Below are 115343 nucleotides of genomic sequence, written 5' to 3'. Positions count from 1 at the left end.
CGGCAGGCTCGTCTTAAACGGACAAGACCATTTTACAAAAAATCCTTACGACACTCTCAAGGAACTTTTCCCGAGCAAAAAAACTTCGAAAAAATATTTGGGCGGTCTTGTCGGTTTTTTGAGTTACGACGCGACCTCGCTCTTTGAACCGGTAACAAATATAAAACCCAGGGAAGGATATCCTTTATTTTCTTTCGGATTGTATTTGGATGGAGTCGTTCTGGATCATCTCACAGGAGAGAGCGAATACTTTTACTATTCTGAAAACCGCTTTGAGGAGCTTCAGACGCTGCTGCTCGAAAAGGACGGATCGGAGGAAAAAACGAAAGTCAGTTCCTTAGGATATTCTAAAACAAAAGAAGAATATTCTAATATGTTTCGGAAAACAAGGGAGGAAATATTAGCCGGGAACACGTTTCAGTGTCAGATAGGGTTTGAGGAACGGTTTAAAATCGAAGGCAGTTTGGTTTCGATCTATCGAGCTCTCAAGAGAAAGAATCCGTCCCCTTATCTTTTCTTTTATAAGGATCGGGAATTGGAAACCTTCGGTTCGAGCCCGGAATTGTTGTTTTCGCTTAGAGATCGGATCGTCGAGACCTATCCGCTCGCCGGAACTTATCCTAGGGGTAAAACATTCTCCGAGGACAAAATCTTAACAAAAAAATTGTTAAACGACGAGAAGGAACTCGCGGAACACTCGATGCTGATCGACCTGCATAGAAACGATCTGAGTCGAGTTTGTGAAACCGGAACCGTTAGATTAAAAAAAGAATTCGAAATTCTTAAATTCACTCACGTTCAACACATCACGAGTGAAGTTGTCGGAATTATGAAAAAGACTGAAAATTCCTTCTCCGGTCTCGTTTCCGTTTTTCCTGCGGGAACTCTCACGGGGGCTCCGAAGGTGGAATCGATCAAGTGGATTCAAAAAACGGAAGGTGATGAACGCGGTCCATACGGCGGAGTTTTCGGATATCATTCCCTCGACGGGGGTTCGCAATTCTGCATCTTGATTCGAAGCCTTTTTAGAACCGGTGATTCCGCGTATTCGAGGGCCGCCTCGGGGATAGTTTTGGATTCGGCTGAAGATTTAGAATATCAAGAAATTCTAAATAAGTTAAAGGGGATAAGAACATCACTGGAGGATTTTTGTATATGAAAAACTGCGTAGTAGTCGACCATTACGATTCTTTCACATACAATCTGGTTCATCTTTTGGAGGAGGGTTTGAGTTCGGATTCTCAAAAATTTAGGCTTTTTGTTTTTAGACAAGACCAAGTCGGTCTGAACGATATTCTCTCCGTAAATCCGACCCATATTCTTCTTTCTCCCGGTCCCGGGCATCCGGAAGATCCGGAATACTTCGGCGTTTCAAATTCGATTTTAAGGCTTCGAAATCCTTATATCAAAATTATGGGAGTTTGTCTCGGTATGCAAGGAATCGTTACTTCGTTCGGAGGAAGTCTGCGTAGATCGAGGGTTCCGTATCACGGTAAAACTTCTCCGATTTCTCACGATCAAAGGGGACTTTTTTCGGGGCTTTCCAAACCTATTCACGTTATGCGTTATCACTCTTTGGAAGGTGTGCAGGAATCTTTGCCGGAATGTCTCGAGATCACAGCAAAAGTAGAAGGGGAAACTTCCGTTCTGATGGGAGTAAGACACAAAATTCTTCCCATCGAAGGGGTTCAGTTTCATCCGGAATCCTTTGCAACCGAAGGAGGAAAAAAAATGATCGAAAATTTTTTGAAATAACTTTAATGCCGGGTTTATTCCCGGCTTTGATTCCGGAGAATATTAGATTTTTGTTTTCCCTTTTGTAAGAATATAATCGTTGAGAAGAATTGCGATTTCTTCTTTTTGAAACGGCTTACTGATATAATGATCCATCCCCGCGGCTAAACACGCTTCGCGATCCGATTGATTCGCGTTAGCCGTAATTGCGATGATGTAAGGTCGTATGGATTGATTGGTGTGTTGGGTCAGAATTTTAGCGGTGTCGATTCCGCTCAGCTCCGGCATTTGTATATCCAAAAACAGAACGTCCGCACCGAACATTTCGATATGATGTAATGCTTCGATTCCGTTGGAGACAATCGTAGGAGTATAACCTAATTTTTCCAAAACCCTTTTGATGAGCATCTGATTGATATCATTGTCTTCTGCGACTAAGATTTTAAGATTCGGTGAAAGATTATCGCTTAAATGAAATATTGTTCTTTGCGGTTCTATGGTTATCTCCGAACTTTCGGCCAAAGAAAGTTGCCCTGAAATTTCAAAGACGCTCCCTCGATTCATTACACTCTGAGCTTTGAGTTTTAAATTCATCAGATCGCCTAGATTTTTACTGATGGCGAGACCGAGCCCCGTGCCTCCGTATTTTCTGGAAACGGTAGTGTCCGCCTGCGTATAGGCTTGAAAGAGTTCGTTTAGTTTTGATTCGGGAATTCCGATGCCGGTATCTTTGACTCTGATTTCGATCTCGGCTCGTTTTGCGGAAACGGGAGTTGTCGTGAATTCCAGAACGACACTTCCCTTTTCCGTAAATTTGAACGCGTTTGAGATCAGATTTACGAGAATTTGTTTGAGGCGATTGGGATCGGTTAAAACGACGAAGGATTGGATCGAACCGTTTTCCAATTTGAATTCTATATTCTTTGTTCTCGCGTCCATCTCGAATAAAGAAAAAACTTCCCTTAATAATTCCATGAGATCGAATGCGATATTCTCGATCGTCATATGACCGGATTCTAATTTAGAAAAATCTAAAATATCATTTAGAAGATTAAGAAGAAGACTTCCGCTTCTGCGGATCGTTTCCACGTAGTCTTTTTGTTCGTTTAACAATTCGGTTTCGGAAAGGAGGTCGGTGACTCCTAAAATTCCGTGAACCGGAGTTCGGATTTCGTGGCTCATGTTGGCAAAAAATTGACTTTTCGAGTTTTGCAGTTCGTCCTCTTTTTCGCGCAAAAGGGTGAGTTCCTTGTTCTTTTTTACCAATTCCAAATTGGTGATGACTTGATTGGAGAGAACCTTTAAGATCTTTTTTTGTTTTGCGTCGAGTTTTTTAGGCTTCGAGTCGATTACACAGAGTGTTCCTAAGTTAAAACCGTCAGGCGTTTTCAGAGGCGCTCCGGCATAAAAACGGATAAAAGGCGGACCGAGAACCAACGGGTTGTTTTTGAAACGATCGTCGTCGAGGGCGTCTTCGATTTCGAAAAGTTCGTCGTGCAGAATCGCGTATTGACAGAAGGAAATATTTCTGTGCGTTTCCGCGTCTTCTAATCCTACCTTTGCTTTGAACCACTGGCGATCGGCGTCGATGAGAGATATGAGTGCGATCGAAGAATTACAGATATAAGCGGCAATCTGAGTCAGAGAGTCGAATTTTTCTTCGGAAGCCGTATCTAAAATCTGATAGGTTTGTAAGGCTTTGAGTCTTGCCTCTTCGTTTTCCGGAACGGGCGTTAGGTGTTTTTTTGGAAAGTTCACTCAATTAAAACCGATCATATTCTTTATAAAAAATAAATTAAAGCAAGAGTAATTTCGAACAACTTTTAATTTCGAATTACGTGAAAATGTTTAGGAAATTTCGAATCACATTGAAACAGACAGTGCTGAAGTTGCCTCATTTCTTTATAGATTCTACCATGAATTCCGGAATGAAAAAACCTTTCTCCGGCGCTGTAAGGGAATTTGAGTTTTGAGTGATTCGTGAAAGTTATTTTTGTTCCCTTATTGGAATTTTGAAACGTATAGATATCGCGAAGATCCAGAAAAGAATTGCTGGTCTCCATAATCATTCTTGAATTCGGAATCCATTCTTTTGCCTCATAATTTGCCTTGAGTCTGATAGGCCCGAAAGAATACAGTAATTCGAAGACCGGTAGATTGCCGTTTTGGATCGGGTTTACTTCCGAGATTCTATCGCCCCAACGTATTAAGTTTCGAAAATCCGCCACAAAACGAAACGTATCGTCTAAAGAATACGAAACTAAAAAAGTTACAGTAGTTGTTATCATAATAGAATCCATTACTTCGTGAGAGTAAGAATTTGCACCGAGACAAGAAACAAAAAGGAGAGTTCGATTTATGAATCTAAGAAAAGTTAAAACGGTTCGGCCTTCGCTGAGAACGATGGAGGGGGGAGGATTTCCCGTGAGAAGACCTTTCCCGGTCCAAGATTTAATTCAGCTGGATCCGTTTCTGTTATTAGACGAGATGGGACCCGTAGAATACCAACCGGGAAAAGCAATTGGTGCGCCAGAACATCCGCACCGAGGGTTCGAAACGGTCACTTATTTATTGACCGGAGAAATGGAACATCATGATTCTTGGGGAAATTACGGAAAATTGAAGGCCGGCGACGTTCAGTGGATGACCGCGGGTTCCGGTTTGGTTCATTCGGAGCTCCCCTCCGATGAGTTTCAGAAAAGCGGCGGTCGAATGCACGGCTTTCAACTTTGGGTCAATCTTCCTTCTTCGCAGAAGATGAGCGACCCGCGTTATCAGGATACACCTTCGGAGAAAATTCCCGATGTGGAATCACCCGATCGTAAAACAAAAATCCGCGTGATCGCCGGAGAAGTTCTCGGAACCAAGGCTGTCATCGAAACAAAAATTCCGATCCTTTATTATCACGTTCGTCTTTTACCGGGAGCAGATATTTCAATTCCGGTTCCTGAAACATATAACGTGTTCGCGTATCCATTTTCCGGAGACGGAGTTCTGCATACGGAAGAAGGTCAAAAACCGGTAAAAGAAGGGGACATGGTTTGGTTTGAAAGAGGAAAGGGCGACGTAAGATTTTCCCTTCCGGAGAATTCCGAAAGTGATTGGGAATTTCTTTTGATCGGCGGCGAACCGGTGGAGGAGCCCGTGGCAAGATACGGTCCTTTTGTGATGAACACTCAGGATGAAATCTATCAGGCCTTTAACGATTTTCAAGCGGGAAAGATGGGAACCATCCATTCGTAAAAAATTCTATTCTAATATAGAATCCGGAGCCTTCTTGGAAAGGGAAACGTTTATTTACGATCGAACGGTTTTGAAACGATGAACTTTTCTTTTCCCGATTCTTTTTGGCTTTGGCTGATACCGAGTCTGATCTTTGCCGCAACGATTTACGGGTTTGTTTTTTTTAGAACCGATTCGAGGAAAATTTCAGCTCGGAATTTTCAGAATGGAAATCGGATTCTTCCCCAAAAAATCACCTTACAGGAAAATACGAATCTTGTTAGATCCGGCTCGATCTACTTCGGAGCCGGTTCTTCCGAAATCCAATCCGAGTTTTTCGAGTCCTTGGATCTTTTAGCGGAAGGTTTAAAAAAAAATAAGACTTGGAGTCTTCAGATTCAAGGTTGGACGGATCGTTTTGGAAGTCCCGCGACCAACCGAAGGTTGTCATTGGAACGTGCGAAAAAAATTCAAAGATATTTGTGCGGAAAATGGAAACTCCCTGCGGCTTCGATTCTAATCGAAGGAATGGGAGTGGAACCTCGTTCGATCGGGCCGGAAAAAGCCAGAAGAGCGGATTGGAGGCTAATTTTGTAGTCTTCGTTTTAACGTTTTTAAACGATTCTTACCTTGCAAAAGTTTTGGAAAGGAGTATGATGAATTTTCAAACCTAAAAATCTGGAGGTGAGCTATGGATCGCTGGAATCAATGGCTTCAAGAACATCGGGATTGGTTGGTGGACTTCTTACGGATCTATCTGGGAGGAGTCTTGATATACAAAGGTCTTGAGTTCCTATCGAATACGGACGGACTCATCCGTTTGATGGAGATGAATAACGCGCCTATGGCATCCGCGTTACTCGCTCATTATATCGTAATCGCGCATATCTGCGGCGGGATTCTTTTGTTATCAGGATTGTTGACTCGTTTTGCGGCGATTCTTCAAGTGCCCGTTTTGGTCGGAGCCGTATTATTTATTCACGGAAAAGAAGGTTTTATGGCGCCGGGCTCGAATCTGCCTTACGCCGCGATGATTCTTCTTTTGCTCTTTCACTTTTCACTCTACGGCTCGGGAAGAATTTCGGCCGACTACTATATCGAAACTCACAAAAGTGTCTGAACTTTCGAACGATAGAATGGGGACAACCGTCTCCATTCTTTCTTGTCGTCTAACGTCCAAAAGCCGAAGTTGCGCCTTTTGATCGAACGGTGACTTCGCATCGTAGTTCCCAAAAAGAAATACCGAGTGCAAAATCGGTAGCTCTCTTTTGTATGGAAACCGGAACTTATTTCCTCGGAACCAAAACGATCTTTTTAATCTATGAATTCCAAATCGACACAACCGTTGAATGTCGCCGTAATCGGCGGGGGCGCCGCAGGTTTTTTCGGCGCGATTCAAATCGCCGCCGGAGCCGATTGTTCGGTGACCCTTCTTGAAAAGGGAAAACAATTTCTTTCCAAGGTAAGGATATCCGGCGGAGGGAGATGCAACGTTACGCACCATTGCCTCGATCCTGAACTTTTGAGTAAACACTATCCGAGAGGAGAAAGGGAGCTTCGTTGGGCTTTCGAAATCTTCGGACCCAAGGATACGATTCGTTGGTACGAGGAAAGGGGAGTTCTTTTAAAAACGGAACCCGATGGAAGAATGTTTCCGGTTACGGATTCTTCCGAAACGATCCTCCAGACCCTTTTTCAAGAAGCAAAAAGAGTCGGAGTCCGGCTCAAAACCGACGTCGAAATTTTTTCTGTAACTCCGAAGGAAAATTCTAAATTCGAAATCAAATTAAAATCGGGCGAAATATTAGAATTTGATAAAATTCTCTTTGCGACCGGATCGGGTCGAAAGGCTTGGAATTGGTTGCAAGCGATGGGGCATACGATTTTGGAGCCGGTGCCCTCTTTATTTACGTTTAAAATCTCGGATCGTAGAATCGCCGATCTTTCCGGACTTGCCTTTGAAAAGACGGAATGTTCTCTCGCGGAATTCGGCCTTTCCCAAATCGGTCCTCTGTTGATCACACACTGGGGTTTGAGCGGTCCCTCAATCTTGAAGTTATCCGCAAAAGGTGCAAGAGAATTGTTTGAAAAAGGATACAACACGATTCTTAAAGTAAATCTGCTTCCCGGAATGAAGAAGGAAGAAGTCCGAAAAAAGATCGAAAAGGAAAAAGAGTTACATCCCGCAAAACTCATAAGCAATACTTCGATTCTCGGAATCCCAAGAAGATACTGGGAAAGAATATTAGAAATTCATTCTATTTCCTCCAAGACCTGGTCGGGGTTGTCCTCTAAAGATCTTCATTTGTTAACCGAAGAACTTACGGACGGAAAATTTCAAATCTTGGGAAAAGGGGAATTTAAGGACGAGTTCGTCACCTGCGGCGGGGTCAGCCGAAAAGAAGTGAATTTCAAAACGATGGAAAGTAAGGTCGTGCCGGGACTCTATTTTGCGGGCGAGGTTTTGGACGTGGATGGAGTCACCGGAGGTTTTAATTTTCAGAACGCTTGGACGACTTCCTATATCGCCGCGCAGGGAATCCTTTCTTCGGTCTAAAAGGGCCAGGGAAGAGGGTAAGAAGAATATCCGATCAAGTTTCCGTCAGGATCTCTAATGTATTTTGTATATTCCGTTTCTTGAATCCACTTTGGAAGACCGTTGATCGTAGAGGGTTCTAAACTCGACGAGGAGAAAATAAGCGCCTTTGGTCCCTTGGCCGTGGAATCCGATTCTAACATAAGGATCGTTTCACCGGTTTGAAACCAGACGGAACGTAAGGACTTGTCTTCATTCCGGTGGTCTTTGATTTTTTTGAGCCCGGGAAGAGTTTCGTAAAAAGCGGAGAGGGTCTTTACGTTCGGAGTGCCGATCGCGATATGATGGATCATCTCGCGACGAGTTCCCGATAATCGGGATGCCTTTCCAAAAAGGTCACAACGTAAGAGCAGCTCGGTATGATCTTTTTATTTAAGGATCGCGCCTTATCCAATGTCGTTTTAACAAGATCGGCTGCGATCCCCTTGCCTCTGAGTTCGGACGGAACATACGTCGAAATTAGATCCCAAACTTCTCCCCCGTCCCTGTAAAAAAGATGGGACTCGATTCCGTCGAAAATCGTATAAAACTTCAACTCTTCTTCAGAGTGAATAACTTCAGAATTCATTCTTCAACTTTAGGAGGGAGAACTGAATTAATCAAGAGAAAACGAATTTTGACTTTCCATTTGTGAGATTCAAAAAATTCTAAACCACTAAAAAACCCACGCAGGAAAGTATATGAAACCAGGATCGTCTTCCCAAAAGAAAGAAATACAGCATGATTTTGATTATATCGTAATAGGCTCAGGTTTTGGAGGAAGTGTTTCCGCGCTCCGACTTTCGCAGAAAGGATACAAAGTAGCCGTTATAGAATCCGGAAAACGCTGGAATAGTTCCGATTTTCCTAAAACGAACTGGAATTTACGAAAGTTTCTCTGGTTCCCGAAACTTTTCTGTTTCGGAATTCAAAGAATCAACTTTTTAAATGACGTGATGGTTCTCAGCGGAGCCGGTGTGGGCGGAGGAAGTCTTGTTTACGCAAACACGTTGTATGTTCCCCCCGAATCTTTCTGGAAAAAGACGGTCGTTCACAAAATGGGCGGAAAAAAATCCATTCTTCCTTTTTACGAACTTGCAAAGAAGATGTTAGGTGTGGTCGAAAACCCGAGAACCTGGGACTCGGACAAGTATATGCAGGAAACTGCAAAGACTTTCGGTATCGAGAGTTCGTTTATCAAAACTCCGGTCGGAGTTCACTTTGGAAAGAACGGTGTGGATCCATTCTTTGGAGGAGAGGGACCTGAAAGAAATTCCTGCAACGACTGCGGCGGTTGTATGGTCGGCTGCAGATACGACGCAAAAAATACTCTGGATAAGAATTATCTTTATTTCGCGGAAAAAACCGGAGCCGAGATCGTTCCTGAAACCAAAGTAACTCGTCTGATACCGTTGAGCGAAGACGGATCCGAAGGTTATGAAATCCATACCGAAAGAACTACTTCTTTTTTCGGATCTCCGAGACGATCGTATAGAACCAAGGGTGTTGTTCTTTCAGCCGGCGTATTGGGAACCTTAGGCCTTTTGTTAAAGATGAAAGAGGAGGGCGTCCTACCAAAACTTTCCGAACGTCTGGGACATATCGTTCGGACCAACAGCGAGTCCTTGATCGGAGTCACTCTCAATGATAAAAAAGCGGATCTTTCTCATGGGATCGCGATTACGTCCAGTGTTTTTCCGGACGAACATACTCATATTGAACCGGTGCGATATTCAAACGGATCCGATGCGATGAACGGTCTCGCTGCGGGTGTGATCGTGGATGGAGGCGGAAGTATTCCGAGACAACTCCGATTTTTGATCGAAGTTCTTAAACATCCCGTTAACAGCGTCAGACTGTTGAATCCGATCGGATTTGCAAGGAGAACGATCATTCTTCTCGTCATGCAGACCGTGGATAACAGTATCGAAATCATTCGGAAGAGAAGATGGATTTGGCCGTTTCAAAAATCGCTTTCTTCCACGCAGGAGACAGGAGAAAAAATTCCTACATATATTCCGATCGCTAACGAATTTGCTAGAAGACTCGCTAAGATCACGAACGGAGTTGCGAGAAGCAGCATCAACGAAGCATTGTTGGATATTCCCGCCACGGCTCATATCTTAGGAGGATGTAGTATCGCGGAGACTTCGGAGGAAGGAGTGGTCGATCTTCAAAATCGCGTCTTCGGTTATCAAAATCTGAGGATCTGCGACGGTTCTATGATTCCTGCGAATTTAGGTGTGAATCCGAGTTTGACCATAACTGCGCTTTCGGAACGAGCAATGTCGTTTGTTCCTTTAAAGGAGAAAGATATTCGCAGTTTTAAATTTGAAAAAAAATGGGGAATCGTGGGTCTTCTCGGAAAAACAAAAATGTCATCTCCCAAGAAAAAATCGGCCTTAAAAACAAAGAAAAAATAATCATTAGAATATTCTAATATACGATTCTTTCCGGAAAACCGTGGATGTATGTCCACGGCCATCCGAAAGGAAATTCCTGTCTTAGTCGAGTTTTTCTTCGATCAAAGAATCGATGGAAGCTTTTCCCGCGCCTTTGATTAGAAGAACTACGGAAATCCCGATCATAAGAAGATGGAATTCGTATCCTTCTCCTTGTTGGTTTCCGGCCCAATTGATGAAGAATCCGTTTGAGGTGTGGAAGGAAGCCGCGCCGATCATGATGATTCCGATTCCAAGAGCGGATAGTCTTGTAAGAAATCCGAAGATTAGGCCAAGAGCTCCGAAGAATTCTCCGATGATTACGAGAACTGCAATCGGGGTCGGAATTCCAAGCCCGACTAAATAGCCCAGGGTTCCACTAAAGCCGTAACCGCCAAACCAGCCCAAAACTTTCTGAGCTCCATGAGGGAAAAGGACCGCACCGGCTACTACTCTGAGAATGAGGGATCCTAGATCCGAATCCGTTTTAAAAAATTTTTGAAACATTTGAATTTCCTCCTAAAATGATTCCAAGTTTATATTTAGCTAATCTTTGATGCTAAATGATTTGAATATAAAGTATATGGGTTTTGCATTGGATGTAGTTTTCATCGAATTCTTAGATAAATGTGGGAACTCCCAGCGCGGGATATTTATAGTTTATTAGTAAATAATTTATGTTCAAAGTATTAGAGCTAAAAAAAGAGTTCATACGGTTTTAAAGCCCACTTCTTTGAGAGAGTTGCTCAAATCGAGAAGTCGATCTTCCGTCAGGGGATCAAATTTCTGAACCAGACTCTGAAGCAGATCCGGAAATGCCTTTTGGACAATTTCGTTTCCTTCCGGGGTCAGGTGAATGATGATAAAACGACGGTCTTCTACACTTCGAACCCTTTTTACGAGCTTCCGTTTTTCTAAATTATCGATAATCTGAGTGATGTTCCCTTCGCAGGAAAAAAGTTTTTGCCCAATTTCTTTCTGACACATAGGTCCGAGGTGATGCAGGGTTTCCAAACACCCAAACTGTCCGTTTGTAAGTCCATACTTTGAGAAAACCTTATCCTCCAATTGGCGGATCGAGTCGGAACAACGGCTCAGCTTGATAAAAGCATCTAAAACCGCTTTCTCTCGTATGTTTCCTTTGTAGTGGGTTCCCATATGCTTTAAACTTAAACTATTATTTCTTAGACGGGAGAATCCGCAATGAGTTTTTTCTTTTCGAGATTGTTAGATGGAGGAGTTCCCACATTTTGGAAACAGTGTCAGAACATCCTTTTAGCGGGTTTTTGGTCTACGAACTCAAACAAAGTCCGGAAGACTTCCAGGTGGAAGAGATTCTCAAACCCGACTGGTTGAAAGAATCCGGAAAGTGGACGATCTTCCGACTTCGAAAAACCGGCTGGAACACCCTCGATGCGCTCCAGAGAATTGCAAAAGAATCCCGGGTTTCCCTTGCCGAAATCGGTTATGCGGGGAAAAAGGACCGACATGCAACGACGACACAGCATATCAGCGCCGAAAAAAATCTTCAAGTCCCAAAGGATTTGAGCCAAGTTTTAGAACTCGAAAAAATCGGCCGGAGCGAAAAACCTCTTACCCCGGAAGCAAACGCCGGAAATCGTTTTGTCCTAACGCTCCGAAATCTGATCGAAAAAGAAGCGGATGCAATTCGGAGAAATTTCGAAAAAGTCACAAGATCCGGTTTTATAAACTACTATGACTCTCAACGTTTCAGCCGTTTTCATCCGGAGTTCCGACTTCCGATCTTTCCTTATTTGCAGGGAGATCCGGAAACCTGCTTAAAACTTCTTTTGACGGATCCGTTTCCGGGTGAAAAAAAACAAACCCGAGATCGAAAGAAAGAACTCTGGAAAGTTTGGGGAAATTGGAGCGCTTGCGAAAAGTTGTCGGGAACAAAATTGGAAAGTCGGATCTTCTCACTTTTAAAAAAGGAAAAAAACGTAACCCAAAGAACCTACGTAGAATTGATTTCCCTTTTTCCGGAAGAAGAATTGTTGATGCTCCTTTCTTCCCTACAATCCCTAGTCTGGAATGAGTTCGTTTCCGAACTTCTTTTGTCCGAAAGTTCTTCCGGCGTTTGGATCAAAACAAAATCCGGCTCCTTGTTTTTCCCGGAAGGATCTTTGACGCAGACTTTTGCCTCCGATTCTAATCTCCCCGTACCCGGGGCGCCGGGAATTCAAAAATTAGAATATTCTAAAAAAGAGATAGATTCTCTTCGATCCGTCCTGACTCGTTTTTCCTTGGAGGAATCCGTCTTTGAAAAATCCCCTTTTTCAAAAATAAAAATGAATTCTTTTGAAAGAAATCTTAAAGTTGTCCCCGAGAATTTCGTGATGGAAGAGTTCGAGACCGACGATCTGCATCCGGAAAGAAAAAAGGTAAAAATTTCCTTTCGACTTCCTTCCGGATGTTACGCGACGATGGTTATCAAACGATTGATGCTCAGGGCGGAAATCTAATTTTATTAAGCGACTTCCGACGGATCCCAACAAGTTCTAAAATTCTCGTCTAAGGCGTTTAGAATTTTCATATCTTCTTCGGAGATTTTAAAATCAAAGACGTTCGCGTTCTCAACGATTCTTTCTTTTTTGGTGGATTTCGGAATGACTACTATGTTTTGTTCGATCGCCCAGCGGATCAGGATTTGAGCGGGAGTTTTTCCGTATTTTTTTGCGAAAGTAAGGATTTTTGGATCGTCGATTTTTTGTCCGTGAGCGAGAGGACTATACGCTTCGAGTTGAATCTTATGTTTTTTACAGGATTGCAAAAGGTCGATCTGATTTAAGAACGGATGAAACTCCACCTGATTTACCGCAGGAGTAACGTTCGATTCGTTTAACAATTCCGTTAAATGAGGAATCATAAAATTGCTGACCCCGATCGCGCGGCACAGTTTATCGTGATAGGCTTTTTCCAATTCTTTCCAGGAATCCAATCTTCTGGAAGTAACCGGGAAGTGAATGAGATAAAGATCCACTTGATCGATTCCGAGTTTTTCCAAACTTTGCTCCAAGGCCTTTCTAGTTTTTTCAATACCTTGATCCGCGTTCCATAATTTCGTAGTAATAAAAATTTCCTTTCTGGGAATCCCACTTTCCCGAATCGCCTTTCCTACGTCCTCTTCGTTGGAATAAATTTTCGCCGTATCAATATGTCTGTATCCCGCTTCCAAAGCGGAAAGGACCGCATCGGTGCATTCTTTCCCGGATTTTGTTTTCCAAACTCCGAGTCCGAAGATCGGCATTGTAACGCCGTTGTTGAGAGTTACGGATTGATTGAGCGCTTTTTGTGACATGTAGAATTTTCCTATGATACTTTGACGGTCGTTAATCTTTGATAAAGCCGGAATTCGAACTGAAAAGGAATCTTTTTTTAAATTCGAACGAGGAAAGAATTGCAAATTTCATTTCATTGAGAAGTATCATCCACCATGCAATTGAGTACAGTATTTTCAGATTTTATTCTCTGTATCGTTTCCATCTTTACGGCGCTTCAGCTAAAAAATTCGATCTCTTATTCTAAGTCCGCGGGATTTCTCGGATTTCTTTTGATAGGAATTCCGGCCGGTTTAGGGAGTATTCATTTTTTCGGAATCACTTTCTTAGATCCGATCTATCGTTTTATGGTGGGTGTTGCCGGATTCGTAGGAGTACCTTTGATTGGAACCGGATTCTTTCATCTTGGAATTCGGAAATTAGAAAAGAAACTTCTTTATCCTATCGCGGGTATTCTTCTTCTTGTTTACGTACTTTTTACTTATGTCTTGGTTTTTCCGCTTCTATCGACCGTCTTAGGCGGAGTGGCAATGGGAATTGCCATTTTTGCTTGTATCCGAAAAAATTCGGGTGCGACAAAAGTTCCTGCAATGTACGGGATTTTAGGGGCGATTCTTTTCATTCTTGCGGGTCTTGTGATAGGGACGACGGGGTCCAGAGGTCCGATCTTAAACGTGGATATATTTCACATCGTTCTTGCGATTGCGGTTTATTCTCTCGGCGTTTCTATAAAAAGATTGAGTTAGAAATTCTTCTTGAATCTTAGAATATTCTAAATTAAGAATATTCTAAGATTAGGAAGGAATTTGCTCTGAGACTTGCGTCACCCAAGACGCGTAGTAGTTTGCGAGAGTTCTTAAAAACATCAGATCCAATTCATTTTCGTCCTTTAGAATTTTTACCGCATTGGTAAACTGAACCCTGAATTCCGTAAGTGGAGTCGCTTCCACGATCACACGTTTCATAGAAGAGGCGTTTTCTTCCATCCCGTATTCTTGCGCCCATTTTTCGATCAAGTTTCCGCAGTTGTATTTTTTGGAAAGAAGGAGTTGGGCCAAAATATGCCGGAACATACTTTCTATGGAGATGATCGTGATGTCTTTGTGAAGAATGGAGATTTCGGTGATGATTTCGTCTTTTTTATCGATGACAACTTTTGTGTTTCCGATCTTATTAAAGATTTTTGAAAGATCGTTGTAAGCCTTAAAATTCTTGAGAATACTCTCCCTGTCCTTCATATTCACGCTTCTTTCGTTTTCGGGAAGATTCATTTCGTTTAATATCGTTTCGATGACGAGAAAGATGATATCAAAGGAGAATTGTGTCGACTTCCCTACAAAATAGCGGATCTCGTTTTGAAAGGAGGCGTGGACTCCGCTAAAAAACATTTCTAATTTGTCCGGAGAAAGGGTAGAAGTAGTTCTATAAAGATTCATCATATCTTTTGTAAACTTCGTTCTATCCAAGATCGGAAAAAGTTCCGGATGATTGGTATGGGTTCTTAAAAAGGTTTCTTTGAGAACCTTAACGGCGCCTTGTCTAACCTCGTCCGTTCTATAAAGAACTCGATAGAGAAGAACCGAAAGTTCGCGGGATGTTTTTTTCGATTTGAGAATCTTAAGGTCCGACTCGTCAAGATTCGTAGACTTTGGAGGGTTCTGGCTTTGCGCTTCTGCCATGGGCTTCTTTTTGGAACGATTGGTATGCCAATGCTGAATGGAAAAAAAGAAAAGTAAAGCGAAATTGCCGAGTAACTTATATTTACATTGCTTTTTAACGGTTCCTCCGTAATTTACCCGATCGAGATGAAAATAATCGGTCCCGAAAATAAAGTCAATTATGGCGTTTTCGATAGTCCCGTTGAATTCAATTATAAGGAATTTCAACTGCTGGACTTTTTTGGAAAAGAGATAAGCGGTTTAAAGAAGCGTTTTGCTTTTAAAAGATTCAATTATATCGGAATCATAACCGAAGAATTTTTGATCGGTTTTGCCGCAGTGAGTCTCGGCTACGTGTATAACGTATTCGCTTATCTTTATCACTATAAGGACGGAATTCTCTACGAGTTCGATACCAAGGGATTGGATCTAGGAAGCTCGCTTGAGTTTCCCGCAAACCCGGACGAATACAAGATTCAGTTTAAGAAGGGTTCTTCTTTTCTTTCGATCGAAAAATCGCACGCAAAAGGAAAACTTCTCGTGGATGCGTTTCTGGGGAAAAAACTTCGGTTTAAATTTTCAGCGGACTACGGTTTAAAAACCCATTCTCCTTTGAGGGTTTTGAATCCATCCGAACCGACTCACTGGACCTTTACGGAGAAATGTTCTCCGCTTTTACCGAGTTCTCTCGAACTTTCCTTTCAAGACAGACCTCTCGTCTTCGATCCGAAAAAAGTAACGGTCCTTTATGATTGGTCCGGAGGATATCTAAGAAGGGAAACGAATTGGTATTGGGCGGCGTTCAGTTCGATTCTTCCCGATAAGACTACGATCGGAGCCAACTTTGCCGCGCTCGTAAACGAATCTTTTTTTTCCGAGAACGCATACTGGATCAATCACGAAAGGCAAAGAGTTCCACGGTTGATTTTTGATTTTTCGCAAAAAGATCCTTACAAACCTTGGAAAATATACGATGAAGAAGGTTTGGTAGAATTGGATTTTATTCCGGAAGGAGAAAGAAAGGATAAGATGAATCTGATTTTTTCTAAATTGTATTTTAGACAATTTGTGGGAAAATTTTCGGGAAGGTTTAAACCCGTAAAAGGAAAGGAAGTGTCCTTTCGAGACGTTTACGGATTTACCGAATTTCATCGATCGCTTTGGTAGAATTCTTTCGGAAAGAAAAGAATATTAAGAATTATGAATGTTTATGTCCCGGTTTCCTGCGAATTTTACGATCGATTGGAGGAACTTGTCATAAGGAAACGTAAAGTTTCCTTGGAAGTTTCCGAAAATCCGGAAGTTCAGTCCAGAAAGTTGGATAACGTTATGGTTCTGGACCTTACTTCCATGAATCGGGAAGAATTCGCCGTTCTCGAAAACGGCGAAAAAATCCGCCTCGATCACATACTCAAAATCATTTCCTAAAAACCCTCGCGAAATCTTAGAAAGAAAAAGAACGATACTTATATCCGAAATTTTTTTCTTGCAATAAAAAAGGTCGAATCGTTGGAAAACTCAGAAGTTAAAAAGAAAAGAATCCTATCCTTGGATCTTTTTCGGGGAACGACCGTCGCCGGAATGATTCTTGTAAACAATCCGGGTTCTTGGTCGTTTATCTACGCGCCTCTCAAACACGCGAAATGGAACGGATGTACTCCGACCGATTTGGTGTTTCCTTTTTTCCTCTTTGCGGTCGGCGCGTCCATTCCGATCGCGTTGGATTCCAAGAAGGAGACTTCTAAAGGAAGAATTTGGATCCGAATTTTAAAACGAAGTTGTATCCTTTTTTCGATCGGACTCTTTCTTAATTTTTTTGGAGAATGGTCTTTGGAGAATTTAAGAATTCCCGGAGTTCTACAAAGAATCGCGTTCGTATATTTTATAGTTTCATCCTTCTATTTATTTTTGATTCCGAACTCTGATTCCGATCAAAACGGAGAATTGAAAAACGATTCTCCGCTTCATAAAATTTCGGACGGAAGTATTCTTATCTTTTTGATATTCGTTTTATTTTTTCATTCTTGGATCTTAACGAACGTAAAGGCTCCCGATCTGACGTCGGTTTCTCTGGAAGAAGGAAAGGAGATCGGAGCCTGGTTGGATCGGATTCTTTTCGGGGAAAAACATCTCTGGAAATTTTCGAAAACTTGGGACCCGGAAGGTTTTTTCAGCGGTGTTGGCGCGGTTGCAAGTCCTTTGATAGGATTGATTTGTGGAAGAATTTTGTTAAACGAAGGGAATTCGACGAAAAGAATTGCGATCCTTTTCACGATCGGAATACTTTTTACGTTATGCGGCCTTGTCTGGGATCCGTTTCTTCCGATGAATAAGAGTCTTTGGACGGGAAGTTATGCGCTTTATACCGGGGGACTCGCGTTGTTTTCCGTAGGTTTTTTCGAATCGTTGGATTTGTGGATGCAAAAAAGAACGATTCAAAAGGTTTCTCTTGAGAATGTCTTTCAACCCTTTCTCGTTTTTGGAAAAAATGCAATTTTTGTTTTTGCGGCTTCCGGATTGGTCGCAAAAATCTTCAATCTCTGGATGATAATCTCGGAAAACGGAAAGACTGTTTCGATGAAAGGATTCCTTTTTTTAAAACTGAATTCATTTTTCAATTCTTACAACGCCTCCCTGAGTTATGCTTTGATACAGCTTCTTTTCTGGTGGGGGATTTTAAGTCTTTTGGACAAGAAGAGGATCTATTTTAAAGTATAGAGTTTGACCGAAATCGGAAAAATGCGGGAACTCCTCCGTTTTTACTCGGGCCTGCTTGTCTCGCAAAAGAGAAAGACGGTAAAAGGGGCGGCTTTCGTAGGAACTCCTGCAAATTTCCTTTCCAATTTTTGGAAATAATCTTAGAATTTGAATTCTAAAATTCTCATTTGAATCTTTTTATAAAGAATAAAGAGGAATGTTTAAAGTGGAAGTTGAGGTTTATAAAAAGAATCTGAAGGTCGAAATCGCCCGACTCCGACCTTCAAGCGGAATTCTTACATAACGAGTTGGAGATCGTCGAAGATAGGAGACTTTACTTCTTCCAGTAACTTTTTCATCGCGAGGTTCCGGAGATTATTCAATTCTAATCTTAGATTTGCTTCGAGAGAATTTTTTGAAAGAAGATTGGAACAATTCACGGCAACCATCTTTAGATCTTCCGGGGTTCGGATTTTGGAAGAAAGAAGAAGTTGCTGAATGATAGCATATTCCTTTTTTCTAAAGTGAATTCTCAGAAGAAAAGGAACCGAGTAGAGTTCCGCCATAAGTTCCCATTTGGTTTTTAACTTCGGTTTCGACTCGAGGTTGGCCGATTCTTCTTCCTGGCTTTCCGGATCGAAAATCGTAGAAATAGAAACAGGATTCGCTTTAGAATAATTCCGTTCGGGATTGAATGAAAGGGGAGTTTCCGATTCTCTGATCATTTCTTTCAGAGTGGAAAGACGGGCGGATTCTTCATAACGTTCCGGATTGGTTTTCATTAATTTCTTAATGTCTTCCAGGATGATACAAAAGGAAAAAAGTTCGAGAACTGTCTGATTTTGAATGGTTGAAATTTCATCCAAAACTTTAGCAAGAATCTGCTGATAAGCAAGGGATTTCCGATACATCGCGTTGTATTGAAGTTCGAGATTTTTCTGAAATTTTGAAAAGAGCGCATCGATTAGATATGCGTCCGAAATTACATAGGCGTCGAGACCGGGGACGGAAAAGTTCGGGTTTTGTTTTTTTAAATTGAGAACAAAGATACAATTGGAGTCTTTGAGGAAGTTGAGAATCTTTCCGATTTTTCTTTCCGAGAGATTCAGAGTTGAACGGAAATGGTAGAACAAATCCGTGTTAGTCGGTAATTGATGATTCTCGTTTTCCTTCTTAATTTTATCCAGGATGATTTGCGCTAATGTAGTATCTTCCATCGTTTTGTTCCACGCTTCCAAAAGATTTGAGTCTGGACGCTTTTTCTTTCTAAATTAATAACCTTGTAAAAGAAAATTCTTGCCTATTTTTTTGAAAAATAGGATTAATTTGTCAAAAAAAAATCGGAATGAAATACAAAGAATAGGGAACGAAGGGGAAGAGGGTTAAAAGGAGCCCAAGCGAAACGACCGCTTGGGCTTTAATCGGTGTTAGATTCTTTCTATGATGGTGGCAATGCCCATGCCGCCGCCGATACAGAGTGTCATGAGCGCATAACGTTGTTGTCTTCTTTCTAGTTCGTCTAACGCGGTTCCGAGAAGGATCGCGCCGGTTGCTCCGAGAGGGTGGCCTAAAGCGATCGCTCCTCCATTGACATTGATCTTTTCGGAAGGGATCCCGAGAGACTTTTGTGTGTAGAGAACGACGGAAGCGAATGCTTCATTAATTTCCCAAATATCGATGTCCTCAGGTTTGAGTCCTGCCATCGCGAGAGCCTTTTTGGACGCAGAAACCGGGCCGGTAAGCATGATAGTCGGATCTTCCCCCGTAGACGCCATAGCTACGATTCTTGCACGGGGTTTTAGTCCGTATTTTTTGATTCCTTCATCGGAAGCGAGAAGAACGGAAGCCGCGCCGTCTACGATTCCGGAAGAGTTTCCAAGAGTGTGAATGTGATTGATCTTAGAGATTTCGGGATAAGATTTGAGAGCGATTGCATCTAACTCTTTCTCGCCGATCGTTTTAAAAACCGGACCAAGATCCGAGAGCCATTCAAAAGTGGATTCGATACGAGGATTCTCATCGCTATCAACGATCGTCCCGTCCTCGGTTTTTACGGGAATGATCGATTTTTTAAAATAGCCGGACTTGATCGCGTTTTCCGCTTTGATTTGAGAAGATTCCGCAAAACGATCCGCTTCTTCGCGAGAGATTCCGAATTTCGTAGCGATAAGGTCTGCAGAGATTCCCTGAGGGACTAAATTATAGTGTTTTTGAATATTAGGATTTCCTACATTGAAATCTCTTCCGCCCATGTCCGCTCCCATCTTTACTCGGGACATGGATTCGACTCCGCCGCCTAACGCGACTTGCATGGAACCGGATTGAACGTGATTTGCCGCGTTGTTTACGGCTTGAAGACCAGAACCGCAAAAACGGTTCACGGTATATCCGGGAACTGAGTTCGGCCAAAGAGCCGCCATGACCGCATAACGTGCGATACAAGCCGCTTGATCGTCAACTTGAGATACACATCCCATTACAACTTCTTCAACTATTTCCGGTTTGATCCCGTTTCTTTCTTGGATTGCATTTAAGGTCGCGGCGGAAAGTTCTTGAGGGTGAATGGAAGCAAGTGTTCCTCTTTTTTTCCCTTTTCCTCTTGGAGTTCGAACTGCATCGATTACATAGGCGTTTGACATTTTTTTACCTCGTTGTGAATTCAGACCTTTCTCGGTTGAATTGAACAACTGTTTAGTGAATTTGTGTGTTCCAGTTTCTATTTTGGGAACGGGGAGGAGTTTGCAATTCTTTTTGTGCGGGAACTCTTGCTGGAAGGGAGAGGTTTGGGCCGCACCCTCCTGCAAATTTAGGGGTAATGAACGCTATTCGGAATTTCATGCAGGAGGGTCGGGCTTGCTACGGGCTCGCGGAGTTCCGCTCGGTCCTGCGGACCAAGCCCTTCGCATCCCTGCGGCGGGGAAATAGTAGAAGAGTGATTTTGCGGGAACTCTTCATGAAAGGTTATTGGAAATAAGCTATATTTCAAAATGAGACGGATATTCTTATTATCGATGAAAAGAAAATTAATTTTAGAGGAGACAATGTTTTTGGGAAGCTTGAGCCGAACAAAAAGTTTAGAAAGGATAGGACAAAGAGTTCAACATATGACACGAGAAACTGTGAAGCGAAGTTGAATTTTTGTTAAAAGGAATTGGTTATACGGGAGCGATTGTATTTTTCTGATAAAGAATTCTTTTGATCGTTTTTGTCTTAATATCAATGGCCCAGATAAAAGATTCAATTTTGAGAGATGCAAGATTGCTATAAATTTTCGGATATGCTTTGGATCGATCGGCAATGAATATTTGGATCAGAATGCAATAAAGAAAACACCTTGAAACTCCATGAGCGGAAGCTAATATACTCAGCATTGCCCATTCCTCTGGTAAGATTCTTGAGTTTATTTTGATTAAAGAATTGCCAGCCTTCTGATATTTTATTGTAAGGGCACTTTGATTGATTCTTTGATTTATTTTAAGACCTTTTCCATACCGACATAGTAAAAAATTAATATTCTTCCCGACGACTTTTCTTTCGGATTGTGGTAGCTTTTTCATCAATTCCAAAGGAATCAAAAGACTACAGGTAATCTTCGGTCCTTTTAAGGATGAACTTGTTACTCTTTTACCGAGATTTTTAATTTCCCTCACATTTGGTTACAGTTCCTCCGAGCATTTAAAGGAGGCTAAATTTTGATCTTTTTTTTAAAAAAGTTCATTTTTTTTCAAGTATCACATGTTTTCATTTGTCGAAGATAAGTTTTCAGAAAGAAAAATGAGGAGTTCCCGCAAATTTCGTCATTTACGAGAAAATCTCTTCTAAGACTTTAAAATACCAACAAGAGCCTTTCCAATCCTCAAGAAAACCGTTGTGACCACCGAAATCCTGGATAGAAATTTGCACATTTCGATTAGGATGAAGGGAAAGAAAGGTCTCTCCTCGAATGATTGGGTCATCTTTTGACGTGACGATCGTTGTTGGAGTTAAAATCTCGGAGAGTTCCCGCTCTCCTAAAGTATATGTTCCAAAGTAATGGTCTAAATCTCGAAAATCATCCGAAGACTCTATCAATTTCTCCGTCATCTTCATCACAGACTTTTCTTTCAGAATCTTTTCATAAGGCACAATTGTAGGAAAATGAATCTGCTTTTTTTCGATGGATTGCTTCCACTTCTTCAGAAAATAACGACCGATGATTAGTTTTCTATCCATCAGAACAGTCGCATCCTTAGGATGAATCGCCGGTGAGATTGCAACGCAATGCTTAAGTTGATTTAGTTTTTTCTCAGATTGAGAATGAACCCTCGCAATTCTAAGAGTAAAATTTCCGCCTAACGAAAAACCTGTAATGAAAACGGGGACATTCTTCTCCGCAAAAAAAGTTGCCTTTCTTACCGCTTCATAGGTCTCTTCGATGAGACTTCCGTTGAATGGAGCCGCGTTTAAATGGTGTGTATCTCCATGATCTCTGTAGTTCAATCGGAAAATATCATATCCTTGATTGTAAAAATGGTTAGAAGTTCTCAGAATATAAGTTGAATTGATGCTTCCTTCCCAACCGTGAAGAAGAATCAAAAGTCCTTTTGCTTTTCTTTTTAATTGTTTGCTCAGAGAACCTTCTAATTTTACACCTTTCCCGGCATCCAAGATTAACGTTTTAGAATTCTCTAAAAAAGGCATATCTTTAGGAAGATTCCAAGCGAGAGAGGCAAGCGCTGTCTGTATAAATGGATATTTTAGAATTCCTTTCGGATTGAATTTTCTGGTTCTGAGATTTTGTAACATAAGAACATTTGTTATTTCGGAATTATTCAGAAAAGTCTTTTTAAATCATAAAATTCTATTCTTTCTTAGAGAAGAATTCTTTAGGAATTATAACTTGATTTTGAAATCGAGAATTCAAACGGAAAAGAACTGGCCTTTAGAGCTCTCTTTAAAAAAGATACGAAGTGAATATAATTTTCAAAGTCGGAGCTCATCACAAAGTGAAGAATCTACTCGAACGATTGCATACTTTTTTTCGGAACCATTCTAAAATTGAATTTTTGATTCTTATTTTTTTTCTTTTTCTTTCCTGCAAAAGTTTAGTTCTCAATGGAGTTAGAGGGGCGGGGCTCGATAACTCGCCTAACGGAACCAAAAAAGATTCGGAAGTCGTTCCGGATTCTTCTCCTTGTAAATTCGTTTTGAAACAGACACAATGGTATCTTCTTTTTGGTTCTTTCCCGATCAATCGAGTGGAGTCTGCGCAGATTCTTCCCGATTCTAATCAAGTCTACAAAGTTACTCTCAAAACTTCCTGGCTGGATGGTCTTCTAAGTGTTGTTTTAGGAATCGCTGCCTCGGTTACGAGAAAGACAATCGAGGTGGAAAGCTGTGATGGAAAAGAATTTACACCGACAAAAAATCTTTCTCTTCCGATTGAAAAGTCGGAAGCAAAGATTGAAAATCCAAAGTGGAAGGAAGAATTCTTAAAACAAAACGAAAAACAGTGGAAAGACGAAGTTCAAGAGCGTTTCCTTTCGGAAAAAGAAGAAGAGGTGGAATCGGTCTGGAAAAAGGAAATCAAAAATTCTAAGAATCTTTCCGTCCTTTTCTTAAAATCAGGCGAGATTGTAAAAGGAAAGGTGACTCGAATCGACGGAGACGGTGTAAAACTTTTCTTCAAAGGTCAGGAAAAATCGTTTAAACGTGCGGATGTTTTGAAAGTCCGTTTTCAAGATTAGGAATAATCAATTCTATGTTTAATATTCGTAATCTATCATTTAGAATTCTTTTTTCTCTTTTTCTTTTTATTCATTCTGCATGTTATCTGAATCCATATTTTCGAGATCTCGTATCTCCCGAAGAGGAAAAAGATTCTCCCTTGAGTCTTCTTTTGTTGTTCGTGGGAGCTCCTCTTGTCAAAGGGGACGTTATCTTTTTTCCCCAAACCGGTCTTACTTGGATGCGTTGTACCTTGGGCCAAACTTTTGATTCTTCTCTAAATGCTTGCTCCACGATTTCCGTGGCTCCGATTTATTGCTCCACTTTGGATAATCAGTGCAATGGAGGTTCTTCCGGTGGGGTCCTTTCTTCCGGGCCGGCTTTTGATGCCTGCGCTGGGTTTAGCGCTTCCAGTGTTACGGGTTTGTGGAGAGTTCCCACGCATTCGGAGTTGAAATCGATTGTTTCATGTTCAAACGGAACGGATTTGAAGAATTCTTCGGATACCCAAACCTGCGGGAACGGCTTTGAGGTGCCTACGATTCGAAAGGATTGGTTTCCTGGAATTCCTGTAAATAGCCCAATTGAATTCTGGTCCAGCACAAGTGATCCTTCGAACGCTTCTTTTGCTTGGAAGGTGAATTTTAGCACTGGAGCCACCAATTTGACGGCTGGAAAGAATTCTTCGGGTTATCTTCGCTGTGTTTCTAGCCCGTAAAGGGCTTTTTTACGGGAACTCCCCAGTTTTCAGTAAAAAGCCTTGATCCTTAAGTGTATTTTTTTCTTGACGGGAAACGAAAGAATCAAAAACTGTTTCCAAAATGGAAACAAAATATACCTTTAATGTTTCCGAGCTTGCGAAGGGCCTCCCTAAAAAATCGAAGAGTTCCCGCACTCAACCTCTTCTTTCCAGGCTCCTTTTCCTCGGCTTTTTTTTGGCCTTATTAGTTCTCCAGGCAAAATCCGAACTCCCCGAAATTTTTAGATTTCGACTCGAGCCGACGCAGAAAGAACAATCCTTTATTTCAAAATACATTCGAAAAATACAATATTCTAAAATACAAAAAATCCTTCGAACGAAACAACAAGCGCTCGCTCGGGGAAATGGAACGGAAGCAAACGAGCCGAGAGATCGGAAAAAGGATTCAAGATCGTATCAACAAACAAACCGTTCCCTTTTTGATTCTTCATTAACTTTGTGTTAGATGAATTACTTTAAGAATTTTTAAAATACCGATAGGAGCTTCCTAATATGAATTTTGCCGAACTCTCGATCAAAAGACCCATTTTTATAACGTGTACTGTTTTGCTCATCCTTGTCGCGGGCTATCTTTCCTTAAACAAGTTGGGAGTGGACTTATTCCCGAACATCACGATTCCGGTTGTGACGGTGACGGTTCCATATCCGGGAGCCGCGCCTAACGAGATAGAAACGCTCATCGCCAAACCGGTGGAAGACGAATTGTCGACAATCTCGGGAGTAAAAAGAGTGAAGTCCATCTGTAACGAAGGAGTGGGAACAGTCGTTGTAGAATTCACCCTCGAAACGGATGTAAAATACGCCGAACAACAGGTTCGAGATAAGGTTTCCAGCGTAAAACCAAAACTTCCCGACGACGCAAAGGAACCCGTCATTCGAAGAATCGATCCCGCGGATCAGCCGATTTTGATCATCGCACTCAAGGCTGAACTTCCGGAAGCTGAACTCTATGACATCGCAAACGAAGAAATCAAACAAATTCTTTTAACAACTAAAGACGTCGGTAACGTAAATATCTATGGAGGAAGAAAGAGGGAGATTCACGTAGAATTGGATCGTCAGAAGCTGAAAGAACACATGATTCCGGCTTCCGTTGTTTCCAATCGTCTCGCATCCGGAGGAATGAATATCCCAGCGGGAAAGGTAAGTAAGACGGATAAAGAACTCGTTTATAGAACCATCAACGAATTCCATTCTCCGCAGGAAATCAGAGACACTCCGATTTCCCTTTTTGGAAACGAGGTTCCGATAAGAATCGGCCAACTCGGCGAAGTAAAAGATACCGTAGAAGACGAGACTTCCCGCGCATACTTTAACGGGAAGAAGGCGGTCTTTCTCCTCGTCTACAAACAATCCGGTTCCAATACGGTAGCCGTCGCGCAAGCGGTAAAAAAAAGAATTTCCGAAATCAATTTGGATCTTGCGAAACGAAACGGATCTCCCGAGCTTACCACCGCAAACGATTCTTCTATAACGATCGATAACAATATCTACGACGTAAAGGAAACGATCATCATCGGAATCATTCTTACGATCATCGTCGTATTATTATTTTTAGGAAGTGTACGTTCCACTTTGATCACCGGTTTGGCTCTGCCGAACTCTCTTCTCGGCGCCTTTATTCTTATGGCGATCGCGGGTTTTACCGTAAACATCATGACTCTTCTTGCGTTGAGTCTCGCGGTCGGTCTGCTCATCGACGATGCGATCGTAGTCCGGGAAAATATTTTTAGACACAGAGAAATGGGAAAAACCGCAAGAGAGGCTTCGATCGAAGGAACCAAAGAAGTCACTCTCGCCGTGGTCGCGACCACGATGACGGTCATCGCAGTCTTTATGCCGATCGCATTTATCAGCGGGGTCGTCGGTCAGTTCTTGAGAGAATTCGGACTTACGGTTTGTTTTGCGCTTCTCATTTCTCTTTACGACGCGTTGACGATCGCGCCGATGTTGTCCGCTTATTTCGGCGGAAAAATCGGAAATCACGGACATTCTTCTTCGGCTTCGAACTCGATTCCCGATTTGACGATCCATCCGGAAAAGGGTAAGAAAAAAGGAAAGACAAACGCCGCGACAACAACTCTCGAAGAAATCGCGTATTCTAAAATTCGTTCTCAGAACAACATCGGCAAAGGATGGATCGTAAGAATATTTTCTCCGATTGTAAACGTCCTCGGCAAACTCGAAACTGGGCTCGACTCTATTTTAAGTATCTTTAATGTATTTCAATCTTGGCTGGAAGATCGATACGCTTCGGTTTTACGATTTACCCTGAAAAGACCGATCCTGATTCTTTCGGGAGCGGTTTTGATATTTATCGTAAGTTTGGGCTTAACCAAATTTATTCCGAAAACGTTTCTTCCCGCCCAGGACGAAGGTAAGTTTTCGGTAACTCTGGACATGCCTCCGGGAACTTCCGTAGCAAAAATGGCGCAGGTCGCGCAGGAAGTGGATCAAAAGATCCGTTCCTACAAAGAGATCAAACTCGTAGCGATGTTCAATACGAATCGAAATACGAATATGTTCGTCGAAATGGTTTCTTCCAAACAACGTAAGATGAACACTACACAGTTCAAAGAATTTCTTCGCAAGGAATTGAGCGTATTCTCATACGCGAATCCGATCGTCAAAGACATCGATAACGTCGGCGGTGGACAACGGCCATTTACTCTGATCGTGAGCGGACAAAAGGGAGAAGTTGTGGAAGATTATGCGAAAAAACTTTTCACACGTCTTCAAAAATCTCCCGCGCTTTTAGACGTTGATACGAGTTATCGAACGGGAGCTCCCGAGTTCAGAGTGATTCCGAATCGTCAGATGGAAGTCCTCCTGGGAGTTCCCGGAACCGTGATCGGAACCGAACTCAGAACTCTTGTGGAAGGAACCACTCCCGCGGTCTACAGAGAGAACGGAGTGGAATACGACATCCGAGTTCGTTTGAAAGAAGGTCAAAGAGATCTCAAAGAAAATTTTTACAGCTCCTTTGTTCCTAACTTTAACAACAGACTCATTCCGATTCAGAACGTCGCAAAAGCGGAAGAGACGACGGGACTTGCGACCATCAACCGTCTCAACCGAAACAAGTCCGTTGAAATCTACGCTGACGTAAACCCTCAAGGTCCGGGAATGGGAGGAGCGATGGAAGAGGTGGCTAAGATCACACAAACAGAACTTCCTCTTCCGGCGGGAGTTAAGATCGGTTATACGGGACAGGCTGAAAGTTTTAAGGAGATGGGCACTTCCATGGCGATCGCGATGGGACTTGGAGTTCTTTTTATCTATATGGTTCTTGCCTCACTTTATGAAAGTTTTATCACACCGATCGCGATCATGCTCGTGTTGCCTCTCGCGCTTTGTGGAGCTTTTATCGCGCTCTTCTTGACTCAAAAATCCCTCGATATCTTTTCGATGATCGGGCTTATCATGTTGATCGGAGTGGCGACGAAGAATTCGATCCTTCTTGTGGACTTTACCAATCAGCTCTTACAAAAGGGAATGGATATGAAGGAAGCGATCGTGGAAGCCGGAAGAGAAAGGTTACGACCGATTCTTATGACGTCTTTTGCGTTAGTTGCCGGTATGCTCCCGATCGCGATCGGACTCAACGAAGCCTCCCGTCAAAGAACGAGTATGGGTGTCGCGATTATCGGAGGATTGATTTCTTCGACGATCCTTACTCTGGTGGTGGTTCCTGCGGCTTTTTCTTACATAGAAAAACTCAATCAATTCGTGAGAAAAAATTCTCCGGACCCGGACCTTTAAGATCCAAGGTGAGAATTCAAGACGGATCGTTTACAAAAGTGTATCGACTCTTGAATTCTCGTTGAACTTTTGAAAGTATAGAATATAAAAAAGAGTTTCAAATTGCGGAAGTTCGGAACAATGAGTGTGATGGGGCAGGATGAAGTAAAACTCCGAATTATGGAGAAGGCGCTTGAGCTTTTTCTTAAATACGGTTATGCGAAGACTAAAATGGAGGAAATCGCGAGAATTCTCAAAATTTCCAGAAAGACTCTCTATAAACACTTCGAAAATAAGAATCATCTTCTTTTTGAAATTCTTAGCGCCAAACACAAAAAGATGAGCACTAAGATCATGGAGATCAGCGAAGACGAATCGCTTTCGGTTCATGAAAAGGTAAAGGCTATCAACGAATTTAAGATAAGCCAGTTTCCCTCGGGCGCCAACGAATTCATTTTGGAGATCAGGGATCAGGCGCCCGATCACTACGCTTATATCAGAGAAGTAAGAACGGAAGCTATCTCCAAGTCGATCCAAGCCCTGATCAGACAGGGAATCGAAAGGGGAGAGATCCGAAGCGACGTAAATACCACGATCTTTACCGCTTTGATCAACTCCGCGATCGAGATGACCGCAACTCCGGAACTCCTTCTCAACTCTCCGTGTTCTATGATTCAGTTACAGCATGAAATACATCACATCCTTTTTTATGGAATTATGAATTCGGTTTCCGAACCCGCCAAAATCGCTAAGTAAGAATTTTCAATCCATGGAAGTTTTTTCGGGAAGAGCTTTCATCTTCTTCCATTCTACTTGAATCTCTTCCAAGCTCAGTTCGCCTTTTCCGGATTCTTCCGAGATCTTTTTTAGGATCGGTTGCAATTTCCCAGCGTCTTCCAGGGTGATTTGTTCTCCGGCGTCTCTTAGAATACAAAAGACCGCGCTCCTTCCGGATTGACTCGTAAATTCGATCCGATCCCCTTCGGGTCTTCCGATCAAACCTGCGTCGAACGCGCGATAGGCGCCTTTCTGAAGATGTCTCGTTTTTGCTACTCCGTCCTGATGAATTCCGGATCTGTGAGAGATCACGTCCTCCCCGATCAGAGGAGCTTTTTCATAGATGGGGACGTCGGAAAGATAGGAAACCAAACGGGACGTTTCGTAGATCGCCGAAAAATTAAGAGGAACGTGGACGCCGCAGTTGTGAAGCGCAATCGCCACCTCGTATGTGTTCGTGTTCCCGGCTCTTTCACCTAACCCGTTTAAGGCGGTCTCCAATTGAACCGCTCCGGAAAAATAAGATTCCACCGTAGTCGCCGTCGCCATTCCCAGGTCGTTGTGAGTGTGGATCGAAATTCTTGTATCTTCGGGCAACGCGTTCGTCACCGCTTTGACCATGGAGACAAAAAGCCAAGGACGATAACGTTCCACGGTGTTCGGAAGATTGACGACGTCCGCTCCGAAGTTCAGGGCGGTGCGAAACGCCTCCACTGCAAAATCCAAATTCTCCAGAGAATCTCCGAAATGTTCTCCTGAAAACTGTACTTCACCTCGAGAACCAACGAGACTTTTTGCGAACGCGACCGATTCCGAAATTCTTTCCAAAACTTTTTCAGGAGTCGTTTTCAAAACGTTTTCGATCGTAAACGCGGAAATCGGATACACGATATGAATTCTCGGCTTCGGCGCGTTCCGAATCGCCTTCCAAGAAATTTCGATTTCCTTTTCCACGGCTCTCGAAAGAGAAGAGATGACGACGTTTTCCGGAGCGATGGAGGAAAGATAACTGCAGGCTTCGAATTCCTGATCGTTGGAAGAAGCAAACCCGACTTCGATTCCTTGAACTCCGAGTTTCAAAAGTTGACGAAAGATCGTTTCCTTTTGATCGAGATTCCAAGGTTTGCGAAGCGCTTGGTTCCCGTCTCTCAAGGTAACATCCATAAAAAAAGGCGGATGTTTTGGAAGAGGGTTTTGTAAAATTTCGGATTTGTTTCCGAAAGAAGTTATTTCCCGAACCGGATCAACGGTTTCAGATTTCGAGTCTTGATTCATTGTTATCTCCTTTTGCCGGCCGGATCCAGGAGCGGGATTTTCGAAAGAGAATTCTCCGAAAACAAAAAAGCCCACTCCAGGAGGAGCAGGCTCGTGTATTTTTTTACAACTCTACCGGCTCCCCCTAACTAAGGAGGAGAAGAAGCTCAAGGCTAATCGGAAGTAGAGTTACGTTGCGAAACATATATAAACTCAGACTCTAAAAGGATTCTAAAAAATACAAGAATTTTTTAAACCGAAATGCTCTTTTCGATTTAAGATAAGAATCAGGATTTTCCGTTATACGTTGATTCTCCGGAAGAATCGGGTTTTTTGAGAAGAGTCCAAATTCCTTCCGACTCGATATTTTTTTCTTCGATGAGATTTTTCAGTTCGGAAATATCTTTTTTCATCGGCTCGGGGACCGGAAGTTTTTCGAGTTCCTGAAAGAAAGTTCGAGCTTGAGGAAGCTGATCCGACTTCAGATAACAAAAGGAAATCGCGTATAAGGAGACGATGTCCTTTCTTTCCGATTCGGGAGTGGAAAGATATAAATCCAGAGCCTTTTTGTAGTTACCGGTTCCCGTGTAAAGAGAAGCCAGATTTTTCTTTGCGTTTATGTTGTTCTCGTCGATCTCGAGAGCTTTTGTGAATTGAATCTCGGCCTTCGGTTTATCCTTTTTTTTAGCATACAAAACACCGAGACCGACTCTCGCGGATACGAACGATTCGTCGAGAGAGATCGTTTTTACAAAACGTTCTTCCGCCGGTTCCAGTTCGTTCAAGTGGGAATGACACATCGCGAGATGATAGTTTCCGACCGGATCTTCGGGGTTTTCCCGGAGATATTGTTCCAGAGCATTCTTGGCTCCGGAGAGATTTCCCTTTTTTACGTAATCAAGCGCTTGTTGAAGGTTCATGTTTCCAAAATAAGAGATCTTATCTTATCCATATTGGTTCGTAAATTGTTCCGGTAAATCCTTTTGAGAAACGATTTTTAAAATCTTTTCATCGATCCGGCTTCTCCTAAAAAGTTACGATACAAATCCTATGGTTTGGGTCCGGCGTTAAGAATTCAAATCGGCCGTTTTGAGTATATATTTTTGAACGCGTTCAAAAATTAGAATTGACAGACTGAAAAAAGTTGATTCACTTCGGTTTAGATTTTTTTGCAAGAGGAGAATGTATGGAATCATCGCGGGACAGGTTTTTGGCTCGTCGTACTTTAGGTTTTTGGACCTTGGGAATTATAATCGTCTTACTTTTATTCTTTTTGATTTCAGCTCCTTTTTTTGCTTTGAGCGGAGTTTACGGCGTTGCTTTGTTTATCGCGATTCCTTTTTCGATCGGAATTCTCATCGCCTTTGCCCGCGCTTTTCACAGTAAGGCGACGCTCGGTCAAATTTTTTCGATTACTGCGTTTCCGGGCGCGATTCTTCTTTTGGGTTTTCTTTTTATCGGGAAGGAAGGTTTTATCTGTGTTTTGATGGCGCTTCCTCTTTCTTATCTTCCTCTTCTCATCGGCGCTTGGATCGGTTATAAAATTCAAAGTAAAGTTTGGTCGAAATATCTCGTCGTTTTGATAGTTCTTTTTTGTAACGTATCGGCCCATATTTTTGATAGAAGCGATTTACGACCGCAGACAAACGAGGTCAAAACTTCGATCGTAGTCCATTCTTCCGCGTCTAAGGTTTGGAATAAAATCACTTCCCCTTTCGAGTTCGGAGAGGCGGAGAATTTTTTCTTCCGAAACGGAGTTTCTTATCCTTTATCGATGGAGGTTGTAAAAAAGGACGGAGTTTTATTTTTGAACTGCGTATATACGAACGGCGCCACATCCGCACTTATACAAGAATTCGTCGCAAACGAGACTTTGAAGTTTAAGTTTGTGTCGCCTCAAGTGACGATGAAGGAAACTTCCTTTTACGGCGAGGTGGAACCGAAACATATTCGGGGAAAAATCTGGGCTTCTTTCGGAGAATTTCGTATGGTTCCGATCTCCGAGGGGAAAGTGGAAATTATCGCGACGACAAGATACGTGAACGACTTGGGTCCAAAATTCTACTGGAAGTTATGGACTGATTATCTGATCGACGAAATGCATCTACACGTCTTACAAAAGATCAAACTGAATCTCGAAGCGGAAGAATTACAATAGAGGAGGATCAAAATGAGACGTTCGGGACAACTTCGTTTTCAGAAAAGGTTCTTTGATCTTTTTTCACCGAGTTATTATATTCTTAATTTTCTTTCATTCGGTTTGGCGACTTTGACAAGGAAACGTTCTCTCGCTGTTTTAAAGATCGAAGAAGCAAAAACCGTTTGTGATCTAATGTGCGGAGACGGGAGCAATATCGGAATGATCCGAAAGAAATTCAATAAAAGCCGAATTATAGGAGTGGATATCTCCGAAAGAATGATTCAAAGAGCGCGGATCCGTTTTGGAGAAGAAGACGTCACTTATTTTACCGAGAATGCGCTTTCTTCTTCCATCATGTCCGATTCTTGCGACGCCGTAAGCTGTACGTTCGGTTTGAAGACGTTTTCGACGGAAGAGAGGAAGGTTTTGTTTTCGGAAGTTTACCGGATTCTAAAACCCTCCGGGGCTTTTGTCTTTACGGAATTATCCAGACCAAAATGCGGATTTTCCTATCTTCTCTGGAATTTATACTTCGGATATTTTCTTCCGGCCTTTGGAAGATTTTTTCAAATGCCTTTTGTTGGAAAAAAATATCTGTCTCAGTCGATTCGTTCTTTTGAAAGTATCGTAAGAGATGAATCGAGTTTTCGTTCTCTCTTTTCTCAAGTGGATCTGTTTAGCTGGTATGGAGGTATCGTTACGGGTGCGTATGGAAGAAAATGATCGGTATTTTTGATCGTGAGAATTCTTCTTTTGAAAGTTTTTTACAAAGTTTTTTCATTTTTTCTTTTAAGAGAAGAGGCTTTTTCATACAATACCCGTAAGAATTCATTCTAACTAAAGAGAAGGGAGGAAGGTATGTCTTACATGGCGGTCGGGTCCAGACAGATTTTGTTTTCAGATTCTATTGCTCCGGTTTCCACCGGTTCTTCTTCCAGAGAGATCGTAGCGACCCAGGATAATCAGACAAAAAGTCCCGATTCCGAAGTGGTTCCTCCGGGTTCTCCTCCTCCTTCCATCGGGAAGAATGTCGACGTCTATGTTTAAAGCGGAAGTGTTATGACCCATCTTTTATTTTCCCTCGTTTTGATGTCTCTTGTCGTGGAATTTGTTTTTCCACTAATCCATCCCGATTTCCACGTCGTCGGCGGCTGGATCAATTCCGTTATCGTCGTCTTTGCCTTTGTCGTAATCAATGCGCTTATGAGACTCATCATGATCATCATGACTCTTGGAATCGGAATCGTTTTTTATTATCTCAGCTTGGGACTGATCGGTTTGATCATCAACGCTTGGGTGATTTTGATCATAGGTGATTGGTTTCCGGGAACTCTTTCGGTTCCCGGTTTTTGGTCCGCGTTTTTGGGAGGAATTCTTCTTGTTCTCGCAAACTACGTGGGAAAGACGGAATCCAAAGAAAGAAAAAAGGATAAGAAAAAAGTTTAGAATCGAACCGCTCTAAAATAATCCTTTAAGATAGAATCCAGTTGTTCATAAGAATGGTATCCTCTCGCGAGGATACCGCTTTCCGCGCCGTCCGAAAATACCAAACTGGGAAAGGCGCTCACTCCTAAAGAAAATCCAAAATAGAAATCGTTGAGAGTTTCCAATTCGGTGTCTTTGTCTTCAAAGACGGTTTGAAATTCCTTGGGAGAAATCTCGAATTTTTCCGCGAGTCCTAAAAACGTTTCCGGAGAAGTCGGATCATGATTTTCATGATAGAACGTTTTGGAAAGTGCATGCAGATATTGGAATGCGATTTCGGGTTTTATTTTTTGAGCGCTTATGACGGCTTTACAAGCCGGAAAAGAATCGTATCTCAGTTCCTTTTTTTCGAGAATTCCGAGTTGAAACGGTTGTTTGGTAAGCGCCTCGGCGTCCTTCCATTCGTGTTTTAAGACTCTGGATAATTCCGAAGTTAAGAATTCGGAGCTTTCTCCGAATCGAAGTCCTCCGAGGACGAGAGAAAATCGGATCTTGTCCTTGTATTCTTTTTGGATTTTTTCAAAGACAGGGCCGAAACCGTAGGACCAAGGGCAGAGTGGGTCTGTCACATAGAGAATGGAATGTTGGAGAGAATCGTTCTGGTTCAAGGGAGTTCCCTCATGGTTTGGATTTCCAAAAAATGATTTGGATTGCGCCGAAGACCATCTCTTTTTTGGGAGTTCCTACTTTGATTGGAACCGCGAACGGTTCCTTTTTCGAGGAGTTCCCGCAAATGTCCCCTCGTTTGGCGGACTTTTCCAAGTCGGAGCAACTCGTTTTCTTAGGAGTTCCTACTTTTTTCAGGGAAAAGCCTCTTGAAAACGGCAGGCTCAAGTTTGAAAAAACGGTCAATTCTTCCGACAAACCAAATCGTTTCCGAAAAAAACTTGAAATCGGACTTGAGGTCCGTTTTGAAAAAAGGCCCGGAAGAAGCAAAACGCTGGGGCCTTTCTCTGAAACGTTCCGATTTTCCTCTTCTCTTTTGTACATTAAAAAAGGCGGGAAAGACCCGCCTTTTTTAATGTCATTCTTGTTTAAGAATTTTCAAATTTCATTCGGGTGTTTTATGTAATACACTGATAACCACAGTGTCCCGAAGAGAACCCCCGCATAAGCTAAGACCACAGTGACAATGTCAATGACGGGAAGAAGTGTCGCGATCGGCGAGATTTTATCCGCCGTCATCCGGGTTGCTTCCCCCAAGATCAAAAACAAACCCCCCAAGCCGATCAGGTGATATCTCCCCATCGCTTCTTTTGTCACCCGAGCAAAACGGGCAAAAACAGGAACTGCCAACAACGCAAGCGCAAAGATCGTGATTGCATTCATGGTGAACCCTCCTTATTTCATCTAGTTAGACTCGAAGAGGTTCTCGACTTTTACGAAAAGGTTCATAAAATTTATTTTATTCGATATATTATATAATGCTTGTTCAACTTAACCTCTAACGACTTCGGATTAAAGAATACTCTAACAAAGGCGTATGACGTTTCTTCTCGTTTTCAATTTAAGAACGGAAAGAATGAATTTCACCTTTGGAAGCGGAACTGTCCGATATAAAACTTTGAAGCGGCCGGCGAACAAGGTTCGGTTTGGAAACTCTTCGTAAGAACGACTGAAAAGAATATTACAAAAGATTGATTTTCTTTTTTGATCTTCTTTAAACGGAGAATCCGTTCATAAAAGATGATTCTTGTTTTTGTTAAACGAAGTAAATTATAGAAAGCGGATTTTGAAGTTCGAAACATTTTGTAGTTTGATTCTAAATAGGCGCGGGGTTTTTGTTTCTCGATTGAGATCCATTTTTTAAGAAAATTTTCCGGTGAAGAAATACGAAAAGCAGAAATGAATCGAGATTTCTTTCTTAAAGGTTTCGATAAGAATTCTTCGTAAAAGAAAAAAGGAGCATTTTTTCGAATTCTATTTTCGATCTATGACTAGAAGTGTAACGTCGTCGTCGAACTTAGGACGATTGCAGTAATCGACGCTGTCTCCAACGATCTGCGCGGACGCGCTCTTTACGTCTTTGGAAATCGATTTTCGAATCGAGAGAGAAACCAATTCTTCAGTATACCTTTTGGATCTGTCTTCGGAAGAATGTTCCGAAAGACCGTCGGTGTAAAGGACGAGGCGATCTCCTATCCGAAACGCCGTCGAATTCTCCTCAAAAAAAAGATCGGGAATCACTCCGATGAGTTTTCCTTTTGTTTCGAGAGGAATCATCGTGTCCGTTGCGTTTTGTAAAAGAAGGGGATGATTGTGACCCGCGTTTGAAAAAAGAATCGAATTCTTCTCCGTATCGATCACACAGTAGAATGCGGTCACAAAGTTTCCCGCCATCTTGTTGTTGAGGGCGTGATTGAGACCCGTGAAAAAACGGGAAGGACTGGAAAGAATTTCTTTATCGTATGTGGAGATGATCGTATTCATCACGGCGGCGATGACCGAAGCGGAAAGTCCGTGTCCGGAAACGTCCGCGATGAGAAAACCGGTTCTTTCCGTATCCAATTTGAAGATGCTGTAAAAATCCCCTCCGACATTGGAGTAGGGAATGTGCTGAGCTCCGACTTCCAAACCTTTGATATAAGGAATCGTAGTCGGGATCACTTTCGACATCACTTCTCTGGCTCTTTGTAATTCCCGATCGGAATCGACAACTCTGTGAAAAAGATCCGCATTCTTAATCGTTACCGAAAGTCGGTTCGCGATCGCGCCTAACATTTCGAGATCGTTTCCGTGAAATGCAAAACCCGAATTCTTACTGTTTACGCTGATCACTCCTAAAAGTTCGTCTCTGTAGATCAAAGGAGAAGAGATCAGAGAGTTCGCTTCGAACTTATACTTTGCGTCCTGATTGTAACGTTTGTCTTCTTCCAAATTTTGAATCAGAAGATTTTTTCTTTCCTGAGCCACCCAACCCGCGATTCCTTCTCCAAAAGGTACTACGATCGAATGAACCGCCTCTTTTGGAATTCCTTTGGCGGCGAGGATTCTCAGGGTTTTGCTGTTGTGGTCCGCGAGATAGATCGTTCCGGTTCTTGCTTCAAGGAATTCTAAGATTTTTTCCAAGACCCAGTTTCCGAGTTCATGAATGCTCTTTTCGGAAACTATGAGTTTTTCGAATTCATAGAGAAGGGAAAGTTCTAAGATTCTTTTTTTGAGATTGTCGTGAATTTTCGCGTTCTGAATGGCGATCGCCGCCACTTCGGATAAGGAAGAAAGATAATTCAGATCGGAAGAATCAAAGGAACGTTCTTTTGTTTTGTTGAGAATTTCAAGAGTTCCGATGATCTTATCTTCCACGAAGAGAGGAACGCAGACCAGAGAACGGGTTCTGTATCCGGTTTTTTTATCCCAATCCTGATTGAATCTCGGATCGGAATACGCGTCTTCTAAAATGATGGCTTTTTTCTCTTTTGCGACCCAGCCTGCGATTCCCTGACCGACGTCCAAACGTCCGTATTTTTGGATGATTTCGCCTTTTTCTCCGAGGGCGACTTCGCAAAACAAAAATTCTCCGGTTTCGTCCAAAAGAAAAAGAGAACTCGCCTCCGCTTCCAAAAGGTCTTTGGAATAGAGCATGATCAAAGGTAAGAGCTGATAGAGATCCAAATTCGCATTTAAGATCGTACTCGTATTGAGAATACTCTTCAATTTTTGAAATTCTAAATCAGCGTGAGTCATAAGATTTCTGTCAATGCTACAGGAAATAGAAGGTTCGTCAAGGGTTTGGAAATCTCCGAAAGACTGAAAAACTATAATTCGCCGATTGATAAACGACTCCGAGGTTGAGATCCGATTTCGGTTTAAAAAAGGGATTTCGTTTTAGAAACTTCGAAACCCGTCGATCCGGAGAAACGTATTTTTTGGAAAGGGAGAAACTTCGGAGATTGGGATCGGTCTTATTAAGGTAATGGAAAATCAGATTTCTCGTTTCCTCGTTTTTCTTTCCGTCTTTACCCTGATCATCGCATTGGGTTATACATATACGGGTTTTCGTTTGATTCCGGGGCTTGGAGCTCAGGGTTGGGTTTCTTGGTTTGCTTGGGGGTTGATTTTCCTCTTCACTCTGAGCATTCCCGTAAGTTATTATATCAGTCTTACATCGAATGAGGAAGGAATTCAGACCGCTTTTTCTTATCTCGCCTTTACCGGGCTCGGTTTTTTTACGATCCTTTTTAGTCTTGTGGTTTTGAAAGACCTCACCACGGCGTCCTTTCACGGATTTACGAGCGTTTTTCCAAACGTCTCCGGTGGCGTTGAAGGAGAAGACGTTTCGGAACCGATGATGAGAAGGGATTTTCTAAATCAGGTTCTTAGTTTTTCGGTCTTAGGACTTGCGGGCGGGTTGACGGGGATCGGGTTTTATCAGGCTCATAAAAAGTTGAAAGTGATTTCCGTAGATGTTCTAGAGAAGAATCTACATTCTTCCCTCGAAGGTTTTCGGATCGTTCAGATTTCCGACATTCACATCGGACCCACGATCAAAAAGGAATTCTTAGAATCCGTGGTGAGAGCCGTAAACGAACTCGAACCGGATTTGATAGCGATCACGGGAGATCTCGTCGACGGACCGGTGAGTAAACTAGGACATCATATCACTCCTCTTGCGGATCTCAAATCCAAACACGGGACTTTTTTTGTGACGGGGAATCACGAATATTATTCCGGTGCGATTTCTTGGATTCGAGAATTGAGAGGTCACGGGATTCAAGTTTTGTTAAACGAAAACAAAATCTTAAAACACGGAGGCGCCCATCTTACTCTCGCGGGTGTTACCGATCTCAAAGCGGGAACGATCATTGAAGAACATACGACCGATCCTCATAAGGCGATGAGAGGAGGAGAGAATGGAGATTACAAAATTCTTCTCGCGCACCAACCCAACAGCGTTTTTGAAAGTACGAAGGCCGGTTTTGATCTTCAGCTTTCCGGTCATACTCACGGAGGTCAGTATTTTCCGGGAAATCTTTTGATCTATCTCGCGCAGAAGTTTGTCGCGGGTCTTCATAGACACGAATCCACTTGGATCTACGTAAGTCGGGGGACCGGATATTGGGGACCACCTTTGCGTTTGGGGGCTCCTTCGGAGATCAGTGTCATTCATCTGAAGAAAAAAGAATCCTAGGAGTTTTTTGGCGGTTCGAGGCTCCGCAGATTCCAAGAGAGTTCGAAAAGTAGGATCTCCCTCGAAAGGAAAACTCGAAAAGTAGGAACTCCTTCGAAATAGAAACTCGAAAAGTAGGATTCCCTCGAAATAGAAACCCGGAAAGTAGGATCTCCTTCGAAATAGAAACTCGAAAAGTAGGATCTCCTTCGAAATAGAAACTCGAAAAGTAGGATCTCCTTCGATCCACCGGAGTTACGACTTGAAGTCCGTTTTTTAGAAGTTTTTCAATGAGACGGTTTGAAGGAAGAATTGATTCTCCGTGAAAAAGCGGGGAGTTCCCGCAAAATGACGGAACTTCTCTAAGACTCAAAAAAGTAGGAACTCCCTCAAAAAAAAGAAAACACCCAGGTGGATTCTCCCGGAGGAACCTTTTCCGGGGCGTCTTCAAATCCGATAAACTAAGAAAGGACTTAGAACGGAGGGCGAACGATGGTCCTTTTCGGAACCAAAGGAAACACGATCACAATAGGAATGATTCTCCTGATTTCTTTCTCTGCTTTGAGCTGTGGGAAGAAAAACAAAAGCGCACCCAAAAAAGAAAATCCAAAGGTGAACGCCGCCAAAAAAAACGATCTCGAGTTGGAACCGGAACTGAAGGAAAGAAAATTCTTTCAGGAAGACGCACTCGGACAGCCGAAGAAATATTCGGAGCCGGAAGAAGACGGAGAAAAAACCGAAAGAGACGAGGCCAAAAAGAAAGAGACCAAATCGCCCTCGACCTATCTCGGATCAACTCAGGGATGCAAAAGCGGGGATTGCAAAAACGGAAACGGAATTTACGTCTACGCATCCGGAGAAGTATATTCCGGAACTTTCAAAAATGATAAGCGACATGGAAGCGGAAATATCCTCTATAAAGACGGGGATCGATTCGCGGGAAATTTTCAAAACGACAAAAAAGCCGGAATCGGAACCTATCGATTCGCAAGCGGCGCGGTTTTTAGCGGAAGATTTTACGAGGACGGAGAAAGCGCTGAAGGATTTCTAACCGTAGGAAAAAAGAAAAAGGAATGTTCGATCATTCGAAATCAGATGAACTGCAGAAAGTAATTTGGGCGTTTCCTCGCGAAACATCACTTTCAAAAACGCGCTCGGACCGGGCTCTCCACTCCAGTCAAAAAATTGAAAGGCAGAACCCAAAGAGAAAAGTAAAACACAAAAACTCAATTTTTTGACTCCGTGTCGATCCCATAACGCAAGACAAAACGAACTCTTTTTGTTTTACCCTAGATAACCGAAGAATCTTATTCTGTGTCGTCTAACGCGATTTTTGTATGCAATGAAAGGTTCTTGCGTTTTGAAAAATTATTCCGAAATGCGAAAGCGGATTTGAATTCAAAAAGAGAAATCAATTCCCTTTTTTTCTTAGTTCCGTTACCTGATCAAAACCGATCCCCCAGTTGTCAGTATCGACCTCGTCGATGATGACGAAAGTTGTCTGAGGATTTTTACCGAGAACGTCTTTGAGGAGTTGTGTGGTTCCGGCGATCAACTGCGCTTTTTGTTCCTTGGTCGCGCCTTCTTTTGTGATTCGAATGTTGACATAAGGCATAAATCGTTCTCCGAAGATTGATTTTGGGAAAAGAAAAATCAAATGTTAGACAGGAGAATCATCAAGGAAGAAGATAATTCACGCCCCCTGCCTCGATAAAAAAACGGGGAACAAGAATCAAAATGATAAGCGAAATCAAGATCAGAACAAAGGAATACTTTAGATTCTTCTTAAGAAATTCTTCTTCCGAACGAAAGACAAAGAGCCAGAGAAAAAACCAGGAAGGATAGAAGAGGTGAACGAAGACCCTCGTAGTATCGTATGTAAAAAAAGTAACGATTAAAGAGATTCCAAAAGGAATCAAAATCAAAAACTTCTTTCGATACAATCTTTCGAAGAAAAAGACAAGGTTCCCGAAGAAAAAAGAGAAAAGAGCCAGGTGCGGAACCTTTGTGTTGATCTCGATCCATTTGGAAAAGGACTCGTTCCGGATCGTAGAAAAACGGGAATCTTCAAATGGAATTCCTTTCCAGGAAAAGAAAAGAAGGGAGAGAAGACGTGCGATGATCAATGTCCCGAGGACAAATGAGATCGTCCGAACCTCGATTTTTTTTTCGATAATCCCCCGGATCAAGAGTAGCAAACAAACAATAATACTAAACTGATAGAAATGATTCCAAACGCCTAACAAAAGAACGACGAAGAGCGCTCCGAACCAAAGTCGATTCTTCAAAACTCGATCCAATAGAATCAAAGTCGCCGCCGAAAAGAAAAACGTAAGATGATCCGAAAAACCGATCCAAACTTTTTGAATCAAGATCAGCGGCGAAAGCAAAACAAAAAGCCCGATAAAAGCCCCCGTGAGCCAACCGAACTCAAAAGCAAAATAAAAAACCAACAGAAGTGTCGCCGCGATTTGTATATCGTTGCAAAGCCTGGAAAATTGCGCCGGGGTCAAATCGGCATTCAGCTTAAATAACAGATACGGAAACAAAAACGAATCGGACTGATACTTCGACGAAAGATCGGATTTCGAAAGCCAGTAAAACCCCGTGTTGTAAACCCTCGCTTCCTCTTTGGACTGATACAAATAAGACGCCCCTTCTTTTAAGACAAAGTAGAAGACGAAAACAAGGAGCAAACACGGGAAGATTCTTTTCACGATAGGGAATGTGTAGAGGAGATTGGTCGTTGTGTCAAGGAATTGGGGGAGGGGAGGGTGAGAAGGGTAGGGCGGATTGAATTGTTTTTTCCTTTCTGAAAGCGCGAAGGGACGCATGCGATTTAGTAGTCCAAATTTTGCCTAGTTTTTATATTCTATATTCCTCAAACTTCGCAAAAAGGTGAATTTCTCCGATTCAAGTCTAAAATATCTATGCACTATGATTTGTATTTTTTCTTTGCTTGGCCATCCGTTAGAAACTTTAAACTAGTTGGTCCACCGCCATGAAGTTTGCTTTGAAGATATATTTTTCCCATATCTTTTGTCGATGGGATCTTGATAAAGTGTGTCCCACCTGATTTACCAGTTTTAATTTTTACAAGGTATTTTTCGGTAAGGAGCAATACTCGTTCCGCATTAATATCGTTATGGATTCCAGAATTATCTTGAATCCAGACGCCAATCAGATACTTTCCCCTGGGAAACCGTTTGTCGTTCATTTAGGGTTTGAATGAATGCGCTTCTCTCTCATTATCATATAAACATCCCCATGCTATGCTTTGTAATTCCGATATAGAAGATGGAGGCAAGACTGCTAATTTCTTTACTATTAGAATATGTACATCAATTGGAAACTGATTTAGCTGATCAAATGCATTTTCATTTACTCTATTTATTAAATAAAGCCTGCTGATTTCATTTCCTCCAAATCCATAGGTCTGGCCAATTACTGGAGTATCCACATCTACAATGAGGATATTCCTGCCACTAAATTTTTCCTTTTGGTATTGCAGTATTTTTCTTGGTTTCGCGAATTCATCATAATCGTATGAAGATAAGTATAGATTAAGCATCGGTTTAGAATTCAGGGTTGACGCCAGATACTTTCTTAATTACTACTTTTGCAGGCTCAATGATATATTCTTTAATGCCGCCTTGGTTTCCATCTAAGGCAAGAGCAGCTCGCTCCTTGATAATATTAAATCTCCTTACTGTCCCTTCAATAACAAATCTTCCGCTATTTGAATTTGGTAGACCAGAAAGATCTCGAAAATTTGTAACTGTATTTGGATCGACAGGGGTCCAAGATTTACCAGCTGCTTTTGCTCCGTCACCGTAAACACGATAAACTTTCTCCTTTTGAAATGATTGAACAAATTTATCAATCTTTGTTGTTGCCCCAACGACAACCTTATTAAGTTTATCGCTTCCTGCTTCAAGTAGTCTATATCCCTTGTTCCAAAGATTTCCGGCGTTTTGTCCTATTTTTTGACAAGAGGTTTGACAATTTTGCGCGAGACGCTGGGCATAGGGACTGACTCTATCGCGAACAGCAATACCCATCGGAGAATTCGCTGTTCTATTAATTAGAGGTACTACTCTTTGTACCAACCATTGCCAGTGCCCTGTCGGATCCTTGGCCCCAATCGGATTGCCCTTCACATACGAGAATCGGTTCCAGCCTTGTGTGTCCCACTCTCCATCGATGACCGTGTCCGCACTGGTAAATCTCGCGATGCCCGGATCATAGTATCTCGCGTTGTAAAAGTAAAACCCAGACTCCCGATCTAACTCCTGCGAATTGTATTTGGGTGCAAAGTCCGTATCACCCCTGTGGACAAAGGTTTCACCGTAGGGCAAATATTGCATCTTAGAGAGAGTGTTTGCGTCGTCGTCTAATACGTGTGAGACGGAGTCGACTTGGTCTGTTAAGTAATAGGCGAGGGCTCCGTTTTCTGCGACGGCGGCGATTCGAACTCCGTTGAGATATACGTTGTTAACCGACGTGACGATGTTCTCGCTCTCGATGTATTCGAGTCCGTAGAACTTGCTCGGATAAAGAATTTCTACGTTTGTAAACTGGTTGTTCTTTTGTTGGAGGGAACTTTTGCGGACTCGAAATCCGCCTTCGTCATACCAGTATTTTCCTTGGATTGCGTCGTTTTCGTCTTGGATCTGTGTGATTCTGTCTTGCGAATCGATATGGATCTTTTTGGTTAAGTCCTTTGCGTTGTCTCTCTGACGAGTGAGGTTTCCACTCGCATCGTATTGTATCGTGAGAGTATCGTTTCCGGTTTTGCTCGAATCGATCTTAAGAGCCTGGTGATTCTCGTATTGATAACTCCACTCGTCCGTGATGTTTCGGGCGGTTCCTCGCTCGCGCTCGGACCGGGCTCTCCGCTTCAGTTAAGAAATTGAGAATTTTCTTGAAGAAAGACGCTTTATTGGATCAGCAATTTCTTAACCCCGCATCGATCCCTACCGCAGTGATTTATTGTTAGCCGCGGTGCTGAGTTACCCCGCAGAGTGAAAGGAATGTATTTCTTTTCTTCTTTCAGATCTCTCTTAGTAAAAGAAAATTGTTTTCAAAGAACGCTTCGCACAGCCTGTGCAGTCGAAGTTAGTTTTGTAAAAAAAGATAAAGTATTTCTTTAGATCATATGTAATCTCTTACTGATAAGGATCGTAAAGAAAATAGAATCAATTTAGAGTGCTTTTCAAGCACTTGTAATTATTTTGTTCCCAAATATTCTTCTAAAAATAAGTATATTCTCGTATGCGAATGGTATTTCGTTTTCTTTATTCGCCCGCTGTTAATTTAGTCTTTGCGGAGCTCAAGAGTAATTTTAGAGAGCCTCACGCTCATTCATAATATTTTGCTGCGATAAACATTTCCGCTATGCTTTTCCAGTCGGGAGCTTTAGGTTGGATAATTCCAATATTTTGATAGTAACCATCGGAATCTTCAACCCATCGCGCCAATGCTTCTAAAAAAGATTCGATATCTTGATTAATCCATTCTGAAGTATTATCTCTAAAATCATTACTTAATTTAAAGATAAATTCTATAAAATCATCTTTTCCTTTTATAGAATTTATTTCTTCTCGTGAAAAATCCATTATTCACCTTTTATGCGAATACTTGCGCCATTATTTTTACTTGAGAATTTATAAGATTCTTTAGCTATTTCTTGTTTTGTCGCCATTCTATAAGGGATATCCTTTTTAGCAATTTTGAAAGCCGCTAACCGTCTGTTATCAAGGGAATATAACTGTCCCTCTTTATTAACTAAACGAATTGGCGGTATATTTTTAGCTTTTATTGTACCGTCTTTCAAACCTTTTGCTAATTCATTAATATTAGGATGCATTTTGTCAGTGAAAGTGTTTTTTATACTACTTTGGCTAAAATTAACTTTACTTGGATCTATTGTTGGATACGACTTTGCCGTCGTTAGTCCAGTTAAATTCTTTATCTTTCCGCCAACATACTGCAAGCCACTTTTTAGTGCCGCTTTTTCAAGTTGCGATCCATATCCAGTAATAGCGGCTTCTTCAAGTTCCTTACGATTCTTAGGAACTAATGCGGCAGCAACTTTATAGGTTAATCCTGCAGAATCATGAAGCAAACCAACGGAGTTACCAACAAATGTTCCATCTTTTGAAGCCGCTCCTGCCCTATATGAGGCATCTCCCATTTTGTCCAAAACATAGTTTACGCCTGCTAATGTATCGATGACAGCATCATGCCCCGTCGGATCCTTCGCCCCAATCGGATTGCCCTTCACATACGAGATTCGATTCCAGCCTTGTGTGTCCCACTCTCCATCGATGACCGTGTCCGCACTGGTAAATCTCGCGATCCCCGGATCGTAGTATCTCGCGTTGTAAAAGTAAAAACCGGATTCTCTGTCTAACTCCTGCGAATTGTATTTGGGAGCAAAGTCGGTATCACCCCTGTGGACAAAGGTCTCACCGTACGGCAAATACTGCATCTTAGAGAGAGTGTTTGCGTCGTCGTCTAATACGTGTGAGACGGAATCGACTTGGTCTGTTAAGTAGTAGGCGAGGGCTCCGTTTTCAGCGACGGCGGCGATTCGCACTCCGTTGAGATATACGTTGTTAACCGACGTTACGATGTTCTCGCTCTCGATGTATTCGAGTCCGTAGAACTTGCTCGTATAAAGAATTTCTACGTTTGTAAACTGGTTGTTCTTTTGTTGGAGAGAACTTTTGCGGACTCGAAATCCTCCCTCGTCATACCAGTATTTTCCTTGGACCGCGTCATTTTCGTCCAGGATCTGTGTGATTCTGTCCTGGGAATCGATATGGATTTTTTTGGTAAGGTCTTTTGCGTTGTTTCTCTGACGAGTGAGGTTTCCACTCGCGTCGTATTGCATCGTGAGAGTATCGTTTCCGGTTTTGCTCGAATCGATCTTGAGAGCCTGGTGATTCTCGTATTGATAACTCCACTCGTCCGTGATGTTTCCGTTGCTCGGGTCATGAATGCGTTTTGCGGTCAGGTTTCCATTCTTCGCGTAAGAATAGCTCTGTCTGAATTGTTTGGTGAGATTGTCCGAGGTTTCGACGTAACTTCCGATCGCATTTGTTAAACGACCAAGCCCGTCGTAGTCGTAATTGTACTGAGCGTTGGATTCGGAGGAAGTATTTGTGATATTCGTAATATTGTTTTTGCTGTTGAACGCATAGACCGCGTCCTGCAAAACTTTAGTGCTTCCGTCCACGTCTCCGGAGGAATGAAGACGCACCATTCTTCCTTTGATATCGTAACCGTAACTGGTTTCAATGCCGTTCCCAAGAGTAAAACCCGCTGTCTGACCAAACTCGTTGTAGGTTATGTTTTCTACTATATCCTTGTCGCAAAATCCGGGAAGAATACCGTTCGTGTTGACCTGGATGGAAATCCCGACGATATAACCGGCGCTTCCGTATTCGTAACAGGCGCGCATCCTTCCGTGAGAGATCGGATGTTCCGGATAATCGATCTTGGAGACACGACCCAAAAGATCATATTTTGTTTCCGTAATATACGGACCCAGAGTTTCGGGAAGCGGAGAATTCAGGATCATCCGAGTTTCCTTTTTGACCCTTCCTAACTTGTCATAACTAAAGGTTTTGTTCTGAACCCCGTCCTCGATCCGAACGATCTTACCCAGTGCGTTTTCACTTCCCGCATAAGAATCGTATGTATAATGAATGTCTCCTTCCGGAATCTGTTTAATATTGATTCTACCGATTGCATCGTATTGAAGAGTCGTCGTGATTCCTCTTGCGTTCGTGCTGGAAGTAAGATCTCCGAAATTGTTATACGAAAAGTTTCCTACTCCTAGATCCGGATCGCTGTTTTGACGAAGTCTTCCAAAAGCGTCATACAACCAGAAGGCCTGATTCTTACCCGAAATGTCTTTAACGGAAACACCGCTCGCGATATTCGAACAAGAAAGAGGAGAACCGTCGTTTAAATCGGACTTCTTCGTTCTATTACCCGCGAGATCATAACAGAAACCGATCTTGGCCTGAGTTCCATCGGAAGCAAAGTCTTCGACATACAGAATCTGTCCTCTTCCGTCTTTCGCGATTCTTTTGCTCTGACCGCTGCTGTGATTTTCAGTGATCTCAAACGGATCGTTGTAGTTGGTGACGATCGTGGTCGGAGAGGTTTCGCCTTCCGCAGTCGGCATCGTCGTCTTTTTGATTCTTCCGATCGGATCGTATTCAAAACTCGTTGGATTGCGTTCTTCGAGATGAAGGACAAACTTATCGATCTCACCGGAAGACGCCCAGTTGGACTGACCTTTTCGGATGATCTTTCCGTTTCCATCGTAGACAAGTCTTCCCGTGATCGTATAATTTCCGTTAGACGCCGTCTTGACCGAGTAGATCGCCCTTCCCATTCCGTCCGCATACGTGCGGGAAGCGAAGTCCGGATCGCTCGTTCCGGAAGGAAGAACCGTCTTTGCGCTCAGAGGAAAGGAAACATCGTAAGAATGGTTTGTGATCGTTCTTGTTCCGTCGTCCGTATCCGCGCTTAAACGAACCAATCTTCCATAAGAATCATATTCAAAATAACTTTTATTTCCGTTCGCATCGGTCTCTTCCGAGTCGGAACCGAACGCAGAACCGTAGTCGATCTTGTGTTGTGTAGCGAATTGAAGGGAGCCTCCGAAGGAAACTTTCTGAGTCACGAACTGATTGAGTTCGTTGTCATAAGAATAGGAAGTTCCTCTGTTCGGACTTCCGCTCGAATCTTTTTCAAGAGTCGGATTCCCGTACATATCATAATCATATTCTAATGTTTTAGCGCTGACAGTCGGAAGGCCGCCTCCGGTATAAGTGGAGACGTTTTTGTTTAGATTCCCTCGGATATCGTAGGAAAGAATGGAAATCGTTTCGTGAACGCTTCCCGAGAAAGAAACTTGCCGGGTCGCTCTTCTCTGATTGCTCGTGTCATCGGTTTCAAAATCCGTAATATTCGAAATTGTAACGGAAGAATGGGCTCCGTCGCTGAAATGATCGGTCGTGCTGTCCGTCTTTCTGCCGATCTTATAACCGTCTAAAATCGTATCGAAACTCTGCGTGCTCGTCCGCGAGCCATTCATAAACTTTTCGATCTTTGTCGTCTGGGCCATGTAGCTGATCGCGCCCGGCGTCGTGCTGATCTGCTTGATCTCGTATGTGTTGAGAATGTTACCGTATTCTCTATTGTCGTTCCCAATGATTTTTGTTTCTTTTTCGGCGCCGCCTAACGCACGATTTTGCATAAAATCGGAGTAGGAGTTCGTATAATACGTATGAATGGTTCTTGCCCCGTAAGCTTCTTTTACGGTAAATTCGGAAAAACCGAAGAAATCGGTTTCTTTTTTCCCGTTGATAAACGAAGAGAAGGCAAAACCGTTTTTGTATTCATAGTCTTTGGTCACACGATTGGAGAATCCGTCGTCTAACGTAATCGAAGTGCAGACCCGATAACTCGTGGGAAGATCCGGAATATCGTCTTCACCGGTGTTATCAAACTTGGTGGAATTTTCGTATATGAATTCATAAAATCCTCCGATTCCGTTCTTCACTCTTTCAATCACGTCGGGAGCCGAGCCCGTGGAGAGCGCGAAATACCAAGTGGGCTCTTTGAGATGAAAGATTCCGATATCGGTCAACCCGTCTCCGTTGTAATCTCCTTGGATCCATTGAAAGACATAAACTTGAGCGATGAGGTCCGGTCTTTCCAAAGTTTTGACAAACACGTTAGACGGAAGAGAGGAAATTTTGCTCTGCGCGAGATCGTAGATTCTATCTTCACCGCTTGATATTAGAAGCGGATTCCCATTGTTATCGAACCGATCGCTAAATCCGATCGTACCCGCGTTGTAAAGAAAACGGGAAACGGAAGTCGCATTAATTTTAATTTTGTAAAAGGAAGTCCCGTTATCGAGCGTCTTACCGAAAACGATGGACGCGTCCGAAGTAAACGCGTATGGAATTCCCGCCGTGCTCGCGGAATTGTAATCGGAAGTTGTGATGGGAAGAGGGATATCTCCGGTCAAACGTTTGAACTGAATCTGAGTTCCGCTGATCGTTCCTAAATACCATTTGTGGATCGTTGTTCTTCGATCCACAAGAGCGAGCTGTGCTTGCGTAGTAGTGAACTTGCCCGAAAATAAACTGAATTCTTTTCTACGTTGGCGGTTTTCGCTCGTCCCTGCTTGGAAAAGATCGTTAAGATCGCTCGAGGAAAGATCCCCACTCGGAGTAAGAATTCTAGTTCCACCGAGACCGGTAAGAACAAACCTCGCACTTCCGGAAGACGTCTGATCGTCCAAGATCAGAGCAGATTGAGAAGAATTCGTCTCGAAGTGATCGATCACATAACCGCTGTTTAATGGATCGAATTTTGCGACGTCCGTATCGGAGAAGGAAGCTAAATTAGAGACATCGAATGCGGTTCCACTCGAATTCTTTAAAACAAAAAGCTGATTCGTGTTTCCCTGTTTTTTGTGAAATAGAACTTCGTCCTTAGAGGTATTGGTATAACGATCCGGCTTCCCGCCGAAAAGAATCGTAACTCCGGAGTTCTCCGGATTGAGGGAAGTATTCACTCGTTCCGTGAACGAATTCCCTTGTTTGAGATCGAAGACGTTCGCTTTGCGATCAAAGATCAAAAGTTCGGGAGAAGAGGAACAATCGTCAACAGTGAAACAGCCTGCGAAAACGAGTTCTCCTCTGGAAGAGTTTAGATTTCCGTCATACTTATATTTGAGTAAAATTGTTTTCGAACCGGAAGCGGCCGTAAAATTTGCGGTAGTCTGTTCCAGTTTAACTTCGTCCTTAGGAAGGGGAGTTTTCATAATACGATCCTGATCCGGACCGTAGCTCATATCGCTGTAGATCTTATAACGAAAACCGTTTAACGTGGATTCTCCGATCCAAAACTTACCGTCGTTTGCCGAGAAAAAGCCGATATCGGTTCTACCGTCTCCGTTAAAATCCCCTTGAAGCCAACGGGTGATCGGTTTAAACTGAGGAGTCGAAGACCAGATTCTAAAATTAATGGTTCCATTTCCAGTTTCGCCTAATGTCCATTGTCCGGAGTTGCGATCAAAGAGTAAAAAATCCGAAAAACCGTCTCCGTTAAAATCTCCTGAGAATCGATCGTGAGTAAAGATCGCTTGTTCCGGAGTTGTAAATACCTTATACAACTTCCATTGCATTTTAAAATAGATGGGATCGTTTTTGTTATCGTTACGGTGATTCTCGCCGACGAGCCATTTCCCCGATCTTGAATCGTAAAGAGAGATATCGGTTCTTCCGTCTCCGTTGTAATCGCCCACAAGAAAGTTTACCTTGTCTCGGTCCTTTCCGGGCTTAGAAGAATCGTTGGTGGAAGAGCTGTCTAAGTTTCCATCTGGAGAATAATCACTTCGAAAGACGTTCTGGAATTTTTTAGCAAAACGAAGAAATTCAAAACGTCCGCCTTTGTTGAGCATCAAGGTCCATTGACCGGTGGGTTCGTCAAAGAATACGGAATCGGAAAGTCCGTTGCCGTCGTAGTCGCCGGGAAACCATTCCATACGAAAGATGTCCGGAACGCCGGCCATCAAACGACCGTAGGACTTGAATTGAAAGACGCGTCCGTCGTGTTCCGCAACGATAAAGTCTCTCGTTTCGGGAAGATAGAATGCGATATCGGAACGCCCGTCTCCATTGTAATCACCGCTAACGTTCCCTTTGAAGAATCGGATCTTTTCGTCGCCGTAATAACCTTGATAACGATTTGCATAAATCTTAAAGTTATAACCGCCTTCTTTCCTTCCTTCCGCCGCTTTCCAATTCCCTGACTTCGGATTAAAAAAGAGCATGTCGGAGATTCCGTCTCCGTTAAAATCTCCCTCGAAGTATTGAGTGGATTCGGGAGAATCTTCCATTTCGGAAGAAGCTTGGTTCACAACATTCTGCCAGGTAAGAAGACGACCGGAAGATTGGTATTGAAATTCGGGTTGAGTCGTATGACGACTCGATTGGATCGTTTTGAGTCTTGGTCTTCCCGAATCGGAGGAAGTTTCGTAGACGGGAGTGTAGTCCCAGAGTTTTCCTCCTCCGTCCCAGCCCACTTCGATTCTATCCAGAATCTTATCCATTTTCATTAAGAACCCGGGAGCGTTGGAAACGTAGAAATCATCCCTTTGTTTCGTGAAAAATTTCACGTATTGACGAGCCGAAGCTCCGCTTTTCGAGTTTCCCGTATAACGGATTTCTTTGAGATAGAGATTTCGTTTATCATAATATTCGGATGTATCATAGACAACTTGGAGATAGTTTCCGTTTCTGTCTTCCGACTTGGAAAGATACCAGCTATAAGTCTGATTCGGAATCGCAGGATTATAGATTCTGCTGGAATTGTTCTCGCCGAAGATTATTTTTGTACCGGAAGAATCCAAAATTTCCCAGACCCCGCCGCTTTCAATATTACTTAAATGGAATACGACTAAGTCTTCTCCGGTGATTTCCGGTCGATAGGTTCCGTTTTCATTGGTGGTTCCGCCGGCGACTTTTACAAGCCTAGTTCCGTTCCAAGTAAAAGAATCGCGAGAGTCATAATATAGGGCGCCGTATTCCGGAGTTCGAGTGATCGATCCCAAGCCGAGATTCCAACCCATACCGACCCAACCGTCCCCACCGGTGGAAGAATAAGATAGAGTTAACTTCGGTTCCACTCCGGCTCTTCCCGAAGGAGTATGAATCGGATACGAGAGAGAAATTCCGCCGTAGTGGTTCGGTTCCGGTGGAGCGATAAATGCAGCCCCCGCAAGAGGATCAGCCTTTGTTTCGGGATCGTCGATTGCGCTGCTGTAATTCGTTGAGATGGAAAAAAGATCACTTCCTTCGGGAGCGGGCGCCGAATTCGGTCCTGATCCTGATCCCGAAGACGGGAAACCTGCTCCATTTGGAATTCCTAATATTGCCCAGAGCCAGTTATTGGAATGTCCTTTGCCTCCGAACAGTTTACAGGAAGGCATAAGCAGGACCGTGGCCAAAGCCGCAATTACGATTTTTCCGTGCATCTCAAATCAATCCAGTTTTGATATTTATTGTATTCTAAAGATTGAATATACTAATTTCAGCCGAGGCTATCGCGATAGGCGGCCTCGGCTGAAGGAGTTTAGCACATTCGATCAATATTTGATTTTGGCTCGAACCGTATAATCTCTTTCGATCAGAGGAGCCACAAAGAAGTTGTTGAGACCGTATTGAAGTGCGCCCGGGTTCGCTAAGTCGATCTTCGCGGCTCGGATTCTTTGTTGGGTTTTATCTTGAGAAAGCCAAGTTACAAGACCTAAGTTATTGCCGGTATTTATAATCGAAGTGGGGTTAAGTTGAACGCCTTCATTCGTGGTGCTCAGTTGGAATTCTTTTTGACCATCCACGGTAAAAGTGCTAAGGTTACTGACTCTTCCCCAGATTGTTTTTCTGGATCCATTCGTTTGTTCCCAAGTTGTAAGAATTTTATTTCCGGAAAGAATACTTTGACCTGGTGTTCTAAAGTCAGCATCCGCGATTCCTAAATTGAGAGCGTCGGGATACAATAGTTGACTTGTCTGTAAGTTAATTGTCTTTAAACGTATCTCTTTTGTATTCGCACGATAGGTCAGGAATCCAGTGTCGGCAAAGTAGGAAAATCTCATAGATTCGACTCCGTTTGGCTCCAAGACAACGTTATCTGCCCCGATTAAATTGGAATTAGTAGTATCAACTCCTCTCCCGAAGACGGCGCCGTCATTTCTACGCCAAACGACCATACCTTTGCCGTTTGTAATTCCGACATCTAAACTATCACCCGAACGAGTCGGTTCGTTCAGAATTTGTTTATTCGAGCCGATTGCGATTGCACTGTTCAGATCATAGACGGCGCTCCAGACGGAGTGCGCTCCAGACGCTCGATTTTGATATTTCCAGCCGATAATAGCCTGGTTATTATCGTTTACTGCTACTGAGGGTGTGATAGTAAAGTAAGCAATCTGATCGTGTTGGTGCGCGGGATAATCCCAGACGGTCTCGGTTGTTAAGTGTTGTCCAATATTAAAACTAGAGCCGACTGTCGCTCCGTTATCCAATCGAATGACTTTGCCATCCACACGATAATTTCGAATATCGTCCCAGGCGCAGACTGTCATACTACAAACAAAATTGGGATTCAAAGCCGTTGATGTTTGAAGTTCTGCCCAGATTATTATAGCACGGTTATTACCGACTGCAATGTCGATGTATCCGTCAAAATAACTTTTTGGATAGGGAAGGTATCGGGTTCCTATTAACGATTCGGAAACAATCGTAGAAAAATTTGTCAAATCTCGAATCGAAATAGCAAAGTGCTCTGAATACGCCCATGCGATTACTGCCTTACCATTTTTTTGTTTTATTGTATAGTTACCGGTCTCAGTTACTGAATATGAAGGATTGATTGTAAACGGATTTCCGATGGCTTGACCTGTGCTCACTGAATTATAACGACCCAAAAGAGTCTGCCCTTGTCTCCAGATCGAAAGAGCCACGTCCCCGTAACTGACGGTTTTGACATAACCTAAGCTCGGAGCATTTACATCCGCGCTGACCGTAAAGTCCATATTCGCGCTTTCCAAACGATATGATTTCCCCGCAGTCGTTGTTAGACGGACAAGTCCACCGTATAAGAAATTCTTAAAATCCCCGCCATCTGCCCAGGAGTTCCAGAGCGCCACACCTTCGTTGTAGATTCCCATCCAGTTAATTGCATTCATATCCGGTGTAAATCCGAGACAGGACGCCGGATGAAATGGATTCGTTGAACAACTGACAGAAGGGCTTTGCAAAAATGGACGATACTGGACCTGATCGAAGGCTGTAGAATTGAAAACGGAGGCTACAAAATTGTTCCAATCCGTAGAGAAGCCGTTATCAATCACAAGTTTTACATCCGGAGAAGTTAAGGTTCCCGGGATATAAACTTGGGTGGTTTTCTCCGCATTCGCCGCGATAGGAGATTCTAATTGAATATCGTAAGAGCCGTCGGTTTGCGGAGGGAGAACTTGCAGAATTCTATAAGAAGACGTGTCCCCTTGTATATAGATTCGATCCCCTACATTTGCTGGGCCATAAGAGTTTGTAACACGAATTGTGGTTGATCCTGCGGTAATAGGTAAGCCCGCTTCCCCTCTCATTTTACGGACTTGCGAATAATGAAGAGGCCAGACGGTTCTACGATAAGCCGTATTTAAAGAAGGTCTAATATATAGTTTTACTAAACTAATGGCTGGATCGACGGTTGTGCTTAGCGTAGGCAATTGAACGCAAAGATTATAGACCTGATTGATAAAGTCGAGAGTGGTTCCGCAATTTTTTAGCTTATACGGATCGCTCGTGCTTAGGTCTTTAATGATATGAAACCAATCTGTACGTGCTCCCCCAAAGCCCATGCTGATTTCAAAATCAGCGGCTTGGTTTATATTATAACGATCTGAAGTTGTCTGTAAATTGTAATTGAAGTTCGTATAATATTGGTAAGTTCCCATATCAGTCGGTGAACCGAAATTAGGCGCTAAGAATTTAGTCTTATCCAATTGGATTTTAAGTTCGATTTTTTCACCAAAGCCAACTTCTCCTAAAAATAAGGAATTAGTATCCGGGTAATACGGATGGTCCCCTAAGGTTTTAATGTCCCATTTTGTATTGAATTGATATCCATAATTTGTTTCTAACGGATTCGTGCCGAATTTTTGTTCTGCTTTTAGAAAATCTTTAAAGGAAACATAGACCAGATCATAATTATCCCCCGCCCAGATAATGGAATCTACACCCTTAACTACGGGAGCTGCTATTGTTCCTCTCCAAGGATCAAATTTCCGAACAGAACCTGCGTCGGTCCAATACTCAGTTGGAGAATAAAATTTTCCCCTTGAGAAAACTGCCCAAACGCCAGAAGTATTTTTTTCTTCATTTGTCCATTGACTGTAAGGTTTCTGAACGCACGCAGTTCTTGCAATGCCATCACTACCTGTGCTCGTTTCATCTACGCAAGGAATTCTTGTATTAATACCGCCGAAGGATTGAATTCCTTTTAGATAAACTCTAGATTCAGCTAGAGTAGGTGCGGCTTCGGTCATATCAATTACGTAATCTTTGAATGTGATTGTATTTCCCGAACAAGAGATTCGTTCAAGCGCTTTTCGCAAGCTAATCCCCGGTGAAAAAATATCCGTATTTGTCGTGGTGCAAGGATCAGTAACGTTCGGAGTATCGAACGCAGTCACTCTGTAAGCTTGTCTTACACCTGGTCCGTAGACTTTTACTAGCGCAGTCCTACCTTTGGCATTCTCTTCAACAATTTTTAAATTATTTCCTGAAAAGTTAAGAAGGCTGGATCTATAATTGGAGTCCGCTACATGCGTCATCGCATAATCAACGATCATAATTTTGGGAGTATAACCGGCCGCGATTGCTTTTTCCACTTCATTCGTATTTAGATTTGGTAACTCGACAACATAAGGTCCAAAATCGGTACCACCGTATATTTCTACTTCGAATAGGCTAAAGTCATCGTTTCTTAATCGAAAAGAAGACATAGGTACCAATTCGCCCGCCGGAGTTTCAAACATCAATGAGCAAAGGATATTCGAAATTTTAACAGGCATATTAACTGATAGATTTTTAATATAAAGCGCTGCCCTAACAACTCCTGCATTCGGTTCGACGGTTGAAGTTTCATTTACCTTAAGGGTTTTATCAGAGCGATATTTACGGGCCTTATTTGTAGAAGAGTCTGATTTGAGATTCCACGCGTCTTTATCCAGATTGTTCTTGAATGGACGATCTGCCCATTTTGTCGTTGTAGCCGAAGCCGAGTTTTTGGCCTGCCAACTATCTTTAGTTGAAGAACTATAATTTAAGCCCATTGAAGCTACTTGACCTAACCCGTATCCGTAGCTGCCTTCCGCTCCGTAACTAGAGCTTGTTTCGCGACTTTGTCCGAATTCATTATCTACACTAAATGAATCTTGAAATTGAACTGTTCTTTCGTTTAGTTCCGCTTGGTGAATTTTTTCGGACCCTTGATTTTTTGAAGCTTCAAAGTCATCGGAATTTATCTCGCTCACGATTTCATCGCTTTGTTGACTTGAATTTTTTAGGATTTGAATTTTTAAAGTAACAGGCGGGGCAATTACGGTCTCAATTTGTGGGTAATCAGCAACCCAAACGTTACTCAGCGTTTCATTTTGATTTAAAATTCCATCACCGTCAAAGTCATTAACAATGGTTGTTCCCGTTGGGTCGATTGTTCCCATCAAAGCTGTTGCGGTAACAGGTTTTCCAGGGGGAAGATTGAACAAACCATTGACCGGAGTTACCGGTGTAGATGTATTAGGTTGTCCTGGTCTTATAGGAACACCTTCGCTATTTACTTGAGTTTTCACTGATTCCGCAACCAACCAAGTGGCCGCAGCAAGATCCACGTTTTCCATGGTGCCTCGATCTTTTCCGAACCAGCCACAGGTAATCAAGAACGGGATCAATAAGGATGGAATCAGATAAAGTCCGATTCGTAAAAAAATAGAGTCACCTTTCAACATGAGTTTCGTCCCTCTCTTCGTGTTTTAACTTAGAATTCAGCTTTTCTTTGTTTAAAAAGTGCACACGTTATTCGTTTTGCACACAAATTTATCCTTCCGTCTTGCTAATCGCTATAAGTAGACACAAAGTTTTCTAAATATTAAAGTTTCAGTTTGACTATGAAAAAAATGGGAGTCGTTGTGCCAACTGTAAATTTATGTTTAAAATAATTTTTATTTAACATAATCTGAGTTTTATTAAACGAAGTCGTATTAAAATGGCCTTTGATTAAAAAGAACTACGTCAAGTTTAGAATCCTTACGTTATTGTTTTTTATCGTTGAGATGTTTAGAATCGTTATAAATATCGTTTCTAATTCGTGCGTTACTTTTAAGCGGCGAAATTTTGACGATGGATGATTAAGGTTGTAGAAAAAATGTGGATTCGAGTTTTAGTTTAGTAAAAAATAAAAGATCTATAAATTTCATTTTATTGCAGAGAGGAAATTCTTTTTCAGGGATTATTTTAATCAAAGACGTGAAGTTTTGAAGTTTGGCGCGAATCTTTAAATCGGAGAAGCGTTGAAATGTTATGGAGTTTGAATTGCGCGAGTTTTTTGCGTTCGGATTGCGTTGATTTTTGTTCATTTTTCAGAATTTAATAAATTAGGAATATTTAAAGTTTTGAATATTCCTTTGCCGAAGGTCTGATGCGTAAAATTAATTCTTTAAAAATGAATTCTCTATCTAAGCATATGATCGATCTGCGATCGCACTTTTTGAATTATGTCTCATTCTGACCAAAACGGCTGTAACTTCTATTTTACTATAGATTTGAATGCAGATTTAACCCTTTTTTTGTGAAAGATAGATAGAATAAAGAATGAGAGCAGTCCGCTTCGTACCAGAAGTTCGCAAAAGATTTTAAACTATAATTCAGAAATCGCTCTGATTTGTTTGGCTTTAATCAGGATTCTTTCTCCGTCCTTTCTTTCCCCGGAAGGAGAAGCCCTTTGAGTTGATCGATGAGTTGAGTTCCTCCGGTCAAAGTAATCTGACTGATTTTCTCGCTGATCCTTTCCACGTATTCCAGTTCTTTGAGTTTGTATAGGGTCGCATTTTCTTCCATCAGCTTTGCAGTGTTTAACAAACTTCTTGTGGAGGCGGTTTCTTCTCTTCGCATGATCACGTTTGCCTGAGCCTTTTTCTCTGCGATCAAGACCTGATTTAGAATATCCTTGATTTCGCCCGGTAGAATCACGTCTTTCACGCCGCCAAAAAGAATTTCCAAACCCATGGACGGCATGGAAGTTTTGATCTTTTCCGTTACGTAGGAACCGATTTCTTCCTTTTTTGATAGAATTTCGTCTAACGTCAATGAGCCGACGTATTCTCTCAAAACCAATTGTAGATGAATATAAAGCTGAGATTCATAATCCTTTATTTCTACGAGGCATTGAATCGGATCGGTGATCTTATACTGACAAACAAAGTTGAGTCGAAGCGGAATCTTATCTTTCGACATGATTTCTTGTCCCGTAATTTCAGTTTGAAGCTGTCTAAGATCCGCTTTTACCACTGAAATCGATTTTGTTCCCTTCCAGAAAAAATAATTTCCCGGCTCCAAAACTTTCACAAAAGAATTTTCGATAAACAGAAGACCTTTCTGAAAGGATTCGACACCGTATGAACAGACGAGATCTTTGACTTCGGGTTTCATCAGAATGGATCGATCGATTTTATCCTCTATAAAAGGATTATCCAAATCGATCTTTACGAAGGATCTGTCTTTGATCCCCTTCCAGAAAGCGTGAGTTCCGGTTTGTAAAACGGATTTGAATTTTTCTTCCTCAAAATAAAATGCGATCTCGTTATCCTTGAGATCGATGACTTCCAATTCTTTCATAAGAATAGGGTCGTTCCGAAAGAATGCGAAATCAAACTTGGAACGGAACGGATTTAGGATGTGATGGATTTCTACATAATTTCCTAAGAATGTAAAGTGGTTTCCGGGAGGGAGATATTTTACGTATTCTCCGTCTTTGAATAAAAGACCTCTTTGATCTTTTCTTATTTTCATACGAACCTCGATTGAGTTAAAATAATGACGACTAACGTGATTTTTGCAATCAACCTTAGACATCTGCAAAAAGAATAAAAGGAATCCATCCGATGTCTGCGGGGAACCATTTGAGAAGCGTCGCATCGAATCAAATTCAACTTCCTTCTTTTCTCTCGAAAATGGAGAAGGCGTTCGAAACGAATTCTCGATTCGGTATCCATCGTTCCGCAAGGCAAACATCCGATTGCTTTCGAACGAATCCGAAAGCCGGACGCCTTTTATTCTTTTTTTGTTTCGGTCTTTTTGCGAAGAGACCAACTTCTCGCGTGACAGGCGCCTACTCTAACCAGCTGAGCTACTTACTCATGTGAATAAGGAAGGATTCGAACCTTCGACCAGGTGATGGTGACTCGGATTCCGATTCTAAAAACGTTAAACCGACCGCGCAGTGCACAGAGGAACCGCCGGGTCTTTTGAAACCCTAAGAAATCGAAATCAGAGCCGAATGCAGATTCTTCCGTAAGCGAAGAAAAGGAAACGATTTTTCATATTCAATTCCGAATATCTTTTGTAACGAGTCTTCGCGAAGCGTTGACTTTTGGAGACTGCTCGATCTTCTTTCTCGGAAATAAAGGAGGAAGACCAAGACCTTGGGATTATTTTCCTCCTTTAAAAGTCCAAAACAGATTTCTAAAGTTTGTCTGAACGAATATCGGTGAAACAATGCGGAGAATACGTTACCCGAAACAGAAAAGCAAAGTTAGCTTTTAACTAAGAATTATGAGTTGAGGAATGGATACAAAATTCTAAATCGTTTGTATTGCCTCGGCTCAGACGTATTCTTCCAAATAGTTTTTTCCTTTGAGATGACTCGGGAAAAAAATCGGAAACTTATTTCCGGTCTTGGCTCGGGATCTTCGATAGGATTTGGAGGAATTCCAAAAAGTTTCGTATTCGCTGTCCAAACGGAAGAGAAGTTTTTCCCAGAAGATAAAATGAGTATCCACGAATTCTTGTCGGATGTCTTTTGCCCTCAAGGTGAGCGGACATTTTCCGGTAAATTCTTTCATAAATACGAGGCCGACCATCACTCCTCTCGTATCCAAATACGGTTCGAGAGGAAAAGTCCGACAACTGATCGAACGATTGTCCCTTTCACAAAATTGAATTCCCTTACATTCGCAAAAGAGCGTTTCTTTAGAATCGTATTCCGCGAGCATCTTCTTGTCTTCGGCGGTTTCCGGTTTCCAAACTTTCCAGAGATCGGTTCTTTTTTTTAGCATGGAGAATTCGGAACGATACAAGGTCGGAACTGCGTTGTCTGCGATACAACAGAAAGGGATACCTTCGTTGTCGGGTTTGCACAATTCTCCGCAGTCAAAGGTCGTAAGTTCTTCCTGGAGTAGGGAATAGTAGTAGGAGATTTCGTCTTCTGCGAGATGTTTAGGATCGTTTTTCTTTACTGTTGTCTTCAAGTGATTTGTTTCCCCGATTTTTCTTGGATCCGCTTCTTTTCGGAGCCAGGATCTTTCGAAAGATCGCGTATCCTGAAAAAAGAAAAAATGCGGAACAAAGAATTCCCCACTTTCTGTAGAACAACTCGGCGCCGGGAGAGAGAAAACCATTTTTCTGAGCGAGAGCCATGGAAAGCGCGAAAATCGTAAGAAGAGAAAACGCACTCAAAAAGAATAAAACCGTGATTCTTAGGTTTCGAAGTGTTTCTTCCAGGTCTTTCTTAAATTCTAAAAAGCGAGAGTAGAATTCTCTGGTTTCTTCTCCTTCGGAAAGCTTTTGCACGTTATAAAAGGACTCAAATTCTTCCGGGACCTTGTTTGTGTCCAAAAGTAGGAACTCATAATCCAAGGTCTTATCGTATTCTTCCCTTGTCTTGGGCGAACTCAGGACGAGATAGGCTCGGGTTCCTTCTTCCCGATCCAATTCCAAAGAGGGATTCCATGGCGGCGTCTCCAAGTTTTCCAAAAATTCCTGATATGCGGATTCGATTCTCCCCAAGTCGGAACTCCGGGAAAGATTCAAAATCTGGTAGTAATCGAGTTTTGTATTCACAGCCATGGTCGATTTTTGCTTGTGGGAACGGTTTTTTAGACGAGACAAAACGCGTTTCCCTATCCATGGAAAACCCCTTTACAGCCGGTCCGGCAAGCAGAAATTCAGTCCTATGAGCGTTCTGGAAGTAGAAAAAAAGGCAGGAAAGGTCTATATCGAGACCTACGGTTGCCAGATGAATGAGTACGATTCCGGAATCGTCTCCAGCCTCATGAAGGACGCGGAATATTCCTCTTCCCCAGATCCAGAAGACTCCGATATTATCTTTTTAAATACCTGTGCGATTCGTGAAAACGCACACGCAAAAATCTACAACCGTCTTCAGTCCCTCGGATATCTCAAAAAGAAAAACCCGAAACTGGTCATCGGTGTTCTCGGCTGTATGGCCCAAAATCTGGGAGACGACCTTTTTCACCAAGAACTTCCTCTGGATCTGGTCGTAGGACCGGACAATTACAGAAGTCTTCCCGAACTCATCGAAAGAATCCGTTCCGGAGAAAATGCGCTCGCGCTGACTCGTCTTTCCAAGATTGAAACCTACGACGAGATCGAACCTCGGGTCGTAAACGGGATCCAAGCCTTTGTCACGATCATGAGAGGATGTAATAATTTCTGTACTTTCTGTGTGGTTCCTTATACGAGAGGAAGAGAAAGAAGCCGCGATCCGAAGAGCATCGTCCGCGAAGTCCAGGATCTCGCCGATCAGGGAATTCGTCAGGTGAATCTTCTCGGACAAAACGTAAATTCTTACAAGGAAGAAGGAAAGGACTTCGCGGGTTTGATCAAGATGCTCTTGGACGAGACTACGATTGAAAGAATCCGTTTTACTTCTCCGCACCCGAAAGACTTTCCGGTTCACCTTCTGCAACTCATGGCGGAGAATCCCCGTTTTTGTCCGAACATCCATCTTCCTCTCCAGGCTGGAAACACGAGAGTTTTGGAAGAGATGAAACGTTCTTATTCCAAAGAAGAATTTTTAGAAGTTGTCGAGCAGATTCGAAACATCGTTCCCGACGTCGGACTTACCACCGATATCATCGTGGGTTTTCCGAACGAAACCGAGGAAGAATTCGAGGACACTCTTGCGGTCGTTCGGGAAGTGAAGTTCGACATGGCCTTTATGTTCAAGTATTCCGAAAGGGAAGGAACGATGGCTCAGAGAAAACTTCCGGACAACGTTCCCGAAGAAGTGAAGTCCGCAAGGCTGACCAAACTCGTCGATCTTCAGACTTCCATCTCTCACGAACAAAATCGTTCCCGGATCGGAAACGTATATTCCGTTTTGATTGAGAACACTTCCCGGAAGTCGGAAAGCCAACTCTGCGGAAGAACTCCCTGCGGAAGAATGACGGTTTTCCCTCTTCCCGAAGGAAAAAACGCGTCCGAAATGATAGGCACTTCCGTAAACGTTCAAATCGAAAGTGCGACCAGCGCTACTCTAAAAGGAAGGATCCTTGCTTGAAGGATGGCGACAATCGGAAAAAAACTCCCGGCAAAAAGTCGGTAGCAAACGCGTCTTCCAATAAAACAAATTCTTCCGCAGCCGAATCGAAATCAAAAAAAACAACTTCTTCCAAGAAGAATGGAGATTCTTCCCTTTCCAAAAAAATCGCAAAACAAAAAAGTTCGATCCTCGGTTCTTCAAAAGATTCTTCTCCGAAAAAAAACATTTCGAGCGGAAGTGCGGATTTAAGAACCGTTCGTCTCAGCAGCGTGGAAGATCTTCCGGCCGATTTCAAAGTTCATACCGACAAAAGAAAATTCTATATGATCATTCCGATCTTGGATCGGTATATTCTGGGAGAAATTCTTTCTCCCTTCTTAGTTGCACTTGCATTTTTTACGATGGTTTATATGGTCCTCGCGCTCCAAAAGATGATCGGTCTTTTTGTGGGAAAGGGCGTGGATCCGCTTCGTCTTCTGGATTATTTCGGTTATCTTCTCGCTAACACTTTGCCGATGACGATTCCCATGGCCTGTCTGATGAGCGGGATCATGGCCGCGGGAAGGCTTTCCGGAGATTCCGAAATCACGGCGATTCGTTCCGCAGGAGTAAGTTTTCCTAGAATCTATATTAACTTTCTTGCATTCGGTTTTGTGATGGCGATGATCGTAGGTTATCTCAATTTTTATCTTTCACCCGAGAACACAAGAAAGATGAACGAGTTCAACAAGTGGGTTCTCGCTTACAATCCTCTGCTCGCGATCACTCCGGGTCAGTTCAGTGGGGACAAAACCCAGGATCTTTTTGAAAAACGCGCGAGAACCATGTACACCGAAGGAATGAATTCCGACACCGGGGAACTCAAAGGAGTTCAGATCCGAGAATGGGAAATTTTTCTCGAAGGAAACGAATACTTTCACATCGGCGGGAAAATGATTCCGATGGGAGGTTCTAGAATTATTCAGATTATCAACGCGGGGCGGGGAAATCTCGTAGAAAAACTCGGACCCGATGGGGAATACGAGAAATCCATCCGTCTCAAAGACGGTTGGATCTTAGAATGGAGCGACGATCGTAAGAGTTTTTCCGTAACCGATTTTCGAAACGGGGAAATGGATTACAATATTCCCAAAGGTAAGGAAAAGAAAACTCTTGAATTGAACGTAAAACCGGAGACCTTTTCGATGCCCGTCTTGTTCGAAATTCGAAACAACATGGAATCCGAAGGATTGGAAAAAATTCCGGGACTTGAAACCTTAAAAGAGATGGGAGTCGAGATAAAAGGTTTAATCGGACTAAAGCAAATGGTGGAGCAGATGAAGATCGACCTAGCCATGGGCGCCGCAAACGGAACTCTCACACCGGATGAGATGACCCAGAGGTATTCCGTTCTCACACAGTTGATGGCTTTGATGCAACAGGGAAAGAAGGTTCTTACCGATTTTAACGTCGAAATTCACAGAAGAATCGCGATGCCGATCTCCTGTTTGATCTTTTTCTTCATTTCTTTCCCGCTCGGACTCGTGGTAAAACGATCCGGAAAAGGAATGAGTTTTACGCTTGCAGTTGTTTTCCTAATGATCTACTTTACATTTTTTACCCTGGGAAGTACGATCTCTTACAATGATAAGGTTCCGGATTGGATCGGGCCTTGGAGCGCTAACATTTTGATCGCGATCTTGAGCGTCAATATCATGATCAAAAGAACGGATATGGATCTCCCAAAACCGATTCAAAAGGTTCTGGATAAGATTTCTGATCAAAAATCAAAATTGACAGAGAGATTAGAAAGATTAAGTATATGGGGAAAAATAAAAAAGATCACGAAAAGAGGTTCCTGACCCGGGAAAATCCGCTGGTTAGTTTTGGAATTAATACGATGAGTCAAAAAAACGCGATCATTTGGCATCTTACTTCAGGAAAAGAATTCCCGATTCAGATCTGGAAGCACCCTCGTGTCAATATCGAATTGAGCAAGGTCTCCCTCGACGGATTGGGCGCGATCGATTTAATGAAAGCGGACATTCATATCTTTTTTCTATCCGTAAATTTTCAAGAATGGAATCATGTTCGTGAATTCATACGTAAGTTCGAACTACATCCCTATGTCAGTTTGATCATGGTTTATTCGGAAGAATCGGAAAAGATCAACGCGGTTGTTCCGGAAACCGGAAAGATCGAAGTTTTGGAACATCCGGTTCATCAGAGAAATCTCCGATTGATTTTGGATCGTACGATCCAATCCGAATTTTATAAACTCGCCGCGAACGAAATCGGGAACAGTTGTCTTACCAATATCGGCTTTTTTGAAGGAGTTTTCGAACTCGCTCAGAAAGAATATAAGGACGCGGCCAAAGCAAACGAAGCCCTCCAAGCCATCTTAGAATTCGAATCCAAGGTAAAGAAGAACAACGAAGAGATCAACAAGGCTCTTGAAAGGGTCAACGAACTCAAAAACAAGGAACTTCTCGCTCTTCACGAACGTCTGAAAGTTTCCGAAATTTTGGATTCTATGAAAACTCAGGAACTAAAAGACGCTCTTGATTTCAAAAAAGCTACGGAACAAGCATTAGATTATTCTCATATTGAAGAAATTCAACTGGATAAGATTCTCGAAGCTCAGGATCGGCTTTTCGCTTATACCGAAAAAGAAATCAAAGATCTGATCGAAGAAAACCGAAGTTTGAAAAAGAGACTCGGAATTCAGTAAGAGCCGAATCAAATCGGTTCGATCTTGATTCTTAGTTCCGACTTTTGGGAACGTTTTTTATTGCCTTCAATCCCGAAAGAGTTCCCGCGAAAATTCCTTAAAATCCGGAGAATCTTTTCCAAATTTATATTCTGCGTATAAGAGTCCGTGTTTCTTACGAAGGATATCGTATTTTTCACGGGCCTGATCGTCCCGATTCTTCTTGGAAAGTCGATAGGCTCTCTCGTAACAGTTGGCGAGAAAACCCTGTGCTTCCGAATCTTCATAATACTTGGGACCGATCTGGATATAACGTTCGAGTAAGTCCATCGCCTGGAGAAAGTTTTTCAGAACGAGCTGGTGTTTGATGTATTCCCGATAAATTCCCGCCTGCAATTCTCGAAATCCGTCGGTGTCTCGTATTTTCGAGTTCTGGATTCTTTCCAATGAATTCATGGAAGAAACCAAAAGATGAATCGCATCCGATCTTGCTTTGTTCAGATCTCTTGTAATCGCTCTTTCAAAGTTTTCCTTTCGATTTTTTCTTTGCCACTCGTAACGATCGGCTTCGAACGTCTGTGCTTCGAAGTCCTTTCGTTTCGCCTCCGCGAGTTCGTTCGCTTTTCTAAAACGGTCCAAGGCTCTTCGAAAGTCCTCTTTGGAATTTTCAAAATGATTTTTGGAATTCTCCTCGCTCGCGTCTCCTAAGAGATCGATATCCTCGAACGGAAGAAGATCTTTCCCCCATGTGGAATCGGGATCGCTTCCATCCGGGATGAGAATTTCGATTTTTTTTTCGGAAGGAGCCTTATCCGCAAAGGTCAAGGACGGAAGGACAAAAAAAGTACAAACGAAAAGAATGGGAAGAGGGTAGAATAAAGATGGTTTCATAGAAGTTATAATCTTTTGAAAACGGATAACAAGGGTTAAAATGGAATCGAAATGGAAAAAAAATATCCTATGTCAATTTAGGATTGGTCGCAAACGGGCGTCATCAAAAAATTAGATTGAAAACAAACATTAAAAGAGTAACGAAGAATGAAAGAAGTTCAGGTTCCCGCCACAAAAAGAATCGCCCTCGTAGCACACGATAACAGAAAGAATGATTTGGTAGAATGGGCTAAAACCCATCGGGAGATCCTATCGAGACACCATCTTTTCGGAACCGGAACTACCGGAAAATTGATAAACGAAGAAGCGGAACTACCGGTCTACAGATTTTTGTCAGGACCGCTCGGAGGGGATCAACAGATCGGAGCTAAGATCGCCGAAGGGGATCTGGATATCGTGATTTTTTTCTGGGATCCATTAACCGCACAGCCTCATGATCCGGATGTAAAGGCGTTACTTCGAATTGCAGTACTTTATAATATACCCATGGCTTGCAATCGTTCCACCGCGGATTATATGATCAGTTCCCCTCAATTTATCAATTCTTACAAAAAGGTTCTTATCGATTACGACACAAGGATCAAAAAGAATTCTTAGCAGCACAGAAAAGATTCTCCCAGGAAACCGAAAGTTGTTTTGCCGTAATCTCATGGCGTTTCAAAAATTGTTTTTTTAGCATCGAAAGAACGATTCGAGAAGATAAAAAATGAATCGGAGCTTCGAAGGAAATTCTATCTTCCAGTTGCGAACGCTTTTTTTCTAAACCGCTAAAACGGTGTTCGTGAAGAAAAAATGGAAACGGACCTTCCTTTTGAATGTCTACGAATCTTTCGTTTTGCGAATATTCCAGATGTTCGGCGATCCAAGTCCAAGAAAAAAAGGGGAAAGGACTCACTTTTAAAATCGCGACCGCGCCGGGAAGAATGTTCTTCGGTTTTTGAATCACCTTCACGTTCGGATCTGCGGAAACGAGGCTTTCAAAACCTTGCGGGGATTCGTGAAATGCGAAGAGGGTTTCCACGCCGCAGTCAAAAACGGATCTACAAATAAATTCGGATTTCACAGAGACTTTGACTTGCGCTATGATGAAAATTCGGAAGAATCCAAAGTAAAATTCCATGTTTCTCTATTTATTTAAGAATCTAAAATCCCCCGCTGCTACGCGGTCCCAACCGTCGCCGCTTCAATTTTCCGAAACTGCAATTTCCGTAATTCAAAAACATTTGGAGAAAAGGATTGAGTCTGCGTTTCAGATTCGGATCGAAAGGAAAAAGCATCGAGTCGACGTCCAAGTCGGTTACGATCAAAAGAAGAATCAGAAGACGACGTATTCTTATCCGATCCGCCTGGAAGTTTCCAAAGAAGACGAAATTTGTTTAGAAGGTTCCAGAATGGACTGGGACGAGGAGAATCGTGATTTTCGGATTTACCCGGATGTGGATTTGGAAATCGAATACGGAATCATTCGCAATCGTTTCCGGATCAGGATAAATCGTTTCGTATTTGAAGACGAATACAAAAAGGAAGTTTATTACGCGGGGAATTTTCCGGATTGGTTTTCGGAAGAATGGAATACATTCGAAATATCTAAAATAGAAATCAAGGGAAGAATTTGGGGTGTGTTTTTGGAAATAAGACCCGACCCTAAGAGAATTCCGGAAATCGAAAAGAGGATCGCGGATTGGATCTTAGACTATTTCAGCGGATTCCCAAAGAGAAAAAACTAACGTTTCCAAAGGATACGATCCCCTTCCGAGATCGTTTTTAAACCGTTGATTCCGTTATCCGGAACCGCTCTGGAAAGAAAATAATCAGTCTCCTCGACGGTAGCCTCTGCCGTTTTACCGGAAGTGTTGTAGATTTGAACCTTAGAACCTTTTTTTAAACCGTCCAAGGTTCCGGCGTTGATGATAATATCTTCGTCTTTTACTCTGACGATGGACGCCGAGGGAGGGATCGAAGCGAGAATTTTAGAAGCCGATCTTGTCGCCGCTTCGGGAAGAAAGTCGCGCCCTTTTGCAAAAACGCGAAACGTACTCAGTATTTTCTCGTGTTTCGTATCCTTAATCGTCCAATCGATGTTCAAGGAATGATTTTCGTATTTTAGAGAACCGTAAACTACGAATCTTGGTTTTAGTCCGTTCTTTGCCGCATCTTTGATTTTTAGAAAAGAAGACTCGGAATAGGGTAGAGTTCCCATATAACTATCGGGTGTCAGATTGAAAGAAGACGGATTACTTCTTGCGGCTTCGAGAACGTTCGAGAGAGAAATTGTAGGATTCAAAGAAAGAATTTTACGAACCGAAGAGGAAACCAAAAGGGAAATGTCCGGATAATCGCCTAAGAAGGATTTGTCGACGAGGTCGAAGACGAGAAGTACCGGCGGCGTCCTTCCGTAATTTTCGATGAGATTGTCGCCTGTGATTTCGATCATTCCTTCCTTATAACCGATGGATTGTTTCATCGAGTTGAGGAGATTTTCTATCTCATACTGATACTTTTCATTTTCCGGATATTTTTTTCTTAAAAACAAAAGAAGGTTTAGATACCGCGGAAAAAACCCGGTCCTTTTGTATTCGGAAAGAGTCTGGAATTGAACCTCCGGTTGACCGGGAATCAATTCTCTTGCGGAAGCGAGATGATGAGAGGACATATCATAGAGAAGAGAATTTTTAGAAGAACGAAAACGTTGCATTCTATAGTCGCCCAATTTTCTACGGAAGGAATGGTTCTCGGAGAAATGAATCAACGCTACCGATTCCGCCTTTTGTCTTGAGATGGAATCTAAATCATCCAATCTTAATATTTCAGTTAGGTCGTTTTTGAGAGAATCCTTAGTTGCGGAGGAAGAATCTTTGTTTGCCTCTTTTTCTTCCGAGAACGTTTTGAGATAAAGAAAAGAAGGATTTTGCGGATAAAGAGTAACGAGTTTGCGAGAAAGGATGACTGCGGAAGGATAATCGTTTTGCCAGATACGAATTCTTGTCAACGTGTCGATTGCTTCCTCAAAATCCGGGTAAAGAGCGATTGCTCTTTCCAACTTTTCCGCAGCGATTTCGAGTTTCTGTTTTCGTTCGCCCACCTGACTTTTTTCAGCCCAGTCGATTAAGAGAGATGCAAGATGAAAAAAAAGATCGGGATCATCGGAAGAGTTTGAGAGAATTCCGTTCCAGATATGATAAGCTTTCGAAAAGTTACCGGTTTTTCCGTTGACCTTAGCTTCTAAGATTTGAACTTCTTTAGAATTTTGTAATTTAGATCGAGAAGCTTCCAGCTTTTTTAATGCGGATTCGAAACTCCCCATTTCCAAGAGGATTTGGATCTGGACCGGGGCGAGAATCGGATCAAAGGGGTCGGTATCCAAAGACGCTTTTAAAAGTTCGAGTGCGTTTTGATATTCTTTCTTTCTTGCGAATGCTAAAGCCGCGCCTTTTAGGGCGCTTTTGTTATCGGGTTCTAAGGTTAACGCTTTTTTAAAGGCTTCGAAGGACTCGTTGTATTTATGAAGATATTTTGCGGATTCTGCGAGACCTAAAAGGGAGCGGATCGACATCGGATTTGCTTTTGATGCATCCGTGAAGGATTGGTATGCCGCCGTATAATTTCTTTCTTTGAGAAAATTTTCCCCTTCTTGAATTTTGCGAACCGTATCCTGAGAAATCAACGGCGATCCTATGATCAGAAGTAAGGATAGAATTAGGAAACGTCTTTGCAGAAAAAGTCGAGAGGTCATTTCGTAAAAAATCCTGCTTCGGCTTTCCCTGCGGCGTTTCGAAAATTCGCTTCTAAGACAAGAGGAATATAAAAGTCTTTTTTATCCGCATCCACTCTGCTTTTGAAAGACACTATATAACGTCTGTCTTTATGGGAAATCATCGATTCGTAGAGTGTCTTCTCTTGACCTTCTCCTGGAATGAGAATAAATTTTCCACCCGTTGAATTGGCGATAGTTTTATAAATTTCGACCGTCGGTCCGCTATCGGAAAGAGATAGAAAATATACCGGAATCGAATGCGCTTTCGAATAACGGATTATTTTTTCAGGAGAAATTTGATTAAAGGAGTCTGCATTTGAACTGCCGGAAACCAAAACCAGAACCGCTCTCGGACCTAAACGATCCAAGAGATCCGAAATTCCTCTGTAGATGGATTTGCCAGTTTTGGAAGAAGGATCACTTGGAGAGGTTCGTAATATTCTAAAAATCTCATGCATCGAATAATTGAAATCGGCCGCCTTTATAAGTTCAGTTCCGGAACGGAGGACTTCTACTCCGTCGTATTGTCTGAGAGACATCAAAAGGGGACGAAGAGATTTTTCGAATACGGAATATGCGTTTTTTACTTCCGGAGTATTCTCATAGATGAGAGACAAAGAGATTCTATTATTGTATTGTTGCATGTCGGCGAGTCCGATGAGGGGTGAAAGATTTCCATATTCATAAACTCTAAAGGAGTTTCTTGGAATCGCTTTGATGTCGCGTCCGGATCTGTCTCGAACCCTTAGGAAAACTGAGATATCCGGGTATTCTCTATTTAAAACTTTTTCAACTACTACGTCGAGATTTGAGGAAAGCTGATTTGCCGGACTGAAAATTTCAACGCGGTGCCGATTGAAGTCGGCGATATATTGAGTTCCTGTATAGTCGAAAGCAGAAGAGAAAGGTTGATTCAATTTGCGGACGACGTTTTTCGAATCGCGAAAGGAATCGAGAGCTCTCCAGGTATTCTCCAGAGTGTTGTAAACAATCAAACCTGTTTTTTCATCGGAGATATGTAGCTCGTTTTTTCGAATCGTGAGATTTCGAGGAGAAGAAAGAATGTTAGGATTGCTGATTTCTCTTAAGAAATTTCCTTCCGAATCGAAGACTGCGATTCGAGAGTTCCCGCGGTCTGCGACGTAAATTTCTCCCTTTGCGTTTACTTTGATTCCGGAGGGATTGCGAAGAGTTCCGACTCCGATTTCTTGGAGGAAGGTGCCGTCGATTTTGAGTTTTTGAACACGGTTATTTCCAGAGTCTGAAACGAAAAGAAATCCGTCTTTTGTCAGGAATATTCCTGTTGGTCCGTGAAATTCTCCGTTGTTTTTTCCCGTTTTTCCAAAACGATTTCGATATTCTCCTCTTGTATTGAATTCGTAGATCTTATCCGCTTTGAAATCCGATACAAAAATCGAAGTTCCTCGGAGAGAAAAGAAGAGCGGGCCCGATAAATTCCGACCTAAGGAGCCTTTGAAGTTACCAACGGGATTTCCATTAGGGTCAAATTTTACGATATTGGCGGTGTCAAAGGAAAGGACATAGAGGAATCCGTCATCATCGATCGTGACGTCCGAAGGATTTCGGAATCGAAAACGTCGGAGCTCGTCTCCTAAAAGAGCGGAATAATATTTGACCGCCGAATCCTGGCTTCCTCCGGCGAGATTGATCCGCAAAGCGTCCAATCTCGCTTTCTGAATTTGGTTGAGTCCAGTATTTCCCTCCATCTGTTCTAATTCCGACATACTTTCCGGCCAATCGCCGGAGAGGTAATATGAATTGGAGAGAAGAAGACGTGCCAATGTAAAATCACTTTTGATTGAGAGTGCCTTCAGGAAGCTTTCTCTGGAAGACGAATATTGAGAATTATTAAAATACGAAAACCCCCTCGTAAAGTGGGTTCGCGCTTCTTTCTCTTGGATAGAAAAATTGGGGAGTCCGTCGGAACTCAGCGAAAGGGAAGCTAAGAGTGAAAAAAGGAAAATAAGAAATCTATTAAAGTGCATAATTGAATTCTTACATTGTCTCCAATCTCTATGAACATTAAAAAGAGACATAATTTCAAGAATTTTTTGCGATGCTAATAGAATAAACTCAGCTAAAGAGATATTTCATTAATGGAAGTGTTATTTTTCCTTACTTAGCTAAAATGCCGAAATTCTGGATGGGAATCGGTCCTAATTGAAATACCTTTGTTTTTGGTATAAGGCGGTCGTTGAAGAGGTCGGAATTCCCGGTCCGGTTTAGTTTTCTTAAATACATTCGAGAATTGAGGAGTTTCCGCAGCGCTTGGAGAACCCATATTCTTTTTCCAGGATTCATGACGTTCTAACCAGACTTCGCGTTTGGCCCTATTCTCCAGGAGTTCGCTCCGGGTTTCCCTAAGAAGAAAATCTAGGATGAAGATATAATTTCTAAATCTTTTTTCTATTTGATTTAGCTCTTCCAATGAAACTTCCATTCTTTCTTAAATATCGGAATCTATTTAGGAAAAAAGGAAAATTTATGCTGTATTCAACTCGAAATTTTGTCCTTTAGAAAGTCTCTTCAAAATTATTTTCTTATTCGAAAGAATTGTGAAATAAAAATGAAACGGTCTTACTTTCTCTTTTTCCAATTTTAAAATTTCCGTTCCTCGATTTGAAATTGGAAGATCTTCGTCCCTATCGAGGTCTACCAATCTGGAAAAAAATTTACAAATTGAAATTCCGAAGTAAAAACTCGAGAGTTTTGCTTCATACCAATCTTGATGGTCGGGTCTAAAAGAAAATCGGATCAGATTTTGTTTTTTAGATTGATAGAGCGTCTTTCGAAACGCAGTGTCTGGAAATTTTGAAAAAAGACTTCTTTTCTGAAATCTTACGATGAGGTAATGAAAGTAATTTTTTAGGTTGCCATGTTTCCTAATCTTTATTCTCAAAAATCCTTCTAAATGTTTTGGTAAAAGGAGATCGGATGGCCCCGCGTTCTTTTGAGATCTACCTCGAAATTCCGTAAATTCTTCACTCTGGTTCATTTTTGTTTCATCCCCCTAAATAATAAGGTTCCGAGAACTTACAGGAAGAACGCGAAAGTGATTATTTTTTTTAAGAAAAAGAATGAAGAACCGCGAGATGTGCTTCTACAGACTCGGATAAAGAGGCGAGGTCGTAACCCCCTTCTAAGAAGGAAAGTACCTTCCCTTGGCAGACATGTTTTGCGCAATCAAGAATGATTCTTGTTAATTCTTCAAAACCTTTGGTAGTAATTTTCATACCTCCGAGAGGATCGTTTTTATGGGCATCGAAACCTGCCGAAATTAAGATGATTTCCGGATGAAAGTTTTCAATCGTAGGAACGATTATATCCTTAAATATTTCTATATATGTAAGATCCTCCGTATTCGCCTGAAGCGGAATGTTCTTCGTTGTCCCTATTCCAACCTCGTCTCCAATTTCGGTCGGAAGTCCAGTCATAGGATAAAAAGGAAATTGATGGATGGAAAGGTAGAAAACATTCGAATCTCCATAGAAAATTTCTTGGGTTCCGTTTCCATGATGGACATCCCAATCTAAAATAAAGACTTTTTTAAATCCATTTATCCGCAGATACTTTGCTGCTACCGCTATGTTGTTTAGCATGCAGAATCCCATAATACGATCGTGCTCTGCATGATGCCCAGGTGGTCGGAGGAGCGAAAATCCATTCTTGATCTTTCCTTCTAACAATGCATCCACCATCGTTATTCCTGAGCTTACCGTTTTAATGGCAGATATCCATGATTCCTCTGTAAAGGGCGTATCAGAATCGAAATAGCCTCTTTTTCCTTTCGAATTTTCTACTTTTTGAAGATGATTCTCGGAATGAACCTGTTTAAGAAAATCAAGGGAGATATCTTTAATCTCTAATTTTTGAAGCAAAGAATAATACTTTGATTTCTGTAGAAGGTTCAGGCAGGCTAAAAGTCTTTCGGGATTTTCGTAATGCGGAATCGAAGGATTTGAATTGTGGTAAAGGAAAGTTTCTGAAAAAATAAGCCCGGTGGCCATCTTTGGTCTCCATTGAAGTGTTTTCTAATTCTGAACTTTCAAATAACTGGAAAAGGAAATTGATTCTTATTCTGTATTTTTCAACGTTTCTTTTAGTTTTTATCGCTGAATTCCGACATTCAATAGTGAACTTAATTATTTTCGATATTCTTCTAAGCCTGTGAATAAAATACTCTTATCAATTCTGATATTTCTCGTTTTTACTACTTCTGTATTTCCTGATTTTGATCTCCCTTTCCCAAAAATGACTCCCAGGAAAAGGCCGATTAATCCTTCGTTAAAGCAGATCTCTGAATTGGAAGTCGGAACTACTGTTCCTATAAGCAAAAAAGAAACCGAAGCTATACGCCAAAACCAAGAAGTCCCTTCCCAAGAATCGAATTGGAAAAAAAATCCCACTAAATTTGAACCTGCTCTTGAAAATAAAACCAAAGTCGTAACTGCTCAAAATAAGGAAACCATATCGAAAGCGACGGAGAGTGCGACATCAAGTCCGGAGCAAAGGGCGCCAGATTTCTCTAGGGGAATTTATATTTCGCAGAGAACGTTAAAAAAAGTCAAAGCGTTCGAAGAACTCCGTAAGAAAAGCAAAATACACGGTGTAAATTTTTTAGTCATCGATGTTCAGCCAAATCCGCCTTCCAGGGAAACTTTGAATTCTTTAGTTTCGGAAGGATTTTATCCAGTAGCTCGGATTGTGAACTTTGACGGCGGACTTCCGACCGAAAAACCATCCGAGCAAAAAATTACATCGATTCACAGGTCGATCCGAGTAGCATGCCAATCTGGCTTTCCTGAAATTCAACTGGATTATATTCGCTATGCCGATAATCTGCGGCTTAAACTTTCTTTTGAAGCTCGTTATAAAAATATTTCGGGTATTATCAAGAATATTCGGAACGAAACTTTGAAGTGTGAGAATTTACCTTATATTGGCGCTGATATTTTTGGTAGGATTCCCTTTAACCAAAATGATTCGATTGGTCAAAAAGTTGAAGTTTTTGCCCAGGTAGTCGATGTTCTCTACCCAATGTTATATCCTTCTCACTTTTATGGAATGCCAGATCGAATCAAAGACCCGTACCAGACCGTCTATGACGGAACTCATCTCACTCTAAAAAGATCCCTGAAAACGACAAGGGTAATCCCTTATATCCAAGGATTCAATATGTCTGTCGCTAAGTCGGGACTCTCCCTTTCGGACTATATCAAGGCGCAGGTAAAAGCGGCTTATGACAGCGGGGCTCACGGATTTGTGGTTTGGAATGCCTGGAATGATTATGATTCTACATTTCAGGCCTTAAAGGACTATGATAGAGAGATTAAAAAGGGAAGTAACTAGATTCCTTTAAACTCAGGCTTTCTTTTTTGCTCGATGGCTTTAATCGTTTCTTTGAAATCTGCAGAAATAAAATTTCTAGCCTGAGATTCCGCTTCTTTTTTGAGGGCGGCTTCCAACTTCTCGCGGTCGTAAGTATTCTTCTTCAATTCACTTAGAGCAAGGGGGGCGCTTTCGGAAAGTGCAATTGCAATTTCTGTGGCTCTTCCTAAAACTTCCTTCTGAGGAACTGCATCATTGCAGAGGCCTGCGCGAAACGCGTCGTCTCCCGACAAAGTTTCTGCGAGGAAAAGAAGTCGATTGGCCATATGAGTTCCAAAAAGCTCTTTCACAATATAACTTGAACCCATTCCTGGATGAATGCCTAATTTTACGAAGTTAAACTGATACTTCCCTTCGTTTGCAAAAATGCGGATATCGCAGGCAAAGGCAAGAGAGAGTCCAGCGCCAATCGCATGACCGTTCGCGGCGCAAATTACAGGAATATCTAATCTTCTTACGGATAAAAAAAGATTATAGAATTCGAACATTGTTTTCTTGTTTGTCTCGAAATCTTTCGTGGAGAAAGATTTGAGGAGTTCGAAATTCCCACCTGCAGAAAAGATTTCATTCTTTCCGGTTAGGATAACTGCCCTTGGTTTTGATTTTTCCGGAGAGTCTAATAAATTTTCTACGATTTTCTTAAACTCAAGACCCATTTCGCGGGTCATAGAATTTCTGGATTCGGGGTTATTTAAACTTAGAATCTGGATTTTGTTTCCTGAACCCAAGTCGATGGTATCTTGATCGATTAATCCCATTAAACTGCTTTTTTCTCCAGCTCAAAACTTTCATACCAGATTCGATCCGATACGGTCAACGGTTTTTCCCCGATTCCCATCTGTGTGAAGTATTCGAGAAGGGTATCCAAATGAAGCGCTTCTTCGTCCTCTAACGTCCAAAAAGTAGAATCGATTGATTTTGAAATTAAAGCCTGACCTCTCACCGAGTCCTGAAAGTATTCCGGCTTTCCCGAAAAGATCAAATGTGCTGAGATGAGATCGAAACGAATCGTTTCGATGATCTTTTTAAACTGGAGTTCCGACTTTTCAAAGTATCTAGATGCGATTTCCGTCTGGAAATAATCCCCCCAGGTTAGAATATCCGGTTCAACTCCGGTTTTTTCTTTGATCTCGGCGATTTTTTCTTCCTCGATAAAATGAGTTGCCGCAAATCGATCTACGAGCTCTTTCAAAGCAATCAGATCCAGGATTTTCCCGGCTGACAGCTTTCCCTGTTTCATCATATCGAATAATTCCGGGTTGAGTTCCGACTTTCTTGTATCCATACCTTCTTTTTCGGGCTTTTCCGAAACCTTCCCAGGGATTTTTTTTCTCTTCAGTTCTCTTTTCTAAATACTTATGTCCCCAATCAAAGGGGCGACTGAATTCCGACCTCCTGAAAGCCGATATTGAAATAGAATCTCTTTTTCAACGCGAGCACCCCATGGCAGTCGGCAGATCGGATAGTTTACAGGAACTCATAACAATTCTCGAAACTATGTTCGGAGAAACGATCATAGGGACTGATATCAATCTCGTTAAACATCTCTTCTACTATCTGAAAGCGGATGACGTGGAATTTCCTTTCGATTACGACGGACAAAAATACTTCGCGGTCGTGGAAGATATAGAAGAGACGAGCGTAAATCTAAGAATTCCGGGTGTGACACAGGGGCTCACCCTTCGAGCAAAGATCAGCTTCGAGATCATGAATATTCTTTATCAGTTCGAAGTTGTAATCTTAGAATTTTTGGAAGAAGGTATCAAAATAAGAATTCCATCCGAACTCCAGGCGGCTTCATTTCGAAAAAATATCCGCGTTTCCGTCGACGATCTTTTTATGAATTACGTAATCCTTTTTCGTTCTCTTTCGGGAGGAGGGCGCGAAATCGGAAGAAATATTCAAGTGGAACAAAGATTTAACAATCTGATGAGGGAAATCAAGAAGGATAATCCGGATCTTCGCCTCATAAATATCATGATTTCAGAATATATTTCCACCGTATCTAAGGAATATGATATCGTCTTTTTTTCAGTTGAAAAAAAAGAGGAGAGTTTTTTAGAAACCTTCATCAGAAAACACGATAAACCCGTTTTTATCCCCGATACCTCCCTAATAATCAATTATATCCGTGAGACGGGCCCTTCCGAGGCGGATAATTACCGGGAAGAATACCTCCGTATGGTATTGGAAAACGGGCAAGACTATGCGGATAATTTTTTTAGAGAACTTCAAAAGAATGAAATTCGGGATTTTCTAGTTTCTTACATCGTTCTTCCCATCAGACTTTTTAACGACGTTGTGGGATATATTAGAGTGTACGCTTCCGCTATGGATCGATATTCGATCACACCTTCCCAGGTAGGTTATCTTATCGAACTCTCCGAAATTTTCAGTTATTCTATGACAAAGATTTTTATCCGTGCCGATAATTATCGTCAGACAAAAGCGGCCACCCGCGTCGTGGATATCAGTATAAACGGACTCTTATTCGAAATAGACGAAGAAAGAATTTTTCATTATTTAAAAAAACATAATATTATTAAAATATTTATCCCTCTTACGGAAAGAACGCTTATTCTAAGAGGGGAAGTGGTTCGTTATATCGTTGGGGAGGGAAAGTTCAATCTTGGAGTCAATTTTTTCGACTCCAATCCGGACGATATGCTTATCCTTCAAAAATATATTTTTACAAGAACTCGCAAGATACTTTCAGAGTGATCCTATAAGAGCCGGCGCCCTGAGCAAATAGGGGTCTCCCGGTTGCGAAGCAGGTTTAAACGTTTTGTATTTTTCAAACGAGTCGCCTAACAGCTTTTTAAAATTGGCGACCTGTTCCAATTCTCCCAAACTGGTTTGTCCCGATTCGGAAGTGAGTTCACCGATCTTGTCCATGTAGAGTTTACACGCGAGGCGATGTACGCGAAAGTCGGAAGGATTGAGAAGATCGGCGTTTCTTGTAAGTTTTTCAGAGATTTCAAAATAGGTATCGGATTTTTTTCTCTTTTCCGAAGCTTCCGCTAGAGATTTACCTGGTTTGGATTCTTCTCTAAAAAGAAAATAATAGGTAGTAGCGGCATTGATTAGAAGTTCGGAATCGACTTTCGTCAATTTAAAGGCTTCTCGGATCACATCCATGGACTTTGATAGAATCGTAGGATTCTTAAAACCTTCGGTTTCGTATTTATGATTTAAGTAGTCGATGTATTCCACATAGAATTCCAATTCTTCCTGAGCGTTTCCGAAACGTTTTCGGTTTTTCCAAGTCATCGAGAATTCGGAACCTGCGGAGATATAAGCCTCTCCCGTTTTTTTATAAAGTAATCCTAAACGGAAATGCCCCATCGGGGAGGAAGGATCTAGGCTGATCGTATGTTTGTAAGAACGGATCGATTCCGCAACCTCGTTTCGGGAAAGATGATAATCTCCCTTCTTTCTTTCTACGATTGCGGATTCTATTTTTTCGGAGACAAGAGGCGCGGCGACCATCAGATTTCTATCTTTTACCAAGCCGAGGTTTCCGATTCCTCTCGCTCGTTTACCGATAAAAGACGTTTGAAAAATCGATTTGATTTCGATCTGCGCTACGATGTTTCCGTTTTTGTAATTCTTATGATCGAAATCTTTTTCTATGAGATAAAGAATTTGTCCGACTCTTAAACCCGGATCGTAATTGATCTTGATCGTAACCAGATCCGCTCTCGTGTCCACGCCGATATCCAGATTCTTATTTTTTCCTTCTTCCTCGATCGGCTTGACCTTATCATAGAGAACGGTTTCTCCAACGAGGATCATCTTTTCTTTTTCGGGTTTACCGGGTTCTCGAAACGCATACACGAGTTCTCGGGCTTCCGGGATTCCCGTGGGAATGGAAATTAAAAAAAGAAGAATGGAAATTAGAAACGTTCTCACCTTCCAAAGATCGGCCGTTTGTCCGATCCTACTCGGAAAAAAAGAAACGCTTTTGGGGTTTCAAAGCATGGAATCGCCTATGGTTTTCGATTCTTCCGAGCATTTTGTTAAGAGAAATCGGTTTAAGAACGAGAAGGGTTTAACGTTTCAAACGAGGAAAGCCTAAGATAAGGATGTTCCGGTTGTTTGGAATTCCCGGGCCGTTCTAAGATCGCAGCTCTGAGATCGGCGCCGATTGCCGCGTCGGCTTCTTCTTTAATATCGGTGAAGAATAGAATCCTTCTCGGTTCCACTCCGAGTTCTTTTGCGATCTTGGAATAGCTGGAAGATTCTCTTTTGCCTCCGACGGCGGTGTCGAAATAACCCGAAAAATAATTCGTAAGATTACCGGATTCGGAATATTCGAATATTAACTTTTGCGCTTGAACGCTTCCCGAAGAATATACGGCCGCATTCTTTTTCGCCGATTGAATTCTTTTTAAGAATTCGGGAACATCGGAAAACATAAGACTTTTCAGTTCTCCGCATTCGTATCCGATCTTCCAAATTCTTCCTTGGATTTCTTTCAGAGGACCGCTCTTACGATCCACCGAAACCAGATGTTTACAATAGGCGCTCAGATCCTCCGGAGAATCTCCGACTTTTTTGTTGTAAGTCGAGTCGTTCTCCGCTTCCTCTAAAAGTTTCTCTTTCCATCCTTCTTCCAAGACCGAGGTCTGAAAAAAGGAATCCATCTTTTGAACGGAATACGGAAAGAGAACTTTATGAACAAACTCGATCGGAGTCGTCGTACCCTCTATATCGAATAAAAATAGCTCAATAGGCCCAAGATTCAATTAAACGGCTCCCCTTATCTTTTCAGCTTCGTGTACCAAATAATCATGTACGTCTTTTTCGTCTTTTTCGAAATTATTCAAGACCATGATCCAGAACAATGCGCAAGGAATCCAAAACAGAACCGAAATCGAAAGTCCGAGGGAACGATCTCCCGGAGTCAATCCTAGGATCACCGCGCTCATCGCAGGCCCCAATCCTTTCCCTAAATCGTCGGTCAGATTGTAGAGCGCAAACATACTACTTCTGTTTTTTGGAATATTCACATTGATTAATGTGGCTCTTACGTTAGGTCCCGTGAGGGAAATGAGAAAACCGGCGATAAGATTGACTACGATGAAAGTTCCGGAAGTCGCAATATTCTCCGCTTTTAAAAGATAGAGACAAGGTAGAATTCCGAGCAGGATGCTCGACATACAAAAGATCGGAAGTAGTCTTTTGTTATAGTTGTAGATTCTTTGTCCTATGATTCCTCCGAAAAAGGTTCCGGCGAAAACTCCGATCGCCGCGTATGTAAGAAGCATGGTTGCGGTCGCCTTATCGAGGTGATACGAGGATTCGTAGTAGTCCACTAAAAACACGAAAAAAACTCCCCAAGGAACACAACCCGGAATTCCTTGCAGAAAAATTCCTATGTTCGTTTTGTTCTGAAAAAGAAGTCGAATATCGCTCCATCGAAGATGAAAACTTTCTTCCGGAAATTTTTCGGCGATTCCTTGCCACTCGGTTTCTCCCCCGCCTCGAATCGGTTCCTTACAAAAGACCCAATAGACGAGAGCAAAGAAAAAAGAAGGAACTGAAAGATAGATAAAACTCATTCTCCATCCGTTGATAGGATCGGCGCCTCCTAAAATTCCGCCTAACAACTGTCCGACGCCAAGACCGATTCCCATGGAGAGGGAAACATAAGCGGCGGCGGTCGATCTGGATTTATCGGAGAAGTAATCTCCGAGAACCGTAAATAGAAGAGGAAAAATTCCTCCCAATCCGAAACCAGTGAGGGTTCTATAGATTACGAACTCAGTGTAGCTCGTCGCAAACCCGGAAAGGAAACAGGGGATCTCGCCTAAAAAGACTGAGAAGATGATGAGAGTTTTTCGCGAATACTTTTGGGACAGATATCCCATGCTTACGGAAACTGCTCCCCCTAAGATAAAAAAGAGAATCGGGATGATCCCTCCGATATACCAGTCGACGTCTTCCTGGCTGTTTAGTCCGAAGGAGGCTCCTATGTTTCTTAAGTTAGGCGCGATTAGGTTTTGATCCGCGAAAAGGAAGAAGGCCATTCCCATGATCATCCAAAACGCGAGGACTGCATTCCAACCGTGGTTTGCCAGTTCTCCCAACCCGAAAAAGCGGAGTAGGCTTTGTTCCGAGGGTCTTTTTTCCATGTTCTCTCCAGAGTCTCTTTGTTTATTAAAGAATTCCAAACAATGAATAGAGTGGGGGAAAACTCAAGGAAACTTTACTTGGGCTTTAATATTTTGGAATCCCATGTTTGAGCCGATGTAACGAGACATAGACAGGAGAACAGTTAGTTTTCTAAATCTTAGAATTGAAAAATAGATCTTTCTTTACTCAAGAAAGAATATTTAGTTGACCCCTGTCGTTTTGATGATTCCTTTCTTCCAGATAATTCGGTTTTTCCAATGACCTCCTTTCACCATAAAGAATTCCACATTCTATCGAGCTTCGATAAATCAAAGTTATACTGTCAATCTTGGACAAAACCGAATGCGAATCGTTTGATGATCTTTCATCACGGTTTTGGGGAACATAGCGGACGTTATACGAATTTGCTCCGTTTTTTTGCTAAGAGCGATATCAATTTTTATTCTTTCGATATGAGAGGTCACGGAAGATCGGAAGGAAGAAGAGGACACGCGGATTCTTTCGATCAGTATGTTCGGGATCTTTCCGATTTTGTTAACGAAGTTTTGAAAAGGGAACAGAAGGATCGTTTTTTTCTGTTAGGTCATTCCCTGGGAGGGGCGATTGCGCTTCGTTATTCTCAGGAAGGAATCAATCAAGATAGTATTCTGGGGCTGATTCTTTCCGCGCCGGCTTTGATGGTAAGAATGGACTTCAAAAAACAGCTGAAAAAAATCGCAGCCGGTATTTTGAGTAAAATTTCCCCTTCGACGACCGTGGACGCCGAGCTGGATCTTCAGTTCCTTTCTCACGATCCGGACGTGATCGAAGCGTATCGTCAGGATCCTCTTGTACACGGAAAGGTTTCTTTAAGAATGGGGTTCGAACTTTTGGAGATCGGGTCTAAACTGATCAAAAAGGCGGGAGTACTTCGGTGCCCGGTTCTGATTCTTCACGGACAAGAGGATGGACTCGTCGACGTAAACGGCTCGGCGGAACTTTATAAAAATCTAATCTATCGAAACAAAAGAATCAAAATTTATCCGGGTCTTTATCACGAGTTGATGAACGAATATCCGGAACACAGAGAAGTCGTGTTGCAGGATATTCAGGCTTTTTTGGAGACGCTCGTTCGAGAAAAAATTCTTCCGGACGCGAAGGATTCTTCTTTAAAGATTAAGAAAAAGACCGCGAGCGGCGGTAAGAAAAAAAGCGCAGTATCAAATTCTTAAATGATTTTTCTAACTCTTTCTGTAGACGAATACGAAAGAAAGGGTGAAAAGAAATCCTAAGATAGCCACTAGTCCCAGAATCGAACGTTCAGTCGTCGGGAACCAAGTTCCGTTTTCGATCTTACGATTGACTCGTTCCGTTTCGACGTCCATAACGGCGGCTCCTCCGGAAACCGAAATCGAAACCTCGTATTGAGGAGCCGGATAACCGATCTTAAACGCCTTCATGTCGGAAGGGACGTCTTCTTCGATTCTTTCCTGTTTGGAAGCTCCGATAAAGGAAACGTCCATGTCTCCCGGTTTGGAAAAGACTGCGCGAAATCCTTCGCTTTTTTCGGCCAACATTCTATCCTTAAACGTCACCTGGGAAAGATTGCTCGCGGGAATCGTATAAGAAATTTGTAATTCCGAACTTCCGGGAAGAATCGCACGATCGAGATACTTTCCGTTGGGTCCGTCCTGGAGTTGAAGAGGGATCGCCATCCGGGCCTCTCCTTGTGTGAGTTGTCCGACCACGTCGGTCGCCTCGGATGGAACGTAGATCTCGAAAGGATTTTGTTCGTCTTGATAACTCTTAGGCGGAATCGTATTGTTGGAGATGAGAAAAATTTTAAAAACTCGGAGGAAATCTTTTCCTCTCGTGATCTGCATCGCGGATCTGGTTCTTACCAAAGATTTGTCCTTCGTTTTTTCATAGACTACGATCTCTTGCACTGCGGATCGCATCACCGGAACGGGGGGCACCATCTTGTTATAGTTGACTCCCGCGTACTTTGCTTGGAGAAGAATCGGGGACTGATCCGGCACCGTAAGTTTCGATACGATAAAATCGCCTTTTGCGGGACCGAGATCTTTGATCGGAATCATTCCTTGTTGAAGTGCGATGATTCGAAGGGATTCGATACTTCCTTCTTTACCGGTGGTTCCGTTTTTAATGCGGATCTTGAGTTCGATTTCTTCCGAATGAATGGAAACTTGTACAAAGAAAAGGATGGATAAGATCGTTAGGATTGTTTTCATCTCGGGCTCTTAGAGTCAGTTTTATTCCACCCTCTTAAAAAGAAAATCCTTTACACTCGCTTTTGTTCCCGTAGCTTGTATTCTCTTTGAACGATGGTATCGTTCGTTTAGACCGTTTTTAAGGAGAGTAGGGATGGCTTGGTTTCGAAAAATATTGGCGGTATTAGGAATTCTTTTTGGTTCCCTTTTGATTCTCATATATTCGATCACCTTTCATCCCGATCAGGCGGAACCGGCCGAAGTGAAATGTGCGGAGAATGCTCCGATTTTGAAAGCGGATTCTAAAATCAAGGTTCTCGTTTGGAACATACAATATCTTGCGGGTAAGAAGAGGGTATTCTGGTATGACGTTCCGAATGGAGACGGCCCCGATATAGGACCTTCTCGCGAAGAAATCGAAACCACTCTGAAAAAAATCACCGATTATATCCGATCCGAAAATCCGGACGTGATTCTTTTACAAGAAGTGCACGACGGAGCAAAGAACACTTTTAAAGAAAATCAGTTGGAGAAAATTCTTTCAGGACTTGATCCTTCCTACGTCTGCAAGAGCGAGGCTTTTTATTGGAAGTCGGCTTTTGTTCCTCATCCGAAAATTATGGGAAGTGTGGGGATGAAACTCGCGACGATCAGCAAGTTTAAGATCTCCGATGGAATCCGACATTCTCTTCCTTTGATGCCTTCGGATCCGATTTCCACTCAGTTCAATTTGAAACGTGCGATTCTTCAAAACGATTTTCCGATTGAAGGCGGAGAGAAGTTTACGATTCTAAACACTCACTTGGACGCTTTTTCTCAAGGAACGGATACGATGCACAAACAAGTGGATACGATCGCCGGTCTTCTCAAGGAATTGGATCTCGCGGGACATGCTTGGGTGTTAGGCGGAGACTTCAATCTTCTTCCTCCCGGCTTTGACCGAAAGTCGATGCACCCGAACGGAGCGTTCTTTTATTCGGACGAAAAGGAGATCAAACCTTTGTTCGATCATTGGAACTCCGCGGTTCCATTAGATATTTTGAATGGACCTGAAAGAGCGAAATACTATACTCATTTTTCGAACGATCCTGCGATCGGAAAACCGGATCGAACGATCGACTACATTTTTTATTCTTCCAATCTGAGACAGAGCGCTTACAGAGTGGATCAAGGCGAAAAAGTCTGGGACATCAGTGATCACTTCCCTCAGATCGGAACTTATAGTTTGAAGTAGAATTTTTTGCTTTGTTTCGGACTTCCTCCGTAAATTCGAAAAAGTGAGAGTTCCTACTTTTTTCCAAAAGAATGCGGGAACTCTCGCAAAAAACCTCCTTCTTCAATTGTTCCGACAAATCGGTTTTGAAAAAAAAATCTTGCCCTCGGGATATACGATGATCGGGCGTATATTTCCCTGAAGTTTTTTGTCTCGAAGAAGGTTGTAACGCCGCGAAGTTTTGGGATTCGGATTCGACAGGAGCGATTCTTTTTGCCAAACCCCGGTTAAGAAACGTCGTTGGAAGCGCAGGGGAATGAAGTTGCCAAAGGGAAAGAGAGGGAATTTTCTGGATTCAAGACCTGGCTTTCGAAGACGAAAGAATCCGCATTCTTCTTAAACTTGAAAAGAAAAATCGGAGAAGAAGGTTAAAATCAAAAGAATTACTTTTTTGGAAATAACAAAGATGAGACCATTTAAAATATTAGGAATTCAGCAGATAGCGGTGGGCGGAGAGGATAAGAAAAAACTCGAAACGTTTTGGGTGGATATTCTCGGTTTGGAAAAAACGGGAACCTTTCGGAGCGAAAAGGAAAACGTAGACGAGGATATTCTTAGAATGGGGAAAGGGCCTTTTGCGGTGGAAGTTGACATCATGCAGCCGATCGACGTAAACAAAAGTCCGAAAGTCCACGAACCGAAACTCAATCATATCGGTCTTTGGGTGGACGACATACACAAAGCAGTGGAATGGCTCACAACAAAGGGAGTCCGTTTTACTCCGGGCGGAATCCGGAAGGGTGCGGCGGGTTACGACGTTTGTTTTATTCATCCCAAAGGAAACGAAGAATTTCCTTATTGTTCGGAAGGAGTTCTTGTGGAATTGGTCCAAGCTCCTTCGGACGTGATCGAAGCTCTTCGATAAAATTTTCGGGGCGTGCCGCATATTTTCGAACTAAAAAGTTTTTTTGAAATTGCGGCCGCGCTCTCAGCTCCATTCAACAAATTGAATTTTATATTTTTTGAATGTATGCTATTAAAACGCCAATTTGTTGAATCCGCATCGATCGCTCACGCGGGTTTTTATCGGGCCGTTTGAGGAGGTATTCGAATGAAAAACGCGAAGGTTATCAGTTTTCTATCTGCGATCCTGTTTACTTCGTTTTCAAGCGGTAATTTTGCGTCCGAGTCCGATCCGAAAGCGCTCTTATCGAGCCTCGATCGAAAGTTCATACCGGTTTACAAAACCGTCGTCCCAAAAGAGGGAACCTTCAATTTGGATTATCAAGAGGAAGTCGCCAGACTTTCGAATCTCACATTGGTAAAACTTCTTAAGTCCGCAAATTTCGGATTCGAAGGCGATCCGGTCGCGTACGAGATCGAAACCGAAAACAAAATCACCGGTTGGGTTTCCTTGGATCAAGTTTGGTTTCCGGCAAAAGTGGTTCGGATTAAAGAGGGAGATAGGCTCAATGTTCGCGCGGGCGAGTCTTTGGATTCTAAGATCGTGGATTCCGTTCGGCCGGACGAAATTCTGTACGTAAATGCAAACGTTTTGATCCATCTCGGATACAAGGGATACGATCCGGTCGATTGGGCCCGAGTGTCCACAAAACGAGGAAATCACGGATTCGTCAGACTTCGCTATTTTGAAATCATAGAAACGAAAGTGAAACCTTATCCCTGAATCTCCGTCGAAACAAAGCGCCTTTTAGATTTTAAGGACGGGAAGAACGAATTCGATCAATTCCTCCAGAACTTCCCAGGCCGGCCGTTTTCCATATTTTAAATTGAGAACGACGTGATTGACTCCTATTTTTCTAAGGAGGAGTAAGATCTCCGTGACGAAGTTCCGACCTGAACTGAAACCGAGGTGGATATTTTTTGGAAGTGAGTTCGGATTTTTTTGCAGGTCGATATAAAGCGACTGCGCAAACGGAAGAAATCGATCTCCCCAGACTTCCTCGACAACGTTTCTCCAATGAGAAACGACTAACATCTGCTGATCGGGTGGTCTTGGGTAGGAAATCCAACCGTCCGCGTTTTCAGCGATCCATTTTACGGATTGTTGACTGCAACCCGTTACCAATGTCGGAATTCCTAAAGAAACGGGTTTGGGAACGAGATCCACTCCCGAGATTTTACCAAATGAGGTTTGAAACTCCGGAAATTCGGATTCCAAAAAAGTTTTGAAATCCCGGAAATAGTCTCTAAATATTTCCCCTCTTTTTTCAAAATCGATTCCTAAAATCGGATATTCGACGGGACGATCTCCGGAGGCAACGCCCAAAACCAAACGACCTCCGCTCAGTTGGTCGACGGAGGCCGCTGCCTTTGCCGTATGAATCGGATGTCGGATCGGAAGAATGACGGAACCCGTCGCCAAAGCGATCGATTCGGTCTGCGCGGCTATGTATCCGAGATAAACCCAGGGATCGAAAATTTGTCCGACGTCTCCGAAAGCCGGATCCAAAAGTGGAACGTCCCGAAACCAAAGAGCGGAAAAACCTCCTTCCTCGGCTCTTTTTGCAAGTTCGATCTGATTCTGCATCGTAGGTTTTGTCCCTTCAAAAGCTTCAATGGGAAAGAATAAACCGACGCTCAATTGATTCTTCCTAAACATGGAAGAATAACCTTTGTTTTTGCTCTTTGTATCGGAGTTTAGTGTAAGCATAGTGTTCTCTAAAATTTATATATCTAAATATCTAAATTAATAGATATTCTAAAGTGTGACAAACGGGTGAAAGAATTTCGAATCGACTTTAGGAATTCTTTTGAAAAATAAGAACGGCCCTCAAAGAGACGATTTAACCCCGATTCCTCATTGGATTTTACGCTTTAAAAAATTCAAATATTCCTTAATAGTTTCTTCGTTTCTGCTGTAAAAAGTCCATTGCCCGATCCTTTTTGATTTCAAAAGATTGGCTCCCAAAAGAAGCGAAAGATAATGTGAAATGGTGGATTGTCCTAACTCGGTTTTTTCCTGTATTAGGGTAACACAAACCCCGTCCTTTTTAAAATCGCCGATTTCTTGTTTTCCGAAATTGGATTCCGGATCCTTCAGCCATTCCAAAATAGACAAGCGGGTTTCGTTTCCAATCGCCTTCGTGACCTTGAGGATATCCATGTCTCTTTCTTAATCGAGATATCGAGATTTGTCAATATTAAAATCGATAAAAATAGAAATATAAAACGATAAGAGTTACTTTTTACCCAAAAGAAAAAAGGTTCTCATCGGACCTTTTCCCTTGATCTCGATGATTCCCCTGTCTTCGAATTCGAAAAGATCCTTGAGCGCGTTATACGTCGCTTCGGAACAATTGATCTTCCCGGGTTGTCCGTGGGATTCCATCCTCGAAGCCGTATTGACCGAATCACCCCAGAGATCGTAGACGAATTTATACTTTCCGATTACGCCCGCAACGACGTCTCCTGTATGAATTCCGATCCGGATGTTGAATTCGTATTTCCAGGATTCCTGAAGATTTTTTAGACCTTCGATCATCGCAATTCCGGCTAACGCGATTTTTTCGGCGTGATCGGTCGTCGGGTTTGGAATCCCGCCCGCCATCATATAACAATCTCCGATCGTCTTGATCTTTTCGAGTTGGTATTTGCTCGCGATGTCGTCGAAACAGGTGAAGATCTGATTTAAAATTTCCACCAATAAATTGGGAGTGGGGATCTGAGTCGAAAGTTTGGAAAAGCCGACGATGTCCGCGAAAAGAACAGTGGAGTTCGGAATATAATCTGCGATGACTCCTTCTCCGCTTTTTAATCTTTCTGCGATCGCTTTGGGAAGAATATTGAGAAGAAGGCTTTCCGATTTCTGTCTTTCCTTTTCCAGACCTTCGTTTAGCACATTGATCTTTTCCAAAGAATCCTTGAGTTCCCGATTTCTTTTGGAAAGAGTTTTGTAGGCGTCCGCGTTATCCACGCCGATCGCGACGTAGTTCGCGAGAGTCCTAAGAATGCTGAGTTGGTTTTCGTTAAACGCATTCTTCTCGTAACTCTGGATCGTAAGAATTCCTATAAATCTTTCCTCCACTTTGAGGGGAAGATAAACTACCGAACTCGTCTTTTCTCCGAAATGTTTTTGAATCGGAGAGACATACCGGGGAAAATCTTTTTCAAGATCGTTTGTGATCAATTCCTGATTTTGATTATAACAAAAGGAAGAAGGGTTTTCCTCTGACAAAGAATCCACGGAAGGTGCGGGAGTATAACGACCTTCGATCAGACTGAATTTGTATTTGATCTCATTCTTACCTTCTTCCAAAATTCCAAAGGCGAGAATATCCATCGAAACCATGGACTTCGTGTTTTCATAAACCGAAGTGAGGATGATCTTCGGTTCCAAACTCGCGGTGATCATCTGACCGATTTCACTCAGTTGTTTTAAGTTCTGATAAGAAGAAACCAGTCTCTGATTGGAATCCTGAAGTTCGTTTTGAGTTTTGATCAGACGATTCTGAGTGGAATCTCCGATCTTCATCAGCTTCGAGGATTGTTTTAAAAGGGATTCGTAGGCGTCTCCGACTTTTCTGAGTTCTTGGATCAGATCGTCTTTCTGAAGAGAATCTTTTTTATCAAGGGTTTCGTTGACTTCGTTTAATAATTGAAACTCGTTTTCAAAAAAAGAATTAAAGTCCTTCTGTGCTGGAGACGCTGGTTCCATAAATGGGTTCCTCGGCCGAAGGCCCGTCTATTTGTAGGATTTAAGTTCGAACGGTAAGGAAAGATCGGACGAGAATTCCTCGCCTGTTTCCTGCATATCGTCGTCGTCTTCTTTATACAACCAGAGGACTTTGACCTTGCCGCTTTGATCGTGATATTTTTGGAGAGAATCCAAAATGTCCATGATCACTTTCGAAGAGCTCGTATTAAAATAATCTAACTGAAATTTTACCTGGAGCGCGGTCTTGTTTCCCATAGTGGAGTTGAGCCAATCGAATACGGGTTTGTAGAAGGCGATCGCGTTTTCCGGATAAGATTCTCCGATGATTTCCACCACTCCTTTCTCAGTGTCCAAAATAACCTCTGGAGAAGTTTTGGTCTGTTGGATATGTAAAGATTCCATTCTCAATTTTCCTTTGTGAAGTATGCAGAAAGTGTAAAAAACGAATGTTTATCGTCTACCGGCGAAATGCCGTAGGTAAGAGGTCCGTCCGACTTTCTCGCGATATCAATCAACCCGACTCCGGCGCCTTTGCTGTCATCCGGCCTGTCCGAGCGTAGCTGTTGTTGGTAATAGGTTTTCAGCTCGTCTCTTGACATAGAATTGATTTTCTCGCATTTTGTTTTCAGCGATTCGATTTTCTCGTTTAGTACAAGGTTCCCGGACGAAACATTATAGCCAATCGATTTTTCATCGACCATAATGATACCGACTCCGCCTTCTCTTCCGTCTTCCAGAGCTCTTCTTTCCGCCGAATAGTGTAACATATTCTGTGCCAATTCTATAAAAACGGCGAAGATTTTTTTGATTTTCGATTCCGTGCTCAAAGAAGTTCGGATCATGGAACCGAATTCGGTAAGGACTTCCTGCGAAAGTCGTCCCTTAAAGGAAACAATTAATTGATAATCGCAGGCCTCTTTATAGTGCTTAAACAGGTCTACGGACTTGTTTTCCATCATTTCTTTTTAACATACTCCCTATATTTTCGTGGATGCCTAGATCCGAAATCCGATCAAAGTTATGTCATCTCTCTGGGATTCTCCCGCTTGGTGTCCGTCTAAAAAGGCCGCGAGTCTTTCTTTTTGTTCGTTAGCAGGTAGGGAAGACACGCCGTGTAACTGAGCGATCAAACCTTTGCTGGCGATTCTTTGTCTTTGAGGATTCGGCTGATCCATATACCCGTCAGTCGTGAGGTAAAACATCGCGGGTTTTCCCTTGTCCAGTTTTACTTCGTGGGTAGTATAGGTTCTAGAATCTTCTTTTTGTCTTCCGCCGATGGAATGTCTATCACCTTTGATCTCTTCCATTTTTCCGCCTCTGGAAAAGTAGAGAGGTCTTTTGGCGCCTGCGAAATAAACTTTGTCCGCTTCGATTCTACAGAAGCAGATGTCCATTCCGTCCACCGAGTTCGTATCCAAGGAATCCTGTTTTAGGGCTTGTCTTACATTCTTATTCAAATGTTCCAAAACCTTTCCGGGATCTTTGATTCCCGCTTCGTTTACGATCTGATTGAGCAATGTATTTCCGATCATTGACATTAAAGCGCCGGGGACCCCGTGTCCAGTACAATCGACTGCGGCAAGAAAAATTGATCCCTCTTTTTTGCTGAACCAATAGAAGTCGCCCGAGACTATGTCTTTCGGTCTGAAGAGAACGAATTGTTCTTTAAGATTTTTGGCGAGAAGAGCTTCGGATGGAAGAATCGCCTGTTGAATATTCAATGAATATGTGATACTATCCGTGATATGCTGATTCTTTAATCCAAGATCCGCGTTTGCCTGTGCCAACTCTCTAGTTCTTTCCCTTACTTTCTCCTCCATGTTGGAATAGAGTAACGCGTTATCGATGGAGATCGCCGCCTGAGAAGAGAGAATGTTCATGATCTGAAGCCGATCCGAAGTAAACGCTCCTTCCGAAAGATTGTTTTCGAGATATAGAATTCCCGAAATTTCTCCTTGTTTGATGACCGGAGTACAGAGAACGGATTTAGTTTTAGAATTCTTAATATACTCGTCCTTGTTGAACTTCTCGTCTTGGTTTGCGTTTCTAAGAACCAGATTCTCCTTTGTGCGTTCCACGTAGTAGATCAGAGAGATCGGAAGATTCTTACTATTGCCGAGAGGAATACCGGTAAGAACGTCGACGTCGTCCTTTGTGATCGAACCTTCCGCTTCGACGTAGAGTCTTCCCTCTTTTTTAAGAATGAGAACTCCTCTTTGTGCTCCCGCGTTTTCGATTACGATCTTCATCAATTTGTCCAAGAGATTTTCGAGTTTGATTTCTCCGGAAATCGCAGTAGAACTTTTTAATACGGATTGAAGATCCAAGGTCTGACCCGAATAGACTTCGGTCGCCGCGGCGGTCGTGGTCGAAATCGTTCTGTGAGTACGAATCGTTCCGGTTCCTCTTTCGCGGATGAACTCGGGATATTTGGACTTGAGCATACTCTGTTTCAGGTTTGCACCCCAGAGTCCGTAACGGTGAAAGGCTTCGTTGATAAATTCTCCCGCAATTTTGATACTTCCTTTCGAAAGCCAAAAGGTCGCGGCCATCTCGCAAGCGAGAGCCTCGTCGTTTGGAAACTCGTTTTTTCTCGCTTCCCGGATCGCCGCTTCGTAAGTTCTCGCCGCTTTCCAGTTTTTGTATTCGAGTCTTGCTAATTCAGCTTCGACTAACAGGTGTTTGTGGTAGAAGTTTTCAGGACAACTTTCCGCTAAAGCCAAGAGTTGTTTTTGATTCTCGCGAATTTTTTTGAGATATTCTTTTTTATTATCAGGTGTAACTTTTTTATAATTCGCCGCAAGTGCGAGGGAATACAAAAAATTATGCTCCCAGGGTCCGTATTGACCTCCAAGGTATAAGATCATTCCATTGGCTTCCTCCGCTTCTTGAAGAGCCAGTTGGTATTCTCCGTACATCAATAACGATCGTATCTTCATCACTTTGAATGTACAGATCGGGGCTAAACTTTGGTGATCGTTGCAAAGATCGATGTATTCCTTTTCCTGATATTCGTTGGAAGATAAGTCGAGATGTCCGCCCGTTTCACCTCTTAAATTTGAAAGAATCAAAGTTGTTCCCAAAATCGTATCGATCGCGAGATTATTTTTCACCTTTCTCACGAATTTAAGAAGTTGGTTGATCTTCGGTTTTAGGATTTCCAGATTCTTTCCCTGAAAAAGAACGTTAGACGCATCGTTCATAGCCGCATAACTTCCGTGTAAAAATTCTCCGGAATCCAAAGCGGCTTGGACACATTTGATGTTTACGTCTTCGGAAAATTTAAGGTGTTTTACGAAAGAGGAGGAATAGTTCGCCAAAATGTTGGCGGCTTTTGTGTAGCCGCCCGAGTTCATATACTTCTCGCTGAGTTTTACCGCGAGTTCGCAGAAGTCGTAAGCTGCTTTGTAATCGGATAATTTTCCCACAAGAACCATTCCGTAACAGGAGTAACCGTACGAATCGGATAAGTTTCCGTATTTCAAAAGTAAGTTCGCCATCTTCAAACAGATGACCGGGAACAGAGCGGGTTCCTTGTTGTAAGCCGTCTGGATGGCGCTGATCAACAGATTCACGGCCCAGACATGGTTCGCATCAGTCATCAGAGGTTCGTCTAACAGCGATATTACGCTTCGGTTTTTAAGATTTTTCCTTACTTCTTCGATTTCCTTGTCCACAACCTTATCAAAGTTAGAAGTCGGAATTTCGATTCCCAACGGTTTTAACGCTTTGATCACGGTCGACATCGCGAGATCGAATTTTCCCTGCGCCGAATATTCGATCATCAGCAGGTTGTAGGCTTCCGCCTGTTCAACCGGTGTTTTTGCTTGTTTTAGAATGGTCTGAATCATCTCCTGCGATTCTTCAAAATTTCCGTTGAGATATAAAATTTCGGCCAGCTCCTTATGAACCGAATACGCCAGTTCGTATTCCTTGGACCAGAGTTCCTTATCTCCCTTCTCGGCTTCCGGAAGGGAAAAGAGAAGTTCTCTCGCCTTTTCGGAATATAATTTTGCGGGTTTATACGCGGCCGAGAGTTTGGCTTTTTGCGCCGCCTGAATATTCAACTGAAGTAATTTTCTTTTCTCTTCGTTCTCGGTGATTAAGGAAGAACCCGTATTTAAGTGATTCACCACGTCGAAAATCGAATCTTCCAACGCCTTCTCGTTTAAGTTTTCTAAAAGAATTCTTCCGATTTTTAATCGAGTGGTCTGTTTTTGATCTTCGCTTAACAATTCATAACTTGCTTGTTGAACCCTGTCGTGTTGAAAGCGGAATTGAATCGTCTTTGCTATCTGAAAGTTTTTTTCCTTATTTTCTTCCACTTCCTCCATCGAATCTACCAATCGATAGTTGTCTCCGTAGGGAACTATCAATTCCTCTTCCATCGTTTCCAAAATGGCGGAAGCGGTTTCCTTTAGGGTCGTCCCCAAAATTTTGGATTGGACTCCGAGATCGAAGTTGCTTCCGATACAAGAGGCGAGTTTTAAAGTTTCCTGCGTGCGCGGTGAAAGTTTTTTTATTCTTCTGACAAGTAGTTCCACCACGTTATCCGAAATGTCAGTATTTTTTATTTTTTCAAGATTCCAGATCCATTTTCCGCTAAATGTAGAATCGCCTTTTTTGTAGGAGATGATTTCCTCCTTTGATAACTGTTTTAGGAGTTCGTTGATAAAAAACGGATTCCCTCTGGTTTTTGAATAAACTATCTCCGCAAAACTCAACGTTTCTTCGGAAGAACTTCGAAGGCTGTCCGCCAAAAGTTCATTTACATTCTTTAAACTCAAAGGTTTTAGAAGAATTTTGTCCAATCGGAATCCTTCTTTTTCCAATCCTGCAACCAAGGTCGAAAACGGATGTGTGGAATCTACTTCGTTGTCCCTATACGCTAACATTAAGAAAAGATAATTTACGGAGACGTCCTCGATTAGGTTCTTCACCAATTCCAAAGAGGGGGTGTCGGCCCACTGTAAGTCGTCGAGAAAGACGGCGAGGGGATGTTCTTGATTTGCGAAAATTTTGATGAAGTTCTGAAAGACCAGGTAGAAGCGGTTTGCGTTCTCTTGAGCGCCGAGTTCCGTTACCGCAGTTTGCGGACCGATGATAAATTCGAGTTCGGGTAAAACGTCGGTGATGACCTTTCCGTTGCTTCCCAGCGTATCCTTGATCTTATTTTTCCAGTCCTCGATTCTTTCGGGAGATTCGGTGAGAATTTGTTCTATCAGATTGGAAAAAACCTGAATGATCGCGCTAAAGGGAACGTTCCGATTGTATTGATCGAATTTCCCCGAAACAAAATAACCTTTGGATTCGGTGAGGGGTTTGTTGATTTCTTTTACAAGGGACGATTTGCCGACCCCGGAATAACCCGCAATCAAAACGACGCTGGTTCTTCCCGTGTCGGTGACTTTTTTAAATTCGCCTAACAAAGATTGTATGTATTCTTCTCTTCCATACAACTTCTGAGGAATCTTAAACTCTTGGGAATAATCCTTGGATCCTAAGACAAATGCCGGGACGTCTCCGACCTCGAGCCATTTTTTCTGAACGGTTTCCAAGTCCGCCTTTAAACCTTCCGAAGTCTGGTAACGATCCTCGGCGGTTTTGGAAAGTAATTTTAATACGATTTGAGACAATGCTTCCGGAATTTCGTTTCTGAGTTTGCGGGGATCGGCCGGGTCTTTTGCTAGATGAAAGTGAACGAGTTCCAAAAGATCCTCGCTCTCAAACGGGAGTTTTCCCGTGATCAGTTCGTAAAACGTGATTCCTAAGGAATAAAAATCACTTCGGTAGTCTACGGAACGATTCATTCTCCCGGTTTGTTCGGGGGATACGTAGTGAATACTTCCTTCCAATCGGTTCGGATTGGACCAGGAGGTTTCTTCCTTGGAAAGCCGGGTTGAAATTCCGAAATCGACGATTCTTAATACGCTTCCTTCCGGATTAAAGATGATATTATCGGGCTTTAGATCCTTATGTATTACTTTTTTATTATGTATTTCTCCCAGCCTTTCCGTCAGATCGATCGCGATTTTGAAAAAGTCCTTGAGGTTGACCGGTTTTTTTCCGGAAAAGTGTTTGAGCGTACCTCCGGGAACGAATTCTAAAACTAGAATAAATCCTTCCGGAATTTTCTCCATGGCAAACGCGTGGATCATCTTTTCGGATGCGAGATAATTTAGAATTTCAAATTCGTTTCTTAAATTGACGACCGCCGGATGTAATTCGTCCAAGATCGGAATGTATTTGACGACGACCGGAACTCCGTCCTTCGTTCGAACGGCTTTGTAAACCTCCGTCGACGAATCGGAATTCATTCTTTCTTTTAGTTCGTAACCTTCAATTTTCATATCTGTTTTATTTCCCGTTTTTTCTCTCTTTTTTCAGAGACGAAATAGGAGTCCTCCCCAATAAAATCCGCCGCCGACCGCCGGAGTGAGGAACATATCTCCTTTTTTGAATTTTCCTTTATAATAATATTCTGATAGAACTATCGGAATCGAAGCTGCGGAAGTGTTGCCCACTTTTTCAAAGTTCATGAGGATTTTTTCTCTAGGAAATTTGGTCCTTTTGAGGACGTCCTGCACTACGACGTCGGTTCCGGGATGTGGAACCACCCAATCTATATCTTCAATCGTAAGTCCGTTTTTTTCCAGGAGTTGATCCATGGATTTAAGAGTGAGATCCGCCGCGTTTGTGACAAGTTCCGGATAACTTTTCACATAACTCTGTGGAGGCGGTCCCGTGACTATGATTCCGGAAAGGTCTCCGTCGTCTTGTAAGAATGAATCGATGATTCCAAAATTCTTATCACCCGTAAATTCTAAGAAGACTCCCGCAGCGGCGTCTCCCGCGGTGAATTCTCCGTATCCTCCCATGCGTGTTCGAACCGAAAAACGTTCGCTTCCGATGACTAACGCATTCTTAAATTTGCCGGAACTTAAAAAAGCGGAAGCGGTTTGAACTCCGTGGACAAAACCAGTGCAAGCAGTGCTAACGTCGAAGGCGAGGGCGTTTTTTGTTCCCGATAGTTTGGAGGCTTGGGGCGCAAGATCGGGGAGATAATAACGATCGGTCCAGTTCGCGAGAATGTAGAGATCCACTTCTTCCGGTTTTTTTCCGGCGTCTTTCAGCGCCATCTCCGCGGCTTTTGCCGCCATATACATCGCGGTTTCTTTTTCGTTGGCTCTTCTTCTTTCGTTGACTCCGATATTTCCGATGACCGCTTTTTCTGCTGGGTGCATTTCCGGAAATTTCAAACGAGCGCGGATTTCTTCGTTTGTCACGATCGTTTCGGGAAAATAATGACCGAAACCGGTGATTCTCACTCCGTTGCTTGTTAGATTTTTTCCGCTCATTTTTTTCCCCTAAGTAAATTCGAATTTTATTTTATTATGGAAGTCTTGTATATACCATAAATTGTTCTATGTAAATCTTTTCCGGGTCCAATTCTCTTAAAACCGTTAGCTCTTCCGCTGTCACCGGTTTTTCTTCTTTGAGGGGAAGATCCTCGTCGGGAGGAAGCCAGGACGTATAACGGAGAACCGCTTCTTCGGGTTCCATTTCCTCGTCGGACGGCGGCGCGATCCAGTGGGTAAATTCGAAAACGTGATCGGAGTTGGGTTGTCTCTGAAATCTACCGAATTGACAAATCGCTTCCATCACTCGATCTCCTACCGAGGTAATGTAGTTTACTTTTTTTACGAATCTTCCCCGGTTCGCTTTTGCTACCACGATACAATCCGCGCTCGCCGCGATATCGTTGGCGCCTCCGGAACCCACGAGAAATTTCCCTTTGGCGGTTCTTGTCGAATTGATGTTTCCAAACCAGTCCACTTCCGCCGCGCCCAAAACTCCGAGACAATGATCCGGAACCACCGTCCCCAAGATGCTCGTGATATCCGAAAGCATCGTACAGTCTTTTGTGTGCAATTGACTGAATAAAAAAACGTCTCCGGTATGGGGTTTCATCGAATAAAATCCGAGTTCAGTGATGACCTGAACCTGAACTCCTTCCTTTTTCAGAAAATGAGCCGCGGTCCAAGCCGAAATATGTGCGGCGCCGATTCCCGCGAGAACGGTTTTGTATCCTTTTGTTTTAACGTATTCCTGGATCGCTCTCGCCGCCAGAATGATCATCTGCTCCGAGTCGTTGACGGTTGTAGGATCTTCCAACTTCAGAGCCTTGTTTTCTTCCGGAATCTGTTTTAATTTTCTGAGACGAGAACTTCCTAAACGTTCCAGATATTCAGCGTGACCGCCGGGAAGATTTACAAAATCGGCATACCATTTTTCCGCTTTGGAAGGCACGTTAGCCGCCTCATTGGCTTCGATTTGAAATTCGTAATCGTCGAGATAGGTGGAAAGTCCTTCAAAGACTGAAACTCCCGGAAGATCAAAAACTCGAAGAGATTGAGGATGAGCTCCGTATTCCGCAACGGATAAAGCGACGACTCTGTTTCCGGGAACCGTTACAAGTTCGGGAGGAATCGATCCTTTGGGAACGATTCTTTCCACCGTTGCGATCACACCTTGTTTGGCGGCGAGCGCCCCCCAATATCCTTCGCCGCTCGGTGGACAGAGAACAAGATTCCCTTCTTCGTCTCCGACTAATGCGTGTAAGAGGGTGTAGTCCGGGTTTAACGGAAGAATGTAGGCCAAGTCCGCTCCCTTTTTTCCTTTGTAATCCGTCGGATAAGGTTCGTTCTGATTTTTAGAAGTTCCTTGCGGATCCGGAAACAGAAACGCGGTTTTGCCTAACTTGTCCAAAATTATATCGCTTCCCAAAAGGGAATTGGTGATAAACCCGGGAAGACGCATCGCCCCTGCCATCAATCTTTGTACAAGACTCAAGAGTGACCAGAGTTCGAGTTCGAACGGAGTTCCGTCCAAAAGATTGGAGTAGAGAGAATTCGGAGAAGGTTTCGGATAATTGTCTCCGGCAAAACCGGTGATCATTTTTTTTACGATCTTGGAAATCGTAAGAGCGTGAGCGCTGGAATGAATTCCCGCCATACTGATCGTGAATTCGGGATTTGTATACTGAAAACAACGTGCGAGAGAATAGATGAGCGCGTTTGGTCTCGACATAGTCGCGGAAAGATGAAGCGACATTCCCGGTCTCACAATTTCTCGGATCATTTCATCTGGATTTGTAAAGATCTTCTTGTTTGCTTCCAATGATTCTATGTTTCCCGGATCAGTTTGAATGTTTTGGATTTTATTCCGATCTTCAATGCGGCTTTTCTTTCTTTCAAGTGCTACGAGAAAAAGAGAAGATTCATTACAGGGAAGTTGGAGTTTTTCAAAATCCTAAGTTTTTTCTTTCTATTCTTCTTCAACAAACACCGAGTAGATTTTGGCGTGTCTCAATGGTGGAAAGATCTTCCTTGGAGAAGACTCTCTAGCAAGAACTTTTTGAGGAAGAATTTAAAAACAATCCTTGATTATAAAAAATTAGCAGTATTAAAACTTGCGGATCGAGATGGGTTTTCGAACCGACTCTTTGATTTTAGAAACATACAAAAAATCAAGAAGTTCATTTCTTCCCTCTCGAATTTGTAAAAGACTCCCGCCTTACGCCGTTCAAAGTTCCATTTCGATTCAAGACGAGGCTTTCAAAAACCGAAACTATGAATAGGAAGATCTTTTTTTGAAAACTAAGAGCCCCGATCTTTTCGGACCGATCCGAGTGTTTTGATTGTTTATACTTGGGAAATACGAAGATCGCACGGTGTTCGAATCATTATGTCCCGATTGAATTTCACATTCATAAAATATTATTATGGCTGATATACAGATTGAATTTCCGGAAACCTATCACTTCTCAACCGAGTTGTCGATTCGTAAAACCGATCTGGCTTTGGATATCCACGTTTCCTTTGCTTCCATTCTGGATCTGGTTATGGAAGCTCATCTGCAGTTTTTTCAGTATCTCGGTTTTTCAGTAACTAATATTTACGGAAAGAGCATCATCTTTGCAAACGCGGGGATTTTATATCAGGGTGAATTGCTCTATAACGATCAGGTAAAGATCGATGTCGTTTTAGCAAATCTTGGAGAAAAGTCCTTCGACCTCTATTTTCGTCTTTCTAAGAATCAGAGAAAGGAGAAGGTTTCTCTTGTTCAAATTCGGGTTTTATTTTTCGACTATTGCATCCGTAAGGTTGTCCCGGTTCCGGAAGGTTTTAGAAAGAAGTTTATAGACGGCAAAATTCCTTCTTATCCTTCCCCTCCCGTCGGACCCGCGGAAACTGTATCTTCCGCCGCTTCCGCTACTCAGGTCCGAACCTTGGATAAGCTGGAAGTGTGGAGACTCGCTCATAATCTCATTCTAAAGGTATATAAACTCGGAAATCAATTGGAAGGATCTCGGGGAAAAGATCACTCACAACTTTTGGAACATCTCCGTTCCGTCGCGACTCTTCTGCCGGTTTCCATCGCGGGAGCCTGGGGTAGTCGTATTCTTTCGCAGAAAATAAAAAACATACTCAAAGCAAAAGTGCATCTGGAAGAACTCAGATATCTTTTTATCTTGATCGAAGATTTGAAAGTGGCCTCCGTCGAAAGAGAGTTGACCGATTTGGAAGTGATCAACGGACATCTAAAAAAATATCTTGTCCGGGTCAGAAACGGAAAAACTAGAAAAATATCTTAATTTTGTAATATTCTATTTTTGGAGAATTCAATGAAAGACAAAGTCGCGATGGTGACCGGCGGAAGCACAGGAATCGGAAAGGCGGTAGTTCAAGAGTTCGTATCGAGAGGCGCGAAAGTTGTTTTCTGCGGTAGAAGGTCCGAAGAGGGAAAAAAATTAGAATCCGAAATCAGATCGAAGGGAGGAGACGTTCTTTTTGTGGCCTGCGACGTTACCTCCGGAGAACAGGTAAAAAAAACGGTGGATGTCGCGGTTGAAAAATTCGGCAGGTTGGATTTTGGAATCAACAACGCCGGAATTATGGGTGAGAATCATCTTTTACACGAATACCCGGAAGAGATATGGGATAAGGTCGTAAACGTAAATCTCAAAGGAGCCTGGCTCTCGATGAAATATCAGATTCCTGAGATGCTAAAAGTCGGAAGCGGAGCGGTGGTAAACGTCTCTTCGATTTCGGGGATCAACGGAGTCGTCGGAATCAATCCGTATTCCGCGGCGAAACACGGAATCATCGGATTGACCAAAAGTGCGGCGTTGGAATACGCAAAAAAGAATATTCGGATCAATGCGATTTGTCCGGGTGCGGTGAAGACTGAAATTTTGGACGAACTTTTTCATCTCGCAAAGGATCCGGTGGAAGCGGAAAAACAACTCGTAAAATTACACCCGCTTCACCGTATCGCGACTCCCGAAGAAATCGCCAAAGTTGCGGTTTGGTTGTGCAGCTCCGACGCTTCCTTTATCACCGGTACGGCTCTTCCGGTCGACGGCGGATATTCCGCTAAATAATTTCCTTTTTTAAACGAAATAAAAAGAAACGATTTAGAATTTAGGAATTCTTCGTCGGATTGTTTTGAAAAAACTGACCTTCGGAAGATTTGTTCTTGAATACGCTCGCTGACACATTTTTATAATAGTTTTACGGAAATTCCTTCGAAATTCCGTACTTTTCTCCATGATCATTCAATATTTCGGAATTACGGAAAAAGGAAATTTTCGTTCGCATAACGAGGATTCCATGTATGTTTCCGGCGAGATCGTCGCCGGTACGGTTTCCGGTTCCTTTACTTCCACGGGCCTCCGAGATTCTTCCCATTCTCCTCTGATTCTCGCGCTCGCGGATGGAATGGGAGGTCATACCTCCGGAGAAATCGCAAGCCGTCTAACGTTGGAAAAACTCGCGTGGATGGAAAGGGCCATTCAACCTCTGGAAGAATTGCCAAGGGCAGGTTGGCAGAATTTATTTCGAAAGATCAACAATGAAATCAACGAACACGCGTTAATGACCGGTAAACTCGGAATGGGAACTACACTGGTCGGAGCGCTTTTCGGAAGAAGAAAGGTTCTTGTTTTTAATATGGGCGACAGTCGAGCCTACCATTTTTCTTCGCAAGGGGTTCATAAGATTACGGTGGATCATTCCTTTTCCGATTCCGTCCGCGGAGGAAATCAAAGTTCCAGGAGTTATATCACGAGTTGTATCGGAGGCGGAACCACCGATCTTCAGATGGATCTTTTTGACATTACGAATTCCTTAAGCGAGGGAGATCGGATTCTTCTCTGCACCGACGGACTTACGGATGTAATCAAAATCGACGATTTGGAGGAGATTCTTAAAAACGCGGCTAACGTAAAGGACGCCTGTTCCCATCTCGCGGAAGAAGCCAATCTAAGAATGACAAGAGACAATACTTCCGTGATCGTGATCGAAGTCAAGGAGGTCGCGCTCTCTCACTCGGAGCCTTGGAAACTCACCCCAAGCGAAAGAAAACGGTAAGTGTGAAAAAAACTTCCCCGTCCGAAGTTTCTTCAAAAGAGGAACGGAACGGAAAATCAGATTTTTTTAATATTTCTAAAAATCCCAAACCTGCGCCCTTGCTGTCCTCTGGTCTTTCTCCCTTGATTTTTTCCTGATAGAGTTCTTTCACTTCTTCTCCCGTAAGAGAAAGAAAGTGATCGAGTTTTTCCCGGAGCGGCGCCGCCGTCTCAGGAGTTAAAAAGTTCGCGGTGGAAAGTTTAAGAATATGAGCTTTTTCTTTTACTAAGATCAATCCGACTCCGTAATCCTTCTCTTTTTCGGAAGAATAATGACTTACGTTCTGAGCCATCTCTACGAATACGTTGAGAATCTTATTTTTTCTTTTTTCATTCGCGATCCTACCCTTGAGAATTTCGGTAAGATTTCCCAAAATCTCGTGTGTGACAGCGCCTTGGTAGTAAAGAACCGATTTCATCTTTTTGGAATGATCGTATTGTTTGTGGAGTCCGCCGGATTTCATTCTTCTTACCTAAAGATCCGGAGCGGTTAGACTTACAAAAGACGATTGGCTTCCGATTGCAAAGGCCATCGAGATCGCGTTTCTCAGTCGAACCTTTCTCGGGCCTTCGGTTACGTGATCGTGATCACATTCGGGATCCACGTCTTTGAGATTGATCGTCGGACAGATGATCTGTTTTTCCAACATGAGCGCAGTCGCGGCAACGTTGATGATTCCCGCTGCGCCGAACGTATGCCCGAAGATCGGTTTGATGGAACCGAGGGGGGCCCATTTGTTTTTTGCAAGACCGTTGTATAAAACTTTGATCGCTCTGCTTTCCGCCATATCGTTGTTAATCGTCGCGGTTCCGTGTCCGCAGAAATAATCGATATCGCCGAGATGCATTCCGCTGATTTTCAAAAGGCGGCTCAGACCCGTCGCTGCTTTTTTTCCGGTTAGATCCATTCTCATCGCGTGGTCGGCTTCGTTGTAGCTAAAGGTTCCTAAAACTTCGGCGTAGATCCGCGCTCCTCGGGCGATCGCGTGATCCATTCTTTCCATACAAAGAACCGCGGCGCCTTCTCCTAAAATAAAGCCGTCCCTGTTTCGGTCATAGGGTTTGATCGCGGACTTAGGGTGTTTTTCTTCCGAAGACATGACCGAACTCGCCGGATCGGAATACATCATCATGAGAGGTTTGATCAGAGGAAACTCGTGTCCTCCCGCATACATCACTTCGGCTCTTCCTTTTCGAATCGCCTGATAACAAAGACTGATCGCGTGATGTCCGCCCACACAAGCTGCTGTGATTGTGGTTACGAAACCTTGGATGTTTGCATAGATCGCGGTGAGATTGGTGGGATTGGAAGCCATCGACGTGAGAACCGAATAACGATCGAAGACGCTCGCGTTTCGTTCTTGGTGATAGAGTTTCCACGCGTGTTCCCACCAAGCTAAGGACGCGCGGGATGAAGAATCGATAAAACCCACCTTGGAAGGATCGACCGAATCTTTTTCCAGTTTTGCGTCCTTTCTCGCTTCTTCCATGGCCGACATAAGAGCAAAGGTTTCGCGGTTGTAATTTTTTGCGTGTTTTTCGTTTAAATCGGGAAGAAATTTTTTCCATTCGAAGTTGTTCATCTCAGCCGCGACTTTTACGGGCATGTCGTCCGTATTGAATCGAGTGATCGTATCGATCTGAGAATTTCCTTCCGAAAGATTTTTCCAGAATTCGTCCACCGAGAACGTATTGGGAAGAATAACTCCGATTCCCGTGATTACAACCCTCGAGTTTTTGCTTAGTTTCGTTTTATCCATATTGATTTTGATCTAATCCGCTTTTGTCCTACAAACGTGGATAACGCGGGTTTTTGGATTTTGAAGAATTAGAAGTTTCTCCAAAAGGCCGCCTGTTTTGAATTTTCGAGAAAAAGATTTTAAATATGACATTGGACGGCAAAAATCAAATCAAAAAAACCAAATGTATTTTTTTTGATCCGAGAAAGGGATTCTAAGGATGAGTTCCGACCTTTGGTTGAAAAGCCGAGAGGGGAAATTTGGGAAACCTGGATTTTTTGTTTTTCGGAACCGATTTGTAATACAAAGATTTGTGGGAACTCTCACGTTTTCTGTGTTCGAGGATCCTTTTTTACGGCAAAGCTTTTTCGAAAAAGGGTTTGTTAAGAACCGGGATTCCGCCGAAGGCGGATTTTCCGAGAAATCGGTTTTTAACCTGAGGAGGTCGGAAGTTCGTCCCATTTTTTTTCGAAAAACGGTTCGAGTTTTCGGAACAACAGAAGAGTTTTTGCCAAAACCTCAAAATTCGCCGAATAGAACATTCTCTTGTTTGGAATAAAAACGATGGAGTTCCTACATAGCAAGGCCCTCAGAGCGCTTTCTGAACTTTCTAAAGGATTGATTGCCGATAAATTTTTATTGGAGTTCCAACATTTCTGAGAAACTCAGTGCTCTGCTTCTATTGGCTCACGGCAACCCTTGGGACAAACTCTAAAAATCGAGAAGGAACCAAAATCAATCAGGGTTAAAAAAGAAAAATGTAACTTATTTAGTTACAAAATGCTTGCCAAAGGAGACGTCTCCAAGAAGATAGAGTCGTTTTGTGTCGAATCCTAGGAGGGATCTTATGTGGAATGAAGCGCTTTTGGAACAAAAGAAAAAAGCCTTAGAAGGATTTGGCGTTTTATCAAAGGAATCGATCTCTCGATTTACGGAGAGTTTGCGATCCCAAGACGAATGGAAATTGCATAGAATCAATCCGATTCGATTTGCTCGGGAGAATGATTTTGAAACGGGGGAGGCGATCGATCTATTCTTACATTCCGGAAAGATCGGTCTGATCGATTTTTCCTATAATATGATCTGTCCCGCTTGCGGAGGAGTTGCCTCTTCTCATACTTCTTTGGATCAGATAGAAGAAAAGAGTTTTCACTGTCATATCTGTAATCTCGACGTTCCAACCACGTTGGACGATCAGGTAGAAGTCAGTTTTTCCGTAAACCCATCTCTCAAAAAACAGAATTTGGATCCCTTGGTGGACGCGGAAACCTATCTCAAATATCATATCTCCGCAAATTTTCATAAATCCCCGGAACTTTTGGATTTTATAGGAAACAATACGAAAGATCTGATCGTACTCGAACCGGGAAAAACGCGGAATATCACGTTAGACGCAACTGATGTTTCGGCTTATCAACTCAGCTCGGTGGAAAACAATTCTGCGGTGTATTTGTATTTCGACGAAAAGGAAACAAAGGACGATCAAGTCATCGACCTGAGTCTTCTCACCAACGGGTTTACTCCGAACGAACTCCATCTCGCGCCGGGAGAATACGAACTCAAGATCTCCAATCGTACTATCGCGAAAGCCGGATTTTTGATCATAAAACCCGATCTCAAAAGAATATTAGAAATCGTGAAAGAACATCCGACTGTGATCGAACCCTTTCTTACCGCTAAGATGCTCTTGAACAATCAGACTTTCCGCGAACTCTTCCGGATTCAACAGTTGAGCAACAAGCTGAACCTGAACGTAAAAAGTCTCACGATCCTTTTTACCGATCTCAGAGGGTCGACCGAGATGTATGACAAAGCGGGAGATATTCTCGCGTATCGATTGGTTCAGGAACACTTTCGTCTTCTTACCGAAACCGTGAAAAAATTTCACGGAGCGATCGTAAAAACGATGGGTGACGCGATTATGGCGACTTTTTCGAATCCTCTGGACGGAATGTTTGCCGCTCTCGAAATGATGACCCGAATCGATAGCATGAACGAAGAATTCAAAGAACACGGACACGAAATCGGTCTCAAGGTGGGTTTAAACGAAGGACCTGCGTTAGCCGTAATCAACGATGAAAGACTTGATTATTTCGGACAAAGCGTGAACATCGCGGCCCGTGTACAATCTCTCGCTTCCGCCGGAGAAATTTGGGTCACGGAGCCGATTCTTTCGAGCCCCGGAATTCAAGAAGAATTGAATCTAAGAGGTTATGATTCCGAAAAACACGAAGCGTCTCTCAAGGGAGTCGGTCAGAAGGCAACGGTCCATAAACTTTTTAGATTGGAAGAACGGACCGAGCTGGTAAACGCAGTCTAAACCGGATTCTTCTTATAACAATTCCGAAGAAGAATTAGAAAAAATTTATTTTCAAAAAGACACGAAGAACGATCCTTTTGTTTTTTAATAGGAAAGGGTTATGAATTACAAAAAAACGAGTCTTTTAGTTTTAGCCGCTTTGACGCTTTTTGTTCTCAATTGTAAAGGGGCTGGAAATCCGGCCGCTGAAATGCAGGAACTTGCAAAGAAATCAAAGGATATCACTTGTTCCAAGACGGTTGAATGTGCGAAAGAGCAGTTCAGCAAATTGCCGGAAGCTCAGAGAAAATTTCTTCCTCCTATGCTTCAATCCAAGGAGGCTTGTTTAGAATCCATCGAACAGAACGCCGCGGCTCAAAGAGCGAAAACCGGTACGACCGAAGCCGACGAATGGAAGGACGCGACTCCCGAAAAAGTGAAAGCTGCAAAGGAATGTATGGAGCTGATCGAAAAGACAAGTTGTACCGAGATGATGTCGCCGAACAATCCGATTCAAAAATCGGAAGCGTGTCAGTTTTTATCTAAGAAATAAAAATTCTGAAAATAAAATCCGTCCGATCGCGGCGGATTTTATTTGTTTTGTCCAAACTTTCTCAATTTTCGAAAGTTTTCCGAAAATTGAGCGCCTGTAAAAAAGTCGAAATCGATTTAGAGTCCCACCTTCTCCCGTTGTATTAAAGTCCGCAAATCCACACGACGGTAAAATCCGCTTAGAAAAAAACAAAGATACGCCCCTTCCGTTTTCGGTTATTTCATTTCGCTTAACAATTCTGAAAGACGGACACGATCAGGAATTCTCTTCGATAACCTCGGATTCTTTGAGGGAAAATTCCGCTTTTCCTAAACCGCGTTTTCTTCGATCCACGATCCAATACAAATAAAAGATAATCGCGAAGACGCTTTGTAGAATGAATTGCGCCAAGTGAACCGTGGTCGCGTAAAAAAAACCTTCGGACGCCTTTCTGCCCATCAAAACAAAAGAAGAAGTGACGGATGCGTGAAAAACTCCCGCACCCGAAGGCGCCGATGGGACCATCACTCCGACGGCGCCGGCAAACATAATCAAGACGATCCCCGCATAACTCATCTCAATTCCGACTAACTTGAGTAAGATGCCGTAACTCAGAGCGTATCCGATCAGCCAAGTAAACGCCGTCAAAATCGCAGGCAAAAGAAATCTTTTGAGGACCAAAAACTTTCCGAGGTCTCGCACATAGTGCGCGAGTTTTTGCAAGAACCATTCTTTTTTTCCGATCAGTCCGGCCGCCCACGCGAGAATGGATACGATCGTCTCATTTAAGAATCGAACCGCAATCAATCCCAAAAAAATTCCCACGATCACAAGAGATGAGATGATAAAGAACGAATCGCTGCTTTCGTCCTTGATTCCTAAAAACATCAACGCGCAGATTCCGGCGGAGAATATAAAAGAAAAATCCAAAACCTTTTCGATAAAAAGCGCCGTAACCAAGGTCGGGTATTGAAGATCGGATTCTTTTTTGCAAAAATACAAACGGAAGATATCTCCTCCTCTCGCGGGAAGAAACATATTGGCCCCGACTCCGATAAAGGAGGAAAAGAGCGCATAACGGAACGAGATTTGTTTTCCCATCAGAAGATGCCATCTCCAAGAGAACAAAAGAAGTCCCCACGCGGAAGAGATACAAAACGGCAGGAGATAGATCGGTTCCCAACGTTCCTGGATTCTTGAAAATTCGGTCAGGTCTAATTTTGAAAATAAGAATCCGAGCGCGATTACGCTGACGACGGTTCCAAATAGAATTCGTTTCAATGTTGTTTCCTTGATTTTTAACCCGGCGGCCAGTGGAGTTGGCGCTCGGCTAACAGATGGAAGTGAATGTGGAAAACGGTCTGTCCTCCGTTTTTACCCGTATTGTTTACGACTCGATATCCGTTTTCGGCAATTCCTAAATTTTTTGCGACGTCGCGGATCTGAACGAGTATGTTTCCGAGAAGCGCCGAGTCTTCGTTTTTTATCTCCGCGAGCGAAACAATGTGTTTTTTGGGAATGAATACGATATGAACCGGGGCCTGCGGTGAAATATCATGAAATGCTAATATTTCTTCGTTTTCAAAGGCGATCTTCGAAGGAATTTCCTTCGCAATGATTTTGCAGAATATACAATTCGGATCTTTCATTCGTGATTCTCCATACAAAGCGCAGCGGCGCCGAGAGCACCGGCTACGTTTCCACCGGGTAGAATTTGGGTATAAGTCCTAAAAATGGGAAATACGAGTCCGTGAATTTTTTCTTTTAAAGTATTTCCGTAAAGATCCCAGGATTTGACGAGGCCGCCCGTAAAAACGATCTTCTCCGGATTGACCGTGTGAATGAGAGTTCTACAGAGCTGGGAAAGCGCGTCTATTCCTTCGTTTAACAGATTCACTGCGACGTTTTCTCCCTTTCTAACGTTTTCGAAAAATTCTTCCGCGCTCCCGAGATGTCTTCCGGTAGTTTCGTGATAACGACGAAGAAAACCGCTCGCGCTGAAATAGGCTTCCGTACATCCTCTTTGTCCGCATCCGCAGAGCGCGCCGCCGGGGAGATAAGTGACGTGACCGGCTTCCATTCCGCTTCCTCTGTAACCGTTGAAAAGTTTTCCCTGATAGACCCAACCTCCGCCGAGACCCGTTCCTAAGGTAAGAATCATGAGATTGGAGGATTTTTTTCCAAGACCGAAACGGTATTCTCCGAGCGCAGCGAGGTTTGCGTCGTTATTGTAATATACAGGAAGTTTAAAATTCTTCTTTAGATGAGCGACTAACGCAACTTCTTTTAAAAGCGGGAGATTCGCGGACTCGATGAGAATCCCGTTCTCCGTATCGATCGGTCCGGGGCTTCCGATTCCGACCGCGACGAGAGAAGAATCTTCGAGTTCTTTCACGATATCGACGAGAGAATCCAAAAATTCTTTCTCGGTCGTTTCGATTCCGGTGTTTCTCGAGGTTTGTTTGAGAATGTTTCCGCTCGTATCGACCAGACTCGCTTTGATACTTCCGGCTCCGATATCGATCCCGAGATAGGATTTCATTTTACCACCCGGGTAAACGCTCCCTCTCTCATCTCGTAGATTGTTTTTGCGTCGAAGGCAAGATTCATATCATGAGTTACTAATAGAATCGTAAGTCCTCTCGTATTGAAGTCGTACAAAAGATTTCTTACAAGTTCGCTATTCTCCGGATCCAAATCCCCGGAAGGTTCGTCCGCGAGAAGGAGTTCGGGTTCGTTGATCAAGGATCTCGCGATCGCGGTCATCTGAATCTGTCCTCCCGAAAGTTTACTCGGATAACTCTTACGAATCGATTCGAGGTGAAGACTGTGGATGAGGTATTCGCATTTTTCCAAATATTCTTTTTGGCTAAACTTTCCGACGAGAAGAGCCGGGAGCAGAATATTCTCCTCCACGTCGAGATGAGGAAGAAGTTCCGAAAATTGAAAGATCAGCCCTATGTTTCTCGCGCGGAAGTTCGCCAAGGTTCCGTGACTCATCTCGCTCACCTTGGTCGTGTCGAAATAGACCTCTCCGGCAGAACTCGAAAGCATTCCCGTGATCATCGAAAGAAGGGTGGTCTTTCCGGAACCGGAAGGTCCTACGATCGCGACGTAATCGGATTGGTTCATGTCGAAAGAGACGCCGTTTACTGCCTTGGATTTTCCGTATTCGCGAGAGAGATCGTTGATGCGAAGAATCATTTGCCCCTCCGGATCGAACGATATGGGTCTAAAAATGTAAGAATCACGGAAACGATTCCTCCGGTTCCGGAGATCAGAGAAATACAAACGAGAAACGCCTTTCCGTAGTCCAAAAGGCTGGAGCTTTCGCCGACCCAAGGAGGAAGGAAAACCGTCGTTAGAATGCTCAGGAAAAATCCGGTTCCGTGAAGAATCCAGAGTTCCGCGACCAAAAGACGGATCGTGCCGATCCGATTTCCCCCGACCGCCATCATAATTCCAGCGTCTGCGGTTCTTAAAAGCGTTCTCGAAAGGGCCATAAAAACCAATCCGGCGCTGCTGAGCAATAAAACCAACTGTGGATAATTCCGGAAGAGTTCGATACTAGAAGGGTTAGAAGGGACTTTGTCCATTCTCAGTAGAAAAATTCCGAAAATCAGAAAAAAACAAAAGAATACGGAAAATCCTATATGAAGAATACTGATTGTAATATCGCGTTTCACGATAGAATACGCAAATCTGAGGTAGGTAAGTTTTCCCATTTGGTTTTAGTTTCTACAAATGATTTGATTTTATCCCAAGATCGGGAAATACCCGGCTCGGTTCCCGGGATTTTATCCATTTACTAACTGGAACCTGAAAGAAAAACAAAAAAATGATCTTCGTCATTCTTGTAGCCATTGGAATCATTCTGATCGTTGCGTTTGGATCTTTTCTGATCCAGACCAAGAAAGACTCATTTGAAAAAGCCCTCGCTTTGGCCGCTATGGGCAATTATGTCGACGCCCGCGTTATAATTCGGGATATCCTAGACAATTCTCCTTCCAACGTCCGGGCTCACTACGTAATCGCAAAGATCTACGCTATGGAAGGGGATACGACCAATGAAGCCCGTCATCTTGAGAAAATCAAAAAGATCGGAACCTACGAGAAGGGAATCAGCGAGGTCGCGGTTTCCAACCGGATCGCGGACATCTACTACCAACAAGATCTTTTTGAAGAGGCTCTCTTTCATTATTTGGATACGGTTCAGATAGAAGCTGAAAACGCGGAGGCAAACGTTCGGATCGCCTTTATGGCATTAGGTCAAAAAGAATTCGGAATTGCGGATCGATTCTTGAGCAAGATTCCGAATGAAAAGATCAAAGTAGCTTCGATCTTGATCGGGAAAGGTGTTATTTCCGCCGCGCTTCGAAAGGGAAATCCGGTGGAATTTTTTGCAAAGGCTTACGAGCTCGATCCTGCATCTCCGGTCGGAGGTTTTCTCTACGCACTCAGTCTGACCCGGAACGGAAAATACGACGAAGCGGCCAAAGTAGCCAACTCGGTCGCGGATCTGATCGAAGACGATTACGTGCGTTATACGATCTTTCAATTCTTAATGTGTAATTATATCCTCCAGAAAAATTTGGGGGAGGCTCTTAAACACGCGAGACTCTGTATGGAGATGGCGAGAAACAGCGGATGGAAACAGGAGATGATCGACTCCGACGTTTACTTTTCTCTTCTTGCGGTAAAACTCGGAAAGTTGGAAGAAGCGAGCGAGTATTTGATCGAAGCCGAGTCCGAAAGGATCGACGACAAACGAATCATCGATCTCGCCAATTATAAATTTCAGTTGGAGACAAAACGGGCCGACGTTAACAAAACGGCGCCGAGCGGATTCTCTTTGGATGAAGAGATCGGAAGAATCTTCAGCGAACTTTTTCCGATGGAAAGATTCTACGAACTCTCCGGACTCAAGTCTTCCAAATCCTTTCACATCAAAGGAATCATCGACGAACAAGGAAACAAACTCCTCGCGGACGTTTCCAAAATCGGAGTCGGAGTTCTGGACCACTATCGACAACTCAAAGGTGTGGAATTTAAGAATCTCTGCGTTCGAATCGTGATGGCTCTGAACTACACCGTGAGTCGGGAAGTTCCCAACAAAGAAGGCGACGGCCTCAATCTTACGGGACTCAACAAAACCGATAAGGAAACAAGAGCTCTTTTCAAATTTAGAAAGTGGAAGGACGCGAAAATCTCTGATATTTTCCTGCGAGATACGATCGGTCAGCTCAAAGAATTGGGTGTGGACAAAGCTTTTGTCTTAGGAGACGCGGAGTTTACGGAAGGAGCCAAACGTTTTCTCACCGACAACCCGAGTTTTCTCACCGTAGTCTACGGCAAGGATCTCGAAGAACTTTTGAAAAAGGCGCTTCGTCTCGAATCAAAGGGATTATAAAGAAGATATCCTGGCTTCCTTGGAATACGCATCTCATCTCGTTAAGGTTAAATCCATCTATAAAGCTTCTGCATGAAGTTCTTGATCGACGCTCAGCTTCCTTATACGCTCGTGAAGTTGTTTCTTTTTTATTTTTGCTCTTCGAACAATTCATGCCCACGATGATCGAAGAATTCTCCGTAAACGACTGGCGAAAATTGACGAACGAAGGATTGATCGTACACGAGAATGGATTCTCATGAGCGGAAGATAAGCGCTTCCGAAAGACCCGGATCGTTTCCAATCGGTTTCCTTTTTTAGCTTGTATCTTTCTTATTTTCACATTCTTAGAAAACAACACCTTGTTTTTGAGAGAATGTCGTCTTATGGAGGAAGTCATTTCGACGGATAAAAAATAAAAGTTTCGTTCGACTTTCAGGATGATTTTCAGAGACTGGACTCGTTCCCTATTTTGTCCGAGTTCAAACCCGTTATGATGCCCTTGTTTCCCCACTCGATTCGAAAGATCTCCGCTGGAGCGCTCTGGTTCGGACTATTCTTATCATTTTCTTGTCATTCCGTTTCCAAACAGGAATCGTTTCTTTCTCGAGGAGATTTAAAGGCCCCCGAAATCCGTGCCGGAAAAATTTTTCTCGCGGGTCATACCGGAGATCACGGCAAGGACACTCCTGAAATTCTTCTCCTCATGAAATCTCTTATAGACGATACGGTCGGCAGGGATTTTTCCAAACTTCCGGAACGAGTTTCTCCCAAGGACGGATTGCTCTTGGATCTAAAGGGAATCTGGACTCGGGAGCAGATCGCAAAGGAACTTCAAAAAAAAGAGAATTATTTTCAGACATACTTTTTTGATCGGGAACTTCTCAAAAAACAAAAAAACTCAGAGAACGTTCGCACAGTCCGAGACTTGTTTTTACTTTCAGGCGGAATCGAAGCCGAATTTTATTACGAAAGTTTAACGGAATGCGAATTGAAACTCAGATTTAAAGATAACATAGAACTGGAGAAGGAACTTCTCAATCCATACTTTAAGAAAGTGCAGGGAAAATGGTATCTTCACAGAATGTTTTAAACAAACGCGGCAAAGAATTTTTTGTCTCGGACCTATTCTTTTCCAATGACGGAAAAAGGGAAAATTCTCTTTTTTTGAATTTTCGCGTCTTTCGGTTTCTCAGAACTTTTTTGGTCCTGGGATTTTTGGGTTTTGTCTCCTTGATCATCGCTCCAATCCAAGGAGAAGTCATTCCCTTAGAATCGAATCCGACAACGGAAGAGGATAAAAAGAAAACGGGGTCCCCCGAAAACGAAAAATCTATTTCTTCTCCTTTGGCGAATCCGGAGACTCCCACTTCTTCGATCCCGGTGACTTTTTCCGGAAAGATCATCGACTGGGACGTGGAAAGGCTGACCGAATACGCGGTTTTAAACAATCCTCTCTACTTAGCGGAAAGACAAAATATGGGAATCGAAAGGGGAAAGGTGATCACCGCTTCTCTTTCCAGAAACCCGATTCTTCAATTCCAACAACAATTCATCGGAGTTCCCGGAGGAGGATCTTCGAGTCCGAATCTCTTGGGGCAAAACGGATCTCAAGGCGGGAACACGGAAGTTGCACCCGCTATGTATCAGGACTTGGACGTCTACGGAGTGATCTCCTTACGTTCCAAGGTCGCGAAAAAATCCTTCGAAGCCGTTTTGGGAGAATTCGAAAATTTCGACAGGCTCTTTCGTCTTCGTCTCAGACAAAACTACTGGGCTTATCTCTTTCTAACTAATTTAGTAGATTATAATAAAGAATTTTACGAAAACTACAGCGACCTTCTCGAGCTCACTAAGTTTCGAGTCGAAAAAGGGGACATTTCTCCTCTCGAGTTCGAAAGACTAGAACTGGAAAGAATTCAGGTCGAGAAGTTTTACAGGGACGCTCTCGTTCGAAGACAGATTGTGGAGAAGGAACTTCGAATCCTCTCCGGAATCCGAGAATCGGAAGGAGTTTTTGCGTTTAAAACGGAGATGAAATTTAAGTCCTTGGAAGATCTCGGGTTACGTCTGAAGGATTCCACGGTCGCAGCGATCCACCGTCCTGATATCGCCGCTCTGGAAGAAAGGGTAAAAGAGAAAAAACTCAACATCGATCTTCAGAGAAGGGAAAGTCTCGGTTATCTTCAAGTCGGCGGGGAATGGAGAATCAAAGGAAACGAACACTACGCGGGTGTGTTTGCTTCGATCCCGCTTCCGATCAACGACCGCGGTCAGGGAAAGGTTCTTTCCGCGAGGGAAGAACACAAAAAATTCGAACTCGCCCTCGAAGCCAAAAAAAGGGAAGTCAACGAAGAAATCGAAGCTTCTAAGAAGGAACTCCTCGCGAGAGAAGATCTTCTTGCAAAATACGAAAGAATCAATCTATTACAAAAAAACAAGCTGTTAGAACAAAAATCCAGGATAGCCTATGTCCGTGGTGCATCCGACCAAGTGACCTTTCTTCAGGCGGAAAAGAATTATCTTACGGTTCTGAGGGATTACTACGAAGTGTTGTATCTCTATTACAACGCCGTGGAAATTTACAAGGCCGCAGTCGGAAAAAAAACAGAGAGGGATTAAGAATCCATCCCGGAGATTTGTATGATCAATTTTTTAAACCGTTATAAAACTACGATCGTTCTGCTCGCAGTTTTAGGAGCGGCCTATTTCGGTTACAAAAAATTCTTCTCGAAAAGAGCGGATGAAAAGAAGCCGGTCGCCGTGAGTAAGAGTAGATTCACGGTTTCGGAAGAAATTCTAAAACGACATCCGCTGAGTTTGGTTGCCCTGAGAGAAGTAGCTTCCGTCGACGAGGTCGCGCTTCCCGGAAGAATTTCCTACGACCCGGAAAGTATGGCAAGAGCCGGATCCACCGTGGAAGCGAGAATCAAAAAGGTTCTCGTGAGAGAAGGAGATCGAGTCAGTCAAGGTTCTCCTCTTGCGATTCTTTCCTCGGTGATGCTTGGAGAAGTGGAAGCCGCCTATGTCAAGGCAAGGGCGAGTTTAGAAGCTCTGAAACTCCAAGCCGATCGTGCGAAAGAACTTTTCGATATGAAAGTGACTTCGGCGAAAGACTATGAGTTTGCGAACATGCAGTACAAAACGGCGAAGACCGAAGTGGAAACGACTCGGATCAAACTTGAAAACTACGGACTCACTCCGGCGGAAATCGTAGGAATCGAAAGAGGGGTTTATGTTTCCTCCAATTTGGTTCTCAGAAGTCCGATCAATGGAGAAGTCACCGAAAGAAAGGCAGTTCAGGGACAACAGGTGACTCGGAACGAAGACCTCTTTACGATCGCCAATCTTACCAATCTGATGGTTCTTTTGGAAGTTTACGAAAAGGATATCGGTTCCATTTCCGAAGGGGCCGACGCAATGATCTATCCGTTGGGCGACGAAAAATCTCCCGGAATCAAAGGGGAAGTCGCTTACGTAGGAACGGTTTTGGACAACGTCAAAAGAACCGCAAAACTTCGGATCATGGTTTCGAATCGAAACGGAAAACTCAAACCCGGTCAGTCCGTGACCGCAAAGGTAAAAGGAATGGTTGCGAACACGGGAACCGAAGCAAGAAAAACTCTGCCTCTAGAAGCCGTACACGAGATCGAAGGGAAGTCCATGGTATTTATCCAGAACGACGACGGAAGTTTTGAGGCGACCGAAGTTATGATCGGGGATACCGTTGGAGACGAGGTCATCATCAAGTCCGGACTCAGAGAAGGGGTACAAGTCGTCTCCAAAGGATCCTTTATTCTCAAAAGTGAATATTTGAAACTTTAAAATTCTAATTTATGAGAAGATAAATTGGAATTTTAAGAGCGCCGAACTCCGATTTTTCGGAGTGGAACGGGGAGCCTTTTATGAGCGCAAAACAGCTAACCGAAAAACAGGTGAGTAAGATTCTTTCGAAAGGTTTTTACTTTGATCCGAACGAACTTAAGGAGTTTAAGGAAAACCGTTGGTTCGATAAGGCCTGTTATCAAAGAGCCTTCGGAAAAAAAACGTCCTGGTTCAATCTGATCTTCCGACCTTTTTTGAACGCGGCGATTCGGTGTGCAATCAAGATGGGCACGAAAGTCGAGGAACCTACGTTTGTGATTTTGCCCGTGTGGTATTGCCGCGC

General features: G+C 42.8%; 96 protein-coding genes and 2 pseudogenes (2 of these 98 cut by a window edge). 43 read left to right on the top strand and 55 right to left on the bottom strand.

Annotation, left to right across the window (positions count from 1 at the left end; genetic code table 11):
- Together JWG44_RS20420 and JWG44_RS20415 are read left to right on the top strand one after the other, a co-directional pair.
- Positions 1 to 1159 carry the 3' portion of an anthranilate synthase component I family protein gene (locus JWG44_RS20420; protein ID WP_205276895.1) on the top strand. 224 nt of this gene lie to the left of the window's left edge, so only the last 1159 of its 1383 coding nucleotides appear in the window; the start codon falls outside the window, past its left edge; its stop codon occupies positions 1157 to 1159.
- Positions 1156 to 1755 (top strand): anthranilate synthase component II, encoded by a 600-nt coding sequence (locus tag JWG44_RS20415; protein WP_205276894.1) that lies wholly within the window; start codon positions 1156 to 1158, stop codon positions 1753 to 1755. Before JWG44_RS20420 ends, JWG44_RS20415 begins: the two co-directional genes overlap by 4 nt.
- Before the next feature lie 42 nt (positions 1756 to 1797).
- On the opposite strand, the gene JWG44_RS20410 is transcribed toward JWG44_RS20415, so the two are convergent.
- Both JWG44_RS20410 and JWG44_RS20405 read right to left on the bottom strand, forming a co-directional pair.
- Entirely contained in the window at positions 1798 to 3492 is a 1695-nt protein-coding gene (locus JWG44_RS20410) for a GAF domain-containing hybrid sensor histidine kinase/response regulator (RefSeq protein WP_205276893.1), read from the bottom strand.
- 65 nt (positions 3493 to 3557) lie between these two features.
- Positions 3558 to 4022, bottom strand: coding sequence for an LIC13081 family protein (locus JWG44_RS20405; protein ID WP_205276892.1), 465 nt, complete (start codon positions 4020 to 4022; stop codon positions 3558 to 3560).
- Between the two features lie 70 nt (positions 4023 to 4092).
- On the opposite strand from JWG44_RS20405, the gene JWG44_RS20400 reads away from it, so the two are divergent.
- From JWG44_RS20400 to JWG44_RS20385, 4 genes are all read left to right on the top strand, one after another.
- Complete coding sequence (locus JWG44_RS20400; RefSeq protein WP_205276891.1) at positions 4093 to 4977, top strand: pirin family protein; 885 nt, start codon at positions 4093 to 4095, stop codon at positions 4975 to 4977.
- Between the two features lie 78 nt (positions 4978 to 5055).
- Positions 5056 to 5553, top strand: coding sequence for an OmpA family protein (locus JWG44_RS20395; protein ID WP_205276890.1), 498 nt, complete (start codon positions 5056 to 5058; stop codon positions 5551 to 5553).
- Positions 5554 to 5647: 94 nt separating this feature from the next.
- Positions 5648 to 6076: a DoxX family protein gene (locus JWG44_RS20390; RefSeq protein WP_205276889.1), complete on the top strand. Its 429-nt coding sequence runs from the start codon at positions 5648 to 5650 to the stop codon at positions 6074 to 6076.
- Between the two features lie 201 nt (positions 6077 to 6277).
- The gene (locus JWG44_RS20385; protein ID WP_205276888.1) at positions 6278 to 7513 is read left to right on the top strand and encodes a BaiN/RdsA family NAD(P)/FAD-dependent oxidoreductase; all 1236 of its coding nucleotides are present in this window, start codon (positions 6278 to 6280) and stop codon (positions 7511 to 7513) included.
- On the opposite strand, the gene JWG44_RS20380 is transcribed toward JWG44_RS20385, so the two are convergent.
- Together JWG44_RS20380 and JWG44_RS20375 are read right to left on the bottom strand one after the other, a co-directional pair.
- The gene (locus JWG44_RS20380) at positions 7510 to 7845 is read right to left on the bottom strand and encodes a VOC family protein (protein ID WP_205276887.1); all 336 of its coding nucleotides are present in this window, start codon (positions 7843 to 7845) and stop codon (positions 7510 to 7512) included. The two genes, JWG44_RS20385 and JWG44_RS20380, sit on opposite strands and share 4 nt — an antisense overlap.
- Complete coding sequence (locus tag JWG44_RS20375) at positions 7842 to 8120, bottom strand: GNAT family N-acetyltransferase (protein ID WP_205276886.1); 279 nt, start codon at positions 8118 to 8120, stop codon at positions 7842 to 7844. Before JWG44_RS20375 ends, JWG44_RS20380 begins: the two co-directional genes overlap by 4 nt.
- Before the next feature lie 112 nt (positions 8121 to 8232).
- Between JWG44_RS20375 and JWG44_RS20370 the strand changes: the two genes are divergently transcribed.
- Positions 8233 to 9954, top strand: coding sequence for a GMC family oxidoreductase (locus JWG44_RS20370; protein WP_205276885.1), 1722 nt, complete (start codon positions 8233 to 8235; stop codon positions 9952 to 9954).
- An 81-nt stretch (positions 9955 to 10035) separates the two neighbouring features.
- On the opposite strand, the gene JWG44_RS20365 is transcribed toward JWG44_RS20370, so the two are convergent.
- Positions 10036 to 10479: a DoxX family protein gene (locus JWG44_RS20365; RefSeq protein ID WP_205276884.1), complete on the bottom strand. Its 444-nt coding sequence runs from the start codon at positions 10477 to 10479 to the stop codon at positions 10036 to 10038.
- A 201-nt stretch (positions 10480 to 10680) separates the two neighbouring features.
- Positions 10681 to 11130, bottom strand: coding sequence for a MarR family winged helix-turn-helix transcriptional regulator (locus tag JWG44_RS20360; RefSeq protein WP_205276883.1), 450 nt, complete (start codon positions 11128 to 11130; stop codon positions 10681 to 10683).
- Positions 11131 to 11231: 101 nt separating this feature from the next.
- On the opposite strand from JWG44_RS20360, the gene truD reads away from it, so the two are divergent.
- Positions 11232 to 12455 carry a tRNA pseudouridine(13) synthase TruD gene (truD, locus tag JWG44_RS20355; RefSeq protein WP_205277079.1) on the top strand — a complete coding sequence of 408 codons (1224 nt, stop codon included), beginning with the start codon at positions 11232 to 11234 and terminating at the stop codon, positions 12453 to 12455.
- Positions 12456 to 12460: 5 nt separating this feature from the next.
- Here truD and JWG44_RS20350 read toward each other — a convergent pair whose 3' ends face one another.
- Entirely contained in the window at positions 12461 to 13291 is an 831-nt protein-coding gene (locus JWG44_RS20350; RefSeq protein ID WP_205276882.1) for an aldo/keto reductase, read from the bottom strand.
- A gap of 135 nt (positions 13292 to 13426) precedes the next feature.
- Between JWG44_RS20350 and JWG44_RS20345 the strand changes: the two genes are divergently transcribed.
- Positions 13427 to 14017, top strand: a complete 591-nt coding sequence (locus JWG44_RS20345) for a hypothetical protein (RefSeq protein WP_205276881.1) — start codon at positions 13427 to 13429, stop codon at positions 14015 to 14017.
- A gap of 48 nt (positions 14018 to 14065) precedes the next feature.
- On the opposite strand, the gene JWG44_RS20340 is transcribed toward JWG44_RS20345, so the two are convergent.
- Positions 14066 to 14950 (bottom strand): LIC_13029 family protein, encoded by an 885-nt coding sequence (locus JWG44_RS20340; protein WP_205276880.1) that lies wholly within the window; start codon positions 14948 to 14950, stop codon positions 14066 to 14068.
- 126 nt (positions 14951 to 15076) lie between these two features.
- Between JWG44_RS20340 and JWG44_RS20335 the strand changes: the two genes are divergently transcribed.
- The 3 genes from JWG44_RS20335 to JWG44_RS20325 all read left to right on the top strand — a co-directional run bounded on the left by JWG44_RS20335 (position 15077) and on the right by JWG44_RS20325 (position 17647).
- Positions 15077 to 16096: a DUF2804 domain-containing protein gene (locus tag JWG44_RS20335; RefSeq protein ID WP_205276879.1), complete on the top strand. Its 1020-nt coding sequence runs from the start codon at positions 15077 to 15079 to the stop codon at positions 16094 to 16096.
- A 33-nt stretch (positions 16097 to 16129) separates the two neighbouring features.
- Entirely contained in the window at positions 16130 to 16357 is a 228-nt protein-coding gene (locus tag JWG44_RS20330) for a hypothetical protein (RefSeq protein WP_205276878.1), read from the top strand.
- Positions 16358 to 16438: 81 nt separating this feature from the next.
- Entirely contained in the window at positions 16439 to 17647 is a 1209-nt protein-coding gene (locus JWG44_RS20325; protein ID WP_205276877.1) for an acyltransferase family protein, read from the top strand.
- A gap of 275 nt (positions 17648 to 17922) precedes the next feature.
- Here the strand turns inward: JWG44_RS20325 and JWG44_RS20320 are convergent, their stop codons facing one another.
- The 4 genes from JWG44_RS20320 to JWG44_RS20305 all read right to left on the bottom strand — a co-directional run bounded on the left by JWG44_RS20320 (position 17923) and on the right by JWG44_RS20305 (position 22411).
- On the bottom strand, positions 17923 to 18843 hold the full coding sequence (locus tag JWG44_RS20320) for a hypothetical protein (RefSeq protein WP_205276876.1): 921 nt from the start codon (positions 18841 to 18843) through the stop codon (positions 17923 to 17925).
- 210 nt (positions 18844 to 19053) lie between these two features.
- Complete coding sequence (locus JWG44_RS20315) at positions 19054 to 20265, bottom strand: acetyl-CoA C-acetyltransferase (RefSeq protein ID WP_205276875.1); 1212 nt, start codon at positions 20263 to 20265, stop codon at positions 19054 to 19056.
- Positions 20266 to 20781: 516 nt separating this feature from the next.
- On the bottom strand, positions 20782 to 21276 hold the full coding sequence (locus JWG44_RS20310) for a DUF1564 family protein (protein ID WP_205276874.1): 495 nt from the start codon (positions 21274 to 21276) through the stop codon (positions 20782 to 20784).
- A gap of 151 nt (positions 21277 to 21427) precedes the next feature.
- The gene (locus JWG44_RS20305; RefSeq protein WP_205276873.1) at positions 21428 to 22411 is read right to left on the bottom strand and encodes a YheT family hydrolase; all 984 of its coding nucleotides are present in this window, start codon (positions 22409 to 22411) and stop codon (positions 21428 to 21430) included.
- Between the two features lie 200 nt (positions 22412 to 22611).
- Here JWG44_RS20305 and JWG44_RS20300 point away from each other — a divergent pair, with 200 nt between their 5' ends.
- From JWG44_RS20300 to JWG44_RS20285, 4 genes are all read left to right on the top strand, one after another.
- Positions 22612 to 23352, top strand: coding sequence for an LIC_13076 family protein (locus JWG44_RS20300; RefSeq protein WP_205277078.1), 741 nt, complete (start codon positions 22612 to 22614; stop codon positions 23350 to 23352).
- 14 nt (positions 23353 to 23366) lie between these two features.
- Positions 23367 to 24050, top strand: a complete 684-nt coding sequence (locus JWG44_RS20295) for an Lcl C-terminal domain-containing protein (protein WP_205276872.1) — start codon at positions 23367 to 23369, stop codon at positions 24048 to 24050.
- A gap of 534 nt (positions 24051 to 24584) precedes the next feature.
- Positions 24585 to 27854, top strand: coding sequence for an efflux RND transporter permease subunit (locus tag JWG44_RS20290; RefSeq protein WP_205276871.1), 3270 nt, complete (start codon positions 24585 to 24587; stop codon positions 27852 to 27854).
- Between the two features lie 120 nt (positions 27855 to 27974).
- Positions 27975 to 28589 carry a TetR/AcrR family transcriptional regulator gene (locus tag JWG44_RS20285; RefSeq protein WP_205276870.1) on the top strand — a complete coding sequence of 205 codons (615 nt, stop codon included), beginning with the start codon at positions 27975 to 27977 and terminating at the stop codon, positions 28587 to 28589.
- A gap of 6 nt (positions 28590 to 28595) precedes the next feature.
- Here the strand turns inward: JWG44_RS20285 and leuA2 are convergent, their stop codons facing one another.
- Together leuA2 and JWG44_RS20275 are read right to left on the bottom strand one after the other, a co-directional pair.
- Entirely contained in the window at positions 28596 to 29885 is a 1290-nt protein-coding gene (leuA2, locus tag JWG44_RS20280) for a 2-isopropylmalate synthase LeuA2 (RefSeq protein ID WP_232371765.1), read from the bottom strand.
- 266 nt (positions 29886 to 30151) lie between these two features.
- Positions 30152 to 30784 (bottom strand): tetratricopeptide repeat protein, encoded by a 633-nt coding sequence (locus JWG44_RS20275; protein WP_205276868.1) that lies wholly within the window; start codon positions 30782 to 30784, stop codon positions 30152 to 30154.
- A gap of 266 nt (positions 30785 to 31050) precedes the next feature.
- Between JWG44_RS20275 and JWG44_RS20270 the strand changes: the two genes are divergently transcribed.
- The 4 genes from JWG44_RS20270 to JWG44_RS20255 all read left to right on the top strand — a co-directional run bounded on the left by JWG44_RS20270 (position 31051) and on the right by JWG44_RS20255 (position 33450).
- Positions 31051 to 32022 (top strand): hypothetical protein, encoded by a 972-nt coding sequence (locus tag JWG44_RS20270; RefSeq protein WP_205276867.1) that lies wholly within the window; start codon positions 31051 to 31053, stop codon positions 32020 to 32022.
- Positions 32023 to 32034: 12 nt separating this feature from the next.
- Positions 32035 to 32727 carry a class I SAM-dependent methyltransferase gene (locus JWG44_RS20265; RefSeq protein WP_205276866.1) on the top strand — a complete coding sequence of 231 codons (693 nt, stop codon included), beginning with the start codon at positions 32035 to 32037 and terminating at the stop codon, positions 32725 to 32727.
- A 135-nt stretch (positions 32728 to 32862) separates the two neighbouring features.
- Positions 32863 to 33051, top strand: coding sequence for a hypothetical protein (locus JWG44_RS20260; protein ID WP_205276865.1), 189 nt, complete (start codon positions 32863 to 32865; stop codon positions 33049 to 33051).
- 12 nt (positions 33052 to 33063) lie between these two features.
- Positions 33064 to 33450, top strand: coding sequence for a phage holin family protein (locus JWG44_RS20255; RefSeq protein ID WP_205276864.1), 387 nt, complete (start codon positions 33064 to 33066; stop codon positions 33448 to 33450).
- Here the strand turns inward: JWG44_RS20255 and JWG44_RS20250 are convergent.
- From JWG44_RS20250 to JWG44_RS20240, 3 genes are all read right to left on the bottom strand, one after another.
- Positions 33447 to 34097 (bottom strand): DsbA family protein, encoded by a 651-nt coding sequence (locus JWG44_RS20250; protein ID WP_205276863.1) that lies wholly within the window; start codon positions 34095 to 34097, stop codon positions 33447 to 33449. The genes JWG44_RS20255 and JWG44_RS20250 overlap by 4 nt on opposite strands.
- Before the next feature lie 436 nt (positions 34098 to 34533).
- Positions 34534 to 34818, bottom strand: coding sequence for an LIC10816 family protein (locus JWG44_RS20245; RefSeq protein ID WP_000991776.1), 285 nt, complete (start codon positions 34816 to 34818; stop codon positions 34534 to 34536).
- 591 nt (positions 34819 to 35409) lie between these two features.
- Positions 35410 to 37173: a GAF domain-containing SpoIIE family protein phosphatase gene (locus JWG44_RS20240; RefSeq protein WP_205276862.1), complete on the bottom strand. Its 1764-nt coding sequence runs from the start codon at positions 37171 to 37173 to the stop codon at positions 35410 to 35412.
- 229 nt (positions 37174 to 37402) lie between these two features.
- On the opposite strand from JWG44_RS20240, the gene JWG44_RS20235 reads away from it, so the two are divergent.
- The gene (locus JWG44_RS20235) at positions 37403 to 38617 is read left to right on the top strand and encodes a metallophosphoesterase (protein WP_205276861.1); all 1215 of its coding nucleotides are present in this window, start codon (positions 37403 to 37405) and stop codon (positions 38615 to 38617) included.
- 471 nt (positions 38618 to 39088) lie between these two features.
- Positions 39089 to 39709: an MORN repeat-containing protein gene (locus JWG44_RS20230; RefSeq protein WP_205276860.1), complete on the top strand. Its 621-nt coding sequence runs from the start codon at positions 39089 to 39091 to the stop codon at positions 39707 to 39709.
- A 298-nt stretch (positions 39710 to 40007) separates the two neighbouring features.
- Here the strand turns inward: JWG44_RS20230 and JWG44_RS20225 are convergent, their stop codons facing one another.
- The 11 genes and pseudogenes from JWG44_RS20225 to JWG44_RS20175 all read right to left on the bottom strand — a co-directional run bounded on the left by JWG44_RS20225 (position 40008) and on the right by JWG44_RS20175 (position 60324).
- Positions 40008 to 40211, bottom strand: coding sequence for a 2-hydroxymuconate tautomerase family protein (locus JWG44_RS20225; RefSeq protein ID WP_069608231.1), 204 nt, complete (start codon positions 40209 to 40211; stop codon positions 40008 to 40010).
- Positions 40212 to 40272: 61 nt separating this feature from the next.
- Entirely contained in the window at positions 40273 to 41292 is a 1020-nt protein-coding gene (locus JWG44_RS20220; RefSeq protein ID WP_205276859.1) for a hypothetical protein, read from the bottom strand.
- Between the two features lie 239 nt (positions 41293 to 41531).
- Positions 41532 to 41813, bottom strand: coding sequence for a hypothetical protein (locus tag JWG44_RS20215; protein ID WP_205276858.1), 282 nt, complete (start codon positions 41811 to 41813; stop codon positions 41532 to 41534).
- Positions 41814 to 42167 (bottom strand): hypothetical protein, encoded by a 354-nt coding sequence (locus JWG44_RS20210; protein WP_205276857.1) that lies wholly within the window; start codon positions 42165 to 42167, stop codon positions 41814 to 41816.
- A 547-nt stretch (positions 42168 to 42714) separates the two neighbouring features.
- A pseudogene (locus tag JWG44_RS20205) lies at positions 42715 to 43455 on the bottom strand (RHS repeat-associated core domain-containing protein); the annotation flags it as partial.
- Positions 43456 to 43956: 501 nt separating this feature from the next.
- Positions 43957 to 44214: a DUF7660 family protein gene (locus tag JWG44_RS20200; RefSeq protein WP_205276856.1), complete on the bottom strand. Its 258-nt coding sequence runs from the start codon at positions 44212 to 44214 to the stop codon at positions 43957 to 43959.
- Positions 44214 to 51626, bottom strand: a complete 7413-nt coding sequence (locus JWG44_RS20195) for a SpvB/TcaC N-terminal domain-containing protein (protein ID WP_232371777.1) — start codon at positions 51624 to 51626, stop codon at positions 44214 to 44216. Before JWG44_RS20195 ends, JWG44_RS20200 begins: the two co-directional genes overlap by 1 nt.
- A 156-nt stretch (positions 51627 to 51782) precedes the next feature.
- Entirely contained in the window at positions 51783 to 56210 is a 4428-nt protein-coding gene (locus tag JWG44_RS20190) for an LIC12048 family lipoprotein (RefSeq protein WP_232371764.1), read from the bottom strand.
- A 946-nt stretch (positions 56211 to 57156) separates the two neighbouring features.
- Positions 57157 to 58269, bottom strand: coding sequence for a slipin family protein (locus tag JWG44_RS20185; RefSeq protein WP_205276854.1), 1113 nt, complete (start codon positions 58267 to 58269; stop codon positions 57157 to 57159).
- 812 nt (positions 58270 to 59081) lie between these two features.
- Positions 59082 to 59726 (bottom strand): hypothetical protein, encoded by a 645-nt coding sequence (locus tag JWG44_RS20180; protein ID WP_205276853.1) that lies wholly within the window; start codon positions 59724 to 59726, stop codon positions 59082 to 59084.
- Positions 59695 to 60324: a J domain-containing protein gene (locus JWG44_RS20175; protein ID WP_205276852.1), complete on the bottom strand. Its 630-nt coding sequence runs from the start codon at positions 60322 to 60324 to the stop codon at positions 59695 to 59697. The genes JWG44_RS20180 and JWG44_RS20175 overlap by 32 nt, the downstream gene beginning before the upstream one ends.
- A 106-nt stretch (positions 60325 to 60430) precedes the next feature.
- On the opposite strand from JWG44_RS20175, the gene miaB reads away from it, so the two are divergent.
- The 3 genes from miaB to JWG44_RS20160 are packed head-to-tail and all read left to right on the top strand — an operon-like array spanning position 60431 to position 64472.
- Entirely contained in the window at positions 60431 to 61780 is a 1350-nt protein-coding gene (gene miaB, locus JWG44_RS20170; protein WP_205276851.1) for a tRNA (N6-isopentenyl adenosine(37)-C2)-methylthiotransferase MiaB, read from the top strand.
- A complete protein-coding gene (locus JWG44_RS20165; RefSeq protein ID WP_205276850.1) occupies positions 61777 to 63603 on the top strand; it encodes an LptF/LptG family permease in 1827 nt (608 codons plus the stop codon). The genes miaB and JWG44_RS20165 overlap by 4 nt, the downstream gene beginning before the upstream one ends.
- Positions 63604 to 63641: 38 nt before the next feature.
- Positions 63642 to 64472: a hypothetical protein gene (locus JWG44_RS20160; RefSeq protein WP_205276849.1), complete on the top strand. Its 831-nt coding sequence runs from the start codon at positions 63642 to 63644 to the stop codon at positions 64470 to 64472.
- A 66-nt stretch (positions 64473 to 64538) separates the two neighbouring features.
- Here JWG44_RS20160 and JWG44_RS20155 read toward each other — a convergent pair whose 3' ends face one another.
- Entirely contained in the window at positions 64539 to 65342 is an 804-nt protein-coding gene (locus JWG44_RS20155) for an FcpA-related putative periplasmic flagellar protein (protein ID WP_205276848.1), read from the bottom strand.
- 147 nt (positions 65343 to 65489) lie between these two features.
- On the opposite strand from JWG44_RS20155, the gene JWG44_RS20150 reads away from it, so the two are divergent.
- Entirely contained in the window at positions 65490 to 65939 is a 450-nt protein-coding gene (locus JWG44_RS20150) for a methylglyoxal synthase (protein ID WP_205276847.1), read from the top strand.
- On the opposite strand, the gene JWG44_RS20145 is transcribed toward JWG44_RS20150, so the two are convergent.
- A complete protein-coding gene (locus tag JWG44_RS20145) occupies positions 65923 to 66462 on the bottom strand; it encodes an SRPBCC family protein (RefSeq protein ID WP_205276846.1) in 540 nt (179 codons plus the stop codon). The two genes, JWG44_RS20150 and JWG44_RS20145, sit on opposite strands and share 17 nt — an antisense overlap.
- Between JWG44_RS20145 and JWG44_RS20140 the strand changes: the two genes are divergently transcribed.
- Positions 66461 to 67069: a hypothetical protein gene (locus JWG44_RS20140; RefSeq protein ID WP_205276845.1), complete on the top strand. Its 609-nt coding sequence runs from the start codon at positions 66461 to 66463 to the stop codon at positions 67067 to 67069. The two genes, JWG44_RS20145 and JWG44_RS20140, sit on opposite strands and share 2 nt — an antisense overlap.
- Here JWG44_RS20140 and JWG44_RS20135 read toward each other — a convergent pair.
- The 4 genes from JWG44_RS20135 to JWG44_RS20120 form a co-directional block, all read right to left on the bottom strand.
- Positions 67066 to 69075 (bottom strand): tetratricopeptide repeat protein, encoded by a 2010-nt coding sequence (locus JWG44_RS20135; RefSeq protein WP_205276844.1) that lies wholly within the window; start codon positions 69073 to 69075, stop codon positions 67066 to 67068. The two genes, JWG44_RS20140 and JWG44_RS20135, sit on opposite strands and share 4 nt — an antisense overlap.
- Positions 69072 to 71102: an NHL repeat-containing protein gene (locus JWG44_RS20130; protein WP_205276843.1), complete on the bottom strand. Its 2031-nt coding sequence runs from the start codon at positions 71100 to 71102 to the stop codon at positions 69072 to 69074. The genes JWG44_RS20135 and JWG44_RS20130 overlap by 4 nt, the downstream gene beginning before the upstream one ends.
- 497 nt (positions 71103 to 71599) lie before the next feature.
- A complete protein-coding gene (locus tag JWG44_RS20125; protein ID WP_205276842.1) occupies positions 71600 to 72112 on the bottom strand; it encodes a DUF1564 family protein in 513 nt (170 codons plus the stop codon).
- A gap of 70 nt (positions 72113 to 72182) precedes the next feature.
- Positions 72183 to 73124: a histone deacetylase family protein gene (locus JWG44_RS20120; RefSeq protein ID WP_205276841.1), complete on the bottom strand. Its 942-nt coding sequence runs from the start codon at positions 73122 to 73124 to the stop codon at positions 72183 to 72185.
- 424 nt (positions 73125 to 73548) lie between these two features.
- Here JWG44_RS20120 and JWG44_RS20115 point away from each other — a divergent pair.
- Positions 73549 to 74466 (top strand): annotated as a pseudogene (locus JWG44_RS20115) (putative glycoside hydrolase); the annotation flags it as partial.
- Here JWG44_RS20115 and JWG44_RS20110 read toward each other — a convergent pair.
- On the bottom strand, positions 74463 to 75263 hold the full coding sequence (locus JWG44_RS20110; protein ID WP_205276839.1) for an enoyl-CoA hydratase/isomerase family protein: 801 nt from the start codon (positions 75261 to 75263) through the stop codon (positions 74463 to 74465). The pseudogene JWG44_RS20115 and the gene JWG44_RS20110 overlap by 4 nt on opposite strands.
- Positions 75263 to 75790 carry a hypothetical protein gene (locus JWG44_RS20105; protein WP_205276838.1) on the bottom strand — a complete coding sequence of 176 codons (528 nt, stop codon included), beginning with the start codon at positions 75788 to 75790 and terminating at the stop codon, positions 75263 to 75265. Before JWG44_RS20105 ends, JWG44_RS20110 begins: the two co-directional genes overlap by 1 nt.
- A 158-nt stretch (positions 75791 to 75948) precedes the next feature.
- Here JWG44_RS20105 and JWG44_RS20100 point away from each other — a divergent pair, with 158 nt between their 5' ends.
- Positions 75949 to 77226 (top strand): PilZ domain-containing protein, encoded by a 1278-nt coding sequence (locus JWG44_RS20100; protein WP_205276837.1) that lies wholly within the window; start codon positions 75949 to 75951, stop codon positions 77224 to 77226.
- Here the strand turns inward: JWG44_RS20100 and JWG44_RS20095 are convergent.
- From JWG44_RS20095 to JWG44_RS20085, 3 genes are all read right to left on the bottom strand, one after another.
- Positions 77218 to 78444, bottom strand: a complete 1227-nt coding sequence (locus JWG44_RS20095) for a tetratricopeptide repeat protein (protein ID WP_205277076.1) — start codon at positions 78442 to 78444, stop codon at positions 77218 to 77220. The two genes, JWG44_RS20100 and JWG44_RS20095, sit on opposite strands and share 9 nt — an antisense overlap.
- 95 nt (positions 78445 to 78539) lie before the next feature.
- Complete coding sequence (gene mtnC / locus JWG44_RS20090; RefSeq protein ID WP_205276836.1) at positions 78540 to 79253, bottom strand: acireductone synthase; 714 nt, start codon at positions 79251 to 79253, stop codon at positions 78540 to 78542.
- A complete protein-coding gene (locus JWG44_RS20085) occupies positions 79254 to 80642 on the bottom strand; it encodes an MFS transporter (RefSeq protein WP_205276835.1) in 1389 nt (462 codons plus the stop codon).
- A 258-nt stretch (positions 80643 to 80900) separates the two neighbouring features.
- Between JWG44_RS20085 and JWG44_RS20080 the strand changes: the two genes are divergently transcribed.
- Positions 80901 to 81854, top strand: a complete 954-nt coding sequence (locus tag JWG44_RS20080; protein ID WP_205276834.1) for an alpha/beta fold hydrolase — start codon at positions 80901 to 80903, stop codon at positions 81852 to 81854.
- Positions 81855 to 81863: 9 nt separating this feature from the next.
- On the opposite strand, the gene JWG44_RS20075 is transcribed toward JWG44_RS20080, so the two are convergent.
- Positions 81864 to 82874 carry a hypothetical protein gene (locus JWG44_RS20075; RefSeq protein WP_205276833.1) on the bottom strand — a complete coding sequence of 337 codons (1011 nt, stop codon included), beginning with the start codon at positions 82872 to 82874 and terminating at the stop codon, positions 81864 to 81866.
- 133 nt (positions 82875 to 83007) lie between these two features.
- On the opposite strand from JWG44_RS20075, the gene JWG44_RS20070 reads away from it, so the two are divergent.
- From JWG44_RS20070 to JWG44_RS20060, 3 genes are all read left to right on the top strand, one after another.
- Positions 83008 to 84087: an endonuclease/exonuclease/phosphatase family protein gene (locus JWG44_RS20070; RefSeq protein ID WP_205276832.1), complete on the top strand. Its 1080-nt coding sequence runs from the start codon at positions 83008 to 83010 to the stop codon at positions 84085 to 84087.
- A gap of 445 nt (positions 84088 to 84532) precedes the next feature.
- Positions 84533 to 84991: a VOC family protein gene (locus JWG44_RS20065; protein ID WP_205276831.1), complete on the top strand. Its 459-nt coding sequence runs from the start codon at positions 84533 to 84535 to the stop codon at positions 84989 to 84991.
- 186 nt (positions 84992 to 85177) lie between these two features.
- Positions 85178 to 85753, top strand: a complete 576-nt coding sequence (locus tag JWG44_RS20060; RefSeq protein WP_205276830.1) for an SH3 domain-containing protein — start codon at positions 85178 to 85180, stop codon at positions 85751 to 85753.
- A 24-nt stretch (positions 85754 to 85777) separates the two neighbouring features.
- On the opposite strand, the gene JWG44_RS20055 is transcribed toward JWG44_RS20060, so the two are convergent.
- The 8 genes from JWG44_RS20055 to JWG44_RS20020 form a co-directional block, all read right to left on the bottom strand.
- A complete protein-coding gene (locus tag JWG44_RS20055; protein WP_232371763.1) occupies positions 85778 to 86740 on the bottom strand; it encodes an LLM class oxidoreductase in 963 nt (320 codons plus the stop codon).
- 147 nt (positions 86741 to 86887) lie between these two features.
- Positions 86888 to 87193, bottom strand: coding sequence for an ArsR/SmtB family transcription factor (locus JWG44_RS20050; RefSeq protein WP_205276829.1), 306 nt, complete (start codon positions 87191 to 87193; stop codon positions 86888 to 86890).
- A gap of 75 nt (positions 87194 to 87268) precedes the next feature.
- Positions 87269 to 88744: an adenylate/guanylate cyclase domain-containing protein gene (locus tag JWG44_RS20045; RefSeq protein WP_205276828.1), complete on the bottom strand. Its 1476-nt coding sequence runs from the start codon at positions 88742 to 88744 to the stop codon at positions 87269 to 87271.
- A 27-nt stretch (positions 88745 to 88771) separates the two neighbouring features.
- Positions 88772 to 89146, bottom strand: a complete 375-nt coding sequence (locus tag JWG44_RS20040) for a DUF1987 domain-containing protein (protein ID WP_205276827.1) — start codon at positions 89144 to 89146, stop codon at positions 88772 to 88774.
- Positions 89147 to 89148: 2 nt separating this feature from the next.
- Positions 89149 to 89703: a SiaB family protein kinase gene (locus JWG44_RS20035; RefSeq protein ID WP_069608194.1), complete on the bottom strand. Its 555-nt coding sequence runs from the start codon at positions 89701 to 89703 to the stop codon at positions 89149 to 89151.
- 36 nt (positions 89704 to 89739) lie between these two features.
- Entirely contained in the window at positions 89740 to 95094 is a 5355-nt protein-coding gene (locus tag JWG44_RS20030; protein ID WP_205276826.1) for a protein kinase domain-containing protein, read from the bottom strand.
- A 33-nt stretch (positions 95095 to 95127) separates the two neighbouring features.
- Positions 95128 to 96102 carry a ketoacyl-ACP synthase III gene (locus tag JWG44_RS20025; protein WP_205276825.1) on the bottom strand — a complete coding sequence of 325 codons (975 nt, stop codon included), beginning with the start codon at positions 96100 to 96102 and terminating at the stop codon, positions 95128 to 95130.
- A gap of 34 nt (positions 96103 to 96136) precedes the next feature.
- A complete protein-coding gene (locus JWG44_RS20020; protein ID WP_205276824.1) occupies positions 96137 to 97924 on the bottom strand; it encodes a CoA-transferase in 1788 nt (595 codons plus the stop codon).
- Between the two features lie 604 nt (positions 97925 to 98528).
- Here JWG44_RS20020 and JWG44_RS20015 point away from each other — a divergent pair.
- From JWG44_RS20015 to JWG44_RS20005, 3 genes are all read left to right on the top strand, one after another.
- The gene (locus tag JWG44_RS20015) at positions 98529 to 99401 is read left to right on the top strand and encodes an acyl-CoA thioesterase (RefSeq protein WP_205276823.1); all 873 of its coding nucleotides are present in this window, start codon (positions 98529 to 98531) and stop codon (positions 99399 to 99401) included.
- Between the two features lie 30 nt (positions 99402 to 99431).
- Positions 99432 to 100190 (top strand): SDR family NAD(P)-dependent oxidoreductase, encoded by a 759-nt coding sequence (locus tag JWG44_RS20010; protein ID WP_205276822.1) that lies wholly within the window; start codon positions 99432 to 99434, stop codon positions 100188 to 100190.
- 166 nt (positions 100191 to 100356) lie between these two features.
- Entirely contained in the window at positions 100357 to 101178 is an 822-nt protein-coding gene (locus JWG44_RS20005) for a PP2C family protein-serine/threonine phosphatase (protein WP_205276821.1), read from the top strand.
- Here the strand turns inward: JWG44_RS20005 and JWG44_RS20000 are convergent.
- Together JWG44_RS20000 and JWG44_RS19995 are read right to left on the bottom strand one after the other, a co-directional pair.
- Complete coding sequence (locus tag JWG44_RS20000) at positions 101153 to 101680, bottom strand: SiaB family protein kinase (protein ID WP_205276820.1); 528 nt, start codon at positions 101678 to 101680, stop codon at positions 101153 to 101155. The two genes, JWG44_RS20005 and JWG44_RS20000, sit on opposite strands and share 26 nt — an antisense overlap.
- A 9-nt stretch (positions 101681 to 101689) precedes the next feature.
- On the bottom strand, positions 101690 to 102976 hold the full coding sequence (locus tag JWG44_RS19995; RefSeq protein WP_205276819.1) for a beta-ketoacyl-[acyl-carrier-protein] synthase family protein: 1287 nt from the start codon (positions 102974 to 102976) through the stop codon (positions 101690 to 101692).
- Positions 102977 to 103802: 826 nt separating this feature from the next.
- Here JWG44_RS19995 and JWG44_RS19990 point away from each other — a divergent pair.
- Both JWG44_RS19990 and JWG44_RS19985 read left to right on the top strand, forming a co-directional pair.
- Positions 103803 to 105275: an adenylate/guanylate cyclase domain-containing protein gene (locus JWG44_RS19990; RefSeq protein ID WP_205276818.1), complete on the top strand. Its 1473-nt coding sequence runs from the start codon at positions 103803 to 103805 to the stop codon at positions 105273 to 105275.
- 100 nt (positions 105276 to 105375) lie between these two features.
- A complete protein-coding gene (locus tag JWG44_RS19985; protein ID WP_205276817.1) occupies positions 105376 to 105807 on the top strand; it encodes an LA_2478/LA_2722/LA_4182 family protein in 432 nt (143 codons plus the stop codon).
- Between the two features lie 255 nt (positions 105808 to 106062).
- On the opposite strand, the gene JWG44_RS19980 is transcribed toward JWG44_RS19985, so the two are convergent.
- The 5 genes from JWG44_RS19980 to JWG44_RS19960 are packed head-to-tail and all read right to left on the bottom strand — an operon-like array spanning position 106063 to position 109511.
- Positions 106063 to 107067, bottom strand: coding sequence for a lysylphosphatidylglycerol synthase transmembrane domain-containing protein (locus tag JWG44_RS19980; protein WP_205276816.1), 1005 nt, complete (start codon positions 107065 to 107067; stop codon positions 106063 to 106065).
- A 17-nt stretch (positions 107068 to 107084) separates the two neighbouring features.
- On the bottom strand, positions 107085 to 107435 hold the full coding sequence (locus JWG44_RS19975; protein WP_205276815.1) for a histidine triad nucleotide-binding protein: 351 nt from the start codon (positions 107433 to 107435) through the stop codon (positions 107085 to 107087).
- Complete coding sequence (locus JWG44_RS19970; protein ID WP_205276814.1) at positions 107432 to 108328, bottom strand: ROK family protein; 897 nt, start codon at positions 108326 to 108328, stop codon at positions 107432 to 107434. The genes JWG44_RS19975 and JWG44_RS19970 overlap by 4 nt, the downstream gene beginning before the upstream one ends.
- Complete coding sequence (locus JWG44_RS19965; protein ID WP_205276813.1) at positions 108325 to 108990, bottom strand: ABC transporter ATP-binding protein; 666 nt, start codon at positions 108988 to 108990, stop codon at positions 108325 to 108327. The genes JWG44_RS19970 and JWG44_RS19965 overlap by 4 nt, the downstream gene beginning before the upstream one ends.
- Positions 108987 to 109511 (bottom strand): ABC transporter permease, encoded by a 525-nt coding sequence (locus JWG44_RS19960; RefSeq protein ID WP_205276812.1) that lies wholly within the window; start codon positions 109509 to 109511, stop codon positions 108987 to 108989. The genes JWG44_RS19965 and JWG44_RS19960 overlap by 4 nt, the downstream gene beginning before the upstream one ends.
- Positions 109512 to 109624: 113 nt before the next feature.
- Here JWG44_RS19960 and JWG44_RS19955 point away from each other — a divergent pair, with 113 nt between their 5' ends.
- The 5 genes from JWG44_RS19955 to JWG44_RS19935 all read left to right on the top strand — a co-directional run.
- Positions 109625 to 111196, top strand: a complete 1572-nt coding sequence (locus JWG44_RS19955) for a tetratricopeptide repeat protein (protein ID WP_205276811.1) — start codon at positions 109625 to 109627, stop codon at positions 111194 to 111196.
- Positions 111197 to 111671: 475 nt separating this feature from the next.
- Complete coding sequence (locus JWG44_RS19950) at positions 111672 to 112268, top strand: hypothetical protein (protein WP_205277074.1); 597 nt, start codon at positions 111672 to 111674, stop codon at positions 112266 to 112268.
- Positions 112244 to 113797, top strand: coding sequence for a TolC family protein (locus JWG44_RS19945; RefSeq protein ID WP_232371762.1), 1554 nt, complete (start codon positions 112244 to 112246; stop codon positions 113795 to 113797). Before JWG44_RS19950 ends, JWG44_RS19945 begins: the two co-directional genes overlap by 25 nt.
- A 21-nt stretch (positions 113798 to 113818) precedes the next feature.
- Positions 113819 to 115000: an efflux RND transporter periplasmic adaptor subunit gene (locus tag JWG44_RS19940; RefSeq protein ID WP_205276810.1), complete on the top strand. Its 1182-nt coding sequence runs from the start codon at positions 113819 to 113821 to the stop codon at positions 114998 to 115000.
- Positions 115001 to 115080: 80 nt separating this feature from the next.
- Positions 115081 to 115343: the beginning of a hypothetical protein gene (locus tag JWG44_RS19935; protein ID WP_205276809.1), read on the top strand. It continues 433 nt past the right edge of the window; only the first 263 of its 696 coding nucleotides appear in the window; it begins with the start codon at positions 115081 to 115083; the stop codon falls past the right edge of the window.

The organism is Leptospira ainazelensis (assembly GCF_016918785.1).
Lineage (GTDB): Bacteria > Spirochaetota > Leptospiria > Leptospirales > Leptospiraceae > Leptospira > Leptospira ainazelensis.
This window is presented reverse-complemented; position numbering and strand designations above follow the sequence as displayed.

Coding starts and splice junctions, on each gene's coding strand:
- JWG44_RS20415 (WP_205276894.1), top strand. CDS start 1,156: ATGAAAAACTGCGTAGTAGTCGACCATTACGATTCTTTCACATACAAT.
- JWG44_RS20405 (WP_205276892.1), bottom strand. CDS start 4,022: ATGATAACAACTACTGTAACTTTTTTAGTTTCGTATTCTTTAGACGAT.
- JWG44_RS20400 (WP_205276891.1), top strand. CDS start 4,093: ATGAATCTAAGAAAAGTTAAAACGGTTCGGCCTTCGCTGAGAACGATG.
- JWG44_RS20395 (WP_205276890.1), top strand. CDS start 5,056: ATGAACTTTTCTTTTCCCGATTCTTTTTGGCTTTGGCTGATACCGAGT.
- JWG44_RS20390 (WP_205276889.1), top strand. CDS start 5,648: ATGGATCGCTGGAATCAATGGCTTCAAGAACATCGGGATTGGTTGGTG.
- JWG44_RS20385 (WP_205276888.1), top strand. CDS start 6,278: ATGAATTCCAAATCGACACAACCGTTGAATGTCGCCGTAATCGGCGGG.
- JWG44_RS20380 (WP_205276887.1), bottom strand. CDS start 7,845: ATGATCCATCATATCGCGATCGGCACTCCGAACGTAAAGACCCTCTCC.
- JWG44_RS20375 (WP_205276886.1), bottom strand. CDS start 8,120: ATGAATTCTGAAGTTATTCACTCTGAAGAAGAGTTGAAGTTTTATACG.
- JWG44_RS20370 (WP_205276885.1), top strand. CDS start 8,233: ATGAAACCAGGATCGTCTTCCCAAAAGAAAGAAATACAGCATGATTTT.
- JWG44_RS20365 (WP_205276884.1), bottom strand. CDS start 10,479: ATGTTTCAAAAATTTTTTAAAACGGATTCGGATCTAGGATCCCTCATT.
- JWG44_RS20360 (WP_205276883.1), bottom strand. CDS start 11,130: ATGGGAACCCACTACAAAGGAAACATACGAGAGAAAGCGGTTTTAGAT.
- JWG44_RS20350 (WP_205276882.1), bottom strand. CDS start 13,291: ATGTCACAAAAAGCGCTCAATCAATCCGTAACTCTCAACAACGGCGTT.
- JWG44_RS20345 (WP_205276881.1), top strand. CDS start 13,427: ATGCAATTGAGTACAGTATTTTCAGATTTTATTCTCTGTATCGTTTCC.
- JWG44_RS20340 (WP_205276880.1), bottom strand. CDS start 14,950: ATGGCAGAAGCGCAAAGCCAGAACCCTCCAAAGTCTACGAATCTTGAC.
- JWG44_RS20335 (WP_205276879.1), top strand. CDS start 15,077: ATGAAAATAATCGGTCCCGAAAATAAAGTCAATTATGGCGTTTTCGAT.
- JWG44_RS20330 (WP_205276878.1), top strand. CDS start 16,130: ATGAATGTTTATGTCCCGGTTTCCTGCGAATTTTACGATCGATTGGAG.
- JWG44_RS20320 (WP_205276876.1), bottom strand. CDS start 18,843: ATGGAAGATACTACATTAGCGCAAATCATCCTGGATAAAATTAAGAAG.
- JWG44_RS20315 (WP_205276875.1), bottom strand. CDS start 20,265: ATGTCAAACGCCTATGTAATCGATGCAGTTCGAACTCCAAGAGGAAAA.
- JWG44_RS20305 (WP_205276873.1), bottom strand. CDS start 22,411: ATGTTACAAAATCTCAGAACCAGAAAATTCAATCCGAAAGGAATTCTA.
- JWG44_RS20295 (WP_205276872.1), top strand. CDS start 23,367: ATGTTTAATATTCGTAATCTATCATTTAGAATTCTTTTTTCTCTTTTT.
- JWG44_RS20290 (WP_205276871.1), top strand. CDS start 24,585: ATGAATTTTGCCGAACTCTCGATCAAAAGACCCATTTTTATAACGTGT.
- JWG44_RS20285 (WP_205276870.1), top strand. CDS start 27,975: ATGAGTGTGATGGGGCAGGATGAAGTAAAACTCCGAATTATGGAGAAG.
- leuA2 (WP_232371765.1), bottom strand. CDS start 29,885: ATGAATCAAGACTCGAAATCTGAAACCGTTGATCCGGTTCGGGAAATA.
- JWG44_RS20275 (WP_205276868.1), bottom strand. CDS start 30,784: ATGAACCTTCAACAAGCGCTTGATTACGTAAAAAAGGGAAATCTCTCC.
- JWG44_RS20270 (WP_205276867.1), top strand. CDS start 31,051: ATGGAATCATCGCGGGACAGGTTTTTGGCTCGTCGTACTTTAGGTTTT.
- JWG44_RS20265 (WP_205276866.1), top strand. CDS start 32,035: ATGAGACGTTCGGGACAACTTCGTTTTCAGAAAAGGTTCTTTGATCTT.
- JWG44_RS20260 (WP_205276865.1), top strand. CDS start 32,863: ATGTCTTACATGGCGGTCGGGTCCAGACAGATTTTGTTTTCAGATTCT.
- JWG44_RS20255 (WP_205276864.1), top strand. CDS start 33,064: ATGACCCATCTTTTATTTTCCCTCGTTTTGATGTCTCTTGTCGTGGAA.
- JWG44_RS20245 (WP_000991776.1), bottom strand. CDS start 34,818: ATGAATGCAATCACGATCTTTGCGCTTGCGTTGTTGGCAGTTCCTGTT.
- JWG44_RS20240 (WP_205276862.1), bottom strand. CDS start 37,173: ATGACTCACGCTGATTTAGAATTTCAAAAATTGAAGAGTATTCTCAAT.
- JWG44_RS20235 (WP_205276861.1), top strand. CDS start 37,403: ATGGAAAATCAGATTTCTCGTTTCCTCGTTTTTCTTTCCGTCTTTACC.
- JWG44_RS20230 (WP_205276860.1), top strand. CDS start 39,089: ATGGTCCTTTTCGGAACCAAAGGAAACACGATCACAATAGGAATGATT.
- JWG44_RS20225 (WP_069608231.1), bottom strand. CDS start 40,211: ATGCCTTATGTCAACATTCGAATCACAAAAGAAGGCGCGACCAAGGAA.
- JWG44_RS20215 (WP_205276858.1), bottom strand. CDS start 41,813: ATGAACGACAAACGGTTTCCCAGGGGAAAGTATCTGATTGGCGTCTGG.
- JWG44_RS20210 (WP_205276857.1), bottom strand. CDS start 42,167: ATGCTTAATCTATACTTATCTTCATACGATTATGATGAATTCGCGAAA.
- JWG44_RS20200 (WP_205276856.1), bottom strand. CDS start 44,214: ATGGATTTTTCACGAGAAGAAATAAATTCTATAAAAGGAAAAGATGAT.
- JWG44_RS20195 (WP_232371777.1), bottom strand. CDS start 51,626: ATGCCTTCCTGTAAACTGTTCGGAGGCAAAGGACATTCCAATAACTGG.
- JWG44_RS20190 (WP_232371764.1), bottom strand. CDS start 56,210: ATGTTGAAAGGTGACTCTATTTTTTTACGAATCGGACTTTATCTGATT.
- JWG44_RS20185 (WP_205276854.1), bottom strand. CDS start 58,269: ATGAAAATAAGAAAAGATCAAAGAGGTCTTTTATTCAAAGACGGAGAA.
- JWG44_RS20175 (WP_205276852.1), bottom strand. CDS start 60,324: ATGGCTGTGAATACAAAACTCGATTACTACCAGATTTTGAATCTTTCC.
- miaB (WP_205276851.1), top strand. CDS start 60,431: ATGAGCGTTCTGGAAGTAGAAAAAAAGGCAGGAAAGGTCTATATCGAG.
- JWG44_RS20160 (WP_205276849.1), top strand. CDS start 63,642: ATGAGTCAAAAAAACGCGATCATTTGGCATCTTACTTCAGGAAAAGAA.
- JWG44_RS20155 (WP_205276848.1), bottom strand. CDS start 65,342: ATGAAACCATCTTTATTCTACCCTCTTCCCATTCTTTTCGTTTGTACT.
- JWG44_RS20150 (WP_205276847.1), top strand. CDS start 65,490: ATGAAAGAAGTTCAGGTTCCCGCCACAAAAAGAATCGCCCTCGTAGCA.
- JWG44_RS20140 (WP_205276845.1), top strand. CDS start 66,461: ATGTTTCTCTATTTATTTAAGAATCTAAAATCCCCCGCTGCTACGCGG.
- JWG44_RS20145 (WP_205276846.1), bottom strand. CDS start 66,462: ATGGAATTTTACTTTGGATTCTTCCGAATTTTCATCATAGCGCAAGTC.
- JWG44_RS20135 (WP_205276844.1), bottom strand. CDS start 69,075: ATGACCTCTCGACTTTTTCTGCAAAGACGTTTCCTAATTCTATCCTTA.
- JWG44_RS20130 (WP_205276843.1), bottom strand. CDS start 71,102: ATGCACTTTAATAGATTTCTTATTTTCCTTTTTTCACTCTTAGCTTCC.
- JWG44_RS20125 (WP_205276842.1), bottom strand. CDS start 72,112: ATGAACCAGAGTGAAGAATTTACGGAATTTCGAGGTAGATCTCAAAAG.
- JWG44_RS20120 (WP_205276841.1), bottom strand. CDS start 73,124: ATGGCCACCGGGCTTATTTTTTCAGAAACTTTCCTTTACCACAATTCA.
- JWG44_RS20110 (WP_205276839.1), bottom strand. CDS start 75,263: ATGGGATTAATCGATCAAGATACCATCGACTTGGGTTCAGGAAACAAA.
- JWG44_RS20105 (WP_205276838.1), bottom strand. CDS start 75,790: ATGGATACAAGAAAGTCGGAACTCAACCCGGAATTATTCGATATGATG.
- JWG44_RS20100 (WP_205276837.1), top strand. CDS start 75,949: ATGGCAGTCGGCAGATCGGATAGTTTACAGGAACTCATAACAATTCTC.
- JWG44_RS20085 (WP_205276835.1), bottom strand. CDS start 80,642: ATGGAAAAAAGACCCTCGGAACAAAGCCTACTCCGCTTTTTCGGGTTG.
- JWG44_RS20080 (WP_205276834.1), top strand. CDS start 80,901: ATGACCTCCTTTCACCATAAAGAATTCCACATTCTATCGAGCTTCGAT.
- JWG44_RS20075 (WP_205276833.1), bottom strand. CDS start 82,874: ATGAAAACAATCCTAACGATCTTATCCATCCTTTTCTTTGTACAAGTT.
- JWG44_RS20070 (WP_205276832.1), top strand. CDS start 83,008: ATGGCTTGGTTTCGAAAAATATTGGCGGTATTAGGAATTCTTTTTGGT.
- JWG44_RS20065 (WP_205276831.1), top strand. CDS start 84,533: ATGAGACCATTTAAAATATTAGGAATTCAGCAGATAGCGGTGGGCGGA.
- JWG44_RS20060 (WP_205276830.1), top strand. CDS start 85,178: ATGAAAAACGCGAAGGTTATCAGTTTTCTATCTGCGATCCTGTTTACT.
- JWG44_RS20055 (WP_232371763.1), bottom strand. CDS start 86,740: ATGCTTACACTAAACTCCGATACAAAGAGCAAAAACAAAGGTTATTCT.
- JWG44_RS20050 (WP_205276829.1), bottom strand. CDS start 87,193: ATGGATATCCTCAAGGTCACGAAGGCGATTGGAAACGAAACCCGCTTG.
- JWG44_RS20045 (WP_205276828.1), bottom strand. CDS start 88,744: ATGGAACCAGCGTCTCCAGCACAGAAGGACTTTAATTCTTTTTTTGAA.
- JWG44_RS20040 (WP_205276827.1), bottom strand. CDS start 89,146: ATGGAATCTTTACATATCCAACAGACCAAAACTTCTCCAGAGGTTATT.
- JWG44_RS20035 (WP_069608194.1), bottom strand. CDS start 89,703: ATGATGGAAAACAAGTCCGTAGACCTGTTTAAGCACTATAAAGAGGCC.
- JWG44_RS20030 (WP_205276826.1), bottom strand. CDS start 95,094: ATGAAAATTGAAGGTTACGAACTAAAAGAAAGAATGAATTCCGATTCG.
- JWG44_RS20025 (WP_205276825.1), bottom strand. CDS start 96,102: ATGAGCGGAAAAAATCTAACAAGCAACGGAGTGAGAATCACCGGTTTC.
- JWG44_RS20015 (WP_205276823.1), top strand. CDS start 98,529: ATGGCTGATATACAGATTGAATTTCCGGAAACCTATCACTTCTCAACC.
- JWG44_RS20010 (WP_205276822.1), top strand. CDS start 99,432: ATGAAAGACAAAGTCGCGATGGTGACCGGCGGAAGCACAGGAATCGGA.
- JWG44_RS20005 (WP_205276821.1), top strand. CDS start 100,357: ATGATCATTCAATATTTCGGAATTACGGAAAAAGGAAATTTTCGTTCG.
- JWG44_RS20000 (WP_205276820.1), bottom strand. CDS start 101,680: ATGAAATCCGGCGGACTCCACAAACAATACGATCATTCCAAAAAGATG.
- JWG44_RS19995 (WP_205276819.1), bottom strand. CDS start 102,976: ATGGATAAAACGAAACTAAGCAAAAACTCGAGGGTTGTAATCACGGGA.
- JWG44_RS19990 (WP_205276818.1), top strand. CDS start 103,803: ATGTGGAATGAAGCGCTTTTGGAACAAAAGAAAAAAGCCTTAGAAGGA.
- JWG44_RS19985 (WP_205276817.1), top strand. CDS start 105,376: ATGAATTACAAAAAAACGAGTCTTTTAGTTTTAGCCGCTTTGACGCTT.
- JWG44_RS19975 (WP_205276815.1), bottom strand. CDS start 107,435: ATGAAAGATCCGAATTGTATATTCTGCAAAATCATTGCGAAGGAAATT.
- JWG44_RS19970 (WP_205276814.1), bottom strand. CDS start 108,328: ATGAAATCCTATCTCGGGATCGATATCGGAGCCGGAAGTATCAAAGCG.
- JWG44_RS19965 (WP_205276813.1), bottom strand. CDS start 108,990: ATGATTCTTCGCATCAACGATCTCTCTCGCGAATACGGAAAATCCAAG.
- JWG44_RS19960 (WP_205276812.1), bottom strand. CDS start 109,511: ATGGGAAAACTTACCTACCTCAGATTTGCGTATTCTATCGTGAAACGC.
- JWG44_RS19955 (WP_205276811.1), top strand. CDS start 109,625: ATGATCTTCGTCATTCTTGTAGCCATTGGAATCATTCTGATCGTTGCG.
- JWG44_RS19950 (WP_205277074.1), top strand. CDS start 111,672: ATGCCCTTGTTTCCCCACTCGATTCGAAAGATCTCCGCTGGAGCGCTC.
- JWG44_RS19945 (WP_232371762.1), top strand. CDS start 112,244: ATGGTATCTTCACAGAATGTTTTAAACAAACGCGGCAAAGAATTTTTT.
- JWG44_RS19940 (WP_205276810.1), top strand. CDS start 113,819: ATGATCAATTTTTTAAACCGTTATAAAACTACGATCGTTCTGCTCGCA.